100 protein-coding genes and 4 pseudogenes (2 of these 104 running past the window's edge) are annotated in these 114839 nt (G+C 63.7%); 61 read left to right on the forward strand and 43 right to left on the reverse strand.

Translation table 11 applies throughout. The features are described from left to right. Positions 1 to 2158 carry the 3' portion of a GcvT family protein gene (locus tag EJ077_RS27070; protein ID WP_208697673.1) on the forward strand. Its footprint begins 284 nt before the window's first position, so the window shows 2158 of its 2442 coding nt (coding positions 285-2442); its start codon lies off the left edge, out of view; the stop codon is at positions 2156 to 2158. Here the strand turns inward: EJ077_RS27070 and EJ077_RS27075 are convergent. Beyond that, positions 2155 to 2787: a class I SAM-dependent DNA methyltransferase gene (locus tag EJ077_RS27075; RefSeq protein ID WP_208697675.1), complete on the reverse strand. Its 633-nt coding sequence runs from the start codon at positions 2785 to 2787 to the stop codon at positions 2155 to 2157. The genes EJ077_RS27070 and EJ077_RS27075 overlap by 4 nt on opposite strands. 95 nt (positions 2788 to 2882) lie before the next feature. Here EJ077_RS27075 and EJ077_RS27080 point away from each other — a divergent pair. After that, positions 2883 to 3785, forward strand: a pseudogene (locus tag EJ077_RS27080) (phosphotransferase). A gap of 18 nt (positions 3786 to 3803) precedes the next feature. On the opposite strand, the gene EJ077_RS27085 reads toward EJ077_RS27080, so the two are convergent. Together EJ077_RS27085 and EJ077_RS27090 are read right to left on the reverse strand one after the other, a co-directional pair. Further along, positions 3804 to 4727: a DMT family transporter gene (locus EJ077_RS27085; RefSeq protein WP_208697677.1), complete on the reverse strand. Its 924-nt coding sequence runs from the start codon at positions 4725 to 4727 to the stop codon at positions 3804 to 3806. A gap of 108 nt (positions 4728 to 4835) precedes the next feature. Further along, the gene (locus tag EJ077_RS27090; protein WP_208697678.1) at positions 4836 to 6116 is read right to left on the reverse strand and encodes an amidohydrolase family protein; all 1281 of its coding nucleotides are present in this window, start codon (positions 6114 to 6116) and stop codon (positions 4836 to 4838) included. 151 nt (positions 6117 to 6267) lie between these two features. Between EJ077_RS27090 and EJ077_RS27095 the strand changes: the two genes are divergently transcribed. Next, positions 6268 to 8022, forward strand: coding sequence for an ABC transporter ATP-binding protein (locus EJ077_RS27095; RefSeq protein WP_208697679.1), 1755 nt, complete (start codon positions 6268 to 6270; stop codon positions 8020 to 8022). 159 nt (positions 8023 to 8181) lie between these two features. On the opposite strand, the gene ilvD is transcribed toward EJ077_RS27095, so the two are convergent. Next, positions 8182 to 10026: a dihydroxy-acid dehydratase gene (gene ilvD / locus EJ077_RS27100; protein WP_208697680.1), complete on the reverse strand. Its 1845-nt coding sequence runs from the start codon at positions 10024 to 10026 to the stop codon at positions 8182 to 8184. A gap of 196 nt (positions 10027 to 10222) precedes the next feature. Between ilvD and EJ077_RS27105 the strand changes: the two genes are divergently transcribed. The 3 genes from EJ077_RS27105 (at position 10223) to EJ077_RS27115 (ending at position 11727) form a co-directional block, all read left to right on the forward strand. After that, positions 10223 to 10567 (forward strand): ArsR/SmtB family transcription factor, encoded by a 345-nt coding sequence (locus EJ077_RS27105; RefSeq protein ID WP_208697681.1) that lies wholly within the window; start codon positions 10223 to 10225, stop codon positions 10565 to 10567. 98 nt (positions 10568 to 10665) lie between these two features. Further along, a complete protein-coding gene (locus tag EJ077_RS27110; protein WP_245458561.1) occupies positions 10666 to 11193 on the forward strand; it encodes an SRPBCC family protein in 528 nt (175 codons plus the stop codon). A 66-nt stretch (positions 11194 to 11259) separates the two neighbouring features. Continuing rightward, on the forward strand, positions 11260 to 11727 hold the full coding sequence (locus EJ077_RS27115; RefSeq protein ID WP_208697683.1) for a VOC family protein: 468 nt from the start codon (positions 11260 to 11262) through the stop codon (positions 11725 to 11727). Between the two features lie 169 nt (positions 11728 to 11896). Here EJ077_RS27115 and EJ077_RS27120 read toward each other — a convergent pair whose 3' ends face one another. From EJ077_RS27120 to EJ077_RS27130, 3 genes are all read right to left on the reverse strand, one after another. After that, positions 11897 to 13489, reverse strand: coding sequence for a peptide chain release factor 3 (locus EJ077_RS27120; RefSeq protein WP_140509158.1), 1593 nt, complete (start codon positions 13487 to 13489; stop codon positions 11897 to 11899). Between the two features lie 99 nt (positions 13490 to 13588). Beyond that, positions 13589 to 14500, reverse strand: a complete 912-nt coding sequence (locus EJ077_RS27125; protein WP_208697685.1) for a haloalkane dehalogenase — start codon at positions 14498 to 14500, stop codon at positions 13589 to 13591. Then, the gene (locus tag EJ077_RS27130; RefSeq protein WP_208697686.1) at positions 14497 to 15093 is read right to left on the reverse strand and encodes a TetR/AcrR family transcriptional regulator; all 597 of its coding nucleotides are present in this window, start codon (positions 15091 to 15093) and stop codon (positions 14497 to 14499) included. Before EJ077_RS27130 ends, EJ077_RS27125 begins: the two co-directional genes overlap by 4 nt. Positions 15094 to 15210: 117 nt before the next feature. On the opposite strand from EJ077_RS27130, the gene EJ077_RS27135 reads away from it, so the two are divergent. Beyond that, positions 15211 to 16284: an NAD(P)/FAD-dependent oxidoreductase gene (locus tag EJ077_RS27135; protein ID WP_208697688.1), complete on the forward strand. Its 1074-nt coding sequence runs from the start codon at positions 15211 to 15213 to the stop codon at positions 16282 to 16284. Here the strand turns inward: EJ077_RS27135 and EJ077_RS27140 are convergent. From EJ077_RS27140 to EJ077_RS27150, 3 genes are all read right to left on the reverse strand, one after another. After that, entirely contained in the window at positions 16278 to 17651 is a 1374-nt protein-coding gene (locus EJ077_RS27140) for an amidase (RefSeq protein ID WP_208697690.1), read from the reverse strand. The genes EJ077_RS27135 and EJ077_RS27140 overlap by 7 nt on opposite strands. A gap of 174 nt (positions 17652 to 17825) precedes the next feature. After that, positions 17826 to 18626, reverse strand: coding sequence for a class II glutamine amidotransferase (locus tag EJ077_RS27145; RefSeq protein ID WP_208697692.1), 801 nt, complete (start codon positions 18624 to 18626; stop codon positions 17826 to 17828). Between the two features lie 14 nt (positions 18627 to 18640). Beyond that, complete coding sequence (locus EJ077_RS27150) at positions 18641 to 18889, reverse strand: DUF6356 family protein (protein ID WP_208697694.1); 249 nt, start codon at positions 18887 to 18889, stop codon at positions 18641 to 18643. 115 nt (positions 18890 to 19004) lie between these two features. Here EJ077_RS27150 and EJ077_RS27155 point away from each other — a divergent pair, with 115 nt between their 5' ends. From EJ077_RS27155 to EJ077_RS27180, 7 genes are all read left to right on the forward strand, one after another. Next, complete coding sequence (locus EJ077_RS27155; protein WP_208697696.1) at positions 19005 to 19475, forward strand: Lrp/AsnC family transcriptional regulator; 471 nt, start codon at positions 19005 to 19007, stop codon at positions 19473 to 19475. A 367-nt stretch (positions 19476 to 19842) separates the two neighbouring features. Beyond that, complete coding sequence (gene dut / locus EJ077_RS27160; RefSeq protein ID WP_208697698.1) at positions 19843 to 20328, forward strand: dUTP diphosphatase; 486 nt, start codon at positions 19843 to 19845, stop codon at positions 20326 to 20328. An 11-nt stretch (positions 20329 to 20339) separates the two neighbouring features. Further along, entirely contained in the window at positions 20340 to 20999 is a 660-nt protein-coding gene (locus EJ077_RS27165) for an HAD family hydrolase (RefSeq protein ID WP_208697699.1), read from the forward strand. Between the two features lie 64 nt (positions 21000 to 21063). Next, complete coding sequence (locus EJ077_RS32650) at positions 21064 to 21189, forward strand: hypothetical protein (RefSeq protein WP_281040183.1); 126 nt, start codon at positions 21064 to 21066, stop codon at positions 21187 to 21189. Beyond that, positions 21186 to 21917, forward strand: coding sequence for a hypothetical protein (locus tag EJ077_RS27170; RefSeq protein ID WP_245458562.1), 732 nt, complete (start codon positions 21186 to 21188; stop codon positions 21915 to 21917). The genes EJ077_RS32650 and EJ077_RS27170 overlap by 4 nt, the downstream gene beginning before the upstream one ends. 74 nt (positions 21918 to 21991) lie before the next feature. Beyond that, a complete protein-coding gene (locus tag EJ077_RS27175; protein ID WP_208697701.1) occupies positions 21992 to 22795 on the forward strand; it encodes an isocitrate lyase/PEP mutase family protein in 804 nt (267 codons plus the stop codon). Between the two features lie 7 nt (positions 22796 to 22802). Beyond that, the gene (locus tag EJ077_RS27180; protein ID WP_208697703.1) at positions 22803 to 23801 is read left to right on the forward strand and encodes a proline racemase family protein; all 999 of its coding nucleotides are present in this window, start codon (positions 22803 to 22805) and stop codon (positions 23799 to 23801) included. A 4-nt stretch (positions 23802 to 23805) separates the two neighbouring features. Here EJ077_RS27180 and EJ077_RS27185 read toward each other — a convergent pair whose 3' ends face one another. Together EJ077_RS27185 and EJ077_RS27190 are read right to left on the reverse strand one after the other, a co-directional pair. Beyond that, positions 23806 to 24516, reverse strand: coding sequence for a sulfate transporter family protein (locus EJ077_RS27185; RefSeq protein WP_208697705.1), 711 nt, complete (start codon positions 24514 to 24516; stop codon positions 23806 to 23808). Between the two features lie 210 nt (positions 24517 to 24726). Further along, entirely contained in the window at positions 24727 to 25629 is a 903-nt protein-coding gene (locus tag EJ077_RS27190; protein WP_208703142.1) for a DMT family transporter, read from the reverse strand. A gap of 346 nt (positions 25630 to 25975) precedes the next feature. Here EJ077_RS27190 and EJ077_RS27195 point away from each other — a divergent pair. Then, positions 25976 to 26820: pseudogene (locus EJ077_RS27195) on the forward strand (adenosine kinase). 405 nt (positions 26821 to 27225) lie between these two features. Beyond that, complete coding sequence (locus EJ077_RS27200; protein ID WP_208697707.1) at positions 27226 to 27930, forward strand: hypothetical protein; 705 nt, start codon at positions 27226 to 27228, stop codon at positions 27928 to 27930. Positions 27931 to 28015: 85 nt separating this feature from the next. Here EJ077_RS27200 and EJ077_RS27205 read toward each other — a convergent pair. Both EJ077_RS27205 and EJ077_RS27210 read right to left on the reverse strand, forming a co-directional pair. Continuing rightward, positions 28016 to 30289, reverse strand: a pseudogene (locus EJ077_RS27205) (NADP-dependent malic enzyme); the annotation flags it as partial. A 113-nt stretch (positions 30290 to 30402) separates the two neighbouring features. Further along, entirely contained in the window at positions 30403 to 31428 is a 1026-nt protein-coding gene (locus tag EJ077_RS27210) for a glycosyltransferase (protein ID WP_245458564.1), read from the reverse strand. A gap of 341 nt (positions 31429 to 31769) precedes the next feature. Between EJ077_RS27210 and mutS the strand changes: the two genes are divergently transcribed. Beyond that, complete coding sequence (mutS, locus tag EJ077_RS27215) at positions 31770 to 34499, forward strand: DNA mismatch repair protein MutS (RefSeq protein WP_208697709.1); 2730 nt, start codon at positions 31770 to 31772, stop codon at positions 34497 to 34499. Positions 34500 to 34545: 46 nt separating this feature from the next. On the opposite strand, the gene EJ077_RS27220 is transcribed toward mutS, so the two are convergent. The 3 genes from EJ077_RS27220 to EJ077_RS27230 form a co-directional block, all read right to left on the reverse strand. Next, positions 34546 to 35391 carry an aldo/keto reductase gene (locus EJ077_RS27220; protein ID WP_208697711.1) on the reverse strand — a complete coding sequence of 282 codons (846 nt, stop codon included), beginning with the start codon at positions 35389 to 35391 and terminating at the stop codon, positions 34546 to 34548. A gap of 92 nt (positions 35392 to 35483) precedes the next feature. Next, positions 35484 to 35876 carry a DUF305 domain-containing protein gene (locus EJ077_RS27225; RefSeq protein WP_127277847.1) on the reverse strand — a complete coding sequence of 131 codons (393 nt, stop codon included), beginning with the start codon at positions 35874 to 35876 and terminating at the stop codon, positions 35484 to 35486. A 42-nt stretch (positions 35877 to 35918) separates the two neighbouring features. Next, positions 35919 to 38426 carry a heavy metal translocating P-type ATPase gene (locus EJ077_RS27230; protein ID WP_208697713.1) on the reverse strand — a complete coding sequence of 836 codons (2508 nt, stop codon included), beginning with the start codon at positions 38424 to 38426 and terminating at the stop codon, positions 35919 to 35921. A gap of 252 nt (positions 38427 to 38678) precedes the next feature. On the opposite strand from EJ077_RS27230, the gene EJ077_RS27235 reads away from it, so the two are divergent. The 8 genes from EJ077_RS27235 to EJ077_RS27270 all read left to right on the forward strand — a co-directional run bounded on the left by EJ077_RS27235 (position 38679) and on the right by EJ077_RS27270 (position 48603). Continuing rightward, positions 38679 to 39440, forward strand: a complete 762-nt coding sequence (locus EJ077_RS27235; protein WP_416859535.1) for a glycosyltransferase family 25 protein — start codon at positions 38679 to 38681, stop codon at positions 39438 to 39440. A gap of 315 nt (positions 39441 to 39755) precedes the next feature. After that, the gene (locus EJ077_RS27240; RefSeq protein ID WP_208697718.1) at positions 39756 to 40559 is read left to right on the forward strand and encodes a glycosyltransferase family 25 protein; all 804 of its coding nucleotides are present in this window, start codon (positions 39756 to 39758) and stop codon (positions 40557 to 40559) included. A gap of 132 nt (positions 40560 to 40691) precedes the next feature. Further along, the gene (locus EJ077_RS27245) at positions 40692 to 41489 is read left to right on the forward strand and encodes a glycosyltransferase family 25 protein (RefSeq protein WP_208697721.1); all 798 of its coding nucleotides are present in this window, start codon (positions 40692 to 40694) and stop codon (positions 41487 to 41489) included. 88 nt (positions 41490 to 41577) lie between these two features. Further along, complete coding sequence (locus EJ077_RS27250) at positions 41578 to 44379, forward strand: [protein-PII] uridylyltransferase (RefSeq protein WP_208697723.1); 2802 nt, start codon at positions 41578 to 41580, stop codon at positions 44377 to 44379. A 46-nt stretch (positions 44380 to 44425) separates the two neighbouring features. After that, on the forward strand, positions 44426 to 46033 hold the full coding sequence (gene murJ / locus EJ077_RS27255; RefSeq protein WP_208697725.1) for a murein biosynthesis integral membrane protein MurJ: 1608 nt from the start codon (positions 44426 to 44428) through the stop codon (positions 46031 to 46033). A gap of 175 nt (positions 46034 to 46208) precedes the next feature. Next, positions 46209 to 47276 (forward strand): tryptophan--tRNA ligase, encoded by a 1068-nt coding sequence (gene trpS, locus EJ077_RS27260; RefSeq protein ID WP_127277841.1) that lies wholly within the window; start codon positions 46209 to 46211, stop codon positions 47274 to 47276. 119 nt (positions 47277 to 47395) lie between these two features. Then, entirely contained in the window at positions 47396 to 47887 is a 492-nt protein-coding gene (locus EJ077_RS27265; protein WP_010913128.1) for a universal stress protein, read from the forward strand. 146 nt (positions 47888 to 48033) lie between these two features. Next, complete coding sequence (locus EJ077_RS27270) at positions 48034 to 48603, forward strand: NifU family protein (RefSeq protein WP_027142904.1); 570 nt, start codon at positions 48034 to 48036, stop codon at positions 48601 to 48603. Between the two features lie 197 nt (positions 48604 to 48800). Here EJ077_RS27270 and EJ077_RS27275 read toward each other — a convergent pair whose 3' ends face one another. Continuing rightward, positions 48801 to 49418 carry a L,D-transpeptidase gene (locus EJ077_RS27275; RefSeq protein ID WP_208697727.1) on the reverse strand — a complete coding sequence of 206 codons (618 nt, stop codon included), beginning with the start codon at positions 49416 to 49418 and terminating at the stop codon, positions 48801 to 48803. Positions 49419 to 49643: 225 nt separating this feature from the next. On the opposite strand from EJ077_RS27275, the gene cueR reads away from it, so the two are divergent. The 3 genes from cueR to EJ077_RS27290 all read left to right on the forward strand — a co-directional run bounded on the left by cueR (position 49644) and on the right by EJ077_RS27290 (position 51914). Beyond that, the gene (gene cueR / locus EJ077_RS27280) at positions 49644 to 50123 is read left to right on the forward strand and encodes a Cu(I)-responsive transcriptional regulator (protein WP_245458809.1); all 480 of its coding nucleotides are present in this window, start codon (positions 49644 to 49646) and stop codon (positions 50121 to 50123) included. 203 nt (positions 50124 to 50326) lie between these two features. Continuing rightward, positions 50327 to 50797, forward strand: a complete 471-nt coding sequence (locus EJ077_RS27285; protein ID WP_208697729.1) for a nucleoside deaminase — start codon at positions 50327 to 50329, stop codon at positions 50795 to 50797. A gap of 616 nt (positions 50798 to 51413) precedes the next feature. Next, positions 51414 to 51914 carry an MmcB family DNA repair protein gene (locus tag EJ077_RS27290; RefSeq protein ID WP_181178694.1) on the forward strand — a complete coding sequence of 167 codons (501 nt, stop codon included), beginning with the start codon at positions 51414 to 51416 and terminating at the stop codon, positions 51912 to 51914. 11 nt (positions 51915 to 51925) lie between these two features. On the opposite strand, the gene nhaA is transcribed toward EJ077_RS27290, so the two are convergent. The 5 genes from nhaA to EJ077_RS27315 all read right to left on the reverse strand — a co-directional run bounded on the left by nhaA (position 51926) and on the right by EJ077_RS27315 (position 59176). Beyond that, complete coding sequence (gene nhaA, locus EJ077_RS27295; protein ID WP_208697731.1) at positions 51926 to 53119, reverse strand: Na+/H+ antiporter NhaA; 1194 nt, start codon at positions 53117 to 53119, stop codon at positions 51926 to 51928. A 325-nt stretch (positions 53120 to 53444) separates the two neighbouring features. Beyond that, a complete protein-coding gene (locus EJ077_RS27300) occupies positions 53445 to 54008 on the reverse strand; it encodes an ActR/PrrA/RegA family redox response regulator transcription factor (protein WP_015314185.1) in 564 nt (187 codons plus the stop codon). A 65-nt stretch (positions 54009 to 54073) separates the two neighbouring features. Then, complete coding sequence (locus EJ077_RS27305) at positions 54074 to 55405, reverse strand: ActS/PrrB/RegB family redox-sensitive histidine kinase (RefSeq protein ID WP_208697733.1); 1332 nt, start codon at positions 55403 to 55405, stop codon at positions 54074 to 54076. 362 nt (positions 55406 to 55767) lie between these two features. Next, positions 55768 to 58230 (reverse strand): ATP-dependent helicase HrpB, encoded by a 2463-nt coding sequence (gene hrpB / locus EJ077_RS27310; protein WP_208697735.1) that lies wholly within the window; start codon positions 58228 to 58230, stop codon positions 55768 to 55770. A 55-nt stretch (positions 58231 to 58285) separates the two neighbouring features. Beyond that, the gene (locus EJ077_RS27315) at positions 58286 to 59176 is read right to left on the reverse strand and encodes a DMT family transporter (RefSeq protein ID WP_208697736.1); all 891 of its coding nucleotides are present in this window, start codon (positions 59174 to 59176) and stop codon (positions 58286 to 58288) included. Positions 59177 to 59200: 24 nt separating this feature from the next. On the opposite strand from EJ077_RS27315, the gene EJ077_RS27320 reads away from it, so the two are divergent. The 15 genes and pseudogenes from EJ077_RS27320 (at position 59201) to EJ077_RS27390 (ending at position 73287) form a co-directional block, all read left to right on the forward strand. Further along, on the forward strand, positions 59201 to 59890 hold the full coding sequence (locus EJ077_RS27320; protein ID WP_208697737.1) for a PIG-L deacetylase family protein: 690 nt from the start codon (positions 59201 to 59203) through the stop codon (positions 59888 to 59890). Between the two features lie 252 nt (positions 59891 to 60142). Then, positions 60143 to 61474: an ABC transporter substrate-binding protein gene (locus tag EJ077_RS27325; RefSeq protein ID WP_208697738.1), complete on the forward strand. Its 1332-nt coding sequence runs from the start codon at positions 60143 to 60145 to the stop codon at positions 61472 to 61474. A gap of 125 nt (positions 61475 to 61599) precedes the next feature. Next, on the forward strand, positions 61600 to 62547 hold the full coding sequence (locus EJ077_RS27330) for a carbohydrate ABC transporter permease (RefSeq protein WP_208703143.1): 948 nt from the start codon (positions 61600 to 61602) through the stop codon (positions 62545 to 62547). After that, positions 62544 to 63494, forward strand: a complete 951-nt coding sequence (locus tag EJ077_RS27335) for a carbohydrate ABC transporter permease (protein WP_208697739.1) — start codon at positions 62544 to 62546, stop codon at positions 63492 to 63494. Before EJ077_RS27330 ends, EJ077_RS27335 begins: the two co-directional genes overlap by 4 nt. Positions 63495 to 63710: 216 nt before the next feature. Beyond that, a complete protein-coding gene (locus EJ077_RS27340) occupies positions 63711 to 63914 on the forward strand; it encodes a hypothetical protein (RefSeq protein ID WP_140733364.1) in 204 nt (67 codons plus the stop codon). Positions 63915 to 63916: 2 nt separating this feature from the next. Continuing rightward, positions 63917 to 65029, forward strand: a complete 1113-nt coding sequence (locus EJ077_RS27345; RefSeq protein WP_208697740.1) for an ABC transporter ATP-binding protein — start codon at positions 63917 to 63919, stop codon at positions 65027 to 65029. Further along, the gene (locus EJ077_RS27350) at positions 65022 to 66035 is read left to right on the forward strand and encodes an ABC transporter ATP-binding protein (RefSeq protein WP_208697742.1); all 1014 of its coding nucleotides are present in this window, start codon (positions 65022 to 65024) and stop codon (positions 66033 to 66035) included. The genes EJ077_RS27345 and EJ077_RS27350 overlap by 8 nt, the downstream gene beginning before the upstream one ends. A gap of 66 nt (positions 66036 to 66101) precedes the next feature. Continuing rightward, complete coding sequence (locus tag EJ077_RS27355; RefSeq protein WP_208697744.1) at positions 66102 to 67745, forward strand: dihydroxyacetone kinase subunit DhaK; 1644 nt, start codon at positions 66102 to 66104, stop codon at positions 67743 to 67745. Positions 67746 to 67817: 72 nt separating this feature from the next. Next, positions 67818 to 68420, forward strand: a complete 603-nt coding sequence (gene dhaL / locus EJ077_RS27360; protein ID WP_208697746.1) for a dihydroxyacetone kinase subunit DhaL — start codon at positions 67818 to 67820, stop codon at positions 68418 to 68420. After that, positions 68417 to 68806 (forward strand): dihydroxyacetone kinase phosphoryl donor subunit DhaM, encoded by a 390-nt coding sequence (gene dhaM / locus EJ077_RS27365; RefSeq protein WP_208697748.1) that lies wholly within the window; start codon positions 68417 to 68419, stop codon positions 68804 to 68806. Before dhaL ends, dhaM begins: the two co-directional genes overlap by 4 nt. A 19-nt stretch (positions 68807 to 68825) precedes the next feature. Next, entirely contained in the window at positions 68826 to 69128 is a 303-nt protein-coding gene (locus EJ077_RS27370) for an HPr family phosphocarrier protein (protein WP_140760692.1), read from the forward strand. A gap of 41 nt (positions 69129 to 69169) precedes the next feature. Beyond that, a pseudogene (gene ptsP, locus EJ077_RS27375) lies at positions 69170 to 70743 on the forward strand (phosphoenolpyruvate--protein phosphotransferase). A gap of 2 nt (positions 70744 to 70745) precedes the next feature. After that, positions 70746 to 71168 carry a hypothetical protein gene (locus EJ077_RS27380; RefSeq protein ID WP_208697750.1) on the forward strand — a complete coding sequence of 141 codons (423 nt, stop codon included), beginning with the start codon at positions 70746 to 70748 and terminating at the stop codon, positions 71166 to 71168. A gap of 39 nt (positions 71169 to 71207) precedes the next feature. Continuing rightward, positions 71208 to 72194: a dihydroxyacetone kinase subunit DhaK gene (dhaK, locus tag EJ077_RS27385; RefSeq protein ID WP_208697753.1), complete on the forward strand. Its 987-nt coding sequence runs from the start codon at positions 71208 to 71210 to the stop codon at positions 72192 to 72194. 70 nt (positions 72195 to 72264) lie between these two features. Next, positions 72265 to 73287 carry a nucleotidyltransferase family protein gene (locus tag EJ077_RS27390; RefSeq protein WP_208697754.1) on the forward strand — a complete coding sequence of 341 codons (1023 nt, stop codon included), beginning with the start codon at positions 72265 to 72267 and terminating at the stop codon, positions 73285 to 73287. Positions 73288 to 73295: 8 nt separating this feature from the next. On the opposite strand, the gene EJ077_RS27395 is transcribed toward EJ077_RS27390, so the two are convergent. From EJ077_RS27395 to EJ077_RS32440, 4 genes are all read right to left on the reverse strand, one after another. Continuing rightward, complete coding sequence (locus EJ077_RS27395; RefSeq protein WP_208697756.1) at positions 73296 to 74279, reverse strand: serine kinase; 984 nt, start codon at positions 74277 to 74279, stop codon at positions 73296 to 73298. After that, on the reverse strand, positions 74276 to 74710 hold the full coding sequence (locus EJ077_RS27400; RefSeq protein ID WP_208697758.1) for a lasso peptide biosynthesis B2 protein: 435 nt from the start codon (positions 74708 to 74710) through the stop codon (positions 74276 to 74278). Before EJ077_RS27400 ends, EJ077_RS27395 begins: the two co-directional genes overlap by 4 nt. 12 nt (positions 74711 to 74722) lie before the next feature. Further along, the gene (locus EJ077_RS27405) at positions 74723 to 75013 is read right to left on the reverse strand and encodes a PqqD family protein (RefSeq protein ID WP_208697760.1); all 291 of its coding nucleotides are present in this window, start codon (positions 75011 to 75013) and stop codon (positions 74723 to 74725) included. Positions 75014 to 75445: 432 nt separating this feature from the next. Continuing rightward, on the reverse strand, positions 75446 to 75541 hold the full coding sequence (locus EJ077_RS32440; RefSeq protein ID WP_245458565.1) for a DUF2259 domain-containing protein: 96 nt from the start codon (positions 75539 to 75541) through the stop codon (positions 75446 to 75448). Between the two features lie 269 nt (positions 75542 to 75810). Between EJ077_RS32440 and EJ077_RS27415 the strand changes: the two genes are divergently transcribed. Then, positions 75811 to 77718: a propionyl-CoA synthetase gene (locus EJ077_RS27415; protein WP_208697761.1), complete on the forward strand. Its 1908-nt coding sequence runs from the start codon at positions 75811 to 75813 to the stop codon at positions 77716 to 77718. A 146-nt stretch (positions 77719 to 77864) separates the two neighbouring features. Continuing rightward, a complete protein-coding gene (locus EJ077_RS27420) occupies positions 77865 to 78947 on the forward strand; it encodes an acyltransferase family protein (RefSeq protein WP_208697762.1) in 1083 nt (360 codons plus the stop codon). Positions 78948 to 79073: 126 nt separating this feature from the next. Here the strand turns inward: EJ077_RS27420 and EJ077_RS27425 are convergent, their stop codons facing one another. The 6 genes from EJ077_RS27425 to EJ077_RS27450 form a co-directional block, all read right to left on the reverse strand. Beyond that, complete coding sequence (locus tag EJ077_RS27425; RefSeq protein ID WP_208697763.1) at positions 79074 to 81455, reverse strand: polysaccharide biosynthesis tyrosine autokinase; 2382 nt, start codon at positions 81453 to 81455, stop codon at positions 79074 to 79076. Between the two features lie 148 nt (positions 81456 to 81603). After that, on the reverse strand, positions 81604 to 82500 hold the full coding sequence (locus tag EJ077_RS27430) for a UTP--glucose-1-phosphate uridylyltransferase (protein ID WP_208697764.1): 897 nt from the start codon (positions 82498 to 82500) through the stop codon (positions 81604 to 81606). A gap of 74 nt (positions 82501 to 82574) precedes the next feature. Next, a complete protein-coding gene (locus tag EJ077_RS27435) occupies positions 82575 to 83543 on the reverse strand; it encodes a glycosyltransferase family 2 protein (RefSeq protein WP_208697765.1) in 969 nt (322 codons plus the stop codon). Further along, the gene (locus tag EJ077_RS27440; RefSeq protein ID WP_208697767.1) at positions 83533 to 84483 is read right to left on the reverse strand and encodes a glycosyltransferase; all 951 of its coding nucleotides are present in this window, start codon (positions 84481 to 84483) and stop codon (positions 83533 to 83535) included. Before EJ077_RS27440 ends, EJ077_RS27435 begins: the two co-directional genes overlap by 11 nt. Beyond that, positions 84483 to 85472, reverse strand: coding sequence for a glycosyltransferase family 2 protein (locus EJ077_RS27445; protein WP_208697769.1), 990 nt, complete (start codon positions 85470 to 85472; stop codon positions 84483 to 84485). Before EJ077_RS27445 ends, EJ077_RS27440 begins: the two co-directional genes overlap by 1 nt. A gap of 15 nt (positions 85473 to 85487) precedes the next feature. After that, the gene (locus tag EJ077_RS27450) at positions 85488 to 86660 is read right to left on the reverse strand and encodes a glycosyl transferase family 1 (protein ID WP_208697770.1); all 1173 of its coding nucleotides are present in this window, start codon (positions 86658 to 86660) and stop codon (positions 85488 to 85490) included. 184 nt (positions 86661 to 86844) lie between these two features. Here EJ077_RS27450 and EJ077_RS27455 point away from each other — a divergent pair, with 184 nt between their 5' ends. Then, complete coding sequence (locus EJ077_RS27455) at positions 86845 to 88341, forward strand: lipopolysaccharide biosynthesis protein (protein WP_208697771.1); 1497 nt, start codon at positions 86845 to 86847, stop codon at positions 88339 to 88341. Positions 88342 to 88394: 53 nt separating this feature from the next. After that, positions 88395 to 89417 carry a phosphoribosyltransferase family protein gene (locus EJ077_RS27460; protein WP_208697772.1) on the forward strand — a complete coding sequence of 341 codons (1023 nt, stop codon included), beginning with the start codon at positions 88395 to 88397 and terminating at the stop codon, positions 89415 to 89417. 25 nt (positions 89418 to 89442) lie between these two features. Here the strand turns inward: EJ077_RS27460 and EJ077_RS27465 are convergent, their stop codons facing one another. The 8 genes from EJ077_RS27465 to EJ077_RS27500 form a co-directional block, all read right to left on the reverse strand. Continuing rightward, positions 89443 to 90522, reverse strand: a complete 1080-nt coding sequence (locus EJ077_RS27465; RefSeq protein WP_208697773.1) for a glycosyltransferase — start codon at positions 90520 to 90522, stop codon at positions 89443 to 89445. Positions 90523 to 90589: 67 nt separating this feature from the next. Beyond that, positions 90590 to 91039 (reverse strand): hypothetical protein, encoded by a 450-nt coding sequence (locus tag EJ077_RS27470; RefSeq protein WP_208697774.1) that lies wholly within the window; start codon positions 91037 to 91039, stop codon positions 90590 to 90592. 13 nt (positions 91040 to 91052) lie between these two features. Next, positions 91053 to 92495, reverse strand: coding sequence for a GMC oxidoreductase (locus tag EJ077_RS27475; protein WP_208697775.1), 1443 nt, complete (start codon positions 92493 to 92495; stop codon positions 91053 to 91055). A 49-nt stretch (positions 92496 to 92544) separates the two neighbouring features. After that, positions 92545 to 93876 (reverse strand): UDP-glucose dehydrogenase family protein, encoded by a 1332-nt coding sequence (locus EJ077_RS27480; protein ID WP_208697777.1) that lies wholly within the window; start codon positions 93874 to 93876, stop codon positions 92545 to 92547. A 50-nt stretch (positions 93877 to 93926) separates the two neighbouring features. Then, positions 93927 to 94793 carry a family 16 glycosylhydrolase gene (locus EJ077_RS27485; RefSeq protein ID WP_208703144.1) on the reverse strand — a complete coding sequence of 289 codons (867 nt, stop codon included), beginning with the start codon at positions 94791 to 94793 and terminating at the stop codon, positions 93927 to 93929. Between the two features lie 143 nt (positions 94794 to 94936). Beyond that, a complete protein-coding gene (locus tag EJ077_RS27490) occupies positions 94937 to 95338 on the reverse strand; it encodes a hypothetical protein (RefSeq protein WP_208697779.1) in 402 nt (133 codons plus the stop codon). 283 nt (positions 95339 to 95621) lie between these two features. Beyond that, positions 95622 to 96644 (reverse strand): glycosyltransferase family 2 protein, encoded by a 1023-nt coding sequence (locus tag EJ077_RS27495; RefSeq protein ID WP_208697781.1) that lies wholly within the window; start codon positions 96642 to 96644, stop codon positions 95622 to 95624. A gap of 65 nt (positions 96645 to 96709) precedes the next feature. Next, entirely contained in the window at positions 96710 to 97840 is a 1131-nt protein-coding gene (locus tag EJ077_RS27500; protein WP_208697783.1) for a nucleotidyltransferase family protein, read from the reverse strand. Between the two features lie 505 nt (positions 97841 to 98345). On the opposite strand from EJ077_RS27500, the gene EJ077_RS27505 reads away from it, so the two are divergent. The 7 genes from EJ077_RS27505 (at position 98346) to EJ077_RS27530 (ending at position 104168) form a co-directional block, all read left to right on the forward strand. Beyond that, the gene (locus EJ077_RS27505) at positions 98346 to 98498 is read left to right on the forward strand and encodes a lasso peptide (protein ID WP_208697784.1); all 153 of its coding nucleotides are present in this window, start codon (positions 98346 to 98348) and stop codon (positions 98496 to 98498) included. 133 nt (positions 98499 to 98631) lie between these two features. Beyond that, on the forward strand, positions 98632 to 98931 hold the full coding sequence (locus tag EJ077_RS27510; RefSeq protein ID WP_208697786.1) for a PqqD family protein: 300 nt from the start codon (positions 98632 to 98634) through the stop codon (positions 98929 to 98931). A 94-nt stretch (positions 98932 to 99025) separates the two neighbouring features. Further along, positions 99026 to 99232, forward strand: a complete 207-nt coding sequence (locus EJ077_RS32445) for a hypothetical protein (protein ID WP_245458824.1) — start codon at positions 99026 to 99028, stop codon at positions 99230 to 99232. Beyond that, complete coding sequence (locus EJ077_RS27515; RefSeq protein ID WP_245458567.1) at positions 99151 to 99417, forward strand: lasso peptide biosynthesis B2 protein; 267 nt, start codon at positions 99151 to 99153, stop codon at positions 99415 to 99417. The genes EJ077_RS32445 and EJ077_RS27515 overlap by 82 nt, the downstream gene beginning before the upstream one ends. Continuing rightward, complete coding sequence (locus EJ077_RS27520) at positions 99414 to 101357, forward strand: lasso peptide isopeptide bond-forming cyclase (RefSeq protein WP_208697790.1); 1944 nt, start codon at positions 99414 to 99416, stop codon at positions 101355 to 101357. The genes EJ077_RS27515 and EJ077_RS27520 overlap by 4 nt, the downstream gene beginning before the upstream one ends. Next, positions 101354 to 102331, forward strand: a complete 978-nt coding sequence (locus EJ077_RS27525; RefSeq protein WP_208697791.1) for a serine kinase — start codon at positions 101354 to 101356, stop codon at positions 102329 to 102331. Before EJ077_RS27520 ends, EJ077_RS27525 begins: the two co-directional genes overlap by 4 nt. Then, on the forward strand, positions 102324 to 104168 hold the full coding sequence (locus tag EJ077_RS27530) for an ABC transporter ATP-binding protein (protein ID WP_208697793.1): 1845 nt from the start codon (positions 102324 to 102326) through the stop codon (positions 104166 to 104168). The genes EJ077_RS27525 and EJ077_RS27530 overlap by 8 nt, the downstream gene beginning before the upstream one ends. Before the next feature lie 20 nt (positions 104169 to 104188). Here EJ077_RS27530 and EJ077_RS27535 read toward each other — a convergent pair whose 3' ends face one another. Then, positions 104189 to 104464: an exopolysaccharide production repressor protein gene (locus EJ077_RS27535; protein ID WP_208697795.1), complete on the reverse strand. Its 276-nt coding sequence runs from the start codon at positions 104462 to 104464 to the stop codon at positions 104189 to 104191. Between the two features lie 601 nt (positions 104465 to 105065). Here EJ077_RS27535 and EJ077_RS27540 point away from each other — a divergent pair. Further along, complete coding sequence (locus tag EJ077_RS27540) at positions 105066 to 105743, forward strand: sugar transferase (protein ID WP_135917304.1); 678 nt, start codon at positions 105066 to 105068, stop codon at positions 105741 to 105743. An 86-nt stretch (positions 105744 to 105829) separates the two neighbouring features. Then, positions 105830 to 107086 carry a polysaccharide biosynthesis/export family protein gene (locus EJ077_RS27545; RefSeq protein WP_208697797.1) on the forward strand — a complete coding sequence of 419 codons (1257 nt, stop codon included), beginning with the start codon at positions 105830 to 105832 and terminating at the stop codon, positions 107084 to 107086. Between the two features lie 309 nt (positions 107087 to 107395). Here the strand turns inward: EJ077_RS27545 and EJ077_RS27550 are convergent, their stop codons facing one another. Beyond that, complete coding sequence (locus EJ077_RS27550; RefSeq protein WP_208697799.1) at positions 107396 to 108694, reverse strand: O-antigen ligase family protein; 1299 nt, start codon at positions 108692 to 108694, stop codon at positions 107396 to 107398. Positions 108695 to 109011: 317 nt separating this feature from the next. On the opposite strand from EJ077_RS27550, the gene EJ077_RS27555 reads away from it, so the two are divergent. The 5 genes from EJ077_RS27555 to EJ077_RS27575 form a co-directional block, all read left to right on the forward strand. Beyond that, on the forward strand, positions 109012 to 109764 hold the full coding sequence (locus tag EJ077_RS27555) for an SDR family NAD(P)-dependent oxidoreductase (RefSeq protein WP_208697801.1): 753 nt from the start codon (positions 109012 to 109014) through the stop codon (positions 109762 to 109764). Between the two features lie 228 nt (positions 109765 to 109992). After that, positions 109993 to 111342 (forward strand): glucoamylase family protein, encoded by a 1350-nt coding sequence (locus EJ077_RS27560; RefSeq protein ID WP_208697803.1) that lies wholly within the window; start codon positions 109993 to 109995, stop codon positions 111340 to 111342. Continuing rightward, positions 111332 to 112861, forward strand: coding sequence for a mercuric reductase (locus EJ077_RS27565; protein WP_208697805.1), 1530 nt, complete (start codon positions 111332 to 111334; stop codon positions 112859 to 112861). Before EJ077_RS27560 ends, EJ077_RS27565 begins: the two co-directional genes overlap by 11 nt. Positions 112862 to 112985: 124 nt before the next feature. Then, entirely contained in the window at positions 112986 to 113636 is a 651-nt protein-coding gene (locus EJ077_RS27570; protein WP_208697807.1) for a bifunctional DNA primase/polymerase, read from the forward strand. Next, positions 113633 to 114839 carry the 5' portion of a glycosyltransferase gene (locus EJ077_RS27575; protein ID WP_208697809.1) on the forward strand. 929 nt of this gene lie beyond the right edge of the window, so 1207 of the gene's 2136 nt are visible here — the first part of the coding sequence; its start codon is at positions 113633 to 113635; its stop codon lies beyond the right edge, outside the window. The genes EJ077_RS27570 and EJ077_RS27575 overlap by 4 nt, the downstream gene beginning before the upstream one ends.

The raw sequence follows: 114839 nt of genomic DNA on the forward strand, positions 1-114839 counted from the left end.
CACCAATGCCGACCGCTGGACCGAGTACAAAAGGCTGGCGACGACAGCGAAGAGCTTCGGCATGGACATGCACTTGCTGTCTCCGGCGGAGGTCAAGGCGATGTGGCCGCTGATGGAAACCGGCGATCTGGTCGGCGCCTCCTGGCTGCCGACCGACGGCCAGGCGAGCCCGTCCGACATCACCCAGTCACTGGCCAAGGGCGCGCGAATGCATGGCGCCAGGCTCTGTGAGGACGTGCGCGTCACCGGCTTCGAGATGAAGGGCGACCGCATCACGGCGGTGAAGACCAACCAGGGCGACATTGCCTGCGACAAGGTGGTGAACTGCGGAGGACAATGGGCACGGCAAGTCGGCGCCATGGCCGGCATCAACGTGCCGCTGCAGCCGGTCAAGCACCAATACATCATCACCGAGAAGATCGCGGGGCTGGCAACAGACGCGCCGACGCTGCGCGACCCCGACCGGCGCACCTACTTCAAGGAGGAGGTCGGGGGCCTGGTGATGGGGGGCTATGAGCCGAACCCGCAGGCCTGGACGACAGGGGACGTGCCCAACGATTGGGAATTCCGGCTGTTCGACGACGACTACGATCATTTCGAGCAGCACATGGTTCAGGCGATCGCGCGGGTGCCGGCGCTGGAAACCGTAGGCGTCAAGCAGATGATCAACGGGCCGGAAAGCTTCACGCCGGACGGCAATTTCATCCTCGGCGTGGCGCCCGAATGCGCCAACATGTTCGTCGGCGCCGGCTTCAACGCCTTCGGCATCGCCTCGGGCGGCGGCGCCGGCTGGGTGCTGGCGCAATGGGTGGTCGACGGCGAGGCGCCGCTCGACCTGTGGGTGGTCGACATCAGGCGCTTTTCCAACCTGCACCGCGACCGGCAATGGGTGTGCGAGCGCACGCTGGAAGCCTACGGCAAGCATTACACGATCGGCTTTCCGCACGAGGAGTATGCCAGCGGCCGGCCGCGCATCGTCTCGCCGCTATATGAGCGGTTGAAACAGCAGCGCGCCGTGTTTGGCTCGAAGCTCGGCTGGGAGCGGCCGAACTGGTTCGCGCCGGAGCGCGTCGAGCCAAAGGACGTCTATTCGATGGGCCGGCAGAACTGGTTCGCGGCCGTCGGCGACGAGCACCGGCATGTGCGCGAGCATGTCGGCATCTTCGACCAGTCGTCCTTCGCCAAGTATGAGCTGAGCGGCCCCGACGCGGCGAAGGCGCTGGACTGGATCTGCGCCAACGATGTCAGCAAGCCGGCCGGCCGGCTGACCTACACCCAACTTCTCAACACGCGCGGCGGCATCGAGGCCGACCTGACCGTGTCGCGGCTTGCCGAGGAGAAATTCTACATCGTCACCGGCACCGGTTTCCGCACTCATGACGCCTCGTGGATCAGCGACCATATTGGCGAGGGCCTCGATGCCAGGCTGACCGACGTCACCGAGGATTTCGGCACGCTGTCGCTGATGGGCCCGCGTGCCCGCGACGTGCTTTCGGCGGTGACCGGGAGCGATGTGTCGAATGCCAGCTTCCCGTTCGGCCATATCAGGGAGATCGTCATCGCCGATCACGTTGTCCGGGCGCTGCGCGTCACCTATGTCGGCGAACTGGGCTGGGAGTTGCATGTCCCGATCGCCGCCACCGGCGAAGTCTTCGACGCGCTGATGGCGGCCGGCGGGAAGCACGACATCCGGCCGGTCGGCTACCGCGCGCTGGAGTCGCTGCGGCTGGAAAAGGGCTATCGCGCCTGGGGGTCCGACATCACGCCCAACGACACACCGCTGGAGGCCGGGCTCGGCTGGGCGGTCAAGCTGCGGAAGAACACCGACTTCGTCGGACGGCGTGCGCTCGAGAAGGTTGGCGGCGCGTCGCTGAAGAAGCGCTTTGCCGGCTTCACGGTCGACGATCCGGAGATCGTGCTGCTCGGCCGCGAAACCATTCTGCGCGACGGCGAGCCAGTCGGCTATCTGACCAGCGGCGGCTATGGCTACACGGTGGGCAAGAATATCGGCTATGGCTATGTGCGCAGCGCCGACGGGGTAAGCGATGATTTCCTCGCCTCGGGCAGCTATGAACTGGTGGTCGCGATGCAGCGGACGCCGGCGAATATCCATCTCGAGCCACTATACGACCCGGCAATGGAGCGCGTGAAAGCTTAGCTTACGCGCAAGGCGAGGCCACGACTGGGCACGGTATCGGCCTCGCCAGGCATCGAAACGTAAGGGCGGGTTTCCTCGGCGCGGGTGACGAGGCCTTGCGCTTCGAGTTCGGCGATGCGCGCGGCAAAGCCCTGATCCCAAAGCGTGTTCTTGACCGTCAGCACGATGACTCCGCCCGGCCGGCAGATGCGGATCAATTCGTCCAGTCCCTCGGCGCCGACATGACCCGAGGTGAAGACGCCGGCCGAGATAATGCCGGCATAGGCGTCGTCGGCAAAGGGCAAGGCGCCGCCGAGCGCCAGGCAATGCAGCGCCGAATAGACGCCCTTGCGCGCGGCCTGATCCAGCATGCCTTGCGAGACATCCAGCGCCTCGACCTGGGGATAGCCGGCAATATCGAGCCATTCGCCGATCAGCCCGGTCCCTGCCCCGGCGTCGAGCAACGGGGCCGAACCGCGCGGCAGATGACGGGCAAGCAAGGAAAGGCAGATCGTCGGGTGGCGGTAACCGGCCGCCGACATGTCGGCGTCGTAGGTCTGCGACCAGCGATCATAAAGTGCAGCCACCTCTTCCGGGCGCTTGGCCGCGTAGACTTCGCCGAGCGCGCCATGATGTTTGCTGTCCGCCACGTGCCCACCAACTCCTTCGTCTTGCCGGAATGATAGCCAAACGGCGAAAATTGTGGAACCGTTGCAGCGAAGAAATAACGCGTGGGGACGCAGGCATGGGGACAGACGAGGCGCGAGCAAGACTTGCCGCCATTCCGGTGCTGGCCGGCTACACCGGGCCGCTACAACGGCTCGGCGGCCTGACCAATCTCGTCTTCAGGGCCGGCGATTACTGCCTGCGCATTCCAGGCAAAGGCACCGAGGAATACATCAACCGCGCCAACGAAGCGGTTGCCGCGCGCGAGGCGGCAAGAGCCGGCGTCAGCCCCGAGGTGCTGCATGCCGACGCCGCCACCGGCCTGATGGTGACGCGCTACATCGCCGGTGCCGAGACGATGTCGCCGGAGAAATTCAGGGCGCGGCAGGGCAGTCCGGCCCGGGCGGCCGAGGCCTTCCGCAAGCTGCACGCGTCCGGCGCGGTCTTCCCCTTCCGCTTCGAGCTGTTTTCGATGATCGACGACTATCTCAAGGTGCTGTCGACCAGGGATGTCGCCCTGCCCGCCGGCTATCACGACGTGGTGCGCGAGGCCGGCAGCGTGCGCTCGGCCTTGGCCGTCCGCCCCTTGCCTCTCGTCGCCTGCCATTGCGATCCGCTGTGCGAAAACTTCCTCGATACGGGCGAGCGGATGTGGATCGTCGACTGGGAATATTCCGGGATGAACGATCCGCTCTGGGACCTCGGCGATCTCAGCGTGGAAGGCAGGTTCGACGCCGCCTAGGACGAGGAGTTGATGCGCGCCTATTTCGGCGGCGAGGCGAAGCCGGCGGAGCGCGGCCGCGTCGCCATCTACAAAGCTATGTGCGACCTGTTATGGACGCTGTGGGGGCTGATCCAGCTCGCCAACAACAATCCGGTGGACGATTTCCGCGCCTATGCCGACGGCCGCTTCGCGCGCTGCAAGGCGCTAATGGAGACACCAGAGTTTTCCAGGCACCTTGCTGCGATACGCCAGGACTAGTCACCCGAAATCCGGCCTTTAATTGACACCCTTCGGCACGTTCTCTGGCGGCACCGTGGTATCGACCACCTTCTGGCGGTGGAAGATGAACAGGCCGGCGAGAACGATGATGCCCGAGCCGATCAGGATCCGCGGGCTGGGCACGTCGCCGAAGAATGCCAGCCCGAACACCACCGCCCACAGGAGCAGCGTGTAGTGCAGCGGCGCCAGCGTCGAGGCCGGCGCCAGTTTCAGCGCCCGCGTGATCATCAGATGCGCACCGCAGGAGACGATGCCTAGCAGCAGCATGGCGCCGAGGTCGAGCGGCGACGGCGTTTTCCAGGCGCCGATGGTCAGCACACCGCCAACCGCCAGCGTGCCGATCGTCTGCCATGTCACCAGATTGGTGTCGCTGGTGCCGCGCAGGCGCCGGTTGAGGATGATGGCGAAGGCGAAGGCAAGGCTGCCGACAAGCGCGAAACTCGACGACAGCGAAAGCGCGGCGGAGGACGGTTTCAGCATGATCACCACGCCGCAGAAGCCGAGCAGGATCGCCACCCAGCGGCGCCAGCCGACCTTTTCGCCAAGCAGGAAATGCGACAGAGCCGCCACATAGATCGGCCCGGCCATGTAGAAGCTCATCACATCGGCAAGCGGCAGATAGACGACGGCGGCGTAGAACAAAGCGGTGTCGAGCGTCGTCGCCACCACGCGCAGGATCTGCAGCCCGGGCCGCTCCATCTGGAACAGTCTGCCAGCGCCCTGGTTGGCGATCATCGGGCCGAGCACGATAAAGGCGCCTATCGAACGGATCAGCACCACCTGGCCGACGGAAAAGCTGGCGACCAGCCACTTGCCCATAGCGTCGTTCAGCGCAAACAGGAAGTCGCCGGCCAGCATCAGCAGGATGCCGGCCAGAAGAACATTCCTGATTGGTGAATTCCGCGCCATGGGTTGCGTCATGCCGACCCCGATTCCTCCCTCGCCTGAGCCGCGTCGTAGACGGAAGCGGTGGCTTTGACGAGGAGAAATCAGGAAATGGGTAAGACCAGCGTCGGGAATCGGCTGTATCTAGGCGGATATATGTCTGCGGTTCACCTGACCCGGCCTGCCGGGAATGGAAAGCCTGGTATCCTGCCTTGTCCTTTCCGCCACCACCTTGCCCCTGGCGATGACGCAGATGCGCTCGGCGCGCAGGCGCAGGGCCTCGATCGGATTGCCGGCATCGAGGATCACCAGGCTGGCGCGCTTGCCCACGCCGAGGCCGAGATGATCGAGGCCCATGATGGCGGCGTTGACGTTGGTGACCATGTCGAAACAGCGCGCCATGTCGGCGGGGCTCGACATCTGGGCGACATGCAGGCCCATGAAGGCGACGTCGAGCATGTCGGCGGTGCCCAGCGAATACCAGGGATCGAGCACGCAATCCTGACCCCACCCGACACGGATGCCCAGCGCCAGCATTTCCTTGACCCGCGTCATGCCACGCCGCTTGGGGAAGGTGTCATGGCGGCCCTGCAGCATGATGTTGATCAAGGGATTGGGGATCGCGGAGACGCCGGCCTCGGCGATCAGCGGCAGAAGCTTCGAGACATAGTAATTGTCCATCGAATGCATCGACGTGAGATGCGAGCCGGCCACCTTGCCCTGCAGGCCGAGCCGCTGCGTTTCATAGGCCAGCTGCTCGATGTGGCGCGACAGGGGATCGTCGGTCTCGTCGCAATGCAGGTCGACCATCAGGCCGCGTTGTGCGGCGATTTCGCACAGTTCGGTCACCGAGCGCGTGCCGTCGGCCATGGTGCGCTCGAAATGCGGAATGCCGCCGACGATATCGACGCCCATGTCCAGCGCGCGAATGGTGTTTTGGCGTGCCGTCGGCGAGCGATAGAAGCCGTCCTGCGGGAAGGCCGCCAATTGCAGGTCGATATAGGGGGCGACGGTCTTCTTGACCTCCAGCAGCGCCTCGACCGCCAGCAGCCGGTCGTCGCAGACATCGACATGGGTGCGGATGGCAAGCAGCCCCATCGACACCGCCCAGTCGCAATAGGCGAGCGCGCGGTCGCGCACCCCTTCGTGCGTCAAGAGCGGCTTCAGTTCGCCCCACAGCGCGATGCCTTCAAGCAGCGTGCCCGATGCGTTGATGCGCGGTATGCCGTAGGACAGCGTGGCGTCCATATGGAAATGCGGATCGACGAAGGGCGGCGACACCAGATTGCCACGGGCGTCGACCTCGGTCCGCGCTGAACCCTCGAGCTTCGGCTCGATCGCCGCGATCGTCTCGCCGCTGATGCCGATGTCGGCGATACCGCCATCCGGCAGCGTGCCGCCACGAACGATTAGGTCGAAATCCATCTCTCATCATCCCGCTTTAAGAATCACAGTCGCATCGTGTCTCAAAAGACAGCCTGCCGCAGCGGTTTCTTTCCATGGTGGCGAAAGGTTCCCTCCGGCGGCAACTCCCTCTATAAGCCGCCTTCGTCGTCCCGGCATCAAGGATCCGCCTTTGTTTCGCTTCTTCCGCTCGACGGAAAACCAGCGCCTCGTCGCAAGGCTGCTCAGGGAATCGTTCCGACAGCACAGGGCCGGCTACGCCGCCGCCATCCTGTCGATGCTGGTAGTGGCCGGCATGACGGCCGCCAGCGCCTGGATCCTGCGCGAAATCACCAATGAATTCGTGATCGACAAGAGAGTCGACCGCGTCAACATGATTGCCGTGGCGGTTGCCGCCATCTTCATCGTCAAGGGCATCGCCAACTTCGTCCAGGCCTACTTCATGAGCCGCGTCGGCAACGCCATCATCGCCGAACGGCAGCGCAAGATCTATGACCGCATCCTGGCGCAAGGCATCGAATTCTACCACTCGACCTCGTCATCCGACCTGATCACCCGCATGACCAACAATGCCCAGGCGGCGCGCAACGTGCTCGACCTCATCGTCACCTCCTATGTGCGCGACCTGGTGACGCTGGCCGCCCTGATCGGGGTCATGGTCTGGCAGCAGCCGGCGCTGTCGCTGATCTGCTTCGTCGTCGGTCCGCTGGCCATCTATAGCGTCAACCGCATCCTGAAGCGGGTGCGCAAGTTCGCCGCCATGGAGTTCCGCTCGGTCGGCCAGATCGTCCAGGTGATGCAGGAAACCGCGATCGGCGTGCGCGTGGTCAAATCCTTCAACCTCGAAGGCCTGATGCGCAAGCGTATGTACAGGGCGGTGTCCGATGTCGAGGACCGGGCCAACAACATCGCCGCGCTGGAAGCGGTGACCAATCCGGTGATGGAAACGCTGGCCGGGCTGGCGATCGCCGGCGCTGTCATGGTCAGCGGCTTGCTGGTTCTGCAGGGCGGCCAGATGCCTGGCAACATCATGGCCTTCATCGCCGCGCTGCTGCTTGCCTATGAGCCGGCTAAACGCCTCGCGCGCGTCCGTATCTCGTTGGAAAGCGGCATTGTCGGCGTGCGCATGATGTTCCAGTTGGCCGACGAGCCGCTGACATTGGCCGAGAAGCCGGATGCAAAACCGCTTCAGGCCGGGCCCGGCGAGATACGGTTCGACGCCGTAAGCTTCGCCTACCAGAATGGTCCGCCGGTGCTGGACCGGTTCGACCTGACCCTTGAGGCCGGCAAGATGACGGCGCTGGTCGGGCCTTCCGGCGGCGGCAAGTCGACGATCCTCAACCTGATCATGCGCATGTATGACCCCAAGAGCGGCAGGGTGCTGCTCGATGGGCAGGACATTTCCCATGCCACGCTGGCCTCGCTCAGGGAAAAGATCGCCTATGTCAGCCAGGACACGTTCTTGTTTGCCGGCACGATCATGCACAACATCCGGCTTGGCCGCGAGGGCGCGACCGACGAAGAGGTGATCGCCGCGGCCAAGGCGGCCAACGCGCATGACTTCATCGTCGCCCAGGCAAAAGGCTATGAAACCGATGTCGGCGAGAATGGCGGCCTTTTGTCAGGCGGCCAGCGCCAGCGCATTTCCATCGCGCGTGCCATGCTGCGCAACGCCGAAATCCTGCTGCTGGACGAAGCGACCAGCGCGCTCGACGCGGAGTCGGAGGCGCTGTTCCGCGACGCGCTGCAACAGCTGACGGAAGGGCGCACCACCATCGTCATCGCGCACCGCCTCTCGACCGTGCACCAGGCCGACACGATCGTGGTGCTGGAAGCCGGCAAGGTGGTGGAAAGCGGGCCGCACAGAGCCTTGCTCAAGCAGGGCGGGCTTTACCAGAAACTTTATGAGTATCAGCTGATGCCGTGACAATATCGGGCGATGTGGGAGCCAAGCCCCCTCATCCGGCCCTTCAGGCCACCTTCTCCCCGCTGGGGAGAAGAGGCTTGCGCCGGCGTTGGCGATCTCTTCTCCCCTCGGGGAGAAGGTGGCCGCGCAAGCGGCCGGATGAGGGGGCTTGCGCGAACCTTACTCCGGCACGTGCCTCACCGCGCCCTTGTCGGCGCTGGTGGCGAAGGCGGCGTAGGCGCGCAGCGCGGTCGTGACCTTGCGCTTGCGCTTTTCCTGCGGCTTCCAGGCGTCCGCACCCTTGGCCTCCATGGCCGCGCGGCGCGCGTCGAGTTCGGCGTCGCTGACGGCCAGGCGGATGGTGCGGTTGGGAATGTCTATCTCGATCGTGTCGCCTTCATGCACCAGCCCGATCAACCCGCCTTCCGCCGCTTCCGGCGAAGCATGGCCGATCGACAGGCCCGACGTGCCGCCGGAGAAGCGACCGTCGGTGACCAGCGCGCAGGCCTTGCCCAGGCCCTTCGACTTCAGGTAGCTGGTCGGATAGAGCATCTCCTGCATGCCGGGGCCGCCGCGCGGACCTTCATAGCGGATGACGACGACATCGCCGGCCTTGATCTCATTGGCAAGGATCGCCTTGACCGAAGCGTCCTGGCTTTCGAAGACGCGAGCCGGACCGGTGAATTTCAGGATCGACTCGTCGACGCCGGCCGTCTTCACGATGCAGCCATCGAGCGCCAGATTGCCTTTCAGCACGGCAAGGCCGCCGTCCTTAGAGAATGGCGTCTTCGCCGAGCGGATGACGCCGGTCTCGCGGTTCGTGTCGAGCTCGTCCCAACGGCGGTCCTGGCTGAAGGCGACCTGCGTCGGCACGCCGCCGGGAGCGGCGAGGAAGAAGTCGCGCACATTCTGGCTGGAGGTGCGGGAGATGTCCCAATGGTCGAGCGCTTCGCCGAGGCTTGCCGTATGCACCGTCGGCAGGTCGCGATTGATCAGTCCGGCCTCATCGAGCTGACCTAGGATCGCCATGATGCCGCCGGCGCGGTGGACGTCTTCCATGTGCACGTCGGACTTGGCCGGCGCCACCTTGCACAGCACCGGCACCCGTCGCGACAGTCGGTCGATGTCTTCCATGGTGAAGTCGACCTCGCCCTCATGCGCGGCGGCCAGGATGTGCAGCACCGTGTTGGTCGAGCCGCCCATGGCGATGTCGAGCGTCATGGCGTTCTCGAAGGCGCCCTTGGAGGCGATGCTGCGCGGCAATGCGCTCTCGTCGTCCTGTTCGTAATAGCGCTGGGCGAGATCGACGACGAGATGGCCGGCCTCGACGAACAGCCGCTTGCGGTCGGCATGCGTGGCCAATGTCGAACCGTTGCCCGGCAGCGAAAGCCCGAGCGCCTCGGTCAAACAATTCATCGAATTGGCGGTGAACATGCCGGAGCAGGAACCGCAGGTTGGGCAGGCGGAGCGCTCGATGACCTTGACGTCCTCGTCGGAGATCTTGTCGTCGGCGGCCGCGACCATGGCGTCGACGAGGTCGAGCGCCTGCGTCTTGCCGGCCAGCACGACCTTGCCGGCCTCCATCGGTCCGCCGGAGACGAAGACGGTCGGGATGTTGAGGCGCAGCGAGGCCATCAGCATGCCGGGCGTGATCTTGTCGCAGTTGGAGATGCAGACCATGGCATCGGCGCAATGGGCGTTGACCATGTATTCGACGGAATCTGCGATCAGCTCCCGCGACGGCAGCGAATAGAGCATGCCGTCATGGCCCATGGCGATGCCGTCATCGACGGCGATGGTGTTGAATTCCTTGGCAACACCGCCGGCCTTCTCGATCTCGCGCGCGACGAGCTGGCCAAGGTCCTTCAAATGGACATGGCCCGGCACGAACTGGGTGAAGGAATTGACCACCGCGATGATCGGCTTGCCGAAATCACTATCCTTCATGCCGGTGGCACGCCACAAGCCGCGGGCGCCGGCCATGTTACGGCCATGGGTGGTGGTGCGGGAACGGTAGGCGGGCATATTTTTTCCTTGGTGGCTGGCCGCAGCCGAAGAGTGGCGCGGCGGCGCTGAATTTTGATCGCAGGGGTTATAGACGCGCAAGTATGGTCTGGCCACAATTTTGCAATGCGCCACGAATTCGCCGATCCGGGTTGACGGATGGGGCCGATCTATATATAGCCAAATGGGTATATACCTTATTGGCTATGGACCTCACATGAACCAGCTGGACGCCACTTTCGCCGCGCTTGCCGATCCGACGCGGCGCGCCATTCTTGCCCGGCTCATGGAAGGCGAGGCATCGGTGATGGAGCTGGCCGAGCCTTTCGCCATGAGCCAGCCTTCGATCTCCAAGCATCTCAAGGTGCTTGAAAACGCCGGCCTGATCTCTCGCGGTCGCGACGCGCAGCGCCGGCCCTGCCGGCTGGAGGCAAAGCCCCTGGCCGAGGCCAATGACTGGCTGGAGCGCTATCGCAAGATCTGGGAAGGCAATTTCCAGCGTCTCGACGTCTTGCTGGCTGCCATGCAGGCCAAGAAAGCGGCCGGCGACGCGGAACAATAGCCGAAGCCCGGCGTATCGGCCCCGACGAGAAAAATCAGAAAACCGTGTCGGATCGCCAGTTGGCGCAACGTCCTTGGACAAACAGCAGGAGGATCATCGTGAGCACCACAACATTGCCCGGCTCGACGGTCGCGACATTGACTGTAAGCACGCCCAGCGATCGCGAAGTTCAGGTCACCCGGATCTTCGATGCGCCCCGCCCGATGGTGTTCGACTGCTGGACCATACCAGAGCTGTTGAAGGGCTGGCTGCACGGTCCCGATGGGTGGCGGCTGTCGGTCTGCGAAATCGACCTCAGGGTCGGCGGCGCGACGCGCTATGTCTGGCAGCATCGGGACGGCCGGACCATGGGCATGAGCGGCGCCTATCGCGAGATCGTGCGCCCGATCCGGCTCGTGGCCACCGAACTCTTCGACGAGGACTGGACCGGTGGCGAGACAATCGGGACCGTGATCTTCACCGCGCAGAGCGGAAAAACACTGCTGACGCAGACGGTGCTCTACGCCTCGCAGGCGGCCCGCGATGGTGCGCTCGGCACCGGCATGACGAGCGGCATGGCCGAAAGCTACCGCCAGCTCGATGCCTATCTTGCTTCCCTGCAGGACGCCGCCAAGGGCGCGGCCTGACCTTTCTTCACCCCTGGCCTCGTTCCGGCCTTCTTCGCCCCAACAGAGAGAAATGAGGAGCACGACATGCAAAAGATCACCACCTTCCTCTGGTTCGACGACCAGGCCGAAGAGGCCATGAACCACTACGTATCCATCTTCAGGAATTCGAGGGTGCTGAGCGTCACACGCTGGCCAAAGGGCCATGCTTCGGAAGGCAAAGTGCTGGTGACATCGTTCGAGCTCGACGGCGTGCAGTTCCAGGCGCTCAATGGCGGCCCGCAATACAAGTTCACGGAGGCCATGTCGCTGTCGATCGACTGCAAGACGCAGGACGAGGTCGACCATTTCTGGAACAAACTCACCGAAGGCGGCGAGCCGGGGCCATGCGGCTGGCTGAAGGACAAGTTCGGTGTTTCCTGGCAGGTCGTCCCGGAGCAGTTGCCCAGGTTGCTTCAGGACCCTGACAAGGCAAAGGCCGGCCGGGTGATGTCGGCGATGATGCAGATGGGCAAGATCGAGATCGACAAGTTGGAGGCGGCGGCGAAGGGGTGAGAAGCGCGATCTTGCCTTCTCCCCTTGTGGGAGAAGGTGGATCGGCGCGATAGCGCCGAGACGGATGAGGGGTGTTCCAGCGGAGTGACACGTTGCGTTCCCTGGAACACCCCTCATCCGTCGCCTTCGGCGACACCTTCTCCCACAAGGGGAGAAGGGAAAGGACAGCCTACGCCGCCTTATCTCTCACCTGATAATCCTTGATCGTGGCGAAGCGGATCGCCTTCCAGCGCTCGGCTTCGTAGTTCAGCGAGAAGGCGTGCTGGGCGAGGAACACCGGGTCGTTGTCCAGGTCGCGGGCGATGTCGCCGCGATGCGCCTCGATGAAGCGAAGCACTTCGGCCTTGTCGTCGGCCGAGATCCAGCGGCAGACCGAAAAACGCGACATTTCGAACTCGACGGGCAGCGTGTATTCGAAGTTCAGCCGCTCTTTCAGCACATCGAGTTGCAGGGCGCCGACGACACCGACGATGGCCGGCGAGCCATCTTCCGGCGAAAACAGCTGCACGACACCTTCCTCGGCCATCTGGTGCAGCGCTTCCTTCAACTTCTTGGCCTTCATCGCGTCGCCGAGGCGCACGCGGCGCAGGATTTCCGGGGCGAAATTCGGCACGCCACGGAACAGGATTTCCTCACCCTCGGTCAACGTGTCGCCGATGCGCAGCGTGCCGTGGTTGGGGATGCCGACGACATCACCGGCGAAAGCCTCGTCGGCGGTGACGCGGGTGCGGGCGAAGAAGAATTGCGGCGCCGAGAGTGACATCGGCTTTCCCGTGCGCACCAGCTTGGCCTTCATGCCGCGCTCGAGCTTGCCCGAGCAGACGCGCACGAAGGCGATGCGGTCGCGATGGTTGGGGTCCATGTTGGCCTGGATCTTGAAGACGAAGGAGGTCATCTTCTCCTCCGTCGCCTCGATGGTGCGGGTGTCGGCCTCCTGCGCGCGCGGCGGCGGCCCGAAGGCGCCAAGCGCCTCGATCAGGTCGCGCACGCCATAATTGCGCAGCGCCGAGCCGAAATAGACCGGCGTCAGATGACCTTCGCGAAAAGCGTCGATATCGAGCGGACGGCAGGCTTCGCGCGCCAGTTCGAGTTCCTCGATGAAGGCCTCGCGCTCGTTTTCCGGCAAAAGGCCGGCAACACGGTTGGAATCGGGACCGTTGACCGGCGTGCGCTCCTTCTCGTCGTCGCCCTTGCGCACGGCGTTCAGCGCCAGGTGATAGGTGCCGGAGAAGGTCTTGCCACGGCCGATCGGCCAGGTGATGGGCGCGGTATCCAGCGCCAGCTTCTGCTCGATCTCGTCCAAAATCTCGAACGGATCGCGGCTTTCGCGGTCCATCTTGTTGACGAAGGTGATGATCGGGATGTCGCGCAGCCGGCAGACCTCGAACAATTTCAGCGTGCGCGGCTCGATGCCCTTGGCGGCGTCGATGACCATGACGGCCGAGTCGACCGCCGACAGCGTGCGATAGGTATCGTCGGCGAAATCCTCGTGGCCCGGCGTGTCGAGCAGATTGAAGACGTTGTCCTCATATTCGAAGGTCATCACCGAGGTGACGACCGAAATGCCGCGCTCGCGCTCGATCTTCATCCAGTCGGACCGTGTCTGGATGCGGTCCTTCTTGGCCTTCACCTCGCCGGCAAGCTGGATGGCGCCACCGAACAGCAGCAGCTTTTCGGTCAGCGTCGTCTTGCCGGCGTCGGGGTGGGCGATGATCGCGAAAGTGCGGCGGCGCGCGACTTCCTCTGGGATAATTTCGGGCATTCTTGGGATTTCCGTGTGACAGGCCGGGCTTCTAGCAGCGCTGCGCCGGGCTGTCGACCGGTCCGGCGGCACGGACGCCGCCGGATTGCCGTGGTGCTCTCAGGCCAACGCGCCCACGCCACTCGCCTGGACGACCTCAGGAAGCCAGCCGGCAATGGCGCTTCCGATGGCGTCGGCGTGGTCCTCCTGCAGATAGTGCGCACCGGGTCCGAGGTTGATGAACCGGCAATTCTTCAAACTGGCCGCGAACTGGCGTGCGGCCTGCGGCGAGATCAGCGCGCCGGGATCGCCCGCGAAAAGCAACTTCGGATAGGTGGACAGCCGCAGCGCGCGATGGTCGTGCTCACTGATGGCCGCAACGTCAGCGGGCTGGCCCTCGATCGGCAATTCCCGAGGCAGACGCAGCACCGGCTTGCGCGATCGCGGCGTCGGGAACGGCGCCCGGTAGACGGCCATCTCTTCGTCGCTCATTGTGCGCAGCACCGAGGCCGGCAGCAATTTTTCGACGAAGACATTGTCTTCCAGGACCAGCTTCTCGCCAATATCGGGCGTCCGCAACGCCTTGAACATTTCGCGAGCTTGCGGACGTTGGTGAAAGTCCTCCCAGCGCTCGAAGGGCCGGATGAACTCCATGAAGGCGAGGCCGAGAACGCGGCGCGGCCGCCGCGCCGCGAGATGGAAGGCAAGGGCCGTGCCCCAATCCTGGGCGACCAAAACCATATCCCCGATGTCGAGCGCGTCGAGAAAGGCGTCGAGGTAGCGGACATGGTCGAAGAAGCGATAGTCGATATCGGGCTTGCCGGACTGGCCATAGCCGATCAGGTCGGGCGCGATGCAGCGCGCGAACGGCGCCACGTGCGGGATGATGTTGCGCCAGATATGCGACGAAGTTGGATTGCCATGCAGGAACAGCACGGTCGGACCGGACGCGCCAGCCTCGACAAAGGACATGGTCGAATCGAGCACGGCAATTTGTCCGCGCCTCAAAGCGGTGTCGGCTTGCGAGGTCATTGGGGCATCTCCCTTGCAAAGACTGTTTTGAAGATAATGGCCTTGAAGCGTTCGAGCGGCTCGGGGCTGCGCTCGACTTTCATACGCAGCATGGCGCCTTGCCAGGACGACAGCAGGAAGTCGGCAAGGTCCTCGGCATCGAAGGCTCTCGTGATGTCGCCGGCGGCCTGGCCTTCGGCGATGCACGCCGCGAAGGGCTGGCGCCAGCGCTCGAAGATGGCGACGAGGCGCAGCCGTAAGGGTTCGCTGTGTACCGCGGTCTCGAGGCTGAGATTGCCGATCATGCAGCCGCGCGCCCAATCATGCGCTTCAAGCTTCGAGGTGATGAGATCGAGATAACGGCGCAGCCTGCCGACAGGCGGGGTTCCATCCCGAGCCAGCGCTGTTTCGACCAGCCCGCTGACATAGGCGAAATAGCGGTCCACCACTTCGCCAACGAATTCCTCCTTGGAGGCAAAATGGTTTGTGAAGGAGCCCGGCCGGGCGTCGGCCGCGGCAACGATGTCGCGCACGCCGGCGGCGGCATAGCCCGAGTCCCAGATGGTCTGGAAACCGGCGTCGAGGAGTTTTTCGCGGAGTGATTGTCTAGCCATGGCGGTATAATACGTACGTACGTATTGATGTCAAGCTGTGTTTTTTGCGGCATTCGATGTTGGCAAGCGGCTAACAGGATGGCACTTGGACGAACGTCGTTGGGATCAGGAGCGAACATGAGCACCGGCAAACAAGTGATCGTCATCGGTGCCGGCATCATCGGTGCGTCGATCGCCTGGCACCTGACCAAAGCGGGCGCCCAGGTGACGGTCATCGCCAACAGCGAAGCCGGTGGTGTCGCGACGCCCAATTCCTTTGGCTGGATCAATGCCAGCTGGGGCAATCCGGAGCGGTATTTCCGACTGCGCAGCCGCGCCATGGCCGAATGGTCGCGGTTGGCAAGAGACCTGCCCGGCCTGCCGCTCAAATGGTGCGGCGGCCTGTGCTGGGAACTGTCGGCGGCCGATATGGAAACCTATGCCGCGGAGCATTCTGCCTGGGGCTACGGCATCGCGCGCGTCGACCGGGCCGGCGCGGCGCGCATCGAGCCTAACCTCGCCGAACTGCCGGATGTCGCTTTGCATGTAGCCGAAGAGGGTGTCGCCGAGCCGGTCGCAACCGCGAAAGCACTGCTGGCAGATGCGAACCGGCATGGCGCGCGCATCATCTCCAGCACGGTGACAGCACTTGTCCAGACCAATGGCAGGATAACCGGCGTGGACACATCGCATGGGCTGATTGCCGCCGACGAGGTGGTGATCGCGGCAGGCGTCGGTTCGCCGGAGATCGCCGCGACCGCCGGCATCAACCTGCCGATCGAGACGCCGCCCGGCCTCATCGTCCACTCCCGGCCATACAAGAAGCTGCTCAACGGACTGGTGCTGGCCGAGCGACTGCACATGCGCCAGACGGCGCAGGGCCGCATCATCGCCGGCTCGGACTTCGGCGGCGGCGATCCGGGGATGGATGCCCAGGCCACCGCCCGCGCGTTGTTCGCGGCCACGAAAGCCATGTTAGTGGACAGCGATGGCCTTGAGCTCGATTTCCACACTGTCGGGTACCGGCCGACGCCGATCGACGGCTTTCCGATCATCGGCCGCGCCGAGGGCATGGATGGCGTCTACATCGCGGTCACGCATTCCGGCATCACGCTGGCGCCGGCCGTCGGCCTGTTCGCCACGCGCGAAATTCTTGGCGGCGATCGCGACCCGCTGCTGGAACCTTACGGATTGTCGCGCTTCGCTCAATAACCCGGCGGACGACTGAAGCCGCCGGTCAACGGCGCCATCGCCCTGGCGATGCCGAGCAGCCGCGCCTCCGACCAGCGTCTGCCGACAAGCTGCAGGCCGATCGGCAGGCCGTCACTATCCTGTCCGTACGGAATCGAAAGCGCCGGGTGGCCGCTGTAGTTGAAGACGGCGCCGTAGGCCGGCAGCATCCAATAGCTCTGGTCCTTGCCGTCGGCCTTGATCGTCGTGCCCGGCGCACAATGCGGGAATGCCGTGGTCATGGCGACCGGGCAAAGCAGCGCGTCCCAATCCTCGAAGAACCGGTCCCAGGCGAGAATGGATTTGTCGCGGCGGGCCAGCGCCTCGAACCAGCGCGAGACCGATGTCGGTTCCTCCGGCGGCTGCGGCTGCGCCGCCTCCATCATCATGCCGATCAGCGCTCCGCCCTGGGCGAGATCGTCGTGCAGGTCGAGCTTGGGCAGTTTGGCTTGCTCGACGAGGGCGCCGGCGTCTTGCAGTTGCCTTGCGAGATTTTCGACCGCGGCACTGATGTCGCCGGCCACCGGGAAACCGGGAAAGAAGGGCGCGAAAGCGATGCGCGATGTCTTGAGGTCGAGCTTCGGCATGGTTTCGACCGGCACCGGCGCAAGGTCGTTGTCGCGGCCATCCGGGCCGGCGATGATGCGATAGATCAACGACAGATCCTCGACGCTGCGCGCCAGTGGGCCGAGACACGACATCAGCCGCACACTGCGCGCCGCACCGCCTGGATTCGGGAAGGCGCCGGCCAGAGAGACGCGGTGCTCCGTCGGCTTCAGGCCATAGACGCCGCAAAAGGCGGCAGGCAGGCGGATCGAATCCTGCATGTCGGTGCCGACGTCGAACGGTGTCATGCCCGTGCAGACGGCGGCAGCGGCGCCACCGCTGGATCCGCCCGGGGTGCGCTGGAGATTCCAGGGATTGTTGGTGCGGCCGAACAACGGATTGTCCGACTGCCAGTCGGACAACAATGTGGCGACATTAGTCTTGGCCATCAGCACACCGCCAGCTGCCTTCAAGCGGGCAACGACCGGGCTGTCCTCTTTCGCCACATAGTCGGCGAAGGGCGGGAAGCCTACAGTGGTCCTCATGCCCGCCGTCTCGTGCATGTCCTTCAGGGTGAAGGGAACGCCGTGCAGCGGGCCAAGCGTTTCGCCACGCGTCTGCACCCCGTCGACCTTTTTGGCGCGCTCGCGAGCCCCTTCCCTGTCGAGTGAGATGACGGCGTTGACGGCAGGGTTGTGCTTGTCGATCTGCGCGAGGTGGGCGTCGAGCGCTTCGACGGCGGAGATTTTGCGGTTTCGAATGGCTTTGGCGAGTTCGGCAACCGAAAGAAATACGAGGTCCATGGCGAATGCTCCGGCTTGCTTGCCGCCTGCCTCCTCAAGATGGCGGATTGCGGCGCGGCTTCAAGCGGAGTTGAGCATCCGCACGCGCTCAATACTTGATCGGAATTGCGCTGCCGGCACTCTACGGCGCCCCCTCTGTCCCGCGACGTTTCCCAGATGCGCTGAGGTGAGGCGTTATCCAACCAGCGCCAGCTTCGCCGCAATCGGAGCGAATGGACTGATGTCGATGCCATCCCTGGTCATGGTGACGAAGCTCGATGGCGGGATCGCCTGCCAGTCGCCGCCCTCGCGATCGAAGGGCTCGGAGACGATGCAGCGGCCAGCGCCCTTGCGGAAGATGGACGTGTAGAGCGTGGGCGCGTGGGCGTCGGTGGCGTAGCGGACCGCATACAGCGCCTGTCCGTCGGAGAAAGCGGCGGTGAGTTTAAGCGCCGGCTCGAGACCGGCGCGGCGAGAGGCTTCCAGCACGCGGCTGGTGGCACGCGAGACGGCGCCTTGTGGGTCGGCTGAAAGGCCCTCGTCGATCATCAGCAGAAAAAACAGTTCGGAATCGGTGGTGCCTTCGCGCTGGTCGAAGACAGCGTCGGACAGCGAGTTCTCCAGCGCGCGGCGGATTTTCTCGAAACCGCCGATCTGGCCATTGTGCATGAACGACCAGCGGCCGGAGATGAACGGATGGCAGTTCATGCGGCTGGTGGCGCCGCCGGTCGAGGCCCTGACATGGGCGAGGAACAGGCCGGACTTGATCTGCCGGCACAGGCTTTTCAGATTGGGGTCGGACCAGGCCGGCAGGATGTCGCGATAGAGGCCGGGCTCGGGCCTCTCGCCATACCAGGCAAGGCCGAAGCCGTCGCCATTGGTCGGCGACTTGGCTTCCTGGGCGCAGTGGCTCTGGGCGATCAGCGAGTGACAGGGCGCCGTGAGGATATCTTCGAGAAAGACCGCTTCACCGAGATAGGCCGCCCACCGGCACATCGCTTTGTCGTCCCCTAGGCGCGATCCGGAAGAGCCACAGGCTCCTTGGTCGCGTGTGCGCCTCTGTTGTGCGTCCGCTCGTAGAGCTCGCGAATGATTCGGCTGGCGGTAGTCTCGAAGAGAAATGGCAAGAAAGCGTGAACGAGCGCTGCTCCTGCCGCCATCAGCAGGCGCGACGAGAACCAGGCGGCGAAGGCCATGTGGCCGAAATAGGTCTCACCGACCTTGGCCGGATGCGAGGTGAAGATGCTTGCGAGCGACATGCTGGTTCCCCTTCAGCGCTGGAGCTTCCTGATATGAGTATCCTGACACGCCTCACCGGTTCATTGGTCCCAAAATATCCTTGTATCTTGCCACTTCATGGGACAAATATCCCACATGACACTGGAAATCGACGAAATCGACCGAAAATTGCTTGCCGAACTGCAACGCGACGGCACGTTGTCGGTCGACCAGCTGTCGGAACGGGTGGCCTTGTCACGCAATGCCTGCTGGCGTCGCGTCAAGCGGCTGGAGGAAGATGGCGTCATCACCGGCCGCGTGGCGCTGGTCGATGCCGAAAAGCTCGGGCTTGGCCTTTCGGTGTTCATCCTGATCCGCACATCCAACCACGATCCGGACTGGCTGCAGAAATTCCGCGCCGCGGTGAGCGGTTTGCCCGAGATCATCGGTGTCTACCGCATGTCTGGTGATCTCGATTATGTCTTGCGCGCGCGCGTCGCCGACGTGAAGGCCTATGACCGGCTCTACCAGCGGCTCATCGCCAAGGTGGCGCTGTCGGATGTTTCCGCCTCCTTCGTCATGGAGGAGATCAAGGAGACGACGGTGGTTCCGATGGAAGTGCGTTAGTCGGCCAGGGCCTCACACTTCGTCATCCACGGGCGGAGCGACGCGAAGCGGCGCGCAGACCCGAGGATCCATGCCGTTACCTTGACCGTAGAATGCCGCGGAGCAGAATTCTGCACCGTAGCAGCGCTTCCGAATCCCGGCATGGATCCTCGGGTCTACGCCGCGTCGCTACGCTCCTTGCTCCGCCCGTGGATGACGAAGTGGTGAGCGTTCTCGCCAATCGCCAAATAGGCATTCCACCAGCGCAACAACATTATTGAGACGTCTGCGCTGGACAGCGAAGTCATCGTAACGCCCGAAAGAAAGCCGTTGATAGCCCTGCGGGCGAATTGACCGAATCGGCAATCGCGCCGATAGGATCGATTTTATGCGCGCAGCCCTTCAAACACCCTCCGTCATCGGTCCCACCGTCGGCTTCGTCAGGTTGCCGCATGGTGACGACCTTCCGCTTCCCGCCTATGAAAGCACCGGCGCCGCCGGCATGGATTTGCGCGCGGCGGTGCCCGAAGATCGGCCGCTTCTGATCCTGCCGGGCAAGCGCGCTCTGGTGCCGACCGGGCTGATCCTGGAAATTCCCGAAGGAATGGAAGGCCAGGTGCGGCCACGCTCGGGCCTTGCCTTCAAACATGGCCTTACCGTCCTCAATTCACCCGGCACGGTCGACAGCGACTATCGCGGCGAGGTGAAGGTGCTGCTGGTCAATCTCGGCGACGAGGATTTTGCCGTGACGCGTGGCATGCGCATTGCCCAGATCGTCTTCGCCGCCGTGACGCAGGTGGCGGTGGAGGAGCGTTCGCTCGCCGGCGGCACGGCGCGCGGCTCGGGCGGATTCGGATCGACCGGCACCGCCTGATCGCGAATCCAATGCCCTTGCCGAAACTTGTCATCTTCGACTGCGACGGGATCCTGGTCGACACGGAGAACCTCGCCAACCGACGCCTGGCCGAATGGCTTAGCGCGAGCGGCTATCCAACGACCTTCGAATATTGCCGCAAGAATTTCTCCGGCCGCAGCATGGTCTCGGTGCAGAAGGAGATCGAGGAGACGACCAGCGTCAGGCTCGGCGCCGATTTCGTCGAGCGCTGGAATGCCGGCCTGCCGGATCTGTTCGCCCACGGCGTCGAGGCGATCCCTTATGTCCGGGAGTTCATCGAGGCGGTCCGCGCGGCCGGCCTCGCCTATTGCGTCGCCACCTCGGCGAGGATCTCGAAAATGCACATAACGCTTGGCCAGACCGGGCTGTTGCCGCTGTTCGAGCATGCCATGTTCAGCGCCACCATGGTCTCGCGCGGCAAGCCGTTCCCCGACCTGTTCCTGCATGCTGCCAAAGCCATGGGCTTCGCGCCCGCCGACTGCATCGTCATCGAGGACAGCGTCGCCGGCACGCAGGCAGGCATTGCCGCCGGCATGCGGGTGTTCTCCTATCATGGCGACCCCTATTCCGACCGCGACGGCCTGATCGAGGCCGGCGGCATCCTGTTCGACGACATGCGCGAACTCGCCGGGCTGGTGCCGATCCACTGATCGGCACGGCTGCGCGTTGCAGAACGCCGTGCTAGCGTGGGTGCCTCTCCGCCCGAGGCCCAACATGATTTCGCTGCCGCTTCGCTTCATCTTCGCATGTCTGCTGTTGCCGTGCCTGTGGGCGGCGGCACAGGCGCAGACCGCCGGCCTGGCCGACCTTGGCAGCATGCTGCCCGGCGCACCGATGTGACCTATCTCGACCTGGCGAGGATGGTCATTCCTGATCTCGCAGCGGACAAAGGCGGAATGTTCAAGGGCGGTCCGCCGATCGAGATGCCCCATGTCCAGGGACCCGATGCGGGAGGCTCGCCACCCGACACATCGAGCTTTTCCAACGCTTCCGCGCTTGCCCTCAAGGTTGGTGGCAAGGGCCGGCTGGCGATGCTGTTCGACCTCGGCGATTCTCCCGACAGCGCCGAAGGCTATGCCGTGCTGGCGCTCTACGACACCGCCGGCAAGCCGACCCTGCTCGACGCCGTCAATGTCGCGCTCGACCGCGACACCTATTTCCAGGAGCCAGGCAGGCTTTCCGTCGGCGCCAATGACGACATCCTGATGACCGGGAGTTCGCATTCCAATTCGGAGCAGAACTATATGATCACCTTGCTTGTCATGGTTGTCGGCGACAAGTTCAAGCTGATCGACACAATCTATGCGTTCGATGAAAGGCTCTGTGCCTACAGCCATACGCAGGACGTGGCTGTTCGAACCGTCAAGGACGGCCGCTCCCATGCCGGCATCAAGGCGACGGTGACCGACACCATCCTGCCAAACGAGGAGAGCTGCGACGAGGCGGCGCCCAAAGCCTCATCGCACAAGACCTCGGTGACCTATCACTGGAGCAAAAAGACATCGCGATATGTCGCCGATTCCGACGCGTTCGTGAAATTGTCAGCAGAGAACGAGAAACGCTTCTGAGCCAACCGCATTCGTTTGCCCGGCCGGAAACGGCGCGCTAGCATCCGCCCCGACACTCGTCATGGGGAACATTCATGGACAAGGGCAAGATCTTTCGCGACCTGCATGCCTCGACCTTCGTCATGCCCAATCCCTGGGACCCGGGCACGACGAAGCTGCTTGGCTCCTTCGGCTTCAAGGCGCTGGCTACGACCAGCGCCGGCTTTGCCTTTTCGCGCGGCCTGCCGGACGGGGCCGTGAGCTTCGACCAGATGATCCATCATTGCCGCGAGGTGACGGCCGCGACCGAACTGCCGGTTTCGGCGGATCTCGAGAAGGGCAAGGGTGACAGCGCCGAGCAGGCCGCCGAGACCATTTTCGCGGCGGAAGCCGCCGGGCTCGCCGGCTGCTCGATCGAGGACCACACCGGCGATCCGGACAAGCCCATCTATGAGTTTTCGCACGCGGTCGAGCGTGTCGCCGCCGCGGTGGAGGCAGCGCGGGCGCTGAAGCGCGACTTTGTCTTCACGGCGCGGGCCGAGAATTTCCTGTGGGGCAAGTCCGACCTCGACGACACGATCAAGCGGCTGCAGGCCTTCGAAAAGGCGGGCGCCGACGTGCTCTATGCACCGGGCATCGGCGACGTCGAGATGGTGCGCACGCTCTGCGCGGCGGTGACCAAGCCGGTCAACGTCATGGCGAGGCCCGGCTTCACCATCGCCGACCTTGCCATGGCCGGCGTCAAGCGGATTTCGCTCGGGCCGTGGCTGACCAATTTCGCTTACGGCATGCTGGAGACGGCGGCGCGCGAAATCCAGCAGGACGGAACGTTCGGCTTCACCCGCGCCGCCATGCCGTTCGGCAAGCTGCAGGCGCTCTACGGCAAATCCCAGGGTTAGACGCCGCATGAATCTTACTGTCGTCGACATGCATACGGGCGGCGAGCCGCTGCGAATCGTCACGGGCGGTTATCCCGCTATCCCCAAGGGCACCATCCTGGAGAAGCGCGCCTATGTGCGGGACCATCTCGACCATTTGCGCAAACTGCTGATCTTCGAACCGCGCGGCCATTACGACATGTATGGCGCCTTGCTGGTCGAGCCCGATTTGCCCGGCGCCGACCTTGCCGTGCTGTTCATGCACAATGAGGGCTATTCCACCATGTGCGGCCACGCCATCGTCGCGCTCGGCCGCTATGCCATCGATGAAGGCCTGGTGGCGAAACAGGAGCCGGTCACCACCGTCAACATCGAGGCGCCTTGCGGCCTGGTCGTCGCCTCGGTCGAGGTCAGCGACGGCAAGGCCGGTGCGGTGTCGTTCGAGAGCGTGCCTGCCTTCCTGTTCGCTCGCGACCAACAGATCGAGCTGACAGAGTATGGCAAGATCGGTTTCGATATCGCCTATGGCGGGGCTTTCTACGCGCTGGCCGACTGCCATCAGTTCGGGCTGGAATTCGGCCGCGACCGGGTCCGCGATTTCGTCGATGCGGCAACGGCGCTGACGAACCGGCTCAAGGCCGAGTTTGCACTGTCGCATCCCGATCATGATGATCTCGCCTTCCTCTATGGCACCATTCTGACCGATGGAAAGGACGCCTTTTCCGGGGAAGTCACCAGGAATGTCTGCGTCTTCGCCGAAGCTGAGGTCGACCGTTCGCCGACCGGTTCCGGCGTCACAGCCCGGCTGGCGGCCATGCATGCCAAGGGCGAGATCGCCACCGGGCAGACGCGGACCTTCGAGAGCATCGCCGGCTCGCGCTTTTCCGGGGCGGTAGTGCGCACGGCGCAGGCCGGCCCGCACGAGGCGATCGTCGCCCGCGTCGGCGGCCGTGCCTATTATTCCGGACGAGCCGAATTCACTGTCGAGCCGGATGACGAGCTGGGGCGCGGTTTCCTGTTGCGCTGAAGGCTCAACCGCGTGCGGGACGGGCCGCTTCGCGGGCCGAGACCGCCTTGTGCAGATGCACCATCATGGCGGCGGCGAACAGCGGCGTCAGCAGGTTGAGCAGCGGCACGGCGAGGAAGGCCGCGATCACCAGACCGGACAGAAATACCGTACCGGCATAGCGCCGGCGCAAGGCTCTCGCATCTTCCTCGGGGCGAAAGCGCATGGCGGCGAATTCGAAGAATTCGCGCCCGAGCAGGTAGCCGTTGACGATGAAGAAGGCTGCGATGTTGATGCCCGGCACCAGCAGAAGCATGAGCGCCACGATGTTGCCCAGGATGACGACGCCGAAAAACTTTATCGCCAGCACCATCGAGCGCAATGCCGGCATGGCGCGTCCGGCCCGGTCGCCTGGGTAATCGGTGCGCTCGACCACTTCGGCGACATCGTCGAGGAACAGGCCGGCGATGACGGCCGTGACCGGTGCAACGAGCAGCGCCATGCCGAAGGCCAGAGCGATGGCCGCGATGATGCCGCCCAGCCAGCCAGCCCAGGACGGTATGCCGGGCAACAATGTCTGGAGCCACGGCAGGGCCAGCCATTCGACAAGGCTGGTCAGGCCGAACCACAAGGCGACCAGCGCCAGCAGGGTCAAGCCGAGCGTCTTGATGAACACGGCGCGGAACGGAGGCGAGAGCAGCTCCAGGGCCGCGGTGCGGGCAGCGTCGAAAATCACCGTTGCTTCAACCCCAGGTCAGTGGACACAACCACAGAGCAATTCCAGGAAAAGTGCGTAGCGGTTTTCCCGGGAGAAGCGCGTAGCGCTTCCCCTTGGGGATTGCTTAAAAACAAGAAAACTCAAGGCGGGACGTCTCCGAGATAGGCAGTGCGGCCCGCGAGCACAAGCGCGGGCCGTTGCTTGTCTTTGGACGCTGCCGAGATCCGCCTATCGGGCGAAGGCCGGTTTGCGGACCGGTATGGTCATGGCCGCCACGCCGGCAACGACAAAACCCATGCCGAGCCATGCCGTCGGACCCAGGCTTTCGCCGAGTAAGAAGGCGCCGATGCCGACACCGATCGGCACCCGCAGATAAGCCTGGGACGTGGTGCCGACCGAACCCAGCGTGTGGATGAGGCGAAAATAGATGACGAACGCCAGCGCCGTCGAAAACACGGACAGGCCCAGCAAGGCGAGGATGGAAGCCGCTGAGGGCGCCAGCGTCCATGGCCGGTCGACCACCAGGCTGAGCGGCACCAGCATGACGGCGCCGCACAGCATGGAGCCAGCGGCGGGAAGCATCGGATCGAGGCCCTTGAAGCCACGGCCGAAGATGGCGGCGCCCGCATAGCACACGGTTGCCGCGACGATGGCAATCTGTGCCCAGAGCTGGTGGCCGATGCCGCCAAGCGCCTGTGTGCCGACGATGAGGCAGATGCCGGCAATGCCGGCACCGACGCCGACCAGCTTTCGCGTCGTCACCGGCTCATGGCGGGTGATGAGCGCGGTGAGGATGAAGGTGAAGATCGGCGAGGTGGCGTTGAGGATAGTGGCAAGGCCTGCGTCGACCGAACGTTCGGCCGCGGCGATCAGTGTGAAGGGGATGACGCTGTTGAGACAGGCCTGGAAGGCGAAGCGACGCCAGCTGGCCGCGTCGCCCGGCATGGCAAGCCCGCGCCAGCGGATGATGGCGAACAGTATGGCGCCGGCGATCAGAGTGCGGGCGGCGATGAAGGTGATGGGCGGGATGGTCTCGACGCCGATCTTGATGAAGGTGTAGGAGGCGCCCCACAGCACAGCCAGCACGCCGAGCAGCGCCAGGTCGGTGGCCGTGTCGTTTTTGGCAGGCATGGGCTCGCGCCTTCGGACCGTGATCTCAGGAGCGCAGATGTAGGCGACATCGTCACGAAATGTTTCGGCCACGGTCGAATTGTCGTAGCGCCTGGCTGGCGCGGCAAGGACAGAAAATCGGTTGCCTGTTTTCAGCGTCATGCTGTAGACCCGCGCGGGCATGGCAAGAAGCCGGCTCGGGTTTTTGGCGGAGACATTGATGCCGGATTATGACGTGCTTTGCATCGGCAATGCGATTGTCGACATCATCGCCCAGTGCGAAGAGGACTTCCTCCAGACCAACGGCATCATCAAGGGCGCGATGAATCTCATCGACACCCACCGCGCCGAATTGCTCTACAGCCGCATGGGCCCGGCAATCGAGGCCTCCGGCGGCAGCGCCGGCAACACGGCGGCCGGCGTCGCCTCCTTCGGCGGACGCGCCGCCTTCTTCGGCAAGGTCTCCAACGATGCGCTGGGCGAAATCTACGCGCACGATATCCACGCTCAAGGTGTCGCCTTCGATACCAAGCCGCTCGAGGGCGAGCCCCGACGGCGCGCTCGATGATCTTCGTCACCCCCGACGGCGAGCGCTCGATGAACACCTATCTCGGCGCCTGCGTCGAACTCGGGCCGGAAGATGTCGAGGCCGACAAGGCGTCGGGCGCCAAGGTGACCTATTTCGAAGGCTATCTGTGGGACCCGCCGCGCGCCAAGGAAGCCATCCGGCAGACGGCCAGGCTGGCGCACGCGGCCGGCCGCGAAGTGTCCATGACCCTATCTGATTCGTTCTGCGTCGACCGCTACCGTGACGAGTTCCTCGACCTGATGCGCTCGGGCACGGTCGATATCGTCTTTGCCAACAGCCACGAGATCAAGTCGCTTTACCAGACTTCGTCGTTCGACGAGGCGCTGGCGCGGATCCGCAAGGATTGCAAGATCGCCGCGGTGACCCGCTCCGAAAAGGGCTCGGTCATCGTGCGCGGCGACGAGACCGTGGTCATAAAGGCAACCGCCATCAAGGAGCTGGTCGACACGACGGGCGCCGGCGACCTCTACGCCGCCGGTTTCCTGCATGGCTATACACAAGGACGCGACCTCCAGACCTGCGGCGATCTTGGCTCACTGGCAGCCGGATTGGTGATCCAGCAGATCGGCCCAAGGCCACGGCAGAATCTGCGCAAGGAAGCCGAGCAGGCTGGGTTGCTGTAGGGGGGCTTTTCCCTTCTCCCCTGTGGGAGAAGGTGGATCGGCGCGCAGCGCCGAGACGGTTGAGGGGTGGGTGACGGATCGCCGTTTTTGCCAAGCTGGAACACCCCTCATCCAACCTCGCTTCGCGAGGCCACCCCGGGGCGAGCCAACGGTCTCGCCCGCCCTTCGGGCCCCACAAGGGGAGAAGGAAAAGACCGTCGCGCAGCTGTCACACATCGCTCCTACACGAAATTGCGAGCGTCCCGTGACTGGCATTTCGGAATGCTCGCAGTCAGTTGGGTGTCGTAAATGCAAGACAGCAACCTCTCGGGTTCGCTGCATCTGTTGGCGTTTGGAGTCCTGCTTTTCCCTTAGCCGTTGACAAGCGGCCGCAGTCGGGGAGGAGCGCGGCCAGAAGACAGATGCATGAACAGATTTCCAATCCAGGCGACCGGCATAAACCAGGACGACTTCGCGGAGTTGGTCGCCGACAAGGTCGAGCGCGCACTCGCCCATTATGACGAGGCGATCAACCAGTCCACCATGGTCTCGGTCGCCAAGATCGCCGGCAGCATAGCGTCCGCCGTCACCTTGCTGTCGCCCAAGCACCAGCGCGCCATCGACGCCATCCATGCCGACCTTCCCGGCCTTGCCTCGAAATTCGTGCGTGCGCTCGCGGCGGAAGCCGCGCGCCGCAGCGAAGCCGGCACCACCGATGCCGCGACACTGCCCACGACCCTGCCGGCCGGGGCCACGGTCGCGCCGGCGCCGGCCGACGACCTCGAATCGATGCTGATCGAGGACTGGGCCGGCCGCGTCGCCGGCTCGACCTATCTGGAAGAGAACCTGCGCATCGCCCGCTCCACCTTGCACCGCTGGCAGCGGCGCGGCGACGTCATCGCGCTGCGCAAGGGCGGCCGCAAGCACGTCTTCCCGCTGGCGCAATTCGTCGACGGCAGGCCGGTGGCGGGCATAAGCGAGGTGCTGGAGCTGATCGGCAACCCAAGGCTGGCGTGGCTTTGGCTGACCCGCGCCGCCGCGCAACTCGACGGCCGCATTCCGATCGACCTCTTGCGGCAGGACCAGGCGGAAGAGGTGGTCAAGGCGGCGCGTGGGTTCGCGCCGGGGTGAAGTCAGCGCGAGAAGGTGCCCGCGCCGCGCTTCGGGCTTGTCTGATGCAGAAGCTTTCGTCTGCCAGGCGGGGACGCTCCTCAAGTCCCGCCGTATAAGCCGCGATCGCCGCCATATTCACGATATCGCTGTCCTTCGCGTTCAGCGAGACGATCTGCACCGGCTTGTTCAGGCCGACCAGCAGCGGGCCGATGACGGTCGAGCCGCCGAGTTCCTGCAGCATCTTGGTGGAGATCGAGGCGGAGTGGAAGGCCGGCATGATCAGCACGTTGGCCGGGCCGGTCAAGCGGATGAACGGGTACTGCGCCATGGCGCGGGCGTTGAGCGCCACGTCGGCGGCCATTTCGCCGTCATATTCGAAATCGACGCGGCGTTTGTCGAGGATGCGCACAGCTTCCTGGATGCGCTCGGAACGCTCGCCCTGCGGATGGCCGAAGGTGGAATAGGCGAGCATGGCGAGCCTCGGTTCGTAGCCCATGCGGCGGGCGAAGCCTGCCGCCTCCTCGGCGATGTCGGCGATCTGCTCGGCGTTGGGCATGTCGTGGACGGCGGTGTCGGCGACGATCACCGTGCGGCCGCGCGCCAGCACGATCGAGGCGCCGATGACGCGGTGGCCGGGCTTGGCGTCGATGACGCGCCTGATATCGTCGAGCGCGGTGGAATAGTTGCGGGTGACGCCAGTGACGATGCCGTCGGCGTCACCCAGCGCCACCATGCAGGCGGCGAAATGGTTGCGATCGTTGTTGATCAGCCGCTGGCAGTCGCGGAACAGGAAGCCTTTGCGCTGCATGCGTTCGTAGAGATAGTCGGTGTAGATCGAATTGCGGCGCGACAGGCGCGCGTTGATGATCTCTATGCCTTGTTTGTTCAGGTCGATGCCGGCGTGCCTGGCGTTCTCCTTGATGACGTCGTCGCGGCCGAGCAGGATGGCCGTGCCGAGCCGCTGGTTCACATAGGAGACGGCGGCGCGCATCACCTGCTCCTCCTCGCCCTCGGCGAAGACGATGCGCTTGGGCTGGCGGCGCACGCGGTCGTAGATGCGCTGCAGGGTCGAGGCGATCGGGTCGCGGCGAGCGGAAAGCTCCTGCGCGTAGCGGTCGAGATCGAGAATCGGCTTGCGGGCGACGCCCGAATCCATTGCCGCCTTGGCCACGGCAATCGGGATGGCCGAGATCAGACGCGGGTCGAACGGCACCGGAATGATGTAGTTGGGGCCGAATTTCGGCCGGTTGCCCTGATAGGCGGCGGCGACGTCGTCGGGCACGTCCTGGCGGGCCAGTTCGGCGAGAGCACGGGCGGCGGCGATCTTCATGTCGTCGTTGATGGTGGTGGCCCTGACATCCAGCGCGCCGCGGAAGATGTAGGGGAAGCCGAGCACATTGTTGACCTGATTGGCATAATCCGAACGCCCGGTGGCCATGATGGCGTCGGTGCGGATCTCGGCCACTTCCTCCGGGGTGATCTCCGGATCGGGATTGGCCATGGCGAAGATGATCGGGTTCTTGGCCATGGACTGCACCATGGCGGTGGTCAGAGCGCCCTTGGCGGAAAGACCGAGGAAGACGTCGGCGCCGTCGAGCGCTTCGGCCAGAGAACGCGCATCGGTCTTGACCGCATGCGCCGACTTCCACTGGTTCATGCCCTCGGTGCGGCCCTGGAAGACCACGCCCTTGGTGTCGCACAAGGTGATGTTTTCGGGCGAAAAACCCATCGCCTTCATCAGTTCGATGCAGGCGATGCCGGCGGCACCCGCGCCATTGCAGACCAGCTTCGTGGTCTTCATGTCGCGGCCGGTTACCTCCAGCGCATTGATCAGGCCGGCGGCCGAGATGATGGCCGTGCCATGCTGGTCATCATGAAAGACCGGGATGTCCATCAGTTCGCGCAGACGCTGCTCGATGATGAAGCACTCCGGCGCCTTGATGTCTTCCAGGTTGATGCCGCCGAAGGAGGGCCCGAGGAAGCGCACGCAGTTGATGAACTCGTCGGCATCCTCGGTGTCGACCTCGAGGTCGATGGAATCGACGTCGGCGAAACGCTTGAACAGCACCGACTTGCCTTCCATCACCGGTTTCGAGGCCAGCGCGCCGAGATTGCCGAGGCCAAGGATGGCGGTGCCGTTGGAGATGACGGCGACCATGTTGCCGCGCGTCGTATAGTCGAAGGCTCTCGATGGGTCCTCGGCGATGGCGCGCACGGGCACGGCGACCCCAGGCGAATAAGCGAGGCTGAGATCGCGCTGCGTCGTCATCGGTTTGGTGGCGACGATCTCCAGCTTGCCGGGCCGGCCCATGGCATGGAATTCGAGCGCTTCCTGTGCGCTGACGGACGGACCGTTGTTCTCGGTTTTCCTGGCCATGATGCTTCTGATTTCCTCGCCGGTGCGGCACCTCCTTGAAGCGGGTGCCCGTGTGCTTGCGAATTAAGACTACGGGCCGCCGCGTGTAAACCACGAAGCTCTGCGAAGCTGCTTCAAAGCGGACGCGCCCGGTCAGGGACTGCGCTAGCTTGAGGGAATGCAGCAATCTCACGTGCATGCTCGCGTAACGTGGCCCAGCGCATCAAGGTCCCAGCACCCTGAAACGGCCATTGAGGGAATGGCGGGTCGCTGCTGCCCAGGCGCTGCTTCAGCGCCGACAGATAGGCCGTCAGCTCCAGCCGTCCGGTCCGCACTTTTTCCAGCGTGCGTCGGCGTATTTCCTGACGCGGAATGGCGCGGTCGCGGAGCCGCTCGACCGCGCGCCTGATGGCGGCCGGCTCCGGCTCGACGATCACGCAATAGTCCGGGTCGAAAAAGACGTCCCGGCCGCCAAGGCTTGGCGTGCTGACGATCGGCAAACCGGCGAGCAGATATTCCATCGAGGAGTACATCGCCCCCTCCTCGGCCGACAGGCAAAGTCCGACGGCGGCCTGGTTGTAGACGCCATTGACTTCCGGCGTGGCCAGCTTGGCGGTCATGCCGTCGACGATCGGGTTTGCGATGTGGTGCAGCGGCGACTGCGCCTGCAGGCAGCGGACAAAGGCGCGAGCGCCAGCCGGTGATATCTCGCCTATCGAAAAGGTGACATGGACCAGCCTTTCGATGTCCAGCGCCAGATAGTGCCGCTTGGTGTGCGAGATGCGGCCGTTATAGACGGCATCAAATTCGACGGGAATATCCGGCAATGGCCGAAAGATGTCCTCTGAGACCATCAGATTGTGGTTGGAGAAGATCGCGGCTCCGCCGACAGCGGTGACCAGACGACGCTCCTCCTCGGTGTTGCAGAGAAAAATCAGCTTGTGAAGCGGAAAACGCTCTCGGTACCAGGCGAGATCCACGCCCATCCTGTTGACGACGGCCGGCCGCTCCAATGTCCAGTTCGGCGACAGCAGCAAGGTCGCACGCCGCTCTGCCAGCCGACGGCCGATGGCGGCAACGGTGGAGAGGGGGCGTGCGCCACCGATCGGCGTGTAGAGTATCAGCGGATCGTGACTGACCGCATAAACCGAAACGACCATGCCCCGTCGACATCCCGCAATGGGCCATGGGCCGGGAGAAGGAAGGGTATCCGCTTGGCGGCCGAACGCCGCGCCTTGCCAAGAAGCTTGCCTGCGCGCGACGCGATGTCCAGTCGCAACCGCCCAGAGGGCGACCGGACTGGACCGATCATCTCCTCGAACATTTCCTGGCCAAACCTGTCCATCGACCCTGCCCTGTGCGCAACTGATGATTAGGTCCGCCATCATGGCGTTGCAATGCCTCCGAAGCCGTCGAACGACGATGCGGCAGGGCAGTCTTCCCCTGCTTTTCGATGGCCTGGCATTAAACCCCGCCACCACATCTGCTAGCGTGCCGTGCCATGAACATGCACAGCCCGAACGAGCCCGACGCCGCTCCCGAGTTGACGGCGGCGCCACAGCCAGCCGGCGCCGTCACGCCGATGATGGAGCAATTCATCGAGATCAAGGCGGCGAATCCGGATTCGCTGCTGTTCTACCGCATGGGCGATTTCTACGAGCTGTTCTTCGACGATGCTGAGAAGGCGAGCCGGGCGTTGGGCATCGTGCTCACCAAACGCGGCAAGCACCAAGGCCACGACATTCCGATGTGCGGCGTGCCGGTGCATGCGGCCGACGACTATCTGCAGAAGCTGATCGGCCAAGGGTTCCGCGTCGCCGTCTGCGAGCAGATCGAGGATCCGGCCGAGGCGAAGAAACGCGGTTCCAAATCGGTGGTGCGCCGCGACGTGGTGCGACTGGTGACGCCGGGCACCATCACCGAGGACAAATTGCTGGCGCCGTCTGAATCGAGTTTCCTGATGGCGCTGGGCAGGGTGAAAGGTGGAGCGGACCACGCCTTCGCCTTGGCCTGGATCGACATCTCGACCGGTGCCTTCCGCGTCGCCGAGACCTCCGCCGACCGGCTGATGGCCGACATCTTCCGTGTCGATCCGCGCGAGCTTATCATGGCCGAGCCGGTCTTCCATGATCCCGAGCTGAAGCCGGTGTTCGACGTGCTCGGCCGCATTGCCAGCCCGCAGCCGCCTTCGCTGTTCGATTCGGCCTCGGCCACGGGGCGGATCGCGCGCTTCTTCGAGGTGGCGACACCAGACAGTTTCGGCACGTTTTCGCGCGCCGAACTGTCGGCCATCTCAGGCGCCATCGCCTATGTCGAGAAGACGCAGAAGGCCGAGCGGCCGCCGCTGTCGCGCCCCGAGCGCGAGGAGCAGGGTTCGACGCTGTTCATCGATCCGGCGACGCGCGGCAATCTCGAACTGTTGCGCACGCTGTCCGGCAGCCGCGAGGGTTCGCTGTTCAAGGCGATCGACCGCACGGTGACCGGCGGCGGCGCAAGGCTGCTCGCCGACCGGCTGATGGCGCCGCTGACCGACCCGGCGGCCATTGTCGCGCGGCTGGATTCGGTGTCGTTCTTCCGTTCCGAAGTGCGGCTTTGCCAGGCGGTGCGGATGAGCCTGAAGAGCGTCGCCGACATGCCGCGTGCGCTGTCGAGGCTGGCCCTCAATCGCGGCGGCCCACGCGACCTCGGCGCGCTGCGCGCCGGCTTCGAGGCGGCTGGCGCCATCGCCGAGACCTTTGCCGCGACCGTTCTGCCCCAGGAATTGGCCGGCGCGATGGCCGCGATTCAAGCGCTGCCCAAGGCACTCGCCCAGCATCTCACCCAGGCGCTCGGCGAGGAACTGCCGCTGCTCAAACGCGACGGCGGTTTCGTTCGTGGCGGCTATCATGTCGAACTCGACGAAATGCGGGCGCTGCGCGACGAGTCGCGAAAAGTGATCGCCGGGCTGGAGCGCTCTCTGATCGAGGAGACCGGCATCCGTTCGCTGAAGATCCGACACAACAACGTGCTGGGCTACTACATCGAGGTGACGGCCAACCATCATGCAATCATGACCGGCAGCGATGGCGCCAAGGCGCGCTTCATCCACCGCCAGACCATGGCCAACGCCATGCGCTTCACCACGACCGAGCTCGCCGAACTCGAGACCAAGATCGCCAATGCCGCCGACCGGGCACTGAGCATCGAACTGGCAGCCTTCGATGCGCTGACGGCGGAGGCGGTCGGCGAGGCCGAGGCGATTCGCGCCGGCGCCGATGCGCTCGCCGTGCTCGATGTATCGGCGGCCCTCGCACTGTTGTCGGAAAGCGAGGCCTGGTGCCGGCCGGTGGTGGATTCCAGCCTTGCCTTCGAGATTTCCGGCGGGCGGCATCCGGTGGTCGAACAGGCGCTGCGCCGTTCGGGCGAAGGCCCGTTCGTCGCCAATGATTGCAACCTCTCGCCCGAGGGGACTGCCAGGAACGGCGCGATCTGGCTGCTGACCGGCCCGAACATGGGGGGTAAGTCGACGTTCCTCAGGCAAAACGCGCTGATCGCGATCCTGGCCCAGACCGGCTCCTTCGTGCCGGCGGCGTCTGCCCATATCGGCGTCGTCGATCGCCTGTTCTCGCGGGTCGGCGCTTCGGACGATCTGGCGCGCGGCCGTTCGACCTTCATGGTCGAAATGGTCGAGACCGCGGCGATCCTCAACCAGGCCGGCGAACGCGCGCTGGTGATCCTCGACGAGATCGGCCGCGGCACCGCCACCTTCGACGGCCTGTCGATCGCCTGGGCGGCTGTCGAATATCTGCACGAGAAGAACCGCTGCCGGGCGATCTTCGCCACCCATTTCCACGAAATGACGTCGCTCGCCGGCAAGCTGGCGCGGCTTTCCAACGTCACCATGCGGGTCAAGGAATGGGAAGGCGACGTCGTTTTCCTGCACGAGGTCGGCAAGGGTGCGGCCGACCGGTCCTACGGCGTGCAGGTGGCGCGGCTCGCCGGCTTGCCGGATGCCGTGGTCGAGCGGGCCAAGGCGGTGCTGCATCAGTTGGAGGAGGGCGAGGTCTCCGGCAAGGCCAACCGGCTGGTCGACGACCTGCCGCTGTTTTCGGTGGCGGTGAAACGGGAAGCGCCAAAGCCGGTCAAGAGCGACGCGCTGGGCACAGCGCTCGGCGAGATCAACCCCGACGAGATGACGCCGCGCGAGGCGCTGGAGGCGCTTTACCGGCTGAAAGGACTGGCGGGGAAGTAATCTTGCAAATCTGGGCGGCGCCTGCGGAATCGGCAGCACCGCCGACTCAGATCATCTCAAGCCCGCGCTTGCGCGTCGGTGGCGGGAACGCACGGTCGAGATCGGCAATGTCTTGCGGCGTAAGCTTTATGTCCAACGCGGCGACATTCTGGCGGACGTGCTCCTGGCTGCCGGCCTTGGGGATGGCGATGACGCCGTCCTGCTGCATCACCCAGGCCAAGGCGATTTGCGCCGGGGTCGCAGCGTGGCGGGCGGCGACGGCGTCAAGCCTGGCATTGCGCGCCAGCGCGCCTTGCTCGACCGGCGAATAGGCCATCAAAGGGATGCCGCGTTTCCTCATCCAGGGCGCCAGATCGAATTCGGGGCCGCGGCGAACCAGATTGTAGAGCACCTGGTTGGTCTGGACATCGCCGCCGTCGCGCAGGCCAGCCAGTTCCTCCATGTCCTCGGTGTCGAAATTGCTGACGCCCCAATGCCGTATCTTGCCGGCTTTTTTTAGCGCCTCGAAGGCTTCGACCGTTTCCGATAGGGGCACGCTGCCCGGCCAGTGCAGCAGATAAAGGTCGATGCGGTCGGTGGCGAGGTGCTTCAGGCTGTTCTCGCAGGCGCGCTGCACGCCGGCCCGTGAAGCGTTGGAAGGCAAGACCTTCGAGACCAGAAAGACCTCGGCGCGGCGCCCGGCGATGGCTTTGGCCACCACTTCTTCCGCACCGCCGCCGGCATACATTTCGGCGGTGTCGATCAGCGTGACGCCGAGGTCGAGACCGAGCTTGAGGGCATTTACCTCGTCGGAGCGGCGCCGCGAATCCTCGCCCATTTTCCACGTGCCCTGGCCCAGAACGGGTATGGCCTCGCCGTTGGGCAGCGTGGTGGTTCTGACGCTCGATTCCATGGCACGGCTCCGTCGGTACTCGATCGCATTGAGGCCTCGACGAGACTCCGCAAGGAGTTCTCGCCGGGCCCTGCTTAGAGATGCCGGGAAGCTTACTTCACCGGATGGGCGGCGAGCCAGTCCTGCATCTGCTTGATTTCGGCTTCCTGCGCCGCGATGACGCCTTCGGCGAGTTTGCGGATTTCCGGATCCTTGCCGTTGGCCAGTTCGACCTTGGCCATGTCGATCGCGCCCTGATGATGCGGAATCATGCCGCGGACAAAATCGACATCGGCGTTGCCGGTATATTGCGAGGCCATCATGTCGGTATGCATCTTGTCCATCGCCGCCTTGTAGCCCGCCGTCGAAGGGCTTTCCGCCCCCATGGCCATGGCGCCCATGTCGTGCTTCATCTCCTCGCTCTGCGCCGGCACGCTTTCGAGGAAGACGGCAAGCAGCATTCCGGCCGCCATCAGCAGCAGCACGAGTTTTTTAGCCAAGGTCATTCATGGTCTCCTGTTGGTTTGGTGTCGTATCTGGGGTTAATCTCAGAGTTTCAACGTTCGGAGCCGCAATGCGTTCGCGATCACCGAGACGGAGGACAGGCTCATCGCCGCCGCCGCCAGCATCGGCGACAGAAGCGTGCCGGTAAGCGGATAGAGCACGCCGGCCGCGACCGGCACGCCAAGCACATTGTAGAGGAAGGCGAAGAACAGGTTCTGCCGGATGTTGCCGATGGTCGCCCGGGCCAGGGTGCGGGCGCGGACGATGCCGTTGAGGTCGCCCTTGACCAAGGTGATGCCGGCGCTTTCGACCGCGACATCGGCGCCCGTTCCCATGGCGATGCCGACATCGGCGGCGGCAAGCGCCGGCGCATCGTTGACGCCGTCGCCGGCCATGGCGACGCCGGCACCCCTGCCGCGCAGTTCGTCGACGAGCGCTGCCTTCTGTTCCGGCAATAGACCTGCCCGAACCTCGTCGATGCCGAGACTTGCCGCGATCGCCTTGGCCGTACGCTCATTGTCGCCGGTCGCCATGATGATCCTCAGCCCACTGTCATGCAGCGCCTTGATCGCGTCTGCCGTGGTCGCCTTGACCGGATCGGCGACGGCGACGATGCCGGCCAGCTTGCCATCGACAGCGACGAACATCGCCGTCTTGCCATCGCCCTGCAATGCTTCCACGCGAGCCAGGATCGCGGAAACGTCGATGGCGAGATCGGCCATCATCGCGGCATTGCCGAGCGCGACCTTCTTGCCCGACACCGTGCCGGAAACACCCTTGCCGGTAACCGCCTCGAAGCTGCTGGCCTCGGCGATCTTCCCGCCGCGCTGCCCAGCCCCGTCGACGATGGCCTCGGCCAGCGGATGCTCCGACCCTTTCTCCAGGGTCGCGGCGTACACCAGCAATTCGTCCTCGGAAAAGCCCGTTGCCGCGACGACATCGGTCAGTTTCGGCCGGCCCTCGGTCAGCGTGCCGGTCTTGTCGACGATCAACGTGTCGACGGTGGCGAAGCGTTCGAGCGCGGCCGCTTCCTTTATCAGCACGCCGGCATGCGCGCCGCGCCCGGTGGCGGTCATGATCGACATCGGCGTGGCGAGGCCCAGCGCACACGGACAAGCGATGATCAGCACCGAAACCGCCGAGACGATGGCGAAGATCAGACTGGGCTCGGGGCCGAAGATTGCCCAGGCGACGAACGCGGCGATGGCGACCAGGACGACGGCCGGGACAAAGTAGAAGGAAACGCGGTCGGCCAGGCCCTGGATCGGCGCGCGCGAGCGCTGTGCCTTGGCGACGAGTTCGACAATGCGCGACAGCGTGGTCTCGGCGCCGATCCGTTCGGCGCGCATGATCAGCGAGCCGTTCTTGTTGAGCGTGCCGCCGGTCAAGGCGTCGCCTTCGGCCTTTTCGACCGGCAAGGGTTCGCCCGTGATCATCGATTCGTCGATGGAAGAGCGGCCTTCCAGCACCGTGCCGTCGACCGGCACAGCATCGCCGGGACGGATGCGCAGGCGATCGCCGGTCTTGACGTCGTCCAGTGCTACGTCGGTCTCGGAGCCATCCTCGGCGATCCGCCGCGCGGTCTTCGGCGCGAGATCAAGCAAGGCGCGGATCGCCGATCCGGTCTTTTCGCGGGCGCGCAGTTCCAGCACCTGGCCGAGGAAGACCAGCGCGACGATGACAGCGGCTGCCTCGAAATAGACCGGCACCGTACCGCCGTGGCCGCGGAACTGGTGCGGAAAGATGTCCGGGAAGAGCGTGGCGACGACGCTGTAGAGATAGGCGGCGCCGACGCCCAGCGAAATCAGCGTCCACATGTTGGGGCTGCGATTGAGGATCGAGTCCCAGCCGCGATGGAAGAACGGGAAGGCGGCCCACAGCACCACAGGGCTCGCCAGGACCAGTTCGATCCAGACCTTTGCGCGATCCTCGACCAGACCCTCCAGCGACAGGCCGACCATCGGGGCCATGGCGATAAACAGAAGCGGGACTGACAGCACCGCGCTCACCCAGAGTCGTCTCGTGAAATCGACCAGTTCGGGATTTGGCCCTTCATCGCCCGTCGGCACACCCATGGGCTCGAGCGCCATGCCGCAGATCGGGCAGGAACCGGGCTTGTCGCGGACGATCTCGGGATGCATGGGGCAGGTGTATTGCGTGCCCTTGGGCATCGGCGCCGGTGCCGGCCTGTCGCCGAGATAGGTTTGTGGCGCCGCCTCGAACTTCGCCTTGCAGCCGGCGGAACAGAAATAGAAGCCTTGGCCTTCATGGCGGACGAAATGTTTCGCCGTCGAGCGGTCGACGCTCATGCCGCAGACAGGGTCGGTGGCCGTCAGGTAGCTTTCAGGCTCGGACTGGAACTTCGAACGGCAGCGCTCGCTGCAGAAATGATAGAGGCGGCCGCCATGCTCTGATGTCGGCTTGCCGGCCGCCGGATCCGAGGTCATGCCGCAGACCGGGTCGCGCGGAACCGCATTCGCGGCGGCGCCTTTGGGCGCGCAACAGCCGCCATGCGAGCCATGCGTATGATGATCGTGATCTGAATGCGTCATTCCGAAAATGCCTTGATGTCACTGCTTCGAGCCCGAGGTAGTGCTTCCAGTAACTGGAAGGTCAAGGGCTGTTTTGATTTCCGATTCGGGCGCCGTGAAATCGATCGAACACCCCCTGCACAAAGGCACGTCTCGTGCTAAAACTTTGCTTGCTAATACTACTCGCCGCGTCACGTTCATCTCGCTAGATTTCGGTCGACAATGAAGTGCCTAGTCATAAACCTCGATCGGTCCCCGGACCGACTTGCCCATATGAGAGCAGAGTTCAGCCGTATCGGCGTCGCCTTCGAGCGCGTCGTGGCCGTCGACGGACACAGGCATCCCGAACTCGAACAGCAACCTCAGCATCCAATGTATGGATCCCGGCAACTATCGAGCAGCGAAATCGCCTGCCTGCACAGCCATCGGGCCTGCTGGTCGATCCTGGCGCGGGACGAGGCGCGCTACGGCGCCATCTTCGAGGACGACGTGGTCTTCTCCGCCAATGCCGGCTGCCTGCTTGCCGACAGCGGCTGGATCCCGGCCGACGCCGACATCGTCAAGCTGGAGACGTACTTCCGCAAGACCATAATCCAGCGGATGAGGATTTCCGCCGGTCATGGTTTTTCCGTGTCAAGGCTCTGCAAGTTCCATCCGGGAACCGGAGGCTACATCATCTCCAGGCAGGCGGCGCGCGATCTCCTCGAAGCAACCGAAAGAATCAACCTGACTGCCGATGACCTGATCTTCAACCCGGCGTTCGCGACATGGTCGAGCAACGCGATCTACCAACTCGTCCCGGCATTGTGCGCACAGGATCAGGTCCTCGGCGACAGGGCGCTGGGGATGCCAAGCCTGCTCGACCACGGACGCGAATCCAAATGGGTTGCCAGCGGCTTGATGACAAAACGCCGGCGGCCGATGACCGAGAAGATCAGGATCGAGATCGGGCGGGTCGTGGAATGGATCGTCGATTTCTGCAAGTTGCGGCGACGGACCGTCATCCCTCTCGATTCGCCGGGGACAAGGGATTAGCCAGGCTTCTCCGGGATCCACAGCGCCACCGGAACCGGCCGCACGTGCCGCCCACAGGGGGCAGCTCCACCCAGCTCACCAAGATGCCGTCGAGCAACCGAATCGAATTCCGTTTCGCGGCCGGCGTCGCGGAAATAGAAACTTATCCTGCGTCCAGAAACGGTTCGTCGATTTAGTAACCGGAAGCTCAAGAGCCGCTTCGGCGCTGCTCGTTGCATTGCACCTCGGGGTTCCTGACGAAATAATCATGCGACGCGGCACCATATGTGCTAGAGGGCGGCGACAGTCTCCTGAAACTATAGATTTTATTCGAAAATGAAGTGCCTGGTCATCAATCTCGATCGATCCCCTGATCGGCTTGCCCATATCGCTGCCGAGTTTGCCCGCATCGGCATCGCGTTCGAGCGCGTCGCGGCAGTCGATGCAAGGCAGCATCCCGACCTGGTGCTGCGGCCCCAGCATGCCCGGTACGCCGAGCGACGCCTATTCGGCAGCGAGATCGCTTGCCTGCACAGTCACCGCGCTTGCTGGACCATCATTGCGCAGGACGACGCTGCCTATGGCGCCGTGTTCGAGGACGACATCGTGTTTTCCGCGAAAGCCGGTGCGCTGCTTGCCGATACGGGCTGGGTTCCGGCCGACGCCGAAATCGTCAAGCTGGAGACGTTCTTCCACAGAACAGTCGTCCATCGGGCGGGTACCCCTGCCGGCCGTGGTTTTTCCGTGTCCAGGCTGCGCAAGAACCACATGGGATCCGGAGGCTACCTGCTTTCCAGGCAAGCGGCACGCGACCTTCTGCGGGCGAGCGCGAAGGTCAATGTGGCGGTGGACAGTCTCATCTTCGATCCCGCATTCGCAACGGCAGCCGGCAAGACGATCTACCAACTTGTTCCCGCGCTCTGCGCGCAGGACCAGTTCCTGCGCAACAGATTGCCCAGCCTGCTCGATCGGGAAAGGCAAGCCGAGTGGACCGCAAGCGGGCAGGCCACAAAACGCCGAAGGCCATTGTCCGAGAAGGTAGGAGTGGAAGCCAGGCGGATCGCCGAGTGGATCATTGACCACTGCAGGCTGCGGCGACACGCGATCATCCCCCTCGATCCGCCCGAAGCAGGACGATAGACCTCTTGCCGGAACCGCCGGCATGCTCATTTCGTCGCACCGCAAATTAGCCCCAGAAATGATCAGCAATCCCCGGAACGTCACGTGCTAGACGGCTCTGGCGATCCGCCGAAGGTAAAGCTTGCGTCCTATATGAAGTGCCTTGTCATCAATCTCGATCGTTCTCCCGAGCGGCTTGCCCATATGACCGCCGAGTTTGCCCGCATCGGCATTGGGTTTGAGCGAGTCGCCGGGATCGATGCCAAGCAACATCCCGACCTGGTGCTGCAGCCGCAGCACGCGATACACGCCATCCGGCCTCTCTCCGGCAGCGAGATCGCCTGCCTGCATAGCCATCGTGCCTGCTGGACGATCATTGCCAAGGGCGACGCCCCGTACGGTGTCGTGTTCGAGGACGACATGGTCTTTTCCGGCAAAGCCGGTGCATTGCTCGGCGATACGAGTTGGGTGCCAGCAGACGCGGACGTCGTGAAGCTCGAGACGTTCTTTTCCAGAACCGTCATCCAAAGGAGAAGGACTTCCGCCGGGAACGGTTTTCCCATGGTCCGGCTCCGCAAGGGCCATCCTGGGGCTGGGGGTTATCTCCTCTCGCGGCAAACCGCATGCGACTTCCTGGAAGCAACGGCGCAGGTCAACATAGCTGTCGATGATCTCATCTTCGACCCCACTATTTCAGCCGGCAAGACTGTCTACCAACTCGTTCCAGCGCTCTGCGCGCAGGACCAGTTCATCGGCGACGGGCTGCCAAGCCTGCTTGACCCGGAACGGGATGCCGCGCGGACCGCGAGTGGACTTATGACAAAGCACAGGAGGCCGACAACCGTGAGAATCGGCAGGGAAGCCGGCCGGGCAGCGCGGTGGATCACCGATTTCTTTAAGCTGCGGCGGCGGATTGTCGTCCCGCTCGCTCCAGTCGAGGCAAACGACTAGAGCGTTTGCCGGATTGACAGCAGGCCATACCCAGCGCCGAGAAAACACGCTATAGACGCCGCCCAAAAGGCAAGGCCAACCGGTATCCATGGCGAAAATCTCCCTGAAGCTCGATGAACTGATCGACGGCGATGCTTTACGCCGCGAGATGACGGCGCTGACCGCGGCCAGCGCCGGCGACGGTTCCAGCCAGTCCATCCGTGCTGCCGTGCTTCAGCTTCTCAAGGGGCGCCTCGCCGAGGGCCGCAAGACAGCCGAGGCCATGCTGATGCAAGATGGCGGCGGCAACGCCTGCGCCGAACGGCTGTCGCACCTGATGGACGAGCTGATCCGGGCGCTCTACGATTTTGCCGCGACGCATGTCTACCGGGTGAAGAACCGGTCCTCGGCCGAACGCATGGCGGTCGTTGCCGTCGGCGGCTATGGCCGCGGCACGCTGGCGCCGGGATCCGACATCGACCTGCTGTTCCTGCTCCCCTACAAGCAGACGCCGTGGGGCGAACAAACGGTCGAGTACATGCTCTACATGCTGTGGGACATGGGGCTGAAGGTCGGCCATGCCACCCGCAACATCGATGAGTGCCTCAGGCTGTCGCGCACCGACATCACCATCCGCACCTCGATCCTGGAGGCGCGATTCCTGTGGGGCGAACGCAAGCTCTATGATGAGCTGATGCTGCGCTTCGACCACGAGGTGGTGCGCACGACCGGCCCGGAATATGTGCAGGCCAAGCTCGCCGAACGCGACGAGCGCCATGCCAAGGCCGGCGAAAGCCGCTATCTGGTCGAGCCCAACGTCAAGGACGGCAAGGGTGGGTTGCGCGATCTGCAGACGCTGTTCTGGATCGGCAAGTATTTTTACCGCGTGCGCACTGGCGAGGAACTGGTCGAGAAAGGCGTCTTCACCGAGGCCGAGTATCGTGAGTTCCAGAAGGCCGAGGATTTCCTGTGGGCGGTGCGCTGCCACATGCATTTTCTCACCGGGAAGGCCGAGGAGCGGCTGCACTTTGACATCCAGCGCGAGATCGCCGAACGGCTCGGCTATACGACCCATCCCGGCCTGTCGGCGGTCGAACGCTTCATGAAGCACTATTTCCTCGTCGCCAAGGATGTCGGCGACCTGACCCGCATCTTCTGCGCCGCGCTGGAAGAGGAGCAGGCCAAGCACGTTCCGGGCTTCAACCGCATCTTCCTCACCTTCCAGCGCCGCAAGCGCAAGCTTGCCGGCACGTCAGACTTCATCGTCGACAACCATCGCATCAACATCGCCGACGACCAGGTGTTCGAGCGCGATCCGGTCAATCTTCTCAGGCTGTTCTGGTTCGCCGACAAGCACGGGCTGGAATTCCATCCCGATGCGCTGAAACTGCTCACCCGTTCGCTCGGCCTGGTCAACAAGTCGCTCAGGCGCGACGAGGAAGCCAACCGGCTGTTTCTCGACATATTGACCTCGGACCGCAACGCCGAACTCAACCTGCGGCGCATGAACGAGGCGGGTCTGCTGGGCCGGCTGATCCCGGATTTCGGCAAGATCGTCGCCATGATGCAGTTCTCGATGTACCACCATTACACGGTCGACGAGCACCTGATCCGCTGCATCGGCGTGCTGGCCGAGATCGAGCGCGGCGATGGCGAGAAGGTGCATCCGCTGTCGCATTCCCTGATGCCGGGCCTGAAGAAGAGCCGCGAGGCGCTTTATGTCGCCGTGCTGCTGCACGACATCGCCAAGGGCAGGCCTGAAGACCATTCCGAGGCCGGCGCCAGGATCGCAAGGCGGATCTGCCCGCATATGGGGCTTTCGCCGGCCGATACGGAAACCGTCGCCTGGCTGGTCGAGAACCACCTCGTCATGTCGATGACGGCGCAGACCCGCGACCTCAACGATCGCAAGACGATCGAGGACTTTGCCTCGATCGTGCAGTCGGTCGAGCGGCTGAAGATGCTGTTGATCCTGACCGTCTGCGACATCAGAGGCGTCGGACCGGGCGTGTGGAACGGCTGGAAGGGCCAGTTGCTGCGTACGCTCTACTACGAGACCGAATTGCTGCTGACCGGCGGTTTTTCGGAAGTCTCGCGCGCCCAACGTACGGCGGCCGCGCGCGAACGCCTGGCGGAGGCGCTCGCCGACTGGCCCGACAAGGCGCGCAAGCGCTATGTCGGACTGCATTATGAAAACTACCTGCTGACCGTGGACCTGCCGGACCAGCTTCGCCACGCCGAATTCATCCGCGAGGCGGACGCGGCGGGCAACAAGCTCGCCACCATGGTCAAGACCCACCAGTTCGAGGCTGTGACCGAAATCACCGTGCTGGCGCAGGACCATCCCCGTCTTCTCTCGGTCATTGCCGGGGCATGCGCCGGCGCCGGCGGCAACATCGTCGACGCGCAGATCTTCACCACGTCGGACGGCCGCGCGCTGGACACGATCCTGATATCGAGGGAGTTCGACCGCGACGAGGACGAGCGCCGGCGCGCCGAGCGCGTCGGCAAGCTGATCGAGGACGTGCTGTCGGGCAAGAGCTGGCTGCCGGAAATGATCGAGAAACGGACCAAGCCAAGGCGCGGATCCAAGGTGTTCAAGATCCCGCCGCGCGCCGAAATCCGCAACGCGTTGTCGAACCGGTTTTCGGTCATCGAGGTCGAGGGGCTCGACCGGCCCGGCCTGCTGTCGGAAATCACCGGGACGCTGTCCGACCTGTCGCTCGACATCGCCTCGGCGCATATCACCACTTTCGGCGAGAAGGTCATCGACACCTTCTATGTCACCGACCTCACCGGCCAGAAGATCGACAGCCCGGCCCGCATCGCCACCATTCGCAACAGGTTGATAGCGACGCTCGAAGGCGCGGCACTCGAACGCGGCGGCAAGGCCAAGGCAGCCGCCGAGTGACGGCCATCATCTCCTTCTTCCATTCCCACAGGCAGTTTGCGAACGCATGAGTCTCGTCAAGAAATTCGCCACCGTCGCTTCCGGCACGTTGATGAGCCGTGCGCTCGGTTTCGGCCGCGAGATGCTGATGGCAGCCGCTCTGGGCACCGGACCGGTCGCGGACGCCTTCAACGCCGCCTTCCAGTTCCCCAACACGTTTCGCCGGCTGTTCGCCGAGGGCGCCTTCAACGCCGCCTTCGTGCCGCTGTTCGCCAAGGAAATCGAGACGCACGGCACGGACGGCGCCAAGCGATTCTCGGAAGAAGTGTTCGGGGTCCTGTTCTCCGCGCTCTTGGTGCTGACCATCGCCATGGAACTGGCAATGCCGCTGATCGTGCGCTACCTGGTGGCACCGGGCTTTGCCGACACGCCGGGCAAGTTCGAGACGACCGTCACGCTTGCGACGATCATGTTCCCCTATCTCATCTGCATGTCGCTCGCTGCCATGATGGCGGGCATGCTGAACTCGCTGCGCCGCTATTTCGCGGCGGCGATCGCGCCGGCTTTCCTCAACATCATCCTGATCAGCGTGCTTGGCTACGCCTGGTACCATGGGCTGGATGCACATGCTGTCGGCTTCGCCCTGTCCTGGGGCGTGCTGGCGGCCGGCATGGTGCAACTCGCCATCGTCTGGGTGGCGGTGCGCAATGCCGGCATCTCGATCGGCTTCCGCCGGCCGAAGATGACGCCGAACGTGAAGCGGCTCCTGATCCTGGCTCTGCCGGCGGCGATCACCGGCGGCATCACCCAGATCAACCAGCTGATCGGCACGGCCATCGCCTCGGCGCAGGACAGTGCCGTCTCCTCGCTAGCCTACGCCGACCGCGTCTACCAGCTGCCGCTCGGTGTCGTCGGCGTCGCGGTGGCGATCGTTCTGTTGCCCGAACTGTCGCGGGCGCTGAAATCCGGCAACCTGATCGAGGCGGCCAATCTGCAGAACCGTTCCGTCGAATTCACCCTTTTCATGACCTTGCCTGCGGCGGTGGCGCTGTGGGTGATGTCGGAGCCGATCGTGCGGCTGGTCTACGAGCGCGGTGCCTTCGCCACCAACCATTCGACCCCTGTCGTGGCGGCGATCCTGGCGATCTTCGGTCTCGGCCTGCCGGCCTTCGTGCTGATCAAGGCCTTCACCCCAGGCTATTTCGCCCGCGAGGACACGCGCACGCCGATGATCTTCGCCGCAATCTCCGTGGCGGTGAACGTCGCCACCGCGCTGACGCTGTTCCCGAGGATGGGTGCGCCCGGCATCGCCGTGGCGTCCGCCGTCGCCGGCTGGGTCAACGCGCTGATGCTGCTTGCCGTGCTGATCCGGCGCGGCCATTGGGGTCGCGACGTTCCGCTCCTGAAACGCATCCCGCGTCTCATGCTGTCAGCGGTGGTAATGGGTGTCGCCCTCTATTTTGCCGAGCATTATTTCGCCGTCAGGCTCGGACCGGGCTCGCCGCTGGTGATCAAGGCAACGACCGTGCTAGCGCTGGTGGCGGGCGGGGCGACCCTCTATTTCGCCACGGCGTTCGCCACGGGCGGCGCCGATTTCGGCATGATCCGGCGCAACGTCAAGCGCAAGGAAGCGAAGGTCGGCCCGTCCGTTGCAAAATCAGAACTCGATGAATGAAACGCCAGGCCAGCCGGCCTCGCCGCCTCTTGATCCTCTCCGCACTCTCGTCCATAAGCGCGCCGTCGCAAGACTTTCGCCGCGCGCGGTTTCCAGCCGCGTGATTGGCTCCGAAAAGTCTGCAACTTTTCGGAAGCACGCTTATACGGCCCTCCACAAGCCATGAGGAAAACACATGTCCGCCTTCAAGCCCCTCGTCTTCTCCGGTGTCCAGCCGACCGGCAATCTGCATCTCGGCAACTATCTCGGCGCCATCAAGAAATTCGTCGCCCTGCAGGATACGTCCGACTGCATCTACTGCGTCGTCGACCTGCATTCGCTGACCGCCCAGCTCGTCCATGACGACCTTGCCGACCAGACGCGGTCAATCACCGCGGCGTTCCTCGCCTCCGGCATCGACCCGAAGAAGCACATCGTCTTCAACCAGTCGCGGGTGATGCAGCATGCCGAGCTCGCCTGGATATTCAATTGCGTCGCGCGCATCGGCTGGATGAACAAGATGACGCAGTTCAAGGACAAGGCCGGCAAGGACCGCGAGAATGCTTCGCTGGGCCTGCTCGCCTATCCCTCGCTGATGGCCGCCGACATCCTGCTCTACCGCGCCACCCATGTGCCGGTGGGCGAGGACCAGAAGCAGCACCTGGAATTGACCCGCGACATCGCCCAGAAATTCAACAATGATTTCTCCAACCGCATCGCCGGTCTTGGCGTCGGCGTCGAGATGCAGGTCGGCGAGGAGACGGTGAACGGCTTCTTTCCGATCACCGAACCGGTCATTGGTGGCCCGGCGGCGCGCATCATGAGCCTGCGCGACGGGTCGAAGAAAATGTCGAAGTCGGACCCGTCGGATCTGTCGCGCATCAACCTGACCGACGATGCCGACACCATCTCGAAGAAGATCCGCAAGGCCAAGACCGACCCGGAGGCTTTGCCGAGCGAGGTCGACGGACTGGAAAGCCGGCCCGAGGCGGAGAACCTGGTCGGCATCTATGCGGGCCTCGCCGAAATGTCGAAGGCCGATGTGCTGAAGCAATTCGGCGGCCAGCAATTCTCCGTGTTCAAGCCGGCACTGGCCGATCTCGCGGTGGAGAAACTGGCGCCGATCGCCAGCGAGATGCGCCGCATCCAGGGCGACCGCGCCTATGTCGACGCCGTGCTCCGGGATGGCGGCGAACGCGCTGGCGTGCTGGCCGAGACGACAATGAAGACGGTGCGCGATATTATCGGGCTGCTGCAGGGCTGAGCCCGATCGTCAATGCGCCGCCTCGTACCGGCCCAAGACATACTGGCCTATGGCCGGCGGCTTGCCGCCAGCCTGCCGCGGTGGCAGATTGCGGCCGAAAAGATACCGAGTAGATAGACATGGTCTCCAAACGCCTCAGCCGCGAAGCCGGTCATCGCAGGAAATTCCTGACGATCATCGATGACACGCCGGAATGCGAACGCGCCGTCGCCTACGCCTCGAAGCGGGCGCAGAGCACCAGCGGCACGCTGGTGCTGCTCTACGTCATCGTGCCGGACGACTTCCAGCACTGGCTGGGCGTCGAGAAGATCATGCGCGAGGAGGCGAACGCCACGGCGCGCGCGGCGCTGGACGGCTACGCCAACAAGGTGCGCCAGAAGCTCGGCATCGAACCGGAGATGGTCGTGCGCGAAGGCAAGCCGACCGAAGAGATCCACAAGCTGATCGAGGAAGACCAGGACATCGCCATTCTCGTGCTGGCGGCCGGCGCCGGCAAGGAAGGGCCAGGCCCGCTGGTCGGCGCCGTGGCCGGCAAGGGTGCGGCCTTTCCGATCCCGGTGACCGTGGTGCCGCAGAATCTGTCGGATGAGGAAATCGACAGCCTCGCCTGAGCCCGCCCGGGATTCAGTCCCCCAGCCAGCAAAAACATTCCGCGGGCCAGCCATCTGGGCGATGCGTTTCGCTTGAATGTCCCGCCGATAGAGCCTATTTAGAACTATTCCAAACTAGTTGCCCCAAAACGGGCATGGAGACGGCCATGTTCATCCAGACCGAGTCGACGCCCAATCCGGCGACGTTGAAGTTCCTGCCTGGCAAGGAAGTGCTGCTCGAAGGCACCGCCGATTTCCGTGATGCCGACAGTGCGGCGACGGCCTCGCCGCTGGCTGGGCGGCTGTTCGAAATCCCCGGCGTCACCGGTGTCTTCTTCGGCTATGATTTCATCACCGTGTCGAAGGACGGTCCGGACTGGCAGCACCTGAAGCCGGCGATCCTCGGCGCCATCATGGAGCATTTCATGTCCGGCGCGCCTGTCATGGCCAAGGCTGGCCCCGCCGCCGAGACCAGCCAGACGGGCGAATTCTACGACAAGGCCGACGAGGAACTCGTCATCACCATCAAGGAGCTGCTCGACACGCGCGTGCGCCCGGCGGTCGCCCAGGACGGCGGCGACATCACCTTCCGCGGCTTCGAGAACGGTACTGTGTTCCTGCACATGAAAGGTGCCTGCGCCGGTTGCCCGTCGTCGACGGCGACGTTGAAGCATGGCATCCAGAACCTGCTTCGCCATTTCGTGCCCGAAGTGCAGCAGGTCGAACAGGTTTCCTGATTTCTTCTTCCGCGCCGCCTGTCGATCTGCGGGCACGGCCTGAAATATCCTATCCGCGAACAACAAAAAACCGGGCCGAATTGCCCGGTTTTCTGTTTGGGACGTCCGTTGTTGCCTAGACGGTCCGCGTATGAAAGGCGACTTCCAATTTAACCACGATATGCCGAAAAAGCGGACAGGCTTTCCGGCATCATGGCCTAAAGAACGATGACCTTCGCGCCGACCTCGGCGCGATCATAGAGGTCGATGACATCCTGGTTCATCAGCCGGATACAGCCCGACGACATCGCCTTGCCGATCGAGTTCCATTCCGGGCTGCCGTGCAGGCGGTAGCCCATGTCGCCGCCCTTGTTGAACAGGTACATGGCGCGCGCGCCGAGCGGGTTCTTCAGCCCAGGGTCCATGCCGTCGGCGAACTTGGCGAGTTCCGGCTGGCGCTTGATCATCTGCGAGGGCGGCGTCCAGGTCGGCCATTCGCGTTTGATGGCGATATGGGCGGTGCCGTGCCATTCGAAGCCCTCGCGGCCGACGCCGATGCCGTAGCGGATGGCCCGGCCGTCACCCTCGACGAAGTACAGGAACTTGTTCTGCGTATCGACGATGATGGTACCCGGCTTTTCCTTGGTGTCGTAGCTGACTTCCTGGCGATGGTACTTCGAGGGCACCTTCTCGATCGGAATGCGCGGCAGCTGGTAACCGGCATCGGTCACCGCGCCATAGTCGTTGGAAAAGATCTGCCCACCGATGGTGCTGCAACCGGCAATAGCGGTGGACAGTGCCAATGCGGCAATTATTGCAAGCGACTTCATGCGCATGTGGTGATCCGGTGCCCTGCCCAACTAGAGCGGCACGAGTCGGCCGCTTTCTCGCCATCATTCATGCTGGCATTTGCTTTGCTTGCCAAGCACACGATGCCTATATGCGGGGACTTACGTGCTGGTATGCGTATCACTATGGCATTTCGGCAACATACTTCACCGGATTGTGAAGGAAATTCAATGGGGCCTGAATCACAGGCCCCGCAAAATCGAGGACCCGCCATGAATGTCGGCGACGCCGCCCACCGCTCAGGCCTGCCGGCCAAGACCATCCGTTACTACGAAGAGATCGGCCTGATCGCGCCCGCGCGCGCCGCCAATGGCTACCGCGATTATTCCGGCGACGACATCCACCGGCTGGCCTTCCTGCGCCGCGCGCGCAATCTCGGCTTTTCCATAGACGATTGCCGCCAATTGATGGCGCTCTACAAGGATCGCGGCCGCGCCAGCCACGACGTGCGTGCAATCGCCGCCGCCCATGTCACGGCCATCGAGGAGAAGGTGCGCGAATTGCAATCGATGCGCTCGACACTGCAGAAGCTCGTTCACGCCTGCCACGGCGACGAGCGGCCGGATTGTCCGATCCTGGATGACATGGCGGGGGCGGCGTTAGTCAGCGACAAACCCCAGCGCAGGATCGATGGACAACGTGTTGAAGACGGTGATCAACGCAAGGGGGCCGAAGGGCGACAAGCCGGATAGCCCGAGATCCTCAAAGCCCGGTCCCGCCCCATGACCGATCGTCTGGATTCCGCGGTGGTTGTTGGCTGCTAGCCGCCCTGCTACGCCTCCGGGAAGGCCGCCAGTCGGTTCGTGTCGTATATTGCGCGCTCTAATATGAGCGTAGGGTATAAGCACTGCCGCTGTTCCTACTGACCGGTGACCCCAGTGATCGGAGAGACCGCATGACCCGCGACCAGATGCTCGCCCACCTTCGCGCCGCCGATGCGGTCGCTCGCGAGGCTGCCGCGCACGGCCATCATCCGTTCGGTGCGGTGCTGGTCGGCCCCGACGACGCGATCCTCATGCGCCAAGGCAATATCGACACCGTGCATCACGCCGAGACCGAACTTGCGCGGCGCGCGGCGGCGGCCTATTCGCCGGAATTTCTCTGGACATGCACGCTGGTTTCGACCGGCGAGCCCTGTGCGATGTGCACCGGAACGCTCTACTGGGCGAATATCGGCCGGCTGGTCTACGGCTTCGAGGAAACCGAGCTCCTCGCGCTGACTGGCGACCATCCCGAAAATCCGACGATGAGCCTGTCCTCGCGCGTTGTGCTCGGCTCTGGACAGAAGAAGATCGAGGTTCACGGCCCCTTCCCCGAAATTGAGGCCGAACTGCTCGCGGTGCACCGTGGCTTCTGGCAGAGGTAATGGTTCTTCGCGCCCAAGGCTGGGTTGTCAAATATACTATCAGGGATTGTATAGTCGACAGACCCAACTTCCGATACCGATCTCGCGATGCCACCTATTCACGAGTGGGGCCGGGGGAGCAGAATGATCCGTATAGCAATCGTCGTTGCCCTTGCCGCAAGTGCAACCGCGTGCACTAGCCAAGCGAATGTTCCTTATTCGAGCAAGGTAACGTGCACAAACCATACCGGATACGCTGAACTTCCCGGCGGGCAGCTTGTGCCAATGAACATTAAAGAGTGTATCCCGGACACATCCCGGAAATCCTGCCTCCAGTATCTTGACCGTCGCACGGGCAATATTACGGTCGTGTGCACCCCGCTAACCCGCAAAGCTACCGATCCGAAAGCTCGCGCTAGGCAACTAGGAAATGGCTGAAAGACAAGGGCTTCTAGCGCGACCCAGCCCCAAACCAGCGGATGAACTAGCCCCGTTTGTGCCCTGTTTGCCTGTGAAACCCGGGGATCACAGCGGATTCACTCGCCGGCAGCATTAGGAATCGCTTAGGTTGTGTTACGCTAGGAGATCGAATCGTACCGGGTTCAAACCGTGAACAAAATCTGGCATGGTGCCTGGCATGCCAATCATCTCCCCGATTCCCCTGAATCCTCTGATAGACGGCCGCCAGTCCGAGCGCGCCATGCTGGTGCGGCGCGGCGTGCAGCGGTTGCTGATGCAGATGGGCGCGCATGTGCTGCCTGAGCTGTCGCTGGCCACCGGCCGGCGTGCCGACCTCGTGGCGCTGACCCGGCAAGGCGATATCTGGATCATCGAGATCAAATCCTCGATCGAGGATTTTCGCGTCGACCGCAAATGGCCGGACTATCGGCTGCATTCCGATCGGTTTTTCTTTGCCACCCATCCCGGCGTGCCGGCGGAGATTTTTCCGGAAGAGTGCGGCTTCATCCTCTCCGACGGCTATGGCGCCGAAATCCTGCGCGACGCACCCGAACACCGCATGGCGGCGGCAACGCGCAAGGCGCTGATGCTGCGCATCGCCCGCGCCGGTGCTTCGCGGCTGCTGGCGGCGGAGCTTGCGGGTGTCGCCGTGCCGGCGCTGGAGGGCGAGAGCGAGTAGCCCTTGCAGGCCTACTCCCCCACTTCCTCCCCACCCGCAGCCGGCGCCATGAGCAGCACCGCGGCACCGAGCAGCGCGGCGATGAAGGAACCGGCGAGAATGCCGACCTTGACCGCGTCCTGCAGCGCTACGTCGCTGGCGAAGGCGAGCAGGCCGATGAACAGGCTCATGGTGAAGCCGATGCCGCACAGCAGCGAGATGCCCAGCATGTGCATCCAGCCTGCATGGGCCGGCAGGTCCGCAAGGCCGAAGCGGATGGCGAGCGCGGAGGAGCCGAACACGCCGACCAGCTTGCCGAGGACGAGACCGGCCGCGACGCCCAGCGTCAGCGGTTCGATCAGGGCGCCGAAACTCAGGCCGGCGAGCGAAACGCCGGCATTGGCAAAGCCGAAGATCGGGATGACGATGAACGCCACCAGCTTGTGCAGGCCATGCTCGAGCCGGTGCAGCGGCGAATGGTCGAGATCGTGGCCGATCCCGGCGGAGCGTTCGAGCGGAATGGTGAGCGCAAGTGCCACGCCGGCCAGCGTGGCATGGACGCCCGACTTCAATACCAGCACCCACAGGATGGCGCCAAGCACGAGATAGGGCACCAGGCTCATCACCCGCATGCGGTTGAGCACGACGAGCACGGCGATGACGGCGAAGGCCGCGCCGAGATAGGCCAGCGACAGGCCGCTGGTGTAGAATATGGCGATGATGATGACCGCGCCAAGGTCGTCGATGATGGCAAGCGCTGTCAGGAAGACCTTCAGCGAAGCCGGCACGCGGCTGCCGAGCAGCGACAGCACGCCGAGCGCGAAGGCGATATCGGTGGCGGTCGGGATCGCCCAGCCGGACAATGCGGCCGGATTGTTGCTGTTGACGGCGACATAGACCAGCGCCGGCACCACCATGCCGCCTGCCGCGGCAATGCCGGGCAGCACCCTGCGCGGCCAGGTCGAGAGTTGGCCATCCAGCATCTCGCGCTTGATCTCCAGCCCAACGAGCAGGAAGAACACCGCCATCAGCCCGTCATTGACCCAGTGCGAGACGCTGAGCGGGCCGAGATAGGCGTGGAGAACGGCGAAATAGGTTTCGGCAAGCGGCGAATTGGCGACGATCAGGGCAAGGGCCGCCGCCACCATCAGGATGATGCCGCCGGCCGCCTCGCTGTCCAGGAATTCGCGGAAGACGGAAACCGGCCGCTGCTTCTGATCCTGCATGGTCGCCTCCGTTTTTCTAGCCTGACGGCCAACGTCGTTTTACAATGATGCGCAGGCGTCGTTGACGATGCAAGGCGCCTTAGTTTCGTATGAGTTCACATGGCATATCCTATGCTTGGGAAATCGGCCGAAACTCCCATCGCTTCGTCATCCACGGGCGGAGCAAGGAGCGTAGCGACGCGGAGCAGATCCGGGGATCCATGCCGCGACTGCAGCGCGTTGCCACGGAGCAATATTCTGCTCCGTTTGCATTCAGTGCCAGGTCAGGGCATGGGTCTGCGCTCCGCTTTGCGTCGCTACGCCCAAGGATGACGAAGTTCGGGTCTCAGCGCGGCGCGCGCTTGGCCAGGATCCGCTGCAGCGTACGGCGATGCATGTTGAGCCGGCGCGCGGTCTCGGAGACGTTGCGTTCGCACATTTCGTAGACGCGCTGGATATGTTCCCAGCGGACACGGTCGGCCGACATCGGGTTTTCCGGCGGGGCGGCGCGCTCGCCGGTGGTGCGGGTCAGTGCGGCAAAAACATCGTCGGCATCGGCCGGCTTCGAAAGATAGTCGACGGCGCCGAGTTTCACCGCGGTCACCGCGGTGGCGATGTTGCCGTAGCCGGTCAGGATGATGGTGCGGGAATCCTCGCGCTTCTCGCGGATGGCGGCGACCACGTCGAGGCCGTTGCCGTCGCCCAGCCGCATATCGACCACGGCATAGGCGGGCGGATTGGCGCGGGCCTTGCCCACGGCCTCCTCGACGCTCTCCGCCGTCTCCACCACGAAGCCCCTGGTTTCCATGGCACGGGCCAGACGGGTCAGGAACGGCTTGTCGTCATCGACGATCAGAAGCGAGGTGTCCTCGCCTTCAACCATAGGCCCACTGTTTTCATCGCCTGTCATCGTCTTAAAAAATTCCTGCTGCCTTATTTTTACGCAGATATAGTTTTGCGGGGCTATTGTCCAATTTACGCAGTGTCAAACATGGTCGTCGGGGACGATTGCGGGTTCAGGAAGACATTTCTCGGCCACGAAATCCGCACCACCGCCCCTTCGCCGAGGCCGCTCGAATTGCGAAAATCGAGCGTGGCGCCAGACCGTTCGAGCAATGTCTTGGCAATGAACAGGCCGAGCCCGAGGCCGCCGCCAGCTTCCGTACCCTGGCGTGTCGACATATAGGGCTCGCCAATGCGGTCGATGATCTCGGGCGGAAAACCCGGGCCGTCATCGGTGATCGAGAAGGAGACCATCGCCTCGTCCCAGTTCCAGCGCACGGTGACGCTGTTGCGGGCGAAATCGACGGCATTCTCGACCAGGTTGCCGAGGCCGTAGATGACACCAGGGTTGCGCCGCCCGACAGGCTCCGGTCCGGTCCGGTCGCCGGGACGAAGCTTGATCGAAATCCCGAAGTCGCGATGCGGCGCGGTGACCTCCTCGACCAGCGAGGTCAGCGGCAGTCGGGACAGATGCGCCTCGCCCTCCGACGACAGGCTGGTCAGGCGCTTGAGGATTTCGCGGCAGCGCTCGCTCTGCGAGCGCAGCAGCTTCACGTCTTCCCCATATTTCGGATCGGTGCCGAGCGCCTTCTCCATTTCCTTGGCGACCAGCGTGATGGTGGCGAGCGGCGTGCCGAGTTCGTGCGCGGCGGCGGCGGCCAGGCCGTCGAGCGCGGAAAGGTGCTGCTCGCGCTGCAGCACCAGTTCGGTGGCGGCCAGCGCGTTGGCCAGAAGCCGGGCCTCGGCGGCCACCCGGAAGGCGTACATGGCGGTGAAGGCGATGGAGGACAGCACCGCCATCCACATGCCGGCGACATAGATGAAGGGCATCACCAGCGGCGCGCCTTCGTACCAGGGCAATGGCAGATGGCGGAAGACCAGCAAGGTCGCCGCCATCATCACCAGCCCGCCAAGGATGGCAGTGAGCCGAAGGGGCAGCGACGTCGCCGAAATGACGACGGGCACGGTCATCAGCAGCGAGAACGGGTTGGTCAGGCCGCCGGTCATGTAGAGCAGGCCGGCAAGCTGCAGGCTGTCGAAGATCAGGATGCCGAAGGCGGCGAACGGGGTGAGCCGATGCGCGGCCGGAAACCGGAAGGCCAGAAACAGGTTCATCCAGGCCGAACAGGCGATCAGCGCAAAACACAGGCTGACCGGCAGCGGGAATTTCAGGCCGTAGGCGACGACAAGAACCGTGACGCTTTGGCCGACAATGGCAAGCCAGCGTAGCCGGATCAGCGTGTTGAGGCGCAGCCGCTGGCTCTGCTGGAAATCGGGCGTGTTCAGGATATTGATCATGGCCATGGATTATGGATTACAGCCGCGGGATGGACAGCGCTAGTAGCGGTGCAAAGGGACATTAGGGATTGGCCGAGGCCTCTAAACTTCGTCATCCCAGGGCGGAGCAGGAGCGTAGCTCCGTCGCGGAGACCCTTGGATCCATTCCGTGACCTTGGCCATAGAGCGCACCGGAGCAGAATTCTGCACCGTGGCGGAATCGAAGGTCGCGGCATGGATCCCTTGGGCTGCGAAGCAGCTCCAGGGGTCTACGCTGCGTCGCTACGCTCCTTGCTCCGCCCGTGGATGACGAAATGACGGGGGTTTTACGCCAATCACCAATGTGAGCCGTCCGCCATATAAGGGGCTAGCCAGGCGTCGCCCCAAGTTTACGTGCCTCTCGGCTTCGCTCTTGCGGTCGCGGCGGCGAGCAGCGGATTCTCCGGCCAGACATGCTTGGGATAGCGGCCGCGCATGTCGGCGCGCACGTCGGCCCAGGAGCCGCGCCAGAAGCCTGGCAGGTCGCGCGTCGTCTGGATCGGCCGATGCGCCGGCGACAAAAGTTCGAGTGTCAACGGTACGGTGCCGTTGGCGATCGAAGGATGGCGGTCAAGGCCGAACAGTTCCTGGACGCGGACCGCCAGAACCGGCCATTCGCCGTCATAGCGGATCGGCACGTGGCTGCCCGACGGGGCGTCGAAATGGGTCGGCGCCAGCGCATCGACCTTGCGCTGCAGGTCATGCGGCACGAGCGACGACAGCCCGGCCGAGATCACACCGGGATCGATGGCAGCCAGGGACGCCGCACCGGAGAGAAACGGCAGCAGCCAGTCGTCGAGGCGCTCGATGAGCGCCTCATCCGACATGCCTGGCCAGGGCGCGCCTAAGCCTTTGTGCAGCCAGGACAGCCGCTGGCGCAGCGTCTGGGCCTCCTTGCTCCAGGTCAAAAGGGAAAGCCCGTGCTCGCGGAGCGCCTCGAGGATGGCGCGGTCGGCATCGGCGCCGGCCGGCGCCGGCAGCATGCGTTCGGCGAGCGTTATGGCGCCGAGGCGCACGGTTTCGCGCACCCGCACGGCACGGCGCTCGCGGTCGAAACTCGTCTGCCTGCGCGTTTCGATCTTGCCGCCAAGTGCTGACCGGATGTCCTCCTCGCTGATCGCCGCCGCCGCCGTGATGCGGGCATTCTGCGCCTTGCCCTGCAGGTCGGCGACGACCAGAAAGGGTTCGCCCGCTAGCGGATCGGCAGCGTCGAGCATGGCGCCGGAGCCATTGGCCAGCACGAAACGGCCGCGCTCGCCACGTGCCTTGGCGACGCGGTCCGGCCAGGCATGGATGAGCAGGGTTCCGGCCGGAACAGCTCCGCTGGTCTTCGCACCGCCTACCTGCCTGGCTAGGCGCTCGGCAAGCTGGCGCGCCGACGTGGCACGGGGCGATTTCTCGCCGCGAAAGCGCATCAGCCGCCGTTCGAGATCGGCACCGTCGCCGCCAAGGCCGCGTTCGGTGAGCAGCACCGCAAGCATGGCCGCCTCGCCGGCATGACCGCTGCCGGCCGCCTCGGCGACCATATGCGCCAGCCGCACCGGCAAGGCGAGCTTGCGCATCGAAGCGCCCGCTTCCGTCAAGCGCCCGGCCCCGTCGATGGCATCGAGCGCCCGCAGCAACGCCCTTGCCTCATTGAGCGCCGGCGCCGGCGGCGGATCGAGGAAAGCGAGTCTGGTTGGATCGGCGACGCCGAAGGCGGCGCAGTCGAGCAGCAGGCCGGACAGATCCGCCTCGAGGATTTCCGGCGGCGTGAAGGCGGGAAGTGCCGCCGTCTGCTCGGCCCGCCACAGCCGGATGGCGACGCCGGCCTGCGTGCGCCCGGCGCGGCCGGCGCGCTGGTCGGCGGAAGCCTTGCTGACGCGAACTGTTTCCAGCCGTGTCAGGCCGCTGGCCGGCTCATAGCGCGGCAGCCGCGACAGGCCGGAATCGATGACGACGCGCGCGCCGTCGATGGTGATCGAGGTTTCGGCGATCGAGGTCGCCAGCACCACCTTGCGGCGGCCCGCCGGTGCTGGCTTGATCGCGGCGTCCTGCGCCTTGCCGTCGAGCTGGCCATAGAGCGGGACGATGTCGGTGTCGGCGCCGACCTTGCCGGCCAGCCGCTCGGCGGTGCGCTCGATCTCGCGCTGGCCGGGCAGGAAGGCAAGCACGCTGCCGCTCTCCTCGGCAAGCGCCGCTCGGATCGCCCTGGCCATTGCATCCTCGATGGCGATGCCAGCCGGCCGTTCGTCGTACCTGACATCGACGGGGAAGGCGCGGCCCTGGCTTTCGATCACCGGCGCGCCCGACAGGAGTTTCGCGACCCGTGCGCCGTCGAGCGTCGCCGACATCACCAGCAGACGCAGATCCGGCCGCAGTGCGCCCTGCACGTCGAGGGCGAGAGCGAGACCAAAATCGCCGTCGAGCGAGCGCTCGTGGAATTCGTCGAAAATAACCGCCGAAACGCCAGGCAGTTCAGGGTCGCCAAGAATCATGCGCGACAGAACGCCCTCGGTGACAACAAGGATTTTCGTCCGTGCCGAGGTGCGGTTTTCCATCCGCATGGCGTAGCCCACCGTGGCGCCTGGTTCCTCGCCCAGCAACTCGGCCATGCGGCGCGCGGCGGCGCGGGCGGCGAGCCGGCGCGGCTCGAGCAACACGATCTTGCCCGTGCCCAGCCAGGGCGCATCGAGCAGCGCCAATGGCACCAGCGTGGTCTTGCCGGCACCGGGTGGCGCCACCAGCACGGCGCTGTTGCCGGAGCCGAGCGCCTCGCTCAGCGCCGGCAGCACGGCGGATACTGGAAGCTCCGGCAAGGATTTGGTCGTCATTGCGCCCGCATATCAGCCGTCACGGGGGCGGTGCAACTTATCGGACTGCGGCAACTCAAAGCCGGGTGCGCGAAAACGGGTTCCAGCGCACCGTACCCAGCCGCACTTCTTCGCGCACCATGGTCAGCAGGCCGGAGCCGCCGACGACCGCCAGGCCGACAAGCGACAGCCAGTCCGGATATTCGTGGAAGAACAGCGCGCCGAGGATCACCGCCCAGACGATCTGAGAATAATGCGTCGGCGCGATCCGGTTGGCGGGGGCGTGTTTGGCGGCCAGCAGTTGCAGCAATTGTCCGCCTGCGGTGAATGCGCCCGCCATCACCAGCCAGACCAGCTGTTTTCCATCCGGAACGGTGAAGGAGGTCGCGGCGGCACCGATGCCGTTGAACAGCAGTCCGTACCCGATCAGTACGCCGAGAATGGTTGTGCGTTTTTCCTGCTGCGCCAGCGAACGCATCAAGATGACGTTGGTGGCGGCGAGGAAAGCGATGATGAAAGCGGCAAGGTGGCCTAGGTGCAACTCGCGAAAGCCTGGCCTGACAACCAGCATGACGCCGGCGAAGCCGGCGACCACCGCCAGCCAGCGCCAGGGGCCGACCTTTTCCTTGAGAATCACGGTGGACAGAATGGTGACGCAGAGCGGCGCCAGAAAGATAAGCGCATAGGCCTCGGCCAGCGGAATGGTGGTGAAGGCATAGACGCTGAGCACGCCCGATGCGATGCCGGCCCAGGCCCGCGCCTGCACCGCCCAGGGGCGTTTGGTGCGCCAGAAATCACGCCAGCGCTCGCTGGCCGGCCGGCTGAAGAAAAGGAAGCAGCCGGCAAACAATGTCGAGAAGAAGCCGATCCCGAACACCGTGAATTGGCCGCCCAGGCTCTTGATAACGGCATCGCTGCACGAATAGCTTGCATAGGCGATCAGGGCGAGCAGGATTCCGTTCGGCACGTTTTTCCATTTCGGGAGAGAAGCTTGAAAATACTGGCGCTCGGTGCGCATCCGGACGACATCGAGATCTTCATGTTCGGTACGATGGCCGCCTATGCCGCGCAAGGCGCAGAACTCACTTTTGCCGTGGCCACCGATGGTGCCAGGGGCGGCAAGAGCGATCCCGCCGCTCTGGCTCGTGTCCGTCGCGAGGAAGCGGTGGCCGCGGCCGCGCTGCTCGGGGCCGCGCCGCGCTTTCTTGGCTTACCCGATGGCGAGCTGGTGGCGGATGCCGCACTGATCGATGCGCTGAAAACGCTGATCAGCGAAATCGGGCCGGATCTCGTGATCACGCACGCCCCCAACGACTACCACGCCGACCACCGCGCGCTCTCGGACGGGGTGCGCATCGCGGCGTCTTTCGGCGTCCCCGTGCTGCATGCCGACACGATGGGCGGCACCGGATTCTCGCCGACGCACTATGTCGATGTTTCCGCCCATGCCGAGATCAAGGCCAGGGCAATCCGCATGCACCAGTCTCAGGACCCGGATCGCTTCGTCGACATCGCCCTGACGCAGAACCTTTTTCGCTCGGGCCAATGCAATGGCGCACCGGGGTCGCAGGCCGAAGCCTTTCGCTTCGAACCGATGTTCCCCTTCGGGGATATCCGCGCGCTGCTGCCGCCCGCGCCGCCGATCCGGACGGTGATGGTGAGCACCAGGCGGGTCGACTGACCCCCCAGAGCCACGTCCACTCCGCGATCATCCGACCGGGCTCGGCGCTTTTCCCAACGTTTTCAGATACCGGCGCAAACATGCTGCGGCGCAGCAACGAATTCGCTTGCGTTGTTTAGTAAAAAGAGCATCACTAAACAAATTACTAAACATCTGCGGCGCGACGATGCCGCCATGTTTGGGCCTCTGAGGAGAGAGGTTGAAGGCTCTTGAGACAGTCATCCGGACGTGTTTCACAAATGGGAGGAAGGCATGAAATCGAGCTTTAAACTGGCTTTGGGACTGACCTCTGCGATTGCAGCGTCGACAGCCGTCTCGAACGCCGCGCACGCTGAAGACCTGACACTGTGCTGGGCCGCCTGGGACCCGGCCAACGCGCTTGTCGAACTGTCGAAGGATTTCACCAAGGAAACCGGCATCGGCATGAAATTCGAGTTCGTGCCGTGGACCAACTATGCAGACCGTTTCCTCAATGAGCTCAACTCGCACGGCAAGCTCTGCGACCTGATCATCGGCGACAGCCAGTGGATCGGCGGCGCGGCCGAGAACGGCCACTACGTCAAGCTGAACGACTTCTTCGACAAGGAGAAGATCAGCATGGACGACTTCGTGCCGGCGACCGTGGTCGGCTATTCGGAATGGCCGAAGAACACACCGAACTACTGGGCGCTGCCGGCCATGGGCGACGTCGTCGGCTGGACCTATCGCAAGGACTGGTTCTCGAAGCCCGAACTGCAGAAGGAGTTCAAGGAGAAGTATGGCTGGGATCTCGGCCCGCCTGCCACCTTCGACCAGTTGAAGCAGATCGCCGAATTCTTCCAGAAGCGGCAGATCGATGGCAAGACAGTCTACGGCGCCTCGATCTACACCGAGCGCGGTTCCGAAGGCATCACCATGGGCGCCATGGACGTGCTCTACAGCTATGGCTTCCAGTACGAAAACCCGAAGAAGCCCTACGAGATGGAAGGCTTCGTCAACTCCGAGAAATCGGTCAAGGGGCTGGAATTCTACAAGGCTCTCTATGACTGCTGCACCCCACCCGGCGCCTCGAACAGCTACATGGGTGAAGGCGTCGATGCCTTCAAATCCGGCCAGGTGGCGATGCACATGAACTTCGCCTTCACATGGCCGGGCCTGCAGAAGGACGAGAATGTCGGCGGCGACAAGATCGGCTATTTCGTCAACCCGAAGGGTCCTGACGGCGACCAGTTCGCCCAGCTCGGCGGCCAGGGCATTTCGGTGGTGTCCTATTCCGACAAGCAGGAAGCGGCGCTGAAATACATCAAGTGGTTCGCCAACAAGGACGTGCAGGCCAAGTGGTGGTCGCTTGGCGGCTATTCCTGCCTGAACGCGGTGGTGAAGAATCCGAAATTCCCCGCCAGCCAGCCCTACGCGCAGACCTTCCTCGACTCGATGGCCGTCGTGAAGGACTTCTGGGCCGAGCCGAGCTATGCACCGCTGCTGCAGGCCTCGCAGAAGCGCTTCCATGACTATGTCGTCGCCGGTCAGGGTTCGGCCAAGGATGCGCTCGACGGGCTGGTCAAGGACTGGACCCAAGTGTTCCAGGACGATGGCAAAATGTAACTGGGGCAAGATGTAACGGCTCCTCCCGAGCCAGGCCCAAGCGTCCCGTGCCGCCCTTGGCACGGGACGCAGTTCAGATAAATTCCATGATAGAGACGACCCAAGTGACCGAAGCAGGACTTACCATGCTCAATCGGACCGCGGAAAACGTTGCCCGGGCGACCCCGGAACCGTTGGCGCGCAAAGTCCGGGGCATCAGCGACAAGGGCCTCGCCTGGCTGTTCATCTCGCCGACGATCCTGTTGCTACTCGCCATCAATATCTTCCCCCTGTTCTGGGCGATCTATCTGTCGTTCACCAATTTTCGCGCCAACCGCCCGAACGAGGTGGTGAAGAACCTCGGTTTCGCGAACTACCAGCGCATCCTCGGCGACCAGGACATCTGGATCGCCATGCAAACGACAGCGCATTTCGTGTTCTGGACCATCCTGTTGCAGACGCTGATCGGCTTCTCGCTGGCCTGGCTGATCGACAGGAAGTTCCGCGGCCACGCTTTCTGGACGACGCTGATCCTGGTGCCGATGATGCTGTCGCCGGCAGTGGTCGGCAATTTCTGGCGCTTCCTCTACGAACCGCAGATCGGCCTGTTTTCCTATGTCATCTCGTTCGTGTCGGGCATTCCGCCGACAAGCATCCAGATGCTCTCCAACGTCTCGCTGGCACCGTGGTCGATCATCATCGTCGACACCTGGATGTGGACGCCCTACGTGATGCTGATCTGCCTCGCGGGCCTGCGCTCGATCCCCGAATACATCTATGAGGCGGCCGAGGTCGACCGCGCCTCCAACTGGCGGCAGTTCTGGTCGATCACGCTGCCGATGGCGCTGCCCTTCATCATGCTGGCGGTGCTGTTTCGCGGCATCGAGAACTTCAAGATGTTCGACATGGTCAATCTGCTGACTGGCGGCGGGCCGGGCTCGACCACCGAGGTGGCCTCGATCACGCTGAAACGGCAGGCCTTCGAAAGCTGGCGCACCGGCTATTCCTCGGCCTTCGCCATCATCCTGTTCGTCGCGGTGTTCGGTCTCGCCAACATCTACGTCAAGGCGCTCAACAAGGTGAAGCAGAGATGAGCCTGACCACAGCCCATTCGGTCGTCGCCCCCTCGGCAAACTCGAAGCGCATCGCCGGCGCGATCATCATCGCCTATGCGCTGATCTCGATCGTGCCGCTCCTGTGGATCTTCGCCACCAGCTTCAAGACGCCGCCGGATTCGATCGCCTATCCGCCGAAGATCGTGTTCCAGCCGAGCATCGAGGGCTACTGCAACCTGTTCACGACGCGAACCAGGCAGACGCCGGAATACATCAACTCGCTCGGACCAGCGACCGGCTTCTGCGACGAGACGGTGCGCAAGCGCAACATGGTGATCGCCGGGCCATCCAACTTCCTGCCGCGCTTCATCAATTCGCTGGTCATCGCCTTTGGCTCGACCTTCTGCGCCGTCTTTCTCGGCACATTGTCGGCCTATGGCTTCTCGCGCTTCAAGGTGCCGCTCGCCGACGACCTTCTGTTCTTCATCCTGTCGACACGCTTCATGCCGCCTATCGCGGTCGCTATTCCCATCTACCTGATGTACCGCGAACTCGGCCTGTCCGACACCGCGCTCGGCATGATCCTGCTCTACACGGCGGTCAATGTGTCGCTGGCGGTATGGCTGCTCAAAGGCTTCATCGACGAGATCCCGCGCGAGTATGAGGAAGCGGCGATGATCGACGGCTATACGCGGCTGCAGGCCTTCTGGCGCACCGTGCTGCCGCAGGCCACGACCGGCATCGCCGCGACCGCCATCTTCTGCCTGATCTTCGCCTGGAACGAGTATGCGTTCGCCGCGCTGCTAACCTCCGGCACGGCACAGACCGCGCCGCCCTTCATCCCGACCATCATCGGCGAAGGCGGCCAGGACTGGCCGGCGGTTGCGGCCGGCACGACGATCTTCCTGGTGCCGATCCTTGTCTTCACCATCCTGCTCCGCAAGCAATTGCTGCGCGGCATCACCTTCGGCGCGGTGCGCAAATGATGGACTTGGCACAAAGTCGACCCCCACTCCGTCGAGCTTCGCTCGACACCTCTCCCCCGATCGACGGGGGAGAGGAAGGGCGCGAACTTCGTTCACCCAGGCTCCCTTCCTCTCCCTCCGGAGGGGGAGAGGTGGCGCTGCGAAGCAGCGACGGAGTGGGGGAACCACTTGGCAACCATCTCTCCCCTTAAACGGGGAGAAGGAAGGAGGTGCCGCATGACGCGCCCCGCCATCTCCAGAAAATCGTCGTGGCCCCGCTGGGCAAGGCGCGGACTGATGGAAAACATCGCGACCGCACTGATCGCCATCGGTTTCCTGATGCTGTTCCAGCCCTTCGCGCTGTCGCTCTACACCTATTCCTTCATCACCATGCTTGCCGGCACGGTGATGTTCATCATCGTCTCGAAATTCCCGGAATAATCATGGCCGAAATCCGCGTCCAGCATCTGAGAAAGGCCTTCGGCGATTTCGTCGCCGTGCAGGATTCCAACTTCGTCGTCGAGGATGGCGAGTTCTTCGTCATGCTCGGCCCATCGGGCTGCGGCAAGACGACGACACTGCGCATGATCGCCGGGCTCGAGCTGCCGACCGGCGGCCAGATCCTGCTCGGCGGCGACGACGTCACCATGCTCAGAGCCCGCGAGCGCGACATCGCCTTCGTCTTCCAGCTGTTCGCGCTCTACCCGCACATGAATGTGCGCAAGAACATCGGCTTCCCGCTGCTGGCGCAAGGCATACCCTCCGCCGAAATCCGCAGCCGCGTCGAGGAAACCGCGAAGCTTCTGCGCATCGACCATCTGCTCGACAAATCGGTCTCCGGCCTCGCCGGTGGCGACCGCCAGCGCGTCGCGCTCGGCCGCGCCATCGTGCGGCGGCCAAAATGCTTCTTGATGGACGAACCGCTGGGGACCCTCGACACCGAATTCCGCGACCTGATGGTCCATGAATTGCGCGAACTGCACAACCGCATCCACGCGACGACTGTGTACGTCACACATGACCAGATGGAAGCCATGTCGATGGCCGACAAGATCGCTGTCATGAACCACGGCGTCATCGAGCAGTTCGGCACGCCACGCGAGATCTACGACCGCCCCGCGACCATGTTCGTCGCCGACTTCATCGGCTCGCCGCCGATGAACTTCCTGGGCTTCGGCGGCGGGCTCGCCAAGGGCGCGAAGGAGATCGTCGTGCAGGGCGCCAAAGTCACGGTGCCGGAGGTACGCGAGGATATCGCCCCGGCCGACATGGCGCTCGGCATCCGCCCCGAACACATCCGCTTCGACGACGCATCGAAACTACGCGGCGCCATCTACGGCACCGAATATCTCGGCACCACACAGATCGTCGCGGTGGAAACATCGGACGGCATCATCAAGGCGCGTGTGCCGGCCGAAATCCGGCTCAACGCCGGCGACCATGTCGGCCTGACGCTGAACAGCGCGCGGCTGTCGCTGTTCGAAAAAGGCTCAGGGCGCGCGGTGAAAACCGCGATCCACGATACCGCCTCTCAGGGGAGAGTGCAGCATGGCTGATGTGCACATCAAAGGCGTGACCAAGAGTTTCGGCGAGCATGTCGCCGTCAACGGTCTCGACCTGCATATATCAGACGGCGAGTTCGTCGTGCTGCTCGGGCCGACCGGCGCCGGCAAGACGACGACACTGCGGCTGATCGCCGGACTGGAGCGGCCGGATACCGGTACGATCGAGATCGGCGGCCACAATGCCACGAACCTGTCACCGGCCGAGCGCGACACCGCTTTCGTTTTCCAGCAATATTCGCTCTATCCGCATCTGTCGGTGTTCGACAATCTCGCCTTTCCCCTGCGGTCGCCGGCGCGGAAAATACCGGAAGAACAGATCCGCCGTCGGGTCGAGGAGGTGGCGAAGATGGTGCGCATCCATCACAAGCTTGCCAACCGTTCGACGAATTTGTCGGGCGGCGAAATGCAGCGCGTCGCCATCGGCCGCGCGCTGGTCCGCAAGCCGTCCATCTACCTGATGGACGAGCCGCTGTCGTCGCTGGACGCCAAGCTGCGCGCGGATCTGAGGCTCGAACTGAAACGCATCCAGTCCGAGCTCGGCGCCACCATGCTTTACGTCACCCACGACCAGATCGAGGCGATGACCATGGCAGATCGCATCGGCATCCTGGCCGATGGCGTGCTGGTCCAGATCGGAACGCCACGAACCATCTACTCCGAGCCGGCAAACCTGCATGTCGCGGCACGGCTCGGCCAGCCCGCCATCAATCTTCTACCGACGGGGCTGCTGCCGGATGGCAGCGCGCCGGCCGGCACCAAGACGATCGGCGCGCGGACCGAGCACCTGGCGATCGGGAAGGCCGTGAATGGCCATGCCGACGGCGTCGTCGACTGGGTCGAGCATCTCGGCGACCAGAACCATCTGCATGTGACGGTGGGGCCGAAGAAACTGGTGACGCTGACCGATCCCGACACGGATCTGGCGCAAGGCGACAAAGTGGTGATCCGCTATCGCTCGCCGCTCTATTTCGGCGCTGACGGACATCGACTGATGTGAATGGTTTTTCGGCGCTCCCGCCAAGGTGATGCCGGCTTCTGATTGACGAAATACGGGACGAATTCGATGAAGCACTTTTTCAACCGCAGGGAAACGATCGTCACCGAGGCACTGGACGGATTGTTGCGCACCATTGGCTCAGGCGACCTCGCGCGCCTCGACGGCTATCCCGAGATCAAGGTCGTGCTTCGCGCCGATTGGGACAAGACGAAGGTCAGCGTCGTCTCCGGCGGCGGCGCCGGGCACGAGCCGTCGCATGCCGGCTTAGTCGGCAAGGGCATGCTGACAGCTGCCGTCTCGGGCGAGATCTTTGCCTCGCCGAGCGTCGAAGCGGTGCTGGCGGCCATTCGCGCGGTCACCGGACCGGCCGGCTGCCTGCTGATCGTCAAGAACTACACCGGTGACCGGCTCAATTTCGGCCTCGCCGCGGAAAAGGCGCGTGCCGAAGGCTTTCGAGTCGAGATGGTGATCGTCGCCGACGACATCGCGCTGCCCGACATCGCCCAGCCGCGCGGTGTCGCGGGCACGCTGTTCGTGCACAAGATAGCAGGCCATCAGTCGGAAGCCGGCCGGGATCTGGCCGAGGTCGCGGCCGCGGCGCGGGCGGCTGCGAAGGACATCGTTTCGCTCGGCATGTCGCTGTCGTCCTGTTCGATCCCGGGTCAGCCGCATGACGACCGGTTCGGCGCCGATGATGGCGAACTCGGCCTTGGCATCCACGGCGAGCCCGGCGTCGAGCGCATCGCGGTGCAGAGCGTCGACCGGCTGGTGGCGATCATGGCGGAGCGCTTAGCAGTGCGGCTCGACCCGAAGGCCCGCCATGCCTTGCTCATCAACAATCTCGGCTCGGTGCCGCCGCTTGAAATGTCTGTTATCGCCAATGCGGTACTTGCCTCGCCGCTCGCCAGGGCCGTCAAGTTGACGATCGGTCCCGGCCCGCTGATGACGGCGCTCAACATGAACGGGTTCTCGCTGTCGCTGATCCGGCTCGATGCGGCGCGCGAAGCGGCCCTGCTGGCGCCGGTCGGCCCGCACGCCTGGATGCCGGCAAGGCCGCTCGTGGCGCCTGCTATCGTGCCTATTGCCAAAACAGCCGGACAAGGCGCGGCACGCAAGGCCAGCCACGACCCAGGCACAAGGCGCTTGATTGTCGCGGTCTGTGAAAAGCTGATTTCGCTTGAAGCGACATTGAACGGCCTGGACGCCAAGGCAGGTGACGGCGACACCGGTTCGACGGTGGCGACTGGCGCACGCAGCGTCCTCGAACGGCTCGATAAGCTGCCGCTTGCCGACCCCGCAGCGACGCTTGGCGCCGTGGGCGATCTTCTGAGCGCCTCGATGGGCGGCTCCAGTGGGGTGTTGTTGTCGATCTTCTTCACAACAGGGTCGCGGGCCCTCGATGGCGGCACTGATGTGCCCAAGGCCCTGCTTGCCGGGCTTGAACGAATGACCTTCTACGGTGGCGCGAAACCCGGCGATCGCACCATGGTCGACGCGCTGGAGCCGGCCTTGAGGGCGCTCGACGCCAAGGGCCTGGAGGAAGCCGCGATAGCGGCCGGGCGCGGTGCCGAAGCCACGGCCGCGATGGAGAGGGCGAAGGCCGGCCGGTCCGCTTATGTCGGCACCAAATTGCAAGGTGTGGTCGACCCCGGTGCTCATGCCGTGGCCGAAGTGTTCGCGGCCGCCGCCGCGCAGCATGCCACGGCCTGACACATGCTCCAGTTGCCGAACGACCGTTCTTTCGCTACTGCCGGCAAGGTGCAAACCGGGAATTCGGGCGACATGACGGCGCTGAATCTTTCGAAGCTGATCACGGCCGCCGCGGATACGATTGCCGAACACGCAGAGGAATTGACGGCGCTCGACCAGGCGATCGGCGACGGCGACCATGGACTGAACATGAAGCGCGGCTTCGAAGCCGTGCGCGCCGAGGCGGATGTGTTCGCGGCAAAGCCGCTGCCAGACGCCCTGAAGGCGATCGGCACCAAGCTGGTGATGACGGTGGGCGGTGCGTCCGGGCCGCTCTTCGGCACGTTGTTCATGGCGCTCGGCAAGGAGGTTTCGGCGGAACCTGATCGCGCCAACCTGACGGCTGCCTTCGGCAAGGCGATCGAAGCGGTGGCCGCGCGCGGCAAGTCACATGTCGGCCAGAAAACCATGCTCGATGTGCTGCAGCCGGTGCATGACGCGTTAGCCGGGGGGAAGACGGTAGCTGAAATAGTCGACATCGCCGACGCCGCCGCCGAAGCGACCGTGCCGATGAAGGCCCTGCGAGGGCGTGCCTCGTTCCTCGGCGACCGCTCGATTGGCCATATGGATGCCGGCGCGCGCTCGACCGCGCTGCTGGTGCGCACGCTGGCGCAAATCATCGGGGACAAGGCATGAGCAATGTCGGGATCGTGATAGTGTCGCATTCGCCGCTGGTCGCGGAAGGCACGGCCGACATGGTACGCCAGATGGTGGGCGACGAAGTGCCACTTGCATGGTGCGGCGGAAACGGCCATGGCGGGCTCGGCACCAATGTCGAGGCGATCATGGACGCCATCGACAGAGCCTGGTCGGACGCCGGCGTCGCCATACTGGTCGATCTCGGCGGCGCCGAGACCAATTCGGAGATGGCGGTGGAGATGATCGGCGAACCGCGCGCGCAGAAGATCATCGTCTGCAACGCGCCGATCGTCGAGGGCGCGGTGATGGCGGCGACCGAGGCATCCGGCGGCGCCTCGCTCCGGGAAGTGGTGGCGACGGCGCACGAATTGTCGCCGTCGTGAGTGAACGGGAATTTTGAAGATGTCCGCAACCGCCGAAGCGACCGTCCTGATCACCCATGATGTGGGCCTGCATGCGCGTCCTTCGGTGAAATTCACCAAGCTGGCCAAGAGCTTTGCCGCCGACGTGGAAATTGCGCTCGCCGCCAACGGCCCGTGGTTCGACGCAAAGAGCATCGTCAAGGTGATGGCAGCCAAAGCGCCGAAGGGCACGGTGCTGCACATCAGGGCCAATGGCGATGGCGCCGATGATGCGATCCGCGCGCTGATCGAACTGGTGCAGCGCGATTTCGACGAGGACGCCGGCCATGTCCGCTCGGCTTGAGGCCGTTGCATGCCTTGGCCGGCCCGCAGGGAATGCGGGCCATGCGCATTGAAGGTGTTCCGGCCTCGGCCGGCTATGCCGAGGGCCTCTGTTCGACCTCGGCCGGCCTGCGGGCCTTTACACGAGCAAGGCAAGCTCCGCCGAGGAGAAGTTGTCGCTGGAAGCCGCGATCGGCAAGGCGGTGAACCGGCTCGTGGCCATCGTCGGAACCGCCGACAGGGATGCCGCCGGCATACTCGAATTCCACATCGCCATGCTGGAAGACGACGCGTTGAGCGGGCCGGCCTTCGCATCGATCGCTTCCGGAAAAACCGCCGACGCGGCCTGGCGGCAGGCACTCGATGCCGAGATCGCCGGCTACGACGCCTCGGACCAGGATTATTTCCGCGCCCGCGCCACGGACCTGCGCGATATCAGGGACCAGGTGCTGCGCGCCCTGACCGAGGATGGTGGCAGCACGGCACCGACCGGCGCCATCCTCTGCGGCGAGGATATCGCGCCGACGCGCTTTCTCGAGACCGACTGGAGCCATGGCGGCGGCATCGCGCTGAAGGCAGGAAGCATCGCCAGCCACGTCGCCATGCTGGCGCGCTCGCGTGGCGTGCCGATGGTCGTGGGTCTGCACGAGCCGCTCACCGCCGTTGCCGGCATGGCGCTGCTCGACGCCGAGCACGGCACGATCGTTCTGGCGCCCTCACCCATGGAGATCGGCTCGTTCCGACAGGCGTCGTTTTCCTTCGCGGCTCGACAGGGCAAGGCACAGACCTTTCTGGCGCGGCCGGCGGCGACGAAGCGCGGCACCGCGGTGCGCGTGCAGGTCAACATCGCCGACCCCGGCGATGTCGATGCCATCGACATCGCGACCTGCGACGGTGTCGGCCTGATGCGCACGGAGTTTCTGTTCGGCAAGACGCTGCCGGATGAAGAGACGCAGTATCGCGCCTATCGCAAGGTGCTGGAATGGGCCGGCGAAAAGCCGGTGACGATCCGCACCGTCGATGCTGGAGGCGACAAGCCCGTGCCGGGCTTCACCGTCGAGGAAGGCAATCCGTTCCTCGGCCTGCGCGGCATCAGGCTGTCGCTGGCCAGGCTCGATATATTCCGTGCCCAAATCAGGGCATTGCTGCGCGCCGCGCCACACGGCAATCTCAAAGTCATGTTTCCGATGATCGCCACATCAGAAGAGTATGAACGCGCCGCCGCCCTGTTCGCCGAGGAGCGGGCGGCGCTCGCCGCGCGCGGCGTCGCGCACAAAATGCCGCCGCTCGGCATCATGGTCGAGGTGCCTTCGGTGGCCATCGCGCCGGAGGCGTTCGCCGGCGTCGCCTTCTTCTCGATCGGCTCCAACGACCTCACGCAATATGTGATGGCGGCTGCCCGCGACAATGCCGCGGTCGCGCATCTTAACTCTGTGCGCCATCCGGCCGTCTTGCGGTTGGTCGGTTCGGTAGCGGCCTTCGGACAGGAAAACGGTATCCCCGTCAGCCTGTGCGGCGACGCCGGCGGCGATCCTGCCTCGATCCCATCGCTGCTCGAGGCCGGCCTGCGCGATCTCTCGGTCGCGCCGGCGCAACTCGCCATGGCCAAGGCTGCGATAGCGGACGTCGCGGTCTAGGCATGATCGACAACGCACCCCAGCCCGGTTCCGACGAGGCGATCCGCGCCTACAAGACGATCCTGTCGCACGTCATCGACCAGCGTCCGTCGGGCATGCGCCAGCGCCTCGCCGACGCGCTCGGCAAGCACCGCAGCTTCGTCACGCAGATTTCGAGCCCCGCCTATTCGACCCCGATCCCGTCAAAGCATCTTCCCGCCATCTTTTCCGTCTGCCATTTTAGCCCAGCCGAGCGCGACCAGTTTCTCGCCGCCTACCATCAGGCACATCCCGGGAAGATCTCGGCCGCCGCAGGGGCGCGCAAGACAAGGCACGTTTCGCTCATCGTGCCGGATTTCGGCGATGACAAGCAGAATGCAGCGCTCGACCGCGCAATCAACGAATTCATCCAGAAGGTCACCAGCATCACCGGCAAGAGTGGCTGATCGACCCTTGATGCCAGGCTATTTCGGGAGGAGACAGCCGTGAAGAAATTCATGAACTCGGTGGACACGGTGCTGACCGAGAGCCTCGACGGTTTTGTGGCCGCCCATGCCGACATCCTGGTGCTTGGCGAGGAGCACAAATTCATCCGCCGCAAGACCCTCAAGCCGGGCAAGGTGGCGCTGATCTCCGGCGGCGGCTCCGGCCACGAGCCGCTGCATGGCGGCTTTGTCGGCCATGGCATGCTGGACGCCGCCTGTCCCGGCCAGGTGTTCACCTCGCCGACGCCGGATCAGATGCTGGCGGCCGCGCAAGCTGCCGACACCGGCGCCGGCTGCCTGTTCATCGTCAAGAACTATGAGGGCGACGTGATGAATTTCGACATGGCGGCGGAGATGTCGGAAGGCGTGCTGCAGGTGGTGACCAATGACGACGTCGCCGTCGAGAACTCTTCCTATACGACCGGACGGCGCGGCGTCGCCGGCACATTGGTGGTGGAAAAGATCGTCGGCGCCGCCGCCGAGCACGGCCTGGCGTTACCGGCGTTGAAGGCGCTGGGCGACCGCGTCAACGCCGCGACCCGCTCGATGGGCGTGGCGCTGACCAGCGGCACCGTGCCGGCGGCCGGCAAACCGACCTTCGACATTGGCGAGGGCGAGATGGAATTCGGCGTCGGCCTCCACGGCGAGCCCGGCCGCCGCCGCGACACCTTGAGGAGCGCCGATGCGATTGCGCAGGAGATCTGCGCCGCGATCCTGGGCGATCTCGGCGACAGGGCGAACGGCCCGGCGCTGCTGTTCGTCAACGGCTTCGGCGGCACGCCGCTGATGGAGCTCTATTTGATGTACAACAGCGCCCGCCGGATTTTCGAGCAGCATGGCGTGACGATTGCCCGCTCGCTGGTCGGCACCTATGTCACCTCGCTCGACATGGCCGGCTGCTCGATCACGCTGACTCGGCTTGACGGCGATATGACAGGCTGGTGGGACGCACCTGTCCACACGGCGGCGCTGCGCTGGGGCATGTAAGGCTGGCTTCAGCCGCACTTTTCTGTAACCATTCTGGACTAGCCACTTAGCGATGGATGTGCCCGGATTGATGCTGCCGTCCCTCACCCCCGCCGAAGAAAGACTTCTGCTGCGCTTCGCCGACCCGGAGGCCGCGGCGGTGGAGGACAATTTGTCGGCAAAGGCTCTGTCGGCTCTGCTCGACAATGCCGAATTCCACGGCGTCCTGCCGATCATGCTGCGCAAACTCAGGGAGCGCGGCGACGCGCACCTGCCGTCGGACGCTGGCTTGCTGGACAAACTCGACGACCTGCGCCAGAAGGCGACGATCGCCACCGGCCAGTCGATGCTGCTGCAGTATCATGGCGACCGCATCATGAAGGGGATGGCGGCGGAGGGCATTCCAGCGCGGATCGTCAAGGGGCCGGTCTTCGCGCGAAAACTCTACCGTAACATTTCCGACCGGCCGTTCACCGACATCGACATCCTCGTCGAGCCCGCCAACCTTGCCAGGGCAAACCAGGTGATCGCGGCGTCAGGCTTCGAGCTTGGCAGCAACGAGGCCGAATCCTACCTGCTGCAGGAATTCAAATGGTTGGAAAAGGAGAATTCCAGCCTGCTGGTCGAGCTGCATGGCGACCTTGTGCACGACACCGGCATGCGTCGCCGCCTGTCATTGGGTTTTCGAGAGCTGGGCATCATTGACGGCGAGGCGACGGACACGCCGGCAGCCCTTTTGACGATCGCCATCGTGCATGCCGCCGGCGGGCATAAATTCCACCGGCTGCAGCTTTGTGTCGACGTGCTGCAAGGCGTGCGGACGTTGCGATCACCTGAATCGGAAACCCGCGTGCTCGAGGCCGCCCGCATGACCGGGATCGAACTCGAACTGGCGATCGTGCTCAACGTGACCGGCCGCCTGTTCGACGAACCGCATGCGCTCGAACTCGCCGGACGGATCAAACCCGACCTGTCGATACGGCTGGCCAAGAAGCTGATCACGACAAACACGCTGCTCAGAGTCAATTCCCGGGAGAAGATCGGCTCGCGCCTGCGCCGCGATGCCTTTCGCTGGATTCAGCGGCTGGCCAAGGCCAGGCCATACGCCGCTTAAAGCGGCCGTCAGTCCCGTAGTGTCAATGTGGCGCTTATCAGCGCCGCCGCATCGGCTGGGCGCGCGCCTACTTCCAAGGTGAAGGTCGGCACCGAAGCGACCAGTTTGCCGATCGTCGCCAGCCGGCGTTTTTGCAGCGGCAGCAGGCCGGTCGCGCCGGTTCGAACGTTGTCCATCGCCAGCGCCACCATGGCGTCGGTCCTGGCCATCGGCACGAGCCGGGTCTCTTCGTCAGCGGATCTCGCGAGATGCAGGAGCGCGGCCACCGGGCGGGCGGTCGGGGTTTCGATTTTCACGATCCCGCCCAGCTTTTCCAGAGAAACAGCCTGTTCGCCATTGCGGTCCCAGGATGGCCCGAGGCATGCCGCCACCTGCGGGATCATTCGCGCAGTCTTCTCATGGATCTTGACGTGGCGCGGCAAACCCCAGGCAACCGGCGTGGCGCCAGAGACGTCCAGGATCATGGCGTCATCGGAGCACAGGCCGAAACCTTGTATTGCCAGGGCCAGCGAGGTCGTGGTCTTGCCGGTGCCGCTCGGGGCATGGACCAGCACGACGGCATCCCGGCCCGGGAGCGTCAGGCCCGCGGTGTGCAGCATATGCTGGCCGCCGGCATCGAGCGCGGCGTCCAGCATCAGCATCGATGGCGTCCAGGCGGCCTTGCTGTCGGGCACGATGCGGAGCCGAGCCCAGCCCTTCTCGTTGATCTCGACGGTCTGGCGTCCTGGCAGGACCAGATGGACGCTGGCGCCGTGGGCGATCATCCGGCAGTAGCCGTCGTCCGGTATCTCGCCCTCGAAGACCAGGGATCCTTCAGGTGTCTCGTTCAGCGCTGGCGCTTCGTCGATGTCGAGATGAAAATCCGCTTCGGTCGAACCTTCGATGCGAAGGCCGGCGAGCATCCTGTCGAAGTCTAGCCACAGCTCGGCGCGGTCGGCCGAAATGCCGAGAACCTGACCATTGAGATCATAGAAGACGCAAGGTCTGGTCAAGCGGGGCGTACCTTCGTGGCACGGTCATGGTGGCGATAGATCTCGACCATGCCGGGAAGGCTGTCGCTGACCACCGGCCTGCCGTCGAGGCAGACCCAGCAATGCGCCGACAGCCGGGACGCTTGCAGCGACTTCGGATCGACGCCGAAGCGCAACTCCGGATCGAAGCCGGCAAGGCGCAGGAAACGGTGGCCGAGCAATCCTTCCCGCAGGCATCTGCGGTCGCGCATCAGCCAGGGATGGCGGACAGTGTGGTTGACGCGAGCGACAATGTAGGCGGCTGGCAAGCCGCGATAGGGCGTCGGCGAGGCGAGCGGCGCCCATTTCAGCACCTCCTCGAAGCTGCGGTTGGCAATGAGGACCGGCATCAGCCGCGCGTTTGCCCAGAGATGGCAGCGGAACAAGGCGCGCAGGAGAGGACTGTCCGCCATCAAACAGTACCTTCAGCTATCAAGCCCTGGAGCGGCCAGAATGCCTTCCGAGACCAGATCGGCGGCCAGCGCCGCCATGTCCTCGTCAAGCGTGCCCCTGTCGACCTCGAACTCCTCGCAAAGCAGGCCGACGATCTGGCCGAGGCTACGGGCGCCATCCACCTTGTCGAGAAAGGCTTCGGTCGTGCCGTTGCAGGTGTAGAGCTGGCCGCTGCGGGCCAGAAGCACGACCGCGCCGTCACCGACATGCTGGACCGAGGCATCGTCCGCCAATCGCAGAACCGTTCCAGAGGCAATTTCCATCACGAACCCCAAAAGCCATGCAAAACCCCGAAATGAGATAGCGCGGTGGTGGAGCGCTGTCTATCGGCCGGCTGGGGATGGCCGGCGCAGCTCTGTGTGAACGACAGGCTCTTGTAAGGCCGCAACATCCGTCTGAAGCCGAAAATCGCCCCAGAAATAGTCGCCGGAATGACGCGCCAGGCGAGTGGGTGACCGACAGGACCGTTGCTTTTCTTCCCTGAGGTAAGGTAAGAACTCCCCGGGTCTTGGGGAGATAGGGTATGCGTTACAATTGGGAGCGGGCTCCGACGACTTTCGAACGTCATCGAAAAGCTCTCGCCACAGCCATTTTGATCTTCGGCGGCGTCGGCCTCATGCTGGTGGCCTTGCCGATCTAGCGTGAGCGACTTTTGTCCAGCAAATCCGGTTCTTTAGCGGCTATCGACGGGTTGCTCAGCGGGCTTGTCCGGTCACCGCGATGAAGCGGCGATCGCGCCCTTCAAAGCCCTGGCTGAAGCGCTGCACCAGCACAACGATCACCGCCGGCATGCTGGCCGGTGTGTATCATAGGATTCCGACAGGCTGCAGCCCGGGCCGGCCTTGTCCTCATGCAGGGTCTTGAATCAGCACAATCGCCGGCCTTGCCGCGATAGACCAACGATGGCGCATTCGTTCACCCCCTTGATGCCGCACTTCACGACACCGCGCCTATCAGGTCAAGACGCGGCCGCCTGAGACGAAAATGCAGGGAGACATCGCCCGAAGAAACAACATAGGCTATTGGCGAGGACGACAAATGGTTCCTGGGGAGGATATGGATGGCTTCACGCTATCACGAGGTCTATGACGGCTGGAAACGCGACCCGGAAAAATTCTGGGCCGACGCGGCCGAGGCCATCGACTGGTATTCGCCCTGGGACAAGGTGTTCGATGCCGCAGCCGGCGTCTATGGCCGCTGGTTCACCGGCGCGACCTGCAACACCTGCTACAACGCCCTTGACCGGCATGTCGCCGGCGGGCGGGCCGACCAGATCGCACTGATCCATGACAGCGCCATCACCGGAACGGTGAAGAAGTTCACCTATGCCGAGTTGAAACGCGAAGTGGTGGCGCTGACTTCGGTGCTGAAGAACCGCGGCATCGGCAAGGGCGACCGCGTCATCATCTATATGCCGATGGTGGCGGAAGCGGCCATCGCCATGCTCGCCTGCGCCCGCATCGGCGCCGTGCACTCGGTCGTGTTCGGTGGCTTTGCCTCGCATGAGCTTGCCACCCGCATCGACGACGCGAAGCCGAAACTGATCGTCTCGGCCTCCTGCGGCCTGGAGCCAGGCCGGGTCGTCGCCTACAAGCCGCTGCTCGACAGAGCGATCGAGATATCCCGCCATAAGCCGGACGCCTGCCTGATCCTGCAGCGCGATCAGTTGCGCTGCGATTTGAAGGACCATTTCGACATCGACTATGCCGACGCCGTCGCCCGCGAGCGGGCGGCCGGCGCCAATGTCGACTGCGTGCCGGTGCTGGCCACCGACCCGCTCTACATCATCTACACCTCGGGCACGACCGGCCAGCCCAAGGGCATCGTGCGCGACAATGGCGGCCACATGGTCGCGCTGAAATGGACGATGGACAACGAGTTCGGCGTCAAGCCGGGAGAAGTGTTCTGGGCAGCGTCCGATGTCGGCTGGGTGGTCGGCCATTCCTACATCGTCTACGGACCGCTGCTGCATGGCTGCACCAGCGTGCTCTTCGAAGGCAAGCCGATCGGCACGCCCGATGCCGGCACCTACTGGCGGGTGATCTCGGAGCACGGCGTGGTCGCGCTGTTCACGGCGCCGACCGCCTTCCGCGCCATCAAGGGGCAGGACCCCAAGGGCGAGTTCGTGCCGAAATACGATCTGTCGAAATTCCGCACGCTGTTCCTCGCCGGCGAACGCGCCGACCCCGAAACCATCAAATGGGCGGAGCAGAAGCTCAACGTGCCGGTGGTCGACCATTGGTGGCAGACCGAAACCGGTTCGCCGATGACGATCAACCCGGCCGGGCTCGGCCTCTTGCCGGTGAAATACGGCTCGCCCGGGGTGCCGATGCCGGGCTACGACATCCGTGTGCTCGACGATGCCGGCCACGAAGTGCCGCGCGGCACGCTCGGCAATGTCGTGGTCAAGCTGCCGCTGCCGGCCGGCTGCCTGCCAACGCTATGGAATGCCGACGACCGCTTCCGCCAGGCCTATCTCGATGAGTTCCCCGGCTTCTACAAGACGGCGGATGCCGGCATGGTCGACGAGGATGGCTATCTCTACGTAATGGCACGCACCGACGACATCATCAATGTCGCCGGCCACCGGCTGTCGACCGGCGCGATGGAAGAGGTGCTGGCCGCCCATCCCGATGTCGCCGAATGCGCCGTCGTCGGCATCGCCGATGCGATGAAGGGGCAAATTCCGCTCGGTTTCGTGGTGCTGAACGCCGGTGTCGCGCGCGACGGCGGCGCCATCGAGAAGGAGGTCGTCGCGCTGGTGCGCGAGCGCATCGGCCCGGTCGCCGCCTTCAAGACGGTGGTGACGATCAAGCGGCTGCCCAAAACACGGTCCGGCAAGATCCTGCGCGGCACCATGCAGAAGATCGCCGACAAGGAAGCGTGGACGATGCCGGCGACCATCGACGACCCCGCCATCCTCGAGGAAATCACGGCGGCTCTGACCGAGCGTGGGATCGGGGTTTGACAGGCACTGCCGGCACTTGAGCGGGGCTGTCTTTCCGAGATGTTGCGGCACGGCGAACTTTGTGATGGATGCATCGCACAATCGTTGATTGTGCAATGCAACACTCCGCCTTACAGTTCGCGTGGGGGGCCATTCGATGGGATCGCATGGCTCAGCAAAAAACAACGTTCGGCGGCATCGACATCCTGCGGTTTCTCGCCGCCGTGCTGGTCATGGTCTACCACCACGGCTTCTGGGTGCGGGCCTATCCCGACGGCATCTCGGCGCAAGCGACCGGCGGCGTTCCCGCACAGCCCGGTATCGGCGCCTGGGCCGAATCCGGGTGGGTCGGCGTCGAAATCTTCTTCGTCATCAGCGGTTTCGTCATAGCCTTCAGCGCCGAGAATTCGACGCCGCTGCGCTTTTTCGAGGCAAGGATCAAAAGGCTGGCGCCCGCGGTGTGGATCTGTGCGCCGATCACCGCGGCGCTGTTGCTGCTGATTGGCTTGAGCTGGCCGACCGATGCGGTGGTAAGGCTCGCCCGAACGGCCCTGTTCGCGCCCTATGGTCCGTGGGTCGACAGCGTCTATTGGACGCTCGGCATCGAGATCGCCTTCTACGCCATCGTCTGGGTCCTGCTGCGGCTCGGCCGCTTCCATCTGATGGAAGTGGTTGCCATCGTCATCGGGCTGGTCAGCACGCTGTTCTGGTGCCTGTACTATCCGCTCGGCTGGTCCGACCTCGCCGAGACGCGCTGGCTGCAGCTCATCCTGGTGCATCATGGCTGTTTCTTCGCGGTCGGCGTGCTCATCTGGCTGATGCGGTTCAAGGCGGTGACGGCCTCTCGCCTCGGCTTCTGCCTGCTGTTCCTCGGTGGCGGAGTGCTGCAGATCGCGAGTTCGGTCGACGTCCACAGCATCAAGGTCGGAGCCGTGATGCCTTACGCACCGCCAATCCTGATCTTCCTCGTGGCCATCGCGCTGATGGCGTGGTCGCTCAAGCTCAACCTCAGCTGGAGCGGCTGGCGGCGGATCGGCCTGATGACCTATCCGCTGTATTTGATCCACGACGTCATCGGCGCGGCGATGCTCGGCGCCATGGTGCGCGCCGGTGTACCTTATCTCGTGTCGATGGCCGTGGTCGGCGCGACCATGATCGTGGCAAGCTGGCTGGTGGCGACCGAAGCCGAACCGCGCATCCGGCTGCTGCTTGATCACACCGTCTTCCGCTACCGGCTGAAGGCGGCATAGCCGTACTTCCAGCTTCGCGGCGCTTCATGTCCAGCCGCATCAGCGCGGCGGGACGACCGAAGCTTTGCGTAGTCTCGAAACAAGAAGCGTAGCGCACTCTCAGGAGACGGCGAGCAACGGCCTATCTCAGACCGCTGCCTTCGAGCGCACCTCGGACTTATCGAGATAGTAGCTCGAGTACTTGTCGAAGAATTTCTCCGATGCGCCGAACGATCCGTATTTGGCCAGCTTCTTCAGGTCGACCTTGTTCAGCACCGCGCCGACGATCTTGTTGGCGACATAGGGTTCGGATTCCAGCATCGAGCGCACCATGGCGCGCGGCGTGCGGCCCCATTCGGTGACCAGCACGAAGCCGTCGACGAGCGGTGCGAAGGCCTTGGCGTCGACAACCGGGCCGAGCGGCGGCAGATCGACGACGATGTATTCGAACGTCTCCTTGGCGTTCTCGATGAAGCGCCGCATGCCGGCCGAGGAAAGAAGCTCGCTGGTGTGCGAGAAATGCCCACGCGACACGGCCGGGATGATGGCGAGCTTGGTCTGCCTGTCGATCTTGCCGACGGACTGCCATGTCTGGCCGCTCACCACTGCTTCCATCAACCCTTGCTCGGCTTCCATGCCGAGGCTGCGGCTGAGGCCCGGATTGCGTAGGTCGCCGTCGATGAGCAGCGTCCTGGCGCCATTGGCGGCGAGCAGCCCGGCGAGATTGGCCGCGACCGTCGACTTGCCTTCGCCGGGCAGGACCGAGATCACGCCGATGACGCGGCTGCCTTGCCCTTCCATGACGACGTCGAAGGCGATCTTGGCGCTGCGCAGCGTTTCGGAGAACATCGATGCCGGAGCGTCGATGCTCACCCGCATTCGCGCCCGCTTTTCGATGGCGGCCGGCGATCTGGCGACCTTGAGATCTGGCTCGGCCGGCTTGTCTTCCTTCGTCGGTTTGCTGCCGATGGTGGGCAGGTAACCGAGGAATTTGAGGCCGACGCGATCGCGCACCTCCTCGCCGGTCCTGAAGAACCGTTCGTTGAACTCGTTGAGGCCGCCGAAGCCGGCGCCCATCAGAACGCCGAGCACCAGCGAAAGACCGAGCACGATCATGGTGCGCGGGCTCGAGGCGGCAAGCGGCGTCGACGCATCCGAGATGATGCGGATCTTGCCGACCGGGAAGGACTGCTGCTGGGCGGCTTCCTCGTAGCGGCTGAGGAAGGTCTGGTAGAGTGTGGTCAGCGCCGTCGCCTTCTGGTTGAGATCACGCAGCTGGACCTGCGACTGGTTGTCGATGGAGCTCTTGCCCTGCGCGGCGGCGACATTGGCCCTGAGCGCGGTCTCGCGCGCCAGCGCCACCTCGTATTCGTTGCGGTAGCTTTCGGTGAGTTGCTTCAGTTCGCCGAAGATCTGCGCCGATATGTCGGCCTTCTCCTTGGCGAGCGCCACCGCCTGCGGATGCTGCGGGCCGAAATTCGCTTCGACATCCTGCTGCCGTTTGGCGACGGTGAGATAGCGGGTCTTCAGCGCTCCGATGACCGAGCTGCTTGGCTGGTCGCTGGATATTGCGGCGTCCTTGAAAGCGTTGTCCGAGCCGCTGTCGACGATCGACTTGTATTGCTGGTAGCGGGCGCTGGCACGCGCGGTGTCGGCCTGCGCCACGATGAGCTGGGCATTCAGGTCGGCGAGCTGCTTGTCGCTCATCAGCTGGCCGTCACTGTTGGCGGACAGGCCGTGTTCGGCCCTGAATTTCTCGACCGCCAGCGATGCCTGCTGCGAGCTTTCGCGCAGTTCGGTCAGCCGGCCCTGAAGCCAGACCGCCGCGCGCTCGGTGGCGTCGAAACTGGCATCGAGCTGATCGGCGAGATAGGCGTCGGCATAGGCCTTCGTGATGGCCTTCGCCAGCGCCGGATCCGTCGCCTGGTAGCCAAGCGCGATGACGTAGCTTCGTCCGACGCGATCCGCCTGGATCTCGTTCTGCAGCTTGAGGATGGCGTAGTCACGGCCGGATGCGGCAATCAATGCATCGCGCGCGGCGGGGTCGAGCTTGGAGATATCGCCGACGCCCGGCATGACCGGGCTTGGCCGGACATACTGGATCAGTCCGCGGATCATGCCGACGCCCTGGGCAAGCGCTGATTGCGGCGGGTTCATGAAGGCTTCGTTCTGGTCGAGCTTGAGCTTGTCGACGACCACGGCGGCAAGCCGGGTCGAGGTCAGAATCTCGATCTGGCTGAGGATGGCCGAATCGGTCTGCATGGTCGTCGATGCCGCCGAGATGTCGTCGACGATCTTGTTCAGCCCCTCATCGATCAGCACGCTGGAGACCGACACGAATTTTGGCGGCGTGGTCTGCAGATAGAGCATGCCCAGGAAAAGGCCGATGACGGCGCACACGCCAACCACCTTGGCCTGCCGTGCGGCCATGCCAAGCAGCCGCTCGATATCGATGAAGTCGTCGCCGTCTCCTGCGTCCGAATTCGGCAATGGCATCCTCTTGTCTAGAGGAAAGTTGGCATAATTCATCTTCGGTCCAATTCTGGCTTGTCTCGCTCGCAGGCCCCAGAAAGATCGGGAGCATTGGCGGACGCGACACACGCTTGGTGCCGGACAGTGCGGAGCCGGTCGGCCCCTCCGCCGTCAGCCACCCGACAATACTCCCGAAAGATGGGCATTATGCGGCTTCTTCCTGGCGTTCATGCGTCCGGACGAACTCCCGGAGCATCTCGAAAACCGGGCCCTTCATGTCGTTGCGCGCCAGCGCGAAGGCGATATTGGCCTGGATGAACCCTTCCTTGGAACCGCAGTCGAACATGCGGCCCTTGAAAGGCTGGGCAAAGAATGGCTGCTCCTGCGACAGGCGGACCATGGCGTCGGTCAGCTGGATCTCATTGCCGGCGCCGCGTTGCTGGTTGCCCAGAAGCTGGAAAATCTCGGGCTGCAGGATGTAGCGGCCGTTGATGTAGAAGTTCGAGGGCGCGTTGGCCGGCGCAGGCTTTTCGACCATGGCCGTCACCTCGAAGCCGCCGCCAATGTCGGCGCCACGGCCGACGATGCCGTATTTGTTGGTCTCAGTGGGTTCGCAGCGCTCGACGGCGATGACGTTGCCGCCAGTCTCGGCATAGAGGTCGGTGATCTCGGCCAGGCATCCGCGCCCGCCGAAGGAGACCATGTCAGGCAAAAGCAGGGCGAAGGGCTCGTTGCCGATGACCTCGCGCGCGCACCAGACGGCATGGCCGAGGCCTTGCGGCGATTGCTGGCGGATGAAGGAGGTGGCGCCGGCCACCGGCAGCATGCTTTCGAGCGCCTCCAGCTGAGTCTTCTTGCCGGTCTGCTCCAGGGTTCCGATCAGTTCCGGATGGAGGTCGAAATAATCCTCGATGACCGCCTTGTTGCGGCCGGTGACGAAGACGATGTGCTCGATCCCGGCCTCGAAGGCCTCGTCCACCGCATATTGCACGACGGGCCTGTCGACCACCGGAAGCATTTCCTTCGGCATCGACTTGGTCGCCGGCAGGAACCTTGTTCCAAGCCCCGCCACCGGTATCACGGCCTTCCTGATTTTCTTCATCGCAAATTCCTTCTGAGGAGATCGACTACAGTCCATTCACAGGCCACGAAAAATCCCTCCATGTGCCTGCATCTTCACCTCCCCACCCCCACGGCAAACTGTGCCGCTACCCTTCGCAACCGCACGGCGATCGGCATGCCCATGTGCCTGACCGCCGCCGGGTCGCTGAGCGCCGTCCGGATCGCCTTGAGCGGGGACCGCGCCTTGATGTGCTGGACCATCGCCAGGAACGAGGCCGCCTTGCGCAAGCTGCGGCCGCGCCGGGCGAAGGCTGCCTGGGCCTCCTCGTCCATCCGATGGGTTTGCGCGAATTCGGCATCCGCCTTGCGCATCGCCTCGACATGATGAGGCTCGAGCACCCGCGAGATGGAACCGCTACGGATATGATAGGCATAGCCGATATCGGGCTCGACCACGCATCTGCCGCCCATGGCCAGGGCTTCGGCAAACAGGATGTAGTCTTCGCCGATCCTCAGTTCCTCATCATAACGCAGCCGGTTTTCATCGAGGAAACTGCGCAGGAAGATCGGCTTGAGGTAGCCGAGATTGAATTTCGATTCGAAGACGACATTGCCGGCGATGTAGGTGGCCAGCGAAATCTCGCGCAGTCCTTCCAGATACTGGCGCGGGAACATCGCGTCCTCGACCACGCCGTCCTTACGGACGACCTGGAGATTATCGACGGCGATCTGGGCACCCGCCTTTTCGGCGCGGTCGATCATGGCGGCGAGACGGCCGGGAAAGACGGCATCGTCGGAATCGAGAACCGCGATCCACCTGCCGCGGGCGGCATCGAGCCCGGCATTCCTGGCCCCACCGGGGCCCCTGTTGTTGTCCAGCGCCACGACGCGCACGATGTGCTCGGGATAGGCCCGCGCCACATCCAGGGTGCCGTCACGCGACTTGTCGTCAACGACGACGATCTCGACGCTGACACCCTTCTGGGCGATGGCGCTGGCGATCGCCCGATCGAGGGTTGCCTCGGCGTTGTAGGCGGCAATCACAAAAGAAACATCGGGAACGGAGGAAATGTCAGGCCGCACGCTTGCCTCCTTCCCCTGGTGAAGGCTGGCCGTAGAGGCGCAGTTCGCGGACGCCGACAAGGCCGCTGACGACGCCTACATGCATGATGCCGCGCAGCACGCTGCGGTTCCTGCGTATCGGGCTGGCGACAACCGGAAGTGCGGCGGCAAAGCAATAAGCAGCCTTTGCCGCGGCAAGGCCGGCTTGCTTCACCCGCGCAATGCCGCCGGCGTCGCGACCCAGGAGATGGCCGTGCGTCTGGCCGACCCGGAAACGGCGGCGGCTGAGCCAGTCGAACGCGGCCCTGGCCCGTGGCACAGCCTCATCCACCCATGCCTCCGGCGCAAAGGCGATCCGACCGCCTGCCTTGTGCATCTGGTCGAAGAATTCGGTGTCCTCGCCGCCGGTCTGGCCGCGCGCCAGGCTGAAGCGGCGGCCGCGCAGGCTGTCCGATCCCGTGCGGAGCAGGACGTTGCAGGTGTAGCCGGTGCGGATTTCGCCACGCACGCGGACCGGCAAGGTGGAATGGAAATCGCCGCGGCGCATCCAGTCCGGCGCATCCGGACGGTAAAGCGCGCGCACCGGGCCGAGCACGGCTGTTGCACCGCTTTCCTCAGCTGTCGCGACCAGCTCGGCCAGCCAGCGGGCGGTGGCGGTTTCGTCGTCGTCGATGAAGGCCAGAAAATCCGCTTCGCTGGCATCGAGGCAAGCGTTGCGGGCAATCGAGATGTTGCGCGCCGGGCAGTGCTGGTAGCGGACCGGCAGCTTCAATTCCTGTGACAGCGCCGTCACCAACTCCCTGGCGCTTGGCGTGTCGTCATTGTCGGCGACGATGACGCCGACCTCGAAGCCGTCAGGCATGGCAAGAGAGGCGAGCGAGCGCAGCGTCTCGGCCAGTTCCGGCCGCCGGAACGTGCACACGCCGATGTCGATGCCGCGGTTCCTGGTCTGAGCCGCCATCACGCCGCCCTCCCCCGTGCGCCGAGGCCGAGAAGCTGCAGCCAGAAGCCGACGGACCAGCCGAAATGCATGACCATCGCCGGGACTCCGGCAAGCGCGATATCGGCATTGCGCTGGCTGATGGCCGTCACCAGGCCGTAGCCAAGGCACACCGCCACCCACAGCAACAGCGGCAGCGCCGCAATCCAGTGCACGAAGGAGAAGGCCGCGAGAAGGACCACCGGGAAGACCGCCAGCGGCACCATCTGCCTAAGCTTCGGGATCACCCGATGTTTCAGCACGTTCTTGGCCCGGCCGCGACCATAGCCGAGGTACTGGAAATAGAGGCTGCGCAGCGAGGTGCGCGGATAATAGACCATCTGCGTCCTGCCGCTCATCCAGATCCTGTAGCCGGCTTGCCTCAGCCGATAGTCGAGTTCCGCATCCTCGTTGTGGCTGAACGTCTCGTCATAGCCGCCGACGGCCTGGAAGGCCGAAATCCGCATCAGCGCGTGATGGCCGTGGTCGACCCATTCTCCGGCGGAGAGATGGCGATGCTTGGAGCCGCCGGTGCCGAGCTTGGAGTTCTGCGCCGCCGCCGCCGCCTTCTGCACGGTGCCGCTGCCGCTGGTCAGCATCGAAACCACGACCGAATCGGCGCCGCTGCCCTGCGCCTCCTCGACGAGCCGGTCGCAATAGTCGTCGGGATAGCCGCCATGGGCATCGATGCGGATCAGATATTGCGCGCCCTCGCCAAATCTGGCCACCGCCAGGTTGATCGCCGCGCTCTGGATGCGCTTTTCATTGTGAAGCAGCACGATGCGCGGATCGTTCTTCTGGCGCTCGCCGACGATGGCCAGCGTGCCGTCGGTGCTGCCGCCATCGGCAACGACGATCCGCGCGCCAAGCCGTTCCGCCGCCGGGCAGAGCTGGTCGAGCAGCGCACCGATATGGGTTGCCTCGTTGAGACATGGGATCACGATCAGGCTGGGGGCAAGCGCTTGCGTCATCGGGCGATGTCCATCCTATGCCAAGGCTTCGGCTGCGAGGGGTTCGCGCACTGTGCTCAGGTGGCGCAGTTTTTCGACCAGGGCGCTGCAGTCGCCGCGATCGTAGCTCCACACCCTCGGATTGTGGGCCAGAACACGCGCCTTCAGCCTGCCGAAACGGTGCTGCTCCATCCCGCCAAGCGCGGTTTCCAACGCCTCTGGCGTGGCCTGCGGCAACAAAACGCCGATGTCGCGCTGCCTCAGGAACCGCCCCGTCTCGGTGTTGTCCATCGAGATCGGCACCGCGCCGAAGCGGCAGCCTTCATAAAGGCGGTTGGGCAGCAGCCATTCGGAGTTCTGTCCCTCCTCGAAGAAATCGATCGCCCACGAGAAATGGACGTCCTGATAGATCGCCGCCATGTCCTCCGGATTGCGATACGGCCCGCCAAACGACAGGTAAGGTTCGGCCTCGACGAAGGCATGGAAATCAGGGAATTCGGAAAGCGCCGGACGGCCGCGCAGCACGATCTCGAACCGGCCCTCCATGCGGCGCGTGAAACCGGCCAGCAATTCGAGCGAGCGGCGGCAGCGCAGCGCCCCGAACCAGCCGATCCGCCATGGCGGGGCGACGGGTCCTTCGACCGCCTCAGGCTCGCCAGGCAGAACAGCCGCTGCCTCGAAATATTTGTTCTCGACCAGTTCCACCGGTGCCGCGACCTGACGGAAAGGCTTGAAATAATTGGCGATGAAGGCGGGCGAACTGGTCACGAGCAACTTCACGTCCCGCGCCAGATGGCGCTCGGTGGCGCGCAGCGCCTTGCCCAGAGCATCGTCGCGGAGCACCAGGCGGTGAATGTCGAGGCATTCATAGACGATCGGGACCGCGGCGCCGAAAGCCGATCTTGCCCGGCGCGCCAGCGCCAGCATTTCCAGATTGCGTGCGATGATGAGATCCGGCTTCGGCATGCCCTTGAGCTTCGAACCTATCGAAACTGCTGTTTTCGCCACCGCCGCCAGGCGCTGCGCGAATCGGCCGTCGCGCGTCGCGCCAAGGTCGATCGGCCGCAATCCTTCGATATCGGCGACAGGGGTGACGGTACGGCGGAAGCCCGCCAGGGTGACCCGGGCACCACCTGTCCGGAGCATCGTGATCCGCCGGCGAACCGCCGGGTCGGAAACATCGTGCACCAGGTACAAGACATGCAGCATGAAAACTCGACCGCTGTTTGACCCACCCAGGGGAAGCCTAGTACAGCTCTTGCTGCATCGCAACATTTTTGGCGCGGCGATCCACGTTTTCTGTTGCACTGCAAAATTATTGCCGTAGTTTGTGGTCGGCGGCGGTTGTGGATTTCGGGCCCCGGAATCCGCGCAAAGATCAGGAATCCTGAATTTGGAAGCCAATCCATTCGATCCGCCGGAAGGCTCTCTGCGCAAATCGGTCGGCCGCGGTGCCGTCGTGACCGCGATGGCGCAGTCGGTGCGGGTCGCCACACAGATCGTATCCGTCATCGTCCTGTCGCGGCTCTTGTCTCCGCAGGATTTCGGTGTCGTGGCCATGTGCGCGCCGGTGCTCGCCTTCATCGCCCTGTTCCAGGATTTCGGCCTGACCCAGGCGACGATCCAGAAGACAGGCATCCGGCACGAGGAGGTGAACTACCTCTTCTGGATCAACGTCGCCGTCAGCGCCATCCTGGCCTGCGTGCTCGCGGGCGCGGCACCCCTGGTCGCCGCCTTTTACGGCGAGCCGCGTGTCGCTGGCCTGGTGGCCGCATTGGGGCTGCAGATCCTGGCTTACGGCCTGGGCGCACAGCACCTGGCGCTGCTGACGCGCCGCATGCAGTTCGGCCGCCTGGCGATCATCGACGTCGCCGGGGCCGTGGCGGGCCTGGCGGTATCGATTGCCTGGACCTTCATCGACCGCTCCTACTGGGCGCTGTTTGCCGGCACGCTGACCGGCGCGGTGCTGCCGACGCTCTGTTACTGGGCAAGCTCCCGCTGGCGCCCGGGCATGCCGCGCAAGGTCGCGGGCATCAGCGAGCTGATCAATTTCGGCGCCGGTATCACCGGTTTCAATTTCGCCAATTTCTTCGCCCGCAATCTCGACAACGTGCTGATCGGCAAATACTGGGGCGAGGCCCAGCTCGGCCTCTACGACCGCGCTTATAAGCTGCTCTTGTTCCCGCTCAGCCAGATCACCAATCCGCTGTCGAAGGTGATGGTACCGGCGCTGTCGCGGCTGAAGGACGAGCCCGACCGCTATCGCAGCGCCTATCTGCGGGTCATGCCGCTGATCCTTTTGGTGGCGCTGCCCGGCGTCGCTTTCGCCACCGCCATGTCCGATGTGCTGATTCCCTTCGTGCTCGGCGAGCAGTGGCGCGCCAGCGCCTCGATCTTCCTGGCGCTCGGCTTTGCCGGCCTGCTGCAGCCGCTCAACAATCCAGCGGGATGGCTTTTCGTCAGCCAGGGCCGCTCCGGCGACTTCATGCGCTGGGGCATCATAACGGCGGTGACCTCGGTGCTTGCCTTCGCGCTCGGCCTGCCCTACGGCGCGCTCGGCGTGGCGGTCGCCTATGCGGTCAGCGAGTATCTGCGCACGCCCTTCCTGTGGCTCTATGTCGGCAAGAGCGGACCGCTGCAAGCCAGCCATGTGCTGCGCGCGGCAACGCCGTTCGTGCTTGGCGCGCATCTGGCACTGGGCGTGGTCTGGCTGGTCAAGCCGATGCTGCCGCAGCAGCATGTCGTTGCCCTGGCAAGCGGCGCCATCCTGGCCTACGCGATCACCATCGTCGTCGCGCTGGCGTTCGCGGCCGGCCGCGAAGCCTTGCGGGAGGCCTTGAAGATGCTGCCTGCAAGAACGCCGGCGGCGACGCCGCGTGAGGCGCAATAATTTCGGCGCCTTTGTCGTCCAACCCTATCCCACCCGAGCATCAGGCCTGATCAATGCACTACCGATCGATCTCCGACATGAACGACGCGATCGTGAGCAACCTTCACCGGCTGCCGCGCGACATCGACCTGGTGGTCGGTGTCCCCAGAAGCGGCGTGCTGGCCGCGACGCTGGTCAGCCTTGCAGCGAACATTCCGATGACCGACCTCGATAGCTTCCTGGAAGGCCGGGTCTACACGTCAGGCATCACCAAGCGCAGGGCCGCACTCGACCGCAAGGTCACGGACATGCGCAAGGTGCTGGTGATCGACGACAGCATTGCCGGCGGCAATGCAATGCGCGACGCCCGTGCCCGCATCAAGGGCGCCGGCATCGAGGCCGACTACACCTTTGCCGCTGTCTTCGGCCTGGAGCCGGAGCATCAGGAGACCGACCTGGTGTTCGAGGTCGTGCCGCATCCCCGCATGTTCCAGTGGAACTTCATGCATCACAAATTCCTGGCGCAATGCTGTGTCGACATAGACGGGGTGCTTTGTCTCGATCCGACCGAGGCCGAGAACGATGACGGACCGGCCTATGAAAAATTCCTCAGCGAGGCGCGGCCGCTTCATGCCGTGACCCACAAGATCGGCTGGCTGGTCACCAGCCGGCTCGAGAAATACCGTGCGTTGACCGAGGCGTGGTTGGCCAAGCACGAGATCCATTACGACAAGCTGATCATGCTCGACCTGCCGAGCAAGGCGGAGCGCCAGCGGCTTGGCGCGCATGGCAGTTTCAAGGCCGATTTCTATCGCAAATCCGATGCCATCCTGTTCATCGAAAGCGAGCATGCCCAGGCGCTGAGGATCACGGAACTGTCGGGCAAACCGGTCCTGTGTGTCGAAACGCACATGGTCAGTTTTCCCGATGCGCTGTCGCTGCCAGCGCTTGGCCAGGCCGCGCGAAACCTGCCGGCGAGGCTGCGCCAGGTCAAGTCGCAAGAGGGCCGCAAGAGCGCCGCCAAAACCATCGCCCGCGCCCTGCTCGGCGCGCGGGGCTATGAAACGCTGAAGAACCGGGTCAAGCGCCCAGCCTGACGCGGCGCGATCGGGTCGCTGTTGACTAAGCGGCCTGGCGCGCGCTCTGCTGTGCCGCCCTGTCCAATATCGAGAAGAAGGTGACGAACTGACGGTCGGGGTCGAGTTCCGGCCGCCCGGCGAAGCTGCGCGCAAGAGCCGAGACCCGCTCATATTCCTTGTTGTCGTTCCACAAAAGCCTGACGGCGGCGACCCAGTCGGCGAGCGGAGCATCATAGTCGAGCACCGCGCCGCCAGGGCCGATCGCTTCGGGCAGGCCGCCGCGCCGCGAGCCGACGACGGGAATGCCGCTGCAATGGGCCTCCGAGGCCACCCGCCCCCAGGCCTCCTCCCATTTGCTGGGCGCCAGCAAGATCCGGGTGCGGCCATAGACCGTCTTCATGTCGCTGGTGCGGTTTTCCAGCGTGACATTGCCGAGCGGCGCGATCGTCTGCTCGATGCGTGCCCGGTGGTCGTCCGCGAGTTTCCAGCTTTCGACGAACAGGAAAGGAATTTCGGGGCACGCGCCGGCGATGCGCACCGCAAGCTCGAAGCCCTTTTCCTCATAAGGGTTGATCAGGGTGACGAACCGACCCGACGTCGGCGTGCTGTAGTGCGTCGGATTGATGGTCGGCGGGATCACCGTTGTCTCGATGCCGAACTCCCTGGCGTAGGTGCGCGCGGTGAACTCGGAATTGGCGATATAGAGCGCCGAGCGCAAGTCGCGCAGGTCGCCCCCCAGTTCGTGAAACTCGACATTGCGGAGATAGACGACCAGCGGCACGCCCTTGGCCTGCAACGCCTTGCCGAGCGGAACCGACTTGTGACACTGGACCACCGCGACATCCGGCTTCACCCTGTTGACGGCGAAAGCCGCCGCCTCCCAGGGGAACCATGCCCGGATCACCGGGTAGCCGGGAAAACTGTCGACCACCGCGGGCTGGCGCAACAGCTTCATCTTGGCACGCGCCTTGAAGCCGAAGACACCATCGCCAAACAGGGCGGCGAGCACTGCGGCCTCATGCCCATGCTCGATCAACTGCTCTGCCAGATGGTGAGTGCTCGACTGGACGCCGCCGCTGAACTCCGGTGGGTAGCCATTGCCGCCTGCAAAGAGAACTTTCATGATCCTGGCTCCTCGTCTATCGCGTTTCAATGCCTCGGCCCGATGAAGGCCCGCGTCGAAGGCCGCCTCATGCAGTCTTTGGCGGATCAAGCGTCGCGAACGGATTTGTGCATGACTGCCATCCGGTGAACCGGATGGGATCATTGGGCGAACCGCGCCAGGCGTAGTCCGTCAGCATGTGGAATTCGGCGACAACCCAGCGGTCGAAATGCTGGATGTCGCGCTGCTTCTGTTTTGGAAACAACTGGCGTGCCTGACCGAGCTTCGCCTTCTCGAGCAAGGTGACGGCATCGCCCAGTTTTTCGCTGGGAAACATCCCCGGATTGCGGTTGCGGAACTCGAGCACGAACTGCTGCAGGTGCTCGATGCGCATGTTCAGCCTGCCGAGGTATTTTTCGAGCGTGACGCGAACCAGGTCCTCGTCCGAGAACGAGGACACGGCCGCATAGGCCACGCCTGCCGACGCAACTCCGCCCGCCATGATGGCCAGTGCCGAACGCCGCGTGATCTCGATCATCGCATACCTCCGCTCACGCCATCCGGCTCGCTGCCCGCAAGGACAGAGCTGCAGCGGTCAGGCTCGGATTGGCACAGGAACAGCTGGGATAGGTGCTGGTGCCGACGACAACCAGATTTCTCAACCGGTGATGGATCATGTTGCTGTCGATCACCGAATCGGCCGGGCCGGTGCCCATCCGCAACGTGCCCTGGACATGCGATTCGGTTGGCCGGATCCCGCGGTCGAACAACCGCTCCACCGGTAGCGGAGCAAGCAGTCCAGGCAGTTTCTCGAGCGCCCGGGCCATGCCTTTGACAGCGTAGTCCGACGGTGCCTTGAAGCTGACGAAAGCATTGTCGTCCTCGTCGAGTGTGACGAAATTCTCGTGGTCGAGCAGGTTTTCGGTGACCACGACCAGCGGCAGCGCCTGGCGCAGCCGCCCCTTCTCGGCGCGCATCCCGTGCTGCCAGCGGTTCTCGAAATAGACCAGGGCCGCCGCATGCTCGGACCGATGCGGACCGTCATAGAGGCCGAAATTCAGGCCGGTGGTGATGGTGCTGCCATCGAAATTGTCGACGCCGTCGAGATAGACCTCGAAATTCCAGCCATAGGATTCATGCAGGCCGCGCCCGACGAATTCATCTCCAAGGCCGGAGCGCAGCATGATCGCCGCGCTCTGGATGGCATTGGCACCGAGAACGAAGAGGTCGCCGCTGACCTGATATTCCTTGCCCTCATGGACGAAGGCGACTGAACGCACCGTGCCGCCGACATGGTCTAGCCGCCGCACCTCGGAGCCGAGGCAGACCGAAACGTCGGGATGCTCGAAGACATGCATCAGGCCATTATTGGCGGTGAATTTGGCATCGACCGGGCACAGCCAGCAGCGCAGATTGGCGCAACAGGAGCTGCGTTGCGCGGTCGGCACGCGGGCCCGCGCGGTCGGCATGACGAAGTGCTGATCGGGCTGGGCCGCCTTCATCATCCTGTCCGGCGTCGACATGCGATGCGGCGGCTGCGGAAACGGCCTTGAGCGCGGCAGCATCGCCGCCATGTCCGGGTCGCCCGAGATCGACATGATGTCTTCGGCGTCGCAATAGAACGGCTCGACATCATCGTAGCTGATCGGCCAGTCATTGCCGATGCCGTAAGTGCTCTTCAGCCTGAAATCATTGGGATGGAACCGTGGCGTCTGCGCGAACCAGCAATTGGTCCCGCCGCCCAGCCCGATTGTGTAATTCCACGGCTTGTCGGAATTGGTCTTGTAGGTCGTCTCGTCGTCTATGTCGGTGTTGACGTTCTGGTCGAGCTGCCATTGATGCGTGTTGTGACGGCCCCATTCGAGGACGAGTATGCGTGCCTTACGCCGCCTGGCGAACTCATGCAGGAAGAAAGCCGAACCGAAGCCGGAACCGATCGCGACAACATCGAAATGATCCTTGGTGACTTGCTCGGGCTTTACGTCCAGCACCATCAGTTGCAACTCCTTTCCGCGCCCGGCGCAGCCGTAGGATCGGGCGGTCTCATGCCGCCATTCTGCCGATCGAGTGATATTCGATGCCGTGGCGCGCCACGACCTTGGGATCGTAGAGGTTGCGGCCGTCGAAGATGACCGGCGTGGTCAGTGCATCCTTCAGCGCATCGAAGGACGGTGCGCGAAAACTCTTCCATTCGGTGGCGATCAGCAGCGCATCGGCGCCGCGCAGGGCCGCCTCCTTGGTGCCGCACAGCATCAGGTCGTCGCGTAGCCCGTAGATGGCCTGGCATTCCTGCATGGCTTCAGGGTCATAGGCCTGCACGGTCGCGCCGGCGTTCCAGAGCGCTTCCATCAGCACACGCGCGGGCGCCTCGCGCATGTCGTCGGTGTTGGGCTTGAAGGCCAGGCCCCACAGCGCGAAGGTCTTGCCCTTGAGGCTCCCCTTGAAATAGCGGTGCACCTTGTCGAACAAGACGGATTTCTGGTCGTTGTTGCGCTCCTCGACGGCGCGCAGCAGCTTGGCGTCGAACTTGACGCCCTCGGCGGTCTTGATCAGGGCGCGGACGTCCTTGGGGAAACACGAGCCGCCATAGCCGAGACCCGGATAGATGAAGTGGTAGCCGATGCGCGGATCGCTGCCGATGCCCTTGCGCACCTCCTCGATGTCGGCGCCGAGCTGCTCGGCGAGGTTCGCCATCTCGTTCATGAAGCTGATCTTGGTCGCCAGCATGCAGTTGGCGGCGTATTTCGTGAATTCGGCGCTGCGCACGTCCATCACGATCATCTTCTCGTGGTTGCGGTTGAAGGGCGCGTAGAGTTCGCGCATCACCGCCTCGGTTTCCTCGCGGTCGGTGCCGACGATGATGCGGTCCGGCTTCATGCAGTCGGCGACGGCAGAGCCTTCCTTGAGGAATTCGGGATTCGAGGCGACGTCGAAGCTCAGATCGTCGCGACCTCTTTTCTTCAGCGTCTCGGCGATCCTGGCCTTGACCTTTTCACAGGTGCCTACCGGCACGGTCGACTTGCCGACGACGATCTTGGCGTTATCCATCTCGCGGCCGATGGTCTCGGCGACCGCCAGCACATATTTGAGGTCGGCCGAACCGTCCTCGCCGGGCGGCGTCCCGACGGCGATCATCTGGATTTCGCCATGCCTGACGGCCGCCGCCGCATCGGTGGTGAACTTGATGCGGCCAGCGGCGTGATTCTCCCTGACAATGCTTTCAAGGCCTGGCTCGAAGATCGGGACGAAGCCCTGGTTGAGCCGCTCCACCTTGCTTGCGTCGATGTCGACGCAGACAACCTGGTGACCAACCTCGGCAAGCACCGCCGCCTGTACGAGGCCGACATAGCCAATTCCAAACACCGTCAAGTTCATTCGGTTTCATTCCCATCCAGGGCCTGGAGCCGTTTTTCGGCCCGGCCGGTTCAATTCGTCTTTCCCAACTCTTTTAAGCTGCATACCAGCGATTCCGGAAACTGGCAGGGCTGGCCGAGCGCGGTGAAGGCGACGCGCTCGACCTGCAGCGAAAGCTTGCGGCCCGGTTCGGCGAACGCTCCCATCCAGCCCTTCATCGTCTCGCTGCCCCAAAGGCTGAAGAAAATCTTCTGCGCATGGCTGGGCAGCTTGGCGGGATCGGTGATGGTGTTCACCAGCTGACCGTTGAGGTACCAGCGCAGACTATCCTTCTCCCATACGAAGGCGTAGTCGTTGAAGGCACTGTCGGTGCCGCCGGCCACGTCGACCAGCTTCTCGTTCTTGCCCTTGCCGTTGATGTAGGCGTTGACCTGCACCTTGGACGTGTCCTTGGTGAGGATCTCGAAATCGATCTCGTCCCAGGGCTGCTTGTCGGACGGGCCGATATAGGAGAAGAAAGCCGCGTTGAGGCCGGGACCGGTATCGGTTTTCATCCGTGCTTCATAGGTACCATAGCCGAAGCGCTGCTTGGTCTGGATCTCGCCGCAAGCGAACTCACGATCCTTGGTCTTCTGCTTCGCGAAACCGAGCGAAAGAACGCCATCGGAAAGCTCTACCAAGCCTTTCGACCAGGTGCAATTTTGATGGCTGCCATTCGTCCAGCCGTCTGAAACGTACCAGCGCTCACGGTCTAAACTTTTGAAATCGTCGACGAAAGACGGCGCGGACTGGATATCCTGCGCATGAGACGGGGTTGCCGGCAGGCTGCCAAGAGCGACGAGCAGCAAAGCGACCGCCAGACCGGACCGACGGCCGAAATGCTGGGTTAAAGGGGCGTCGATTGCTGTCGTGGACATGGTTTTTGGTTCCGAACTCATGACAAACTCACCTTTGCGTTGTGTCCCCAACCCAAAGTCGACGTTTGAACCGTTTCCAAACGGGCCAACCTTGACCTCTTCAATCACCCTCCCGACTGCCAACCTTGCATCGCCTCCGTCGTAACGGTCCCGCACCGCCACCTTCACCCTCGGCCGGCTCCCGCCTGCCTGGCCGATTCGACCGCAGCCGGCGAATCGGCGTCCGCCTTCTCGTCGAAGACCACATCCAGCGAACGACGGAGTTCGCGCATCATGCCGCCTTGGCGCGACAGTGCCGCGATGCGGCGCTCGCTGTTCAAGATCGACTGCGTCAACGCGCTGACCTCGGACGAGCGGCGGTCGGAGGCGGAACCGTTTTCCATGGCTTCAACGAGGAAAGCCGCGTTGGTCGCCTCCTTGTGATAGCGGCTCTCCAAGCCGGTTTTCTCGGCATCGATTTCAGCCGCGATCTGCTCGAACAGCTTCGCCAGCCGGTCGAGACGCGCAACGTCGGCCTGCCTGTCGCGGGCCGGATCCCTTGATCTGAAGCCGAATATCGAGGCCATGAACTTAAATTCCCGTCATCGCCGGCTTTTGGGCCGGCTTCTGGCCGATCTCCGCAACCGGGGCTGAAAACTCGTACCGCGTCGTCCACTCCTCCGCCGAAGAGAGACTTCGGACCAGTCCGATCGGGGGCCAGTTCGGCTAGTCGTTCAGTTTGCTGCACCGCAACATAGACTGCCATCCCCGGAGCCGCGAGGCAACCACCCAATTCGTAAACTCATAAATCCGATCGAAATGGTTGCGTGGCGGGCGGGTGGCGTGCAGGCAAAACCAACGCTCCGCACCTTACCGTGCCTTGCCTGTGCTGGTTCCGGCCATCAGGAAACGCAGCGGCGGCACATGCTTGTTCCTGGACACGAGGCCGACACCGCGAAACAGCGCCTCGAGCTTGTCGGATGCCACGCCCTGGACGATGGGAAAGAAGTTGGATTGGCTTGCGAAGGCATAGGCCGCGGCCGAAGCCAAGCCCCGCTCGGCCTTCACGTCGAGGAAATTGCGCAGCCGATATTTGTCGCGCACATGCCTCTCGTGCCGCCGCAATACCGCCTTGGACCCTTCCGGCAGGCTGTCGATGGCCAGCAGCGCCAGATCGGCGTCGGCCAGTCGCTTCAGATCCTGCGTCTTGTGGCGGCCGCTGAGCGAATCGGCGCGCACGATGGCGCCGTAGCCGCAGGAACGGATGACTTTGAACCGGGCCCCGTGGGCAACCGCCCGCGCGTAAAGCTCATAGTCCTCGCCCAGTCGCAGGCTTTCGTCGTAGCGCAATCCGTGGCGGTCGAGGAAGGCACGGCTGATCACGGGCTTCAAGAAGCCGAGTTCGCCTCTTTGCACGCGGCGCCTGGAGATGTTGCCTTCCACGAACCGTTCGAGATCGAGGAATTCCGGATCGGCGGCAAAATCCGGGGCGACGATCTTGGTCGCGTCGCCGGTCGCGTCGTCCCTGATAAGCATGATGTTATCAGCGGCGAAATCCCAATCGGCACCGGCAAACAGGTTGCGAAACCGGCCATTGAGGAAGAAATCGTCGGCGTCCAGAATGCTGACGAACGGCGCTCGTGAACGGGCGATCGCGGCGTTGCGGGCAAAGGATGGGCCGCGATTGACGTCGAGGCGCATCACCGCGAGCCGGCCGCTGCCGTCGTCGGCGGAGCGGGCGACCTCGGCGGTATTGTCGGTAGAGCCATCGTCGACGACGACGACCTCCGCCACTTCCGGTTCGCGCAGCGCGGATGCGATGGCAACCGCGATCGTGCGCGCCGCGTTTTTGGCCGCGATGATCACGCAAACCTCGGATTTCGTCATCGACATGGAATTTGCCTCTTGCACAGGTTTCGTTCTGCCCTCGCCCTGTACGCGTTCGATATCCATCGCCGTCATGGACTGGCCGGCCGTTCGAAGATGCGGCGGCTGATGTCCGCCGACGCGGCCCAGCCAGCCTCGGCCAGGTAGCGGACGGGAGCCCGGCCGCACAATTCCCACAACACAGTCCGCCGCTGCGGCCAGCGCAGCGACGACAGCCATGGCGCGATGACCATGTTGAGCAGGTCCTCATTGCCAATGCGCGACAGGATCGGTTTGGCCCGCTCCGATAGAAGCGTGCCGGTGCCGCCCAACAGCACGTCGGCGGCGCGCAGGCCGAGCAGCAAGGTGTCGTCCAGTCCCTGGCTTATCGCGGCATCGAGCACGCGCTGCTGATCGGCCTCGTCGAGGCGAGCGGAGCTGGCCCTGATATCGCAGACATAGCCGGCGCAAGGCTCGCGGTTGAACAGGGCCTTGGCGACACTGATACAGGACAGCATCAGCGTGTCGGCGGCCGAAGTGAAAGGGACTTCGACGCCGGTGATCTCGACCAGCCGTTTCCGCCGCAGGAACCCATCGGCATCGCGCGGGCTGGGGGAGCCGGGCTGCTGGAGCCGGTAATGAAGATCGACCGTGGATGATCTCGGCCCGCTGCCGCGAACCATGTGCTGTTCGCCGAGGAAGCGAACCCACCAGACCGAACGCGACTTGCCCGACACCTCGTAGCCGATCGAGCGCAACGCTTCGCGCGTCTTCAAGAACCCGGCCGGCGCGACCAGGATGTCGACATCGCCCGCAGGCTTCATGAAGTGATCGTCGTAAAGCAGATGCTGCTGGAACGGCCCCTTCAGGAAGACGAAATCGATCCGCCTGTCGAACAGCGCCTCGTTGATGGCCATCGAATCCATCAGGCAGGCGGCGTTCATCGAAACCGTCCTTCTGCGATAGGTTTCAAGCCACTGGAAGAGTTCGGCCGGCCTCTCATGAGCCGGCGCACGCGACAGCACCTTCAGAACGAAGGCGCCGACCTTATTCAGCCTGGCGATATCGGTAACGGCCGCGAGGGAAAGTCCCGGCGGCAACGCCTCGCCGGCCGGGGCGGCGGGCGAGGCGAAATACAAACGTAAGCAGGCCCGCACATAGGCAATCTCGTCGGCGCAGTCGGTTGCGCGCAGTCGTTCATAAGAGCTTTCCGGCAAGGCCATTGAGCGCAGAGTCTCCAAAAAACGGTTTGCGCGTCGCGTATGCTGCAGTTGCGAAGCAAAGCATCCTTAAAAACCGCGACGCCGTAAAGCCTTTCCTTTCGCAGTGCAAGACTTTGCAACCATAGCGTTTGCCGCCTTCCCCGTCAGTGACGCGGTGGATGGACTGAATCCCACCCTGTCGCGGCGCGTCAGCCAAGCTATCGCCGGTGGCCATCTGAAAGAGGGATATAGTTTAGTACCGTCTAAAATCAATCACTTGGATGAATTTCATTTAAATCATCAAGATCAATGACTTACAGTTTTATCGGCAGCAAGCGCCGATTTCATGCGGCTTCCCCTCACAAAAGGCGTATCTCTTACACGGGGAGTGACGTCCGCAACCCATAATTGATTAACGACGGGTAAATGAGACTTGACTCATAAATGTTGCCGTGCAGCTATTGCAATGCAGCATGAAGCTGACGGCAATCGACAGGCCGTTTCCAGTCCTTGATAGGAGAGTACAATGGAACAGAATGTTGAAAAGCAAGAGTACGAAACGCCAAACCTGACCGTGCATGGTTCGATCGAGGCCATCACCCAGGGCGGCGGCGGCAGCACGGCGACCGATGCGTCGTTCCCCGCACATACGCCAATTGGCGACCTCACGTTCTCTTGAGACTATCCTGATCCGGGGGGATGACGTTGGAACCTCCAGGATCCAAAAATCATAAGAAGGAGCCGGGGGTGAAAATCCCCGACTTCTCTGGCCTGTCGATGCGGGGGCAACGTGTTGCGAAAGAGGTTTTAGGATGAACTGGAACCCATCTGACCACGATTGCGTAAGCGCGACCAAGGATGCCGTGGCCTGTGAATTCGGCGAAGGCCTCGCGCTTCTCAACCTGAAATCCAATATTTATTACAGCCTCAACGGTGTCGGCGCCTTCATCTGGGACCAGATCCAGGAACCCAAGCCGGTCGCCGATATCCGCAGCGCCGTTCTCGCTCGCTACAATGTCGACGCCGAACGCTGCAAGGCCGATGTCGACGCATTGCTGAAAGGCCTGGCGGAAAACGGGCTTGCGAGGCTTGAGCATGAGGCTGTCGTCTAAGCAGGTGTCGCAGAAGGCCATGGTTGCGCGGCAAAGAACCCCCACGCCGATGAAGCAGCGGCCTGGCAGGCGGAGCCTCGCCAGGATTTTGTCCTTGAGCGGCTCGGAAGCGTTTTTCCTGTGCCGCTGCCTGCTGGTGGTCGTGACTGTGCGGCTCGGGCTGACATTGTTCTCCTACAACCGCGTCCGCGGGGTGGTGACACGGCTCAACGCCCGCCAATGTGCCAGCATGGGCGAGTTGCGGCTTGTCGCCTGGGGGTTGCAGCGGCGGCGCGGTTCGTGCCGGGCGCCACATGCCTGACCCAGGCGCTTTCGGGCCAATATCTGCTCGCGCGCAAGGGCAATGCGTCGAATATCCGCATCGGCATCGAGCGCGGCACGGGCGAGCAATTGAAGGCGCATGCCTGGCTGGTCAGCGACAACCAAATCGTCCTCGGCGGATCCATCGATGGTTTCGCCCATCTGGTCGACCACGGCAGCCGATGAGCGGCGTCGCCGGAATCCTGTTGCGACAGGGCCACGCAGTAGCGGTCGGAGGCCCCGCGCCGGCTGAAGCGGCGAGCGGCATCCAGCAGATGCTGGCGCGCATGCGCCATCGTGGTCCCGACGGAAGCTCATGGTGGCTGGACAGCGGCATCGCGCTTGGCCACGCCTGGCTGAACACGACCGACGAAGCCGGCCCCGGCCCGCTGACCATGGCCGGAGGCAAGCTCGCCATCACCGCCGACTGCCGGCTCGACAACCGCGACGAGCTGCTCGCCAGGCTCGGCATCAGGGACAGCTCAATCGCCGATGCTACATTGCTGATGCGGGCCTATCTGCGCTGGGGTGAAGCCTGCCCCGTGCATCTGCAAGGCGATTTTGCCTTTGCCGTCTGGGATGCCGAGCGGCAGCTTCTGTTCTGCGCGCGAGACCATTTCGGGGTCAAGCCATTCTATTACCACGCTGCGGAACGACGCTTTGCCTTTGCCTCCGAGCTCGGACCAATGCTCGGCCTCGACGGGGTCGGTGCGCACCTCAGCGAGCACCGGATTTCGGGCTTTCTGGCGGGGTTGCCCGACGACCCGCAGTCCACGCCCTACCGCGATATTTTCGCCCTGCCGGCGCGTCACAGCCTGACCGTCACGGCGCAACGCCTGGTGCTGCGCCGGTATTGGCAGATCGAGCCATCGCAGCGAGTGCCGCGGTCGGATGCCGCTGAGGAATTCGCCCATCTGTTCTCGCAATCGGTCCGCAATCGCATGCGGGGAAGTCCGTCGGTCGGCGCCATGCTGAGCGGCGGCCTCGATTCCTCCTCGATCGCCTGCGTGGCCGGGCTGCAAAATGCGGCCGGGCGCAAGCCGAAGCTGCCGACGTTCTCACTGGTTTTCGAGAAGGGTTCGTCGATGGACGAGCGCTCCTTCATCGATGCCGTGCTGGATCAGCAGAAGACCGACCCGACGCTGATTCCTGTCGGCAATTATGCGCCTTTCGCTGAATTCGAACGGGTGCTGGAGGAACAGGAAGGCACCTTCCTGGCGCCGGGCCTGACACTGACGCGCGGTATCTACCGGACGGCCGGCGCCAAGGGCATCAAGGTGCTGCTCGACGGCCATGGCGGCGACGAGGTCGTTTCGCAGGGACATGGCCATCTGCACGAGCTTGCCAATGGCGGCAGATGGCTGGACCTCTGGCGCGAGGTCCGCAGCGCCTCCAACACCTATGGCGACAGCACGCTCGGCCTCTATTTCCAGTTCCTCACGATCTACGGGCCGGCCTGGCGCATCGCCAGGCTGCGGCAGTTGGGGAGCCGAGCCTTGAACAGAATACGCAAACCTGCCCAATCGCGACGTGGCCGGAGCTGGCGCGACCTGATCAATCCGGACCTTGCCAGGCGAACCGAGCTCATCGACCGGTTCCGCCGAGCCGGCTATATGCCACCCGGCGTCCGGGCCAGCGATGCGCTCAGCCACCGCTGGATCCTGTCCAACGGTTATGTCCCGCACTCTTTCGAGGTTCTGGACAAGGCCGCCGCCAATTTCGGTGTCGAGCCGCGTTATCCGTTCTGGGACAAGCCGCTGGTCGAATTCTGCCTGGGGCTGCCAGGCGAGCAGAAGCTCAGTCACGGCTTTGGCCGCTACGTGTTGCGCCGGGCCATGGAGGGCATCCTGCCGGCGGCGGTCCAGTGGCGGCGCGACAAGATCGATTTCACCGCCAATCTCGTCAACGGCATGGTGCGCAACCATCGCGACCTGCTGGAGCAGTTGCTGGTGGGCGACGCGGTTCGCATCGCGCCCTATGTCAACGTGCCGGAAGTAAACGCCGCCTATGCACGGTTGCTGCGCCAGCCGGACAAGGTGGCGCCGCTCGATGTCCAATATGTCTGGCGCTCGGCGTCACTGTCGCTGTGGCTGCGGCAGGTCCAGCATGACGGGAGCCCGGCATGATGTCCCGCCACGAGCCGTTCGCCGGCGATCTCGACCATTTTCCCCAGCGCGGCAGGATCGCGGGAGAACGACGTTACTACCGCGCCTTCGGCCTGATCATCGCATCCGACGTGTCCCTGCCCGAACTGGAGCCGGCAGACCCGGCGTCGGCCGACATCGAGATCGCCATCGGCCCGATCGACATGCCCAAGCCTTCGGCGGAGGCCGCGACCGTCTTCCGCTTCGAGCCCGGCCGGCAGTATATGGCCTGGGAGGCCGTCGGCGCATTCCTAATCAGCGACGCCCGCCGCATCGATGTCCAGCCGGCGCCCGGCGTCGACGACGCCTTGCTTGCCTTTCCGTTGCTGGGCCCGGTGCTGGCGCTGCTTCTGCACCAGCGCGGCCTGCTGGTTCTTCATGCCAGCGCCATTGCTGTGACCGGCAGGGGCGCCATCTTCATGGGCGACAAGGGCGCAGGCAAATCGACGACGGCAAGCGCGTTGATCCGGGCCGGACACGATCTGCTTACCGACGATGTCGTCGCGCTCGACCTGGCAGACCCGAACCAGCCGACGATCGTTCCGGGGTTTCCGCAGATCAAGCTTGCCGCCGATGCCGCAGCGGCAATCTCGCCTGGGCAGGCGCAAGTGCGGCCGCAAGTGCATCCCGCGATCGAGAAGATACAGCATCGCCTGCGCGGCGCCTTCTCCGGCAACAGGGTGCCGGCGGCCAGGATCTACATACTCGAGCGTGGCGAAAGGGCTGGGATCACCCCCTTGCCTCCCATTGCCGCCTTGCCGGCCATTATCAAATTCTCCTACGTGACGCGTTTCGGCCGCGCGGCGCTCTCCGGCGATTTCGCGGCGATGCATCTTCGTCACTGTTCAGCAATCGCTAACCATGTCGGCGTGTGCCGGCTGGACGTTCCGACGGGCATCGACAGGATCGGCGAGGCTGTGGCGCTGATCGAAAGGGAACTGGCAGGAGATGCCTAGGTCATCGGTCTTCAGCCTGTTGCTGCTTCGCGACGTTGCGGCATTCGGCGCCGTCATTGCCCAGATCGGCGGGCGGCGGACCTGGACGGCGCTGTTGTTCCTGATCCTCGGCAGCCTGACGGAAGGCATCTCGATCCTGCTGCTGGTTCCGCTGCTGCACCTGGTCGGGCGCGCCGACCAGGATTTCGCGGTCAGGCTGCCGAATATCGATTTCGTCCGCTGGCTGGTGCCCGGCGGAACGCTGCAACTCACCACGGTGCTTTGCGCGCTGGTCGGGCTTGTTGCCGTGCAGGCAGCCTTCAACCGCTTCAAGTCGGTCTATATGGCAAGGCTGCTCTTCGACTTCATCAACCGTTTGCGCATGAATCTGTTCGAGAGCATCGGCAAGGCGCGGTGGGGCGTGTTCACACGCATGCGCGGCTCCGATCTCGACCACGCCCTGACCGGTGACATCGACCGCGTCCAGGGGGCCGCCTTTTCTCTGCTGATGTTGGTGCAGATCGCCGTGCTGCTGGCGGGCTATCTCGTGATTTCCATGTTCATCTCCCCGGTCATGACGGCGTTTGCCGTCGTCATCGGCATCGTGATGTTCATAGCGCTGCAGCCGTTTCGCTCGCGGGCCACGGCCTTCGGCCGCATCCTGACGACCAATCGTCAGGACCAGTACCGCACGGTCTCGGAATTTCTCGGCGGCATCAAGGTGGCCAAGAGCCTGAATGTCGAGGCCAGCTATTTCGCGCAGTTGCAGGCCACGCTCGAAAAGATGAAGGCCGATAACATCGCTTATGTGCGGAACAGCTCGATCGGCACCGCCGTGTTCCAGGTGGCGAGCGTCGTGGGCTTGAGCGTCTTCATCTATGTGGCGCTGGTCCGCTACAACCTGTCGCTGGCCGAGATCGTCGTGCTGCTCCTGGTCTTCATGCGAATCGCGCCGCGCTTCATGGACATGCAGACGCAGGCCCAGCAGGTGCTGATCAACCTGCCCGCCTATACGGCAATGCGCAGCCTGCAGGCACGTTTCGACGCCGAGCGCGAACCGGGCCATGTCGAATCCGGGGATGCCCGCAAGCTGACCCTCGACACCGGGTTGAACATTCGCGACGTCTCCTTCGCCTATGACGGCGGCGCCGGCAAGGCGGTGGTGAGCGACATCACCTTCGGCCTTCCGGCCGGCAAGGTCACCGCGCTGATCGGCCCGTCCGGATCAGGCAAGAGCACCATCGCCGACATACTGCTCGGGCTGCTCGAGCCGACCGCGGGCAAGATCCTCGTCGATGGCGTCGAGGTCGATGCCGGCAATCGCCGCCGCTGGCGCGATCAGGTGGCCTATGTGCCGCAGGACGTGTTCCTGCTGCATGACACGATCGCGGCGAACCTGCGGCTTGCCGCCCCGCAGGCCAGCAACGACGAATTGTGGACGGCACTGCGCGCCGCGCATGCCGGCGAATTCGTAGAACGGCTCGACCTCAGACTGGAGACGGTGGTCGGCGACCGCGGCGTGCGAATGTCGGGCGGCGAGCGTCAGCGCATCGCGCTGGCGCGCGCGCTGCTGCGCAAGCCTTCACTGCTCATCCTGGATGAGGCAACAAGCGCCCTCGACTGGCAGAACCAGTCACTTATCGCCAGGTCGATCGACGGCCTGCGCGGCGCAATGACGATCCTGACGATCGCTCACCGGCCGTCGATGATCGCCTTCGCCGACTGGGTGGTGGCGATGGAGGACGGCCGTGTCGTGGAAGTCGGGCAATATCAGCGCCTGAAGGCGAAACCGGGAAGCCGGCTGTCCAGGATGCTGTCGGGAGAACAGTCGGAGACCGAACCCGCGGACGTGGCCTGAAGCCGGTGTGCCCCTTGCGCCTAATGCAGGCTCCGCCGGGCGCTGCCAAGCTTCTCGCCCTCGGGCACTTCGGTGGAGTTCTTCTTTCTCTCGGCTTCGCGCAGCCTGTCGGCCGGCGTCGGCTCGCTCCTGGCGATCATGACGTAGACGACCGCGAAATAACCGACCTGGATGACCACCGCGCAGATGATGACACGCAGCAGTGTCGTGCCGAGCGAAGCCCCACCCAGCCACGACCAGGCAACGACGATCGCGAGCGCGAAAAGCATCCCAACGATGAATTTTGGAAGCGACATACCCAACAGCCCATACACCGGCTCGGGTTATATCCAACGATAGCCCCACCCGAGCGCCGTCCCTTGTCAATGCGGGCTTGTTAAGTCACCCGCTGCCGACCGGTTGCTTCCGGCCTTTCAACCTGTCGCCACCATGACAGGTATAATTTGCAATTCTATTAAGGCGAGCAGAAGGCGGCAAGGGCAACCGCACATATTTTTGAATGAGCTTACGGGTTCGACTCTGCCATGCTGCAACGCACACGACCGCAATTCACTCAACCTGCAGCCGTCATAAGGCGCGAGTACAATCCATAATATTAAGCAGTATTTTATGTGAATAGTTTCGAATATGGCATCTTCCTAAAGCACTTATATGCTCCGCCCCTCGACGCTGAGAACGCGCCGCCTAGGAATCGCCTCAAAAATGTCCGGATTTTTTTATCCTTGCCCATTTATTGTCACAAATGTGCTAAAAATTTCGAAATTTGTGCAGGGCGAGCTTATTATTTAGTCAATTCATGACGCGACTATTTCAATGGGATGGGAAATTGTGTGTTGCGCTGCAGCATTTTTTTGATATCGTGCGATCAACCATTCGTTCACCGCATGGAGTTTCCGTATGAGGGATATTGCCAAGTCGGCCACGGCGGGCTTTTCGCAGGCTGACACCGACTTTCCGCCGCCGATCGGCGGTCTCATCAAACGGAGTTTTGATGTCGCCGGTTCACTGGTTGGGCTGATCGCGCTCAGCCCGCTGTTCATCATGATAGCATTGCTCGTCAAGTTCTCCGATGGCGGATCGATTTTTTACGGTCACCGCCGAATCGGGCGCGGCGGACGGCTGTTCTCCTGCCTCAAATTCCGCACCATGGTTCCCGACGGGGACAAGGTGCTGGCCGCCTATCTTGCGACCAATCCAGACGCCAATGCGGAATGGATAGCGACCCGCAAGCTGAAGAACGATCCACGCGTCACCCGCGTCGGAGCGGTCCTGCGCAAGCTCAGCCTCGATGAGTTGCCGCAGATCATCAACATCCTCCAAGGCGACATGAGCCTTGTCGGACCTCGCCCGGTGGTCCGTGACGAACTGGAAATCTACGGCAGCGCGGCCGTCTATTACCTGAAGTCCCGGCCCGGCCTGACCGGCCTGTGGCAGGTCAGCGGCCGCAACGATGTCTCCTATGACAGCCGCGTCGCGTTCGATCGCCACTATGTCGAGAACTGGTCGCTGTTCGAAGACGTTCGCATCATCATCAGGACCGTGCCGGCCGTCTGGATGTCACGCGGTTCTTATTGATCGGCCCGCGTGACCCAGGCATCCGGCGGCAAGCTCATCGGGCGATGGGGCTAAAAACGGATCGGAACGTTCAGTTGAAAACAGACATGTTCGAAGCCTTTGGCAGCGGCCCCTTTTCCGGCCGCTCGCGGCTCGTGGCGACGTGCCTTGCGATGTCGCTTGCTTTTCCCCAACTGGCCGCCGCCGACGACTACCGTCTGGGCTCCCAGGACAAACTCACCGTCCGCATCGCCGAATGGCAGACCGTCGAAAGCACGTTCCGCGACTGGTCGTCGGTCAACGGCCAATACACGGTCGGTCCGTCCGGCACGCTGTCGGTGCCTTTCGTCGGAGAACTGCCGGCGGCCGGCAAGACCACGGCGGAAGTCGCCGCGGCGATCGGCGAGGCGCTTCAGCACAAGCTCGCTTTGTCGGACAAGCCCGAAGCCTCGGTCGAAATGGCGCAATTCCGGCCGTTCTACATTTCGGGCGAAGTGCAGAATCCCGGCCAGTTTCCCTATGTGCCCGACCTTACGGTGCTGAAAGCTATCAGCGTCGCCGGCGGCATCAGGCGCAGCGCCGACTACGGTCCCCAGCTCGGCAAGGACCTGGTCACCGCCAAGGGTAATTTCGATATCTCCGACGACCTGCGTGTGCGGCTGATCGTCAAGCGCGCCCGTATCGACGCCGATATGGCTGGCAAGACGAGCTTCGAAGCGCCGAAGGAGGTCGAGGGCGATCCTCGGCTGCCGACCATCGTCAACGACGAGATGACGATCCTGACCGCCGACCAGAAGGCGCTGAAGCTGAAGCTCGAGTCACTCGACGATCTCAAGGGTGTGCTGCAGGCCGAAATCGAATCGCTGCAGAAGAAGATCGTCAACCAGCAGAAGCAGGTCGATCTTGCGCAGCAACAGCTGGCCAGCATCGGTCCGCTGGCGCAGAAGGGTCTGGTCGCCAATGCGAGACTTCTGGATTCGCAGCAGTCCGTCACCGACCTGCAAGGCAAGATCCTGGACTATGAGACGGCCATTCTCACCGCCAAGCAGGCGATCAGCAAGGCGACGCAGGACGCCATCGACGCCCAGAACACCTTGAGCTCTAGCCTCGCCGCCGCCCGGCAACAGACCGAAGCCGACCTGAACGAGGCCGCGCTGAAGGTGAACATGCAGAAAGGCCTGATCGCTCAGGCCACCGATCCGGCGACGACGGCCGCCATCACCAACGACCAGCAGCCTACCTTGCTCTATTCGCTGGTGCGCAATGTCGACGGCAAAACCAGCGAAATCGCCGCCAAGGAAGACACACCCGTGCTGCCTGGCGATGTGATCAAGATCAAGCTGGCGCCGCTGGCGAGCCAGTAGGGACGCGGCGGTTCGCACGACCCGCCGCTTCGATCTCCCAGAGCGGTTCAGCGTTTGATAGAATTGCCGACCGGCTCTAACTCTTTTGTTTTCACGCAATTCCCAAGGGAAGCGCTATGCGCTTCTCCCGGGAAAAACCGTTACACATTTTTTCCTGGAATTGCTCAAGGACTTTGAACCTCCGCCTGGCCTGCCCGGCGGAGGTTTTTGCTGACAGAATTTCCAGAACCGGAAAACCGGCTGTTGGCGCAATTCCCAAGGTGAAGCGCTACCCGCTTTTCCTGGAATTGCCCTGGCGGACCCTCATCATTACTCGGCCGCCGCCGGACGGTGCGGCCAGGCTGGCTCACCACCCTTCGCATCCGCCGGCTCGAAGGCCGGCGACCACCGCGTGCGGGTGACCGGCAACCGGGCCAGCTTGAAGAAGCTGAAATACATCAGGAAGGAGCCCATGATGTAGGGGTTGAGGATCTCGACCTCGACGAAGGAGCGGATGAGCAGCAGCACCATCACGCCGATGAGAACCACCGATTCGGCCTGCCATGTCTTGAAGACTACCGCCGCGATATGACCGAAAAGCGTGCGCAGCATAATCAGGGATATCAGCACCGCCCCGGTGAAGCCGAGTTCGACAAGGGCCTCGACATAGGTGTTGTGGAAATGGAAGCCGGTGCGGGTGGTGATGTAGAATTCGTTCCACAGCCGCTCGGCCTCGGCAAAGCCCTGCACCCAATAGGCGGCATAGCCGACGCCGAGGACCGGCGATCGCATCGCGGCGTTCCAGCCCTGCTCCCATAGATAGGTCCGCCCGGTGAGAGTCGAATCCTTGCCGAAGATGCCAAGCACGAAGTCCATGAGCCCGAGATTGAGGGCGACGATGGCCACCACGACGATCATGCCGGCGCCGATCAGGAAGATTACCCGGCGATAGCGCCGCGACAAAAGCTTGCTCATCGCAAGCAGCGCCACCAGCGCCAGAACCGCCGGTATCGAGGCCATCGATGTGGCGGAATGCGAGACGACCAGCACATAGGCCGACAACAGCACGACCGGCACGGTCAGCATGAAGCTCAGGCGACCTCGCCGAAGGAAAGCAAGGAAAACGACGGAGAAATAGATGCCGAGCGAGCCGACGAAGCCGATCTGGTTCTTGGAGGCGAAGGCGCCGACGAAATTATAGGTGCCGTCGAGGACGTCCTCGGAATAGGCGCCGACCTTCAGCGAATAGATGAGGACGAAGAATATGCCGACCAGAGCGCCTATCGTCAGGGTGCGCACGCTGACGGTGCGTGCCGCGACATAGGCACAGGCGATATGGGAAAGGTACTGGACCGCCGTTCTGGCGGTCGTGCCGGGCGCCTGCGACCAGAACACGGAGAAGCAGACATAGGCGGCGAACAGCAGCGGCAGCCAGGCACTGGACAATTGCCGCAGGAAGCGCCGGTAGTCGACCATGATGAGCGGAAGCCAGACGGCATAGTAGGCCAGGATCAGCACCTGGCCGAAAATGACGGAATAGGAGAACGCCCAGATCGAGACGGCAACGGCAAAACTGCCATAGGCCGAGTTCTTCTCGGGATCGACGAGCAGGGATTTGGGAATTTTCATCTAAAGGGTCCCGTCGACACGACCCGGGACCGGCAGGCCGCCAACCAGCCGGCATATCCGCAAACAGGGGCGTACAAGAAACGGCGTCTCCATTGTGCAGTGCAATATAACCTATCGCACCCCATGCTCAATGGCAAATCCGGTCACCTTGTCTTACAGCGAGGCGATCGCCGAGAGATCGCAACCCCGTAGTCCGGCCGGTGTTGGCCCAGACGATCCGGCCACATGCCGGCTTGAACTCGATCGGCGGTCACCTCACAGTCCCGACGAGCCATCACATGGACCGGCTTCAGCCAGGATGGACAGGGGGGAATGACATGCCGATGAACTTCGCGGGACGATTCGCCGGCCGATCGGCGGTGATTACCGGCGGCGCCTCGGGCATCGGCCTGGCGGTCGCGCACAGGATCGTCGACGAAGGCGGGCGCGTCAGCGTCTGGGATCGCGACCCCGCACAGATCGAACAGGCGAAAGCAGTCATCCCTAGCCTGCATGGGGTGATGATGGACGTTGCGGATGCGGCAAGTGTGGAGGCCGCCGCACAATCGACGATCGAAGCCCTCGGCGGCGTCGACATACTGGTCACCAGCGCGGCCATAACCGGGCCGAACATGACGACCTGGTCCTATTCGGCCGAGGATTGGCGAAGGGTCATCGACATCAACATCAACGGCGTCTTCTACTGCAACAAGGCGCTGGTGCCGCACATGCTCGAGCGCAACTACGGCCGCATCGTCAACATCGCCTCGATCGCCGGCAAGGAAGGCAATCCCAACGCTTCCGCCTACAGCACCTCGAAGGCGGCGGTGATCGGCCTGACCAAGTCGCTCGGCAAGGAACTCGCCAAGACCAAGGTGACGGTCAATTGCGTGACGCCGGCGGCGGTGCGCACAGCGATCTTCAAGCAGATGAGCCAGGAGCACATCGATTTCATGCTGTCGAAGATCCCGATGGCGCGATTCGGCGAGGTCGAGGAAGTGGCGGCGCTGATCTCATGGATCGCCTCCGAGGAATGCTCGTTCACCACGGCCGCCGTATTCGACGTTTCGGGCGGCCGGGCCACTTATTGAGCCGCATCGAGACAGTTCGGAGTTGGCACGAGCCAACTACAATTCCGCGTGACGCAGCAACGATTGGAGCTGGACAGGCTTATGGTAGCTGACGTCTGAATGAGCGTGCCACAACAGGGGAAAGCCATGACACGACGAGAGAGCCCGGCAGGTGCGATGCCCCCGACCACAATGCCAGTGGCGTGCAGTCGACGGAAGCCGCGATCACCAAGCCGGAGTTTGCTTCGTTTGCTTAGAGCAGATCCCGCCGCGCAGGCCGACGACGAGCTTCTGGACCGCTACCAGCGCGCCGCCTTCGGCTATTTCCTGGAGAATGTGAACCCCGACAACGGGCTGGTCGCCGACACCTCGCGGCCGAATTCACCGTGCAGCATCGCCGTCGTCGGTTTCGCCCTGTCCTGCTATCCGATCGGCGTCGAACGTGGCTGGATGGCGCGCGACGCGGCTGCCAGGCTGACCCTTGCGGCGCTACGCTTTTTCCGGTCCAGCACGCAAGGCAGCGGCCCCGACGTTACCGGCCACAAGGGTTTTTACTACCACTTCCTCGACATGCGAACCGGTTTGCGCGTCTGGCGCTGCGAGTTGTCGATGGTCGATACCGCCCTGCTGATTGCCGGCATGCTGGTGGCGGGCGCCTATTTTTCCGGCGACAATGAAGACGAGGCCGAAATCCGCCGTCTGGCCGAGGCGCTCTACAGGCGTGTCGACTGGCGATGGGCGCAAGGCAGCAGCCCGACGCTCCGCCAGGGCTGGAAGGCCAGGACCGGCTTTCTGCACTATGGCTGGGAAGGCTACAACGAGGCGACGATCCTCTATGTGCTGTCCATGGCCTCACCGGACCGCCCGACCACCGACGACAGCTACGAGGCCTGGACGGCGACCTACCAGTGGGAAAACATCTACGGCCACGACGTGCTCTATGGCGGGCCGCTGTTCATGCACCAATTCTCGCATGCCTGGATCGATTTCGCCGGCATCCGCGACGCTTTCATGCGCGAGAAGAATTCGGACTATTTCGAAAACAGCCGCCGCTCGACATACCTTCACCGCGACTACGCCCGACACAATCCTTACGGCTTTGATGGCTATAACGAGAACCTGTGGGGTCTTTCGGCAGGAGACGGACCAGGTGGCTTCCGCGCCAGCGTGGAGCGACGGCGCCACCGGTTTTCCGGTTACGCGGCGCGCGGCGCGCCTTTCGGTCCGGATGACGGCACGATCGCGCCATGGTCCTATCCGGCGTCGCTGCCTTTCGCGCCTGATATTTGCCTGGCGGCGATGCGCCACCTCGCCGATCGTTACCCGGAGGTGCTCGACAATTTCCGGCTGCCGAGCGGTTTCAACCCGACATTGGCCAACCGGCGAAAATTCGGCCGCAACGGCTGGGTGTCGGAAGGCCATTACGGACTGGACCAGGGCATTGCGGTAATGATGATCGAAAACCACCGTTCCGGCATGATCTGGGAGCTCATGCGTTCCAATCCCCATATCCGTCGTGGGCTGGACAAGGCTGGCTTTACCGGCGGATGGCTGTCGCGGTCGGCAAGCCCGGCATCCGGGGGGCGCGATGTCACGTGAACCGGCGAGAGCCGCCACCTTCCCCGTCGACCGCAATGACGTCGAACTGATCAGGGGCGCGCATCCCCCGCACTGGAAGAACCCGACCCCGAACGGCCCCTACAATCTCGTCGTCATCGGCGCCGGGCCGGCCGGGTTGTCCGCCGCGCGTGACGCGGCGAGCCTTGGCGCGAAGGTCGCGCTGATCGAGCGTGGGCTGATTGGCGGTGCGTGCATCAATGTCGGCGGAATTCCGTCGAAGTCGATCATTCGCACAGCCAGGCTCTATGCCGACATGCGCGATGCCGAGAGCTTCGGCGGCGACCCGCCAGACCATCTTCGTGTCGATTTTCAACGCGCGATGACACGGATGCGGCAGATCCGGCAGCGGATCAGCCGTGCCGATTCCGCCGCGAGCCTGGTTTCGCAAGGCATCGACCTCTATTTCGGTGCGGCGCGATTTGCCGGCCCCGATACGGTCACGGTCGAGGAGAGCACGCTGCATTTCAAGAAGGCGCTGATTGCAACGGGCGCACACCCGGCCTTCCCTGCCATCCCGGGGCTGGTGGAAGCCGGTTATCTCAGCAACGAGACGATGTTCGACCTTACGCAATGCCCGCCGCGGCTCCTCGTCATCGGCGGCGGGCCGCTTGGCTGCGAGACAGCGCAGGCCTTCTGCATGCTCGGCGCCAAGGTCATCCTGGCGCAGAGCGACCCGATGTTCCTGCCCGGCGAGGAGCGCGACGCCGCGCAGATCCTTTCAGATGCGCTGGCGCGCGAGGGGGTGGAGGTGCGCCTGAACACCGAAGTGGTGGCGGTGCGGAGGGAAGGTGCCACCAAGTTCGCCGACCTGATGCGGGATGGTGACACGACGACGATCTCCGTCGACGAGATCATCACCGGCGTCGGCCGTTCACCCAATGTCGATGGTCTCGGCCTCGAAGAGGCCGATGTGGCGTATGACGCCGACGGCATCAAGGTGGATGATTATCTGCGAACCAGCAACCCGCACATCTATGCGGCGGGCGACGTCTGCCTCGAATACAAGTTCACCCATACCGCCGAGGCAACGGCGCGCATTGTCGTGCGCAATGCCTTGTTTCGCGGCCGCGAAAGGCTCAGCGACCTCGTCGTCCCCTGGTGCACCTATACCGATCCGGAGATCGCCCATGTCGGCCTCTATCCCCTGGAAGCGCGCCGCAACGGCATTCCGGTCAAAACCTATACGATACTGATGCACGATGTCGCCCGCGCCGTGATGGACGGCGAGGAGGAAGGATTCGTCAAGATCCATGTCAGGGAGGGGTCCGACCGCATCCTGGGCGCGACGGTCGTCGCCAGTCATGCAGGCGAGATGATCAATGCGGTGACCCTCGCCATCCGATCCGGCATGGGACTGCATGCGTTGGCCGACGTCATCCATCCCTTCCCGACACAGGCGCAAGGCATCAAGATGGCGGGCGACGCCTATAGGCGGACACGCCTCACCTCGTTGCGCAGGCGCCTGGCGGCCCACTGGCTGGCGTGGTCCAGACGATAAGCCCAGAGCCATCACATATGCCGAAATGCTCACAAATACGCAACCAAGTGCGCGGCGGCGCTTGACGGATCCCCGCTAGGCCCATGAAATTGAGACGACGCCTTCGGCCGCGGAACATTCGTGGATGCAGCCTTTAGTCGAAACGGAATACGCAATCGAGCTCTTGTCCAAGGGTTACATCTGTGTGCCGCTGCGAGAAGGTGGGAAGCATCTCGATCTTCAGGCGATGGAATATCATCCGCTGCATTTGAAGGCCCGTCGAAAGGATCTGAAAGAATTGGCGTTCCGGTCGATTGCCTTTCAGTTGTCGCAGAAGCCACCAACACCGGAGGAAATCCGGCGCTGGTTTCGGGACTTTGCTGGAAATGTCGGGATCATCGGAGGATACTGCAACCTTCTCATCCTGGATTTCGACGATTCAGCAGACTATCGCGCATGGTCTGGCAAGCACGCGCACCTTTCAAGGTGCACGCCGGTCGCGAAATCGCCGAATGGATTCCACATCTATCTGAGGACGCGCGAACCGGCGGTTTCATCCAGCCTGTATCTCGGCATGAGGCGGATCGGCCACCTGAAGGCGCTTGGCGGTTACGTCGTTGGAAGTCCTTCCGTACTCAAGGATGGCTGCTGCTACAGCTGGTTGAAGGACCAGTCGCCATTCGACGTCGAGCCGCAACCAGTCGAAAGCCTGGCCAGTCTTTCACTTCGCGCGGTCTCGCCACTCAAACATTGCTATGACCGCGTTCTGAAGCGCGGTTTTTTCGTGCCGCAATGAGCATTTCGGGGCCTGAGCAACCCAATATCAGCATCGTCATTCCGGCAAGAAATGCCGCCGCGACGATCGACGCCACGCTGCGAAGCCTTCTGCCGGAGAGGGGCCTGATCAGCGAGATTCTTCTCGTCGACGATGGCTCCATCGACCAGACCACGGCGATCTCGATGCAAAGCGCCCGGAAGTACGGATTGCCGCTGGAGATCCTCGCCATGCGGCTGGGCAGCGCGGGCGCTGCCCGCAACGCCGGAATTGCGCGAGCCAAAGGCAAGTTCATACTTTTCCTCGATGCCGACGATGAGGTGATGGCGGGAGGGTTGGGACTGCTGCATGAGGCGCTCCTGCGCAATCCCGAGGCCGGCCTGTCGATAGGAGCCAGCATTCGCCGCACCAGGGGGAGGCCGGACAAGCTCAAGGTTCCGCATGGGTACACGAGCGACCGGGCATTGAACGCCCGCCGCTACCTTCTTAACGAGGCATGGCCGATCGCCATGGGCAGCGCGTTAGTCGCAGCCTCGGCAATGGCCACCGTCCGCTTTCCGGAAACCACCAGCCTGGATGAGGACACGTGCTATTGGGCGGCCATGCTCGCACAGGCCGACGTGACGACGATCTCTTCTCCGGTGCTTCTCTACCACCATGACGAAGAGAGGATGGCGCGGCGATTTGTCGAGAACCCGCGGGCCACGTTTCTCGCGATAGCACTGGAGCTGGACAAGCTTGCCGGTTCAGCCATTGCCAGGGACGTTCTGCAGTGGAGGAAGGCCTGGATAGCCTTGCGGATTTCAAGGCAGCTTATCAAACACAACCAATACAGCTATGCGATGAGCATGATGCGTGCCGTTCGCGCCCACAAAAGCCTGGGGCCGAGCTGGAAGGCGTCGCAATATCGCGTACGAATTCGCATCGGAGCCATGATGGAACGGCCTGACCACTCGTCGAGCGCTGGCGCGGTCACGGAAAGACGTACGCTGTTCGTGTCCTTCGACCCGGCATTTCCGCCAGTTTCCGGTGCGGACCTGAGAAATTTCAACAATGCCAGCCTTGCAGCCGAATACGGCCCGGTCCGGCTTGCCTCGATCAGGCCTCTGGGCAACCCGCGACAACCGTCCGACGCGCGCATCAACGCGGTTGGCCTGGGGATCGATGGAGAACCGCATTCGGCCTCTCTCGGCTGGTGGAGGATCGCGGGGGAGAACCGTATCC

This window comes from Mesorhizobium sp. M8A.F.Ca.ET.057.01.1.1, assembly GCF_003952565.1.
GTDB lineage: Bacteria > Pseudomonadota > Alphaproteobacteria > Rhizobiales > Rhizobiaceae > Mesorhizobium.

What these genes read in the sequence shown, in the direction of transcription:
- EJ077_RS27490 (WP_208697779.1), bottom strand. Translation starts at nt 95,338, where the DNA reads ATGGCCTCGATATTCGGCTTCAGATCAAGGGATCCGGCCCGCGACAGG.
- EJ077_RS32650 (WP_281040183.1), top strand. Translation starts at nt 21,064, where the DNA reads ATGATTTCGCTGCCGCTTCGCTTCATCTTCGCATGTCTGCTGTTGCCG.
- EJ077_RS27550 (WP_208697799.1), bottom strand. Translation starts at nt 108,694, where the DNA reads ATGAAAATTCCCAAATCCCTGCTCGTCGATCCCGAGAAGAACTCGGCC.
- EJ077_RS27265 (WP_010913128.1), top strand. Translation starts at nt 47,396, where the DNA reads ATGGTCTCCAAACGCCTCAGCCGCGAAGCCGGTCATCGCAGGAAATTC.
- EJ077_RS27290 (WP_181178694.1), top strand. Translation starts at nt 51,414, where the DNA reads ATGCCAATCATCTCCCCGATTCCCCTGAATCCTCTGATAGACGGCCGC.
- EJ077_RS27350 (WP_208697742.1), top strand. Translation starts at nt 65,022, where the DNA reads ATGGCTGATGTGCACATCAAAGGCGTGACCAAGAGTTTCGGCGAGCAT.
- EJ077_RS27475 (WP_208697775.1), bottom strand. Translation starts at nt 92,495, where the DNA reads ATGGTGCTGGACGTAAAGCCCGAGCAAGTCACCAAGGATCATTTCGAT.
- EJ077_RS27520 (WP_208697790.1), top strand. Translation starts at nt 99,414, where the DNA reads ATGAGCGGCGTCGCCGGAATCCTGTTGCGACAGGGCCACGCAGTAGCG.
- EJ077_RS27380 (WP_208697750.1), top strand. Translation starts at nt 70,746, where the DNA reads ATGATCGACAACGCACCCCAGCCCGGTTCCGACGAGGCGATCCGCGCC.
- mutS (WP_208697709.1), top strand. Translation starts at nt 31,770, where the DNA reads ATGAACATGCACAGCCCGAACGAGCCCGACGCCGCTCCCGAGTTGACG.
- EJ077_RS27250 (WP_208697723.1), top strand. Translation starts at nt 41,578, where the DNA reads ATGGCGAAAATCTCCCTGAAGCTCGATGAACTGATCGACGGCGATGCT.
- EJ077_RS27235 (WP_416859535.1), top strand. Translation starts at nt 38,679, where the DNA reads ATGAGAGCAGAGTTCAGCCGTATCGGCGTCGCCTTCGAGCGCGTCGTG.
- nhaA (WP_208697731.1), bottom strand. Translation starts at nt 53,119, where the DNA reads ATGCAGGATCAGAAGCAGCGGCCGGTTTCCGTCTTCCGCGAATTCCTG.
- EJ077_RS27090 (WP_208697678.1), bottom strand. Translation starts at nt 6,116, where the DNA reads ATGGATTTCGACCTAATCGTTCGTGGCGGCACGCTGCCGGATGGCGGT.
- EJ077_RS27325 (WP_208697738.1), top strand. Translation starts at nt 60,143, where the DNA reads ATGAAATCGAGCTTTAAACTGGCTTTGGGACTGACCTCTGCGATTGCA.
- EJ077_RS27330 (WP_208703143.1), top strand. Translation starts at nt 61,600, where the DNA reads ATGCTCAATCGGACCGCGGAAAACGTTGCCCGGGCGACCCCGGAACCG.
- EJ077_RS27300 (WP_015314185.1), bottom strand. Translation starts at nt 54,008, where the DNA reads ATGACAGGCGATGAAAACAGTGGGCCTATGGTTGAAGGCGAGGACACC.
- EJ077_RS27275 (WP_208697727.1), bottom strand. Translation starts at nt 49,418, where the DNA reads ATGCGCATGAAGTCGCTTGCAATAATTGCCGCATTGGCACTGTCCACC.
- EJ077_RS27480 (WP_208697777.1), bottom strand. Translation starts at nt 93,876, where the DNA reads ATGAACTTGACGGTGTTTGGAATTGGCTATGTCGGCCTCGTACAGGCG.
- EJ077_RS27460 (WP_208697772.1), top strand. Translation starts at nt 88,395, where the DNA reads ATGCACTACCGATCGATCTCCGACATGAACGACGCGATCGTGAGCAAC.
- EJ077_RS27530 (WP_208697793.1), top strand. Translation starts at nt 102,324, where the DNA reads ATGCCTAGGTCATCGGTCTTCAGCCTGTTGCTGCTTCGCGACGTTGCG.
- EJ077_RS27125 (WP_208697685.1), bottom strand. Translation starts at nt 14,500, where the DNA reads ATGACCTCGCAAGCCGACACCGCTTTGAGGCGCGGACAAATTGCCGTG.
- EJ077_RS27470 (WP_208697774.1), bottom strand. Translation starts at nt 91,039, where the DNA reads ATGATCGAGATCACGCGGCGTTCGGCACTGGCCATCATGGCGGGCGGA.
- murJ (WP_208697725.1), top strand. Translation starts at nt 44,426, where the DNA reads ATGAGTCTCGTCAAGAAATTCGCCACCGTCGCTTCCGGCACGTTGATG.
- trpS (WP_127277841.1), top strand. Translation starts at nt 46,209, where the DNA reads ATGTCCGCCTTCAAGCCCCTCGTCTTCTCCGGTGTCCAGCCGACCGGC.
- EJ077_RS27565 (WP_208697805.1), top strand. Translation starts at nt 111,332, where the DNA reads ATGTCACGTGAACCGGCGAGAGCCGCCACCTTCCCCGTCGACCGCAAT.
- EJ077_RS27540 (WP_135917304.1), top strand. Translation starts at nt 105,066, where the DNA reads ATGAGGGATATTGCCAAGTCGGCCACGGCGGGCTTTTCGCAGGCTGAC.
- dut (WP_208697698.1), top strand. Translation starts at nt 19,843, where the DNA reads ATGCGCGCAGCCCTTCAAACACCCTCCGTCATCGGTCCCACCGTCGGC.
- EJ077_RS27440 (WP_208697767.1), bottom strand. Translation starts at nt 84,483, where the DNA reads ATGGCGGCTCAGACCAGGAACCGCGGCATCGACATCGGCGTGTGCACG.
- EJ077_RS27155 (WP_208697696.1), top strand. Translation starts at nt 19,005, where the DNA reads ATGACACTGGAAATCGACGAAATCGACCGAAAATTGCTTGCCGAACTG.
- EJ077_RS27225 (WP_127277847.1), bottom strand. Translation starts at nt 35,876, where the DNA reads ATGACCTTGGCTAAAAAACTCGTGCTGCTGCTGATGGCGGCCGGAATG.
- EJ077_RS27335 (WP_208697739.1), top strand. Translation starts at nt 62,544, where the DNA reads ATGAGCCTGACCACAGCCCATTCGGTCGTCGCCCCCTCGGCAAACTCG.
- EJ077_RS27515 (WP_245458567.1), top strand. Translation starts at nt 99,151, where the DNA reads ATGTGCCAGCATGGGCGAGTTGCGGCTTGTCGCCTGGGGGTTGCAGCG.
- EJ077_RS27140 (WP_208697690.1), bottom strand. Translation starts at nt 17,651, where the DNA reads ATGGACCTCGTATTTCTTTCGGTTGCCGAACTCGCCAAAGCCATTCGA.
- EJ077_RS27305 (WP_208697733.1), bottom strand. Translation starts at nt 55,405, where the DNA reads ATGGCCATGATCAATATCCTGAACACGCCCGATTTCCAGCAGAGCCAG.
- EJ077_RS27465 (WP_208697773.1), bottom strand. Translation starts at nt 90,522, where the DNA reads ATGAAAGTTCTCTTTGCAGGCGGCAATGGCTACCCACCGGAGTTCAGC.
- EJ077_RS27370 (WP_140760692.1), top strand. Translation starts at nt 68,826, where the DNA reads ATGTCCGCAACCGCCGAAGCGACCGTCCTGATCACCCATGATGTGGGC.
- EJ077_RS27105 (WP_208697681.1), top strand. Translation starts at nt 10,223, where the DNA reads ATGAACCAGCTGGACGCCACTTTCGCCGCGCTTGCCGATCCGACGCGG.
- EJ077_RS27175 (WP_208697701.1), top strand. Translation starts at nt 21,992, where the DNA reads ATGGACAAGGGCAAGATCTTTCGCGACCTGCATGCCTCGACCTTCGTC.
- EJ077_RS27485 (WP_208703144.1), bottom strand. Translation starts at nt 94,793, where the DNA reads ATGAGTTCGGAACCAAAAACCATGTCCACGACAGCAATCGACGCCCCT.
- EJ077_RS27180 (WP_208697703.1), top strand. Translation starts at nt 22,803, where the DNA reads ATGAATCTTACTGTCGTCGACATGCATACGGGCGGCGAGCCGCTGCGA.
- EJ077_RS27150 (WP_208697694.1), bottom strand. Translation starts at nt 18,889, where the DNA reads ATGTCGCTCGCAAGCATCTTCACCTCGCATCCGGCCAAGGTCGGTGAG.
- EJ077_RS27240 (WP_208697718.1), top strand. Translation starts at nt 39,756, where the DNA reads ATGAAGTGCCTGGTCATCAATCTCGATCGATCCCCTGATCGGCTTGCC.
- dhaM (WP_208697748.1), top strand. Translation starts at nt 68,417, where the DNA reads ATGAGCAATGTCGGGATCGTGATAGTGTCGCATTCGCCGCTGGTCGCG.
- EJ077_RS27130 (WP_208697686.1), bottom strand. Translation starts at nt 15,093, where the DNA reads ATGGCTAGACAATCACTCCGCGAAAAACTCCTCGACGCCGGTTTCCAG.
- EJ077_RS27510 (WP_208697786.1), top strand. Translation starts at nt 98,632, where the DNA reads ATGAACTGGAACCCATCTGACCACGATTGCGTAAGCGCGACCAAGGAT.
- EJ077_RS27430 (WP_208697764.1), bottom strand. Translation starts at nt 82,500, where the DNA reads ATGAAGAAAATCAGGAAGGCCGTGATACCGGTGGCGGGGCTTGGAACA.
- EJ077_RS27400 (WP_208697758.1), bottom strand. Translation starts at nt 74,710, where the DNA reads ATGGCGGACAGTCCTCTCCTGCGCGCCTTGTTCCGCTGCCATCTCTGG.
- EJ077_RS27230 (WP_208697713.1), bottom strand. Translation starts at nt 38,426, where the DNA reads ATGACGCATTCAGATCACGATCATCATACGCATGGCTCGCATGGCGGC.
- EJ077_RS27145 (WP_208697692.1), bottom strand. Translation starts at nt 18,626, where the DNA reads ATGTGCCGGTGGGCGGCCTATCTCGGTGAAGCGGTCTTTCTCGAAGAT.
- EJ077_RS32440 (WP_245458565.1), bottom strand. Translation starts at nt 75,541, where the DNA reads ATGCCGGCGGTGATCGTTGTGCTGGTGCAGCGCTTCAGCCAGGGCTTT.
- hrpB (WP_208697735.1), bottom strand. Translation starts at nt 58,230, where the DNA reads ATGACGACCAAATCCTTGCCGGAGCTTCCAGTATCCGCCGTGCTGCCG.
- EJ077_RS27445 (WP_208697769.1), bottom strand. Translation starts at nt 85,472, where the DNA reads ATGACGCAAGCGCTTGCCCCCAGCCTGATCGTGATCCCATGTCTCAAC.
- EJ077_RS27545 (WP_208697797.1), top strand. Translation starts at nt 105,830, where the DNA reads ATGTTCGAAGCCTTTGGCAGCGGCCCCTTTTCCGGCCGCTCGCGGCTC.
- EJ077_RS27425 (WP_208697763.1), bottom strand. Translation starts at nt 81,455, where the DNA reads ATGAATTATGCCAACTTTCCTCTAGACAAGAGGATGCCATTGCCGAAT.
- EJ077_RS27500 (WP_208697783.1), bottom strand. Translation starts at nt 97,840, where the DNA reads ATGGCCTTGCCGGAAAGCTCTTATGAACGACTGCGCGCAACCGACTGC.
- cueR (WP_245458809.1), top strand. Translation starts at nt 49,644, where the DNA reads ATGAATGTCGGCGACGCCGCCCACCGCTCAGGCCTGCCGGCCAAGACC.
- ilvD (WP_208697680.1), bottom strand. Translation starts at nt 10,026, where the DNA reads ATGCCCGCCTACCGTTCCCGCACCACCACCCATGGCCGTAACATGGCC.
- EJ077_RS27200 (WP_208697707.1), top strand. Translation starts at nt 27,226, where the DNA reads ATGAACAGATTTCCAATCCAGGCGACCGGCATAAACCAGGACGACTTC.
- EJ077_RS27525 (WP_208697791.1), top strand. Translation starts at nt 101,354, where the DNA reads ATGATGTCCCGCCACGAGCCGTTCGCCGGCGATCTCGACCATTTTCCC.
- EJ077_RS27405 (WP_208697760.1), bottom strand. Translation starts at nt 75,013, where the DNA reads ATGGAAATTGCCTCTGGAACGGTTCTGCGATTGGCGGACGATGCCTCG.
- EJ077_RS27345 (WP_208697740.1), top strand. Translation starts at nt 63,917, where the DNA reads ATGGCCGAAATCCGCGTCCAGCATCTGAGAAAGGCCTTCGGCGATTTC.
- EJ077_RS27190 (WP_208703142.1), bottom strand. Translation starts at nt 25,629, where the DNA reads ATGCCTGCCAAAAACGACACGGCCACCGACCTGGCGCTGCTCGGCGTG.
- EJ077_RS27210 (WP_245458564.1), bottom strand. Translation starts at nt 31,428, where the DNA reads ATGGTCGTTTCGGTTTATGCGGTCAGTCACGATCCGCTGATACTCTAC.
- EJ077_RS27085 (WP_208697677.1), bottom strand. Translation starts at nt 4,727, where the DNA reads ATGACGCAACCCATGGCGCGGAATTCACCAATCAGGAATGTTCTTCTG.
- EJ077_RS27340 (WP_140733364.1), top strand. Translation starts at nt 63,711, where the DNA reads ATGACGCGCCCCGCCATCTCCAGAAAATCGTCGTGGCCCCGCTGGGCA.
- EJ077_RS27390 (WP_208697754.1), top strand. Translation starts at nt 72,265, where the DNA reads ATGCTGCCGTCCCTCACCCCCGCCGAAGAAAGACTTCTGCTGCGCTTC.
- EJ077_RS27270 (WP_027142904.1), top strand. Translation starts at nt 48,034, where the DNA reads ATGTTCATCCAGACCGAGTCGACGCCCAATCCGGCGACGTTGAAGTTC.
- EJ077_RS27120 (WP_140509158.1), bottom strand. Translation starts at nt 13,489, where the DNA reads ATGCCCGAAATTATCCCAGAGGAAGTCGCGCGCCGCCGCACTTTCGCG.
- EJ077_RS27165 (WP_208697699.1), top strand. Translation starts at nt 20,340, where the DNA reads ATGCCCTTGCCGAAACTTGTCATCTTCGACTGCGACGGGATCCTGGTC.
- EJ077_RS27420 (WP_208697762.1), top strand. Translation starts at nt 77,865, where the DNA reads ATGGCTCAGCAAAAAACAACGTTCGGCGGCATCGACATCCTGCGGTTT.
- EJ077_RS27135 (WP_208697688.1), top strand. Translation starts at nt 15,211, where the DNA reads ATGAGCACCGGCAAACAAGTGATCGTCATCGGTGCCGGCATCATCGGT.
- EJ077_RS27570 (WP_208697807.1), top strand. Translation starts at nt 112,986, where the DNA reads ATGCAGCCTTTAGTCGAAACGGAATACGCAATCGAGCTCTTGTCCAAG.
- EJ077_RS27415 (WP_208697761.1), top strand. Translation starts at nt 75,811, where the DNA reads ATGGCTTCACGCTATCACGAGGTCTATGACGGCTGGAAACGCGACCCG.
- dhaL (WP_208697746.1), top strand. Translation starts at nt 67,818, where the DNA reads ATGACGGCGCTGAATCTTTCGAAGCTGATCACGGCCGCCGCGGATACG.
- EJ077_RS27450 (WP_208697770.1), bottom strand. Translation starts at nt 86,660, where the DNA reads ATGCTGCATGTCTTGTACCTGGTGCACGATGTTTCCGACCCGGCGGTT.
- EJ077_RS27535 (WP_208697795.1), bottom strand. Translation starts at nt 104,464, where the DNA reads ATGTCGCTTCCAAAATTCATCGTTGGGATGCTTTTCGCGCTCGCGATC.
- EJ077_RS27555 (WP_208697801.1), top strand. Translation starts at nt 109,012, where the DNA reads ATGCCGATGAACTTCGCGGGACGATTCGCCGGCCGATCGGCGGTGATT.
- EJ077_RS27115 (WP_208697683.1), top strand. Translation starts at nt 11,260, where the DNA reads ATGCAAAAGATCACCACCTTCCTCTGGTTCGACGACCAGGCCGAAGAG.
- EJ077_RS27355 (WP_208697744.1), top strand. Translation starts at nt 66,102, where the DNA reads ATGAAGCACTTTTTCAACCGCAGGGAAACGATCGTCACCGAGGCACTG.
- EJ077_RS27220 (WP_208697711.1), bottom strand. Translation starts at nt 35,391, where the DNA reads ATGGAATCGAGCGTCAGAACCACCACGCTGCCCAACGGCGAGGCCATA.
- EJ077_RS27495 (WP_208697781.1), bottom strand. Translation starts at nt 96,644, where the DNA reads ATGTCGATGACGAAATCCGAGGTTTGCGTGATCATCGCGGCCAAAAAC.
- EJ077_RS27245 (WP_208697721.1), top strand. Translation starts at nt 40,692, where the DNA reads ATGAAGTGCCTTGTCATCAATCTCGATCGTTCTCCCGAGCGGCTTGCC.
- EJ077_RS27505 (WP_208697784.1), top strand. Translation starts at nt 98,346, where the DNA reads ATGGAACAGAATGTTGAAAAGCAAGAGTACGAAACGCCAAACCTGACC.
- EJ077_RS27285 (WP_208697729.1), top strand. Translation starts at nt 50,327, where the DNA reads ATGACCCGCGACCAGATGCTCGCCCACCTTCGCGCCGCCGATGCGGTC.